The 107,938-nt window shown below is 69.4% G+C and carries 115 protein-coding genes and 1 pseudogene (1 of these 116 only partly in view); 66 read left to right on the forward strand and 50 right to left on the reverse strand.

Going from position 1 to position 107,938, the window contains the following annotated elements:
• On the forward strand, positions 1-559 hold the 3' portion of the coding sequence (locus AC07OA_RS21855; RefSeq protein ID WP_494665935.1) for an alpha/beta fold hydrolase. Its footprint begins 362 nt before the window's first position; the window shows 559 of its 921 coding nt (coding positions 363-921); its start codon lies beyond the left edge, outside the window; the stop codon is at positions 557-559.
• A 316-nt stretch (positions 560-875) separates the two neighbouring features.
• Here AC07OA_RS21855 and AC07OA_RS21860 read toward each other — a convergent pair whose 3' ends face one another.
• Positions 876-1,484 (reverse strand): TetR/AcrR family transcriptional regulator, encoded by a 609-nt coding sequence (locus AC07OA_RS21860; protein ID WP_494665936.1) that lies wholly within the window; start codon positions 1,482-1,484, stop codon positions 876-878.
• A 99-nt stretch (positions 1,485-1,583) separates the two neighbouring features.
• Between AC07OA_RS21860 and AC07OA_RS21865 the strand changes: the two genes are divergently transcribed.
• From AC07OA_RS21865 to AC07OA_RS21905, 9 genes are all read left to right on the forward strand, one after another.
• Entirely contained in the window at positions 1,584-2,063 is a 480-nt protein-coding gene (locus tag AC07OA_RS21865) for a hypothetical protein (RefSeq protein WP_494665937.1), read from the forward strand.
• Positions 2,064-2,213: 150 nt separating this feature from the next.
• Positions 2,214-2,855, forward strand: a complete 642-nt coding sequence (locus AC07OA_RS21870; RefSeq protein WP_494665938.1) for a M15 family metallopeptidase — start codon at positions 2,214-2,216, stop codon at positions 2,853-2,855.
• 220 nt (positions 2,856-3,075) lie between these two features.
• Positions 3,076-4,092 carry a glycosyltransferase family 9 protein gene (locus tag AC07OA_RS21875; RefSeq protein WP_494665939.1) on the forward strand — a complete coding sequence of 339 codons (1,017 nt, stop codon included), beginning with the start codon at positions 3,076-3,078 and terminating at the stop codon, positions 4,090-4,092.
• A gap of 60 nt (positions 4,093-4,152) precedes the next feature.
• Complete coding sequence (locus AC07OA_RS21880) at positions 4,153-4,383, forward strand: aa3-type cytochrome c oxidase subunit IV (protein ID WP_494665940.1); 231 nt, start codon at positions 4,153-4,155, stop codon at positions 4,381-4,383.
• A 120-nt stretch (positions 4,384-4,503) separates the two neighbouring features.
• On the forward strand, positions 4,504-5,646 hold the full coding sequence (locus tag AC07OA_RS21885; protein ID WP_494665941.1) for a Re/Si-specific NAD(P)(+) transhydrogenase subunit alpha: 1,143 nt from the start codon (positions 4,504-4,506) through the stop codon (positions 5,644-5,646).
• 41 nt (positions 5,647-5,687) lie between these two features.
• Positions 5,688-6,023: an NAD(P) transhydrogenase subunit alpha part 2 gene (locus AC07OA_RS21890; protein ID WP_494665942.1), complete on the forward strand. Its 336-nt coding sequence runs from the start codon at positions 5,688-5,690 to the stop codon at positions 6,021-6,023.
• A 25-nt stretch (positions 6,024-6,048) separates the two neighbouring features.
• Positions 6,049-6,498: a hypothetical protein gene (locus AC07OA_RS21895; RefSeq protein ID WP_494665943.1), complete on the forward strand. Its 450-nt coding sequence runs from the start codon at positions 6,049-6,051 to the stop codon at positions 6,496-6,498.
• 2 nt (positions 6,499-6,500) lie between these two features.
• Positions 6,501-7,391, forward strand: coding sequence for a hypothetical protein (locus AC07OA_RS21900; protein WP_494665944.1), 891 nt, complete (start codon positions 6,501-6,503; stop codon positions 7,389-7,391).
• Position 7,392: 1 nt separating this feature from the next.
• Complete coding sequence (locus AC07OA_RS21905) at positions 7,393-8,814, forward strand: NAD(P)(+) transhydrogenase (Re/Si-specific) subunit beta (RefSeq protein WP_494665945.1); 1,422 nt, start codon at positions 7,393-7,395, stop codon at positions 8,812-8,814.
• Positions 8,815-8,884: 70 nt separating this feature from the next.
• Here AC07OA_RS21905 and AC07OA_RS21910 read toward each other — a convergent pair whose 3' ends face one another.
• The 3 genes from AC07OA_RS21910 to AC07OA_RS21920 form a co-directional block, all read right to left on the reverse strand.
• Positions 8,885-9,166: a DUF2442 domain-containing protein gene (locus AC07OA_RS21910; RefSeq protein WP_494665946.1), complete on the reverse strand. Its 282-nt coding sequence runs from the start codon at positions 9,164-9,166 to the stop codon at positions 8,885-8,887.
• Positions 9,159-9,425, reverse strand: a complete 267-nt coding sequence (locus AC07OA_RS21915; RefSeq protein WP_494665947.1) for a DUF4160 domain-containing protein — start codon at positions 9,423-9,425, stop codon at positions 9,159-9,161. Before AC07OA_RS21915 ends, AC07OA_RS21910 begins: the two co-directional genes overlap by 8 nt.
• Positions 9,426-9,555: 130 nt before the next feature.
• Entirely contained in the window at positions 9,556-9,906 is a 351-nt protein-coding gene (locus AC07OA_RS21920) for a UrcA family protein (protein WP_494665948.1), read from the reverse strand.
• A 335-nt stretch (positions 9,907-10,241) separates the two neighbouring features.
• Between AC07OA_RS21920 and AC07OA_RS21925 the strand changes: the two genes are divergently transcribed.
• Positions 10,242-11,048, forward strand: coding sequence for a M23 family metallopeptidase (locus tag AC07OA_RS21925; RefSeq protein ID WP_494665949.1), 807 nt, complete (start codon positions 10,242-10,244; stop codon positions 11,046-11,048).
• 188 nt (positions 11,049-11,236) lie between these two features.
• Positions 11,237-12,199 carry an alpha/beta hydrolase gene (locus AC07OA_RS21930; RefSeq protein ID WP_494665950.1) on the forward strand — a complete coding sequence of 321 codons (963 nt, stop codon included), beginning with the start codon at positions 11,237-11,239 and terminating at the stop codon, positions 12,197-12,199.
• Between the two features lie 208 nt (positions 12,200-12,407).
• Here AC07OA_RS21930 and rpsU read toward each other — a convergent pair whose 3' ends face one another.
• Positions 12,408-12,647 carry a 30S ribosomal protein S21 gene (rpsU, locus tag AC07OA_RS21935; RefSeq protein ID WP_089924448.1) on the reverse strand — a complete coding sequence of 80 codons (240 nt, stop codon included), beginning with the start codon at positions 12,645-12,647 and terminating at the stop codon, positions 12,408-12,410.
• A gap of 181 nt (positions 12,648-12,828) precedes the next feature.
• On the opposite strand from rpsU, the gene AC07OA_RS21940 reads away from it, so the two are divergent.
• On the forward strand, positions 12,829-13,473 hold the full coding sequence (locus AC07OA_RS21940) for a COQ9 family protein (protein ID WP_494665951.1): 645 nt from the start codon (positions 12,829-12,831) through the stop codon (positions 13,471-13,473).
• Between the two features lie 165 nt (positions 13,474-13,638).
• Here AC07OA_RS21940 and AC07OA_RS21945 read toward each other — a convergent pair whose 3' ends face one another.
• The gene (locus AC07OA_RS21945; protein WP_494665952.1) at positions 13,639-14,370 is read right to left on the reverse strand and encodes an aspartate/glutamate racemase family protein; all 732 of its coding nucleotides are present in this window, start codon (positions 14,368-14,370) and stop codon (positions 13,639-13,641) included.
• 119 nt (positions 14,371-14,489) lie between these two features.
• Here AC07OA_RS21945 and AC07OA_RS21950 point away from each other — a divergent pair, with 119 nt between their 5' ends.
• Positions 14,490-15,614, forward strand: a complete 1,125-nt coding sequence (locus tag AC07OA_RS21950; RefSeq protein WP_494665953.1) for an HPP family protein — start codon at positions 14,490-14,492, stop codon at positions 15,612-15,614.
• Positions 15,615-15,915: 301 nt separating this feature from the next.
• Here AC07OA_RS21950 and AC07OA_RS21955 read toward each other — a convergent pair whose 3' ends face one another.
• Both AC07OA_RS21955 and purE read right to left on the reverse strand, forming a co-directional pair.
• Positions 15,916-17,004, reverse strand: coding sequence for a 5-(carboxyamino)imidazole ribonucleotide synthase (locus tag AC07OA_RS21955; protein WP_494665954.1), 1,089 nt, complete (start codon positions 17,002-17,004; stop codon positions 15,916-15,918).
• Positions 17,004-17,495 (reverse strand): 5-(carboxyamino)imidazole ribonucleotide mutase, encoded by a 492-nt coding sequence (gene purE / locus AC07OA_RS21960; RefSeq protein WP_494665955.1) that lies wholly within the window; start codon positions 17,493-17,495, stop codon positions 17,004-17,006. The genes AC07OA_RS21955 and purE overlap by 1 nt, the downstream gene beginning before the upstream one ends.
• Before the next feature lie 240 nt (positions 17,496-17,735).
• On the opposite strand from purE, the gene AC07OA_RS21965 reads away from it, so the two are divergent.
• From AC07OA_RS21965 to AC07OA_RS21975, 3 genes are all read left to right on the forward strand, one after another.
• A complete protein-coding gene (locus tag AC07OA_RS21965; RefSeq protein ID WP_494665956.1) occupies positions 17,736-18,458 on the forward strand; it encodes a GGDEF domain-containing protein in 723 nt (240 codons plus the stop codon).
• 178 nt (positions 18,459-18,636) lie between these two features.
• Positions 18,637-19,104, forward strand: a complete 468-nt coding sequence (locus tag AC07OA_RS21970) for an OsmC family protein (protein ID WP_494665957.1) — start codon at positions 18,637-18,639, stop codon at positions 19,102-19,104.
• Positions 19,101-19,568 carry a hypothetical protein gene (locus tag AC07OA_RS21975; RefSeq protein WP_494665958.1) on the forward strand — a complete coding sequence of 156 codons (468 nt, stop codon included), beginning with the start codon at positions 19,101-19,103 and terminating at the stop codon, positions 19,566-19,568. Before AC07OA_RS21970 ends, AC07OA_RS21975 begins: the two co-directional genes overlap by 4 nt.
• Before the next feature lie 142 nt (positions 19,569-19,710).
• Here the strand turns inward: AC07OA_RS21975 and AC07OA_RS21980 are convergent, their stop codons facing one another.
• The 5 genes from AC07OA_RS21980 to AC07OA_RS22000 form a co-directional block, all read right to left on the reverse strand.
• Positions 19,711-20,100 (reverse strand): type II toxin-antitoxin system VapC family toxin, encoded by a 390-nt coding sequence (locus tag AC07OA_RS21980; RefSeq protein ID WP_494665959.1) that lies wholly within the window; start codon positions 20,098-20,100, stop codon positions 19,711-19,713.
• Positions 20,087-20,362: an AbrB/MazE/SpoVT family DNA-binding domain-containing protein gene (locus AC07OA_RS21985; RefSeq protein ID WP_494665960.1), complete on the reverse strand. Its 276-nt coding sequence runs from the start codon at positions 20,360-20,362 to the stop codon at positions 20,087-20,089. Before AC07OA_RS21985 ends, AC07OA_RS21980 begins: the two co-directional genes overlap by 14 nt.
• Before the next feature lie 70 nt (positions 20,363-20,432).
• Positions 20,433-20,654 carry a YdcH family protein gene (locus AC07OA_RS21990; RefSeq protein WP_494665961.1) on the reverse strand — a complete coding sequence of 74 codons (222 nt, stop codon included), beginning with the start codon at positions 20,652-20,654 and terminating at the stop codon, positions 20,433-20,435.
• Between the two features lie 69 nt (positions 20,655-20,723).
• Positions 20,724-21,173 (reverse strand): TIGR02444 family protein, encoded by a 450-nt coding sequence (locus tag AC07OA_RS21995; protein ID WP_494665962.1) that lies wholly within the window; start codon positions 21,171-21,173, stop codon positions 20,724-20,726.
• A gap of 23 nt (positions 21,174-21,196) precedes the next feature.
• Positions 21,197-21,808, reverse strand: a complete 612-nt coding sequence (locus tag AC07OA_RS22000) for a UbiX family flavin prenyltransferase (protein WP_494665963.1) — start codon at positions 21,806-21,808, stop codon at positions 21,197-21,199.
• A 130-nt stretch (positions 21,809-21,938) separates the two neighbouring features.
• On the opposite strand from AC07OA_RS22000, the gene AC07OA_RS22005 reads away from it, so the two are divergent.
• The gene (locus AC07OA_RS22005; protein WP_494665964.1) at positions 21,939-22,112 is read left to right on the forward strand and encodes a YdcH family protein; all 174 of its coding nucleotides are present in this window, start codon (positions 21,939-21,941) and stop codon (positions 22,110-22,112) included.
• Between the two features lie 110 nt (positions 22,113-22,222).
• Here AC07OA_RS22005 and AC07OA_RS22010 read toward each other — a convergent pair whose 3' ends face one another.
• Entirely contained in the window at positions 22,223-22,942 is a 720-nt protein-coding gene (locus AC07OA_RS22010) for a DUF1013 domain-containing protein (RefSeq protein WP_494665965.1), read from the reverse strand.
• A gap of 277 nt (positions 22,943-23,219) precedes the next feature.
• On the opposite strand from AC07OA_RS22010, the gene AC07OA_RS22015 reads away from it, so the two are divergent.
• The gene (locus tag AC07OA_RS22015) at positions 23,220-24,923 is read left to right on the forward strand and encodes a calcium-binding protein (protein WP_494665966.1); all 1,704 of its coding nucleotides are present in this window, start codon (positions 23,220-23,222) and stop codon (positions 24,921-24,923) included.
• A gap of 160 nt (positions 24,924-25,083) precedes the next feature.
• Positions 25,084-26,808: a calcium-binding protein gene (locus AC07OA_RS22020; protein ID WP_494665967.1), complete on the forward strand. Its 1,725-nt coding sequence runs from the start codon at positions 25,084-25,086 to the stop codon at positions 26,806-26,808.
• 137 nt (positions 26,809-26,945) lie between these two features.
• On the opposite strand, the gene AC07OA_RS22025 is transcribed toward AC07OA_RS22020, so the two are convergent.
• The 3 genes and pseudogenes from AC07OA_RS22025 to AC07OA_RS22035 form a co-directional block, all read right to left on the reverse strand.
• A complete protein-coding gene (locus AC07OA_RS22025) occupies positions 26,946-28,100 on the reverse strand; it encodes a 2OG-Fe(II) oxygenase (RefSeq protein ID WP_494665968.1) in 1,155 nt (384 codons plus the stop codon).
• Between the two features lie 43 nt (positions 28,101-28,143).
• Positions 28,144-28,248: pseudogene (locus AC07OA_RS22030) on the reverse strand (hypothetical protein); the annotation flags it as partial.
• Between the two features lie 30 nt (positions 28,249-28,278).
• A complete protein-coding gene (locus AC07OA_RS22035) occupies positions 28,279-29,253 on the reverse strand; it encodes an NAD(P)H-quinone oxidoreductase (protein ID WP_494665969.1) in 975 nt (324 codons plus the stop codon).
• Positions 29,254-29,343: 90 nt separating this feature from the next.
• Here AC07OA_RS22035 and AC07OA_RS22040 point away from each other — a divergent pair, with 90 nt between their 5' ends.
• Positions 29,344-29,550, forward strand: a complete 207-nt coding sequence (locus tag AC07OA_RS22040) for a DUF1192 domain-containing protein (protein WP_494665970.1) — start codon at positions 29,344-29,346, stop codon at positions 29,548-29,550.
• A gap of 158 nt (positions 29,551-29,708) precedes the next feature.
• Positions 29,709-30,212: a protease adaptor protein RcdA gene (gene rcdA / locus AC07OA_RS22045; protein ID WP_494665971.1), complete on the forward strand. Its 504-nt coding sequence runs from the start codon at positions 29,709-29,711 to the stop codon at positions 30,210-30,212.
• Positions 30,213-30,444: 232 nt separating this feature from the next.
• Here the strand turns inward: rcdA and rpmE are convergent, their stop codons facing one another.
• A complete protein-coding gene (gene rpmE / locus AC07OA_RS22050) occupies positions 30,445-30,672 on the reverse strand; it encodes a 50S ribosomal protein L31 (protein WP_494665972.1) in 228 nt (75 codons plus the stop codon).
• A 118-nt stretch (positions 30,673-30,790) separates the two neighbouring features.
• On the opposite strand from rpmE, the gene AC07OA_RS22055 reads away from it, so the two are divergent.
• Complete coding sequence (locus AC07OA_RS22055; RefSeq protein ID WP_494665973.1) at positions 30,791-32,644, forward strand: ABC transporter transmembrane domain-containing protein; 1,854 nt, start codon at positions 30,791-30,793, stop codon at positions 32,642-32,644.
• A 219-nt stretch (positions 32,645-32,863) separates the two neighbouring features.
• On the forward strand, positions 32,864-33,412 hold the full coding sequence (locus tag AC07OA_RS22060) for a hypothetical protein (protein WP_494665974.1): 549 nt from the start codon (positions 32,864-32,866) through the stop codon (positions 33,410-33,412).
• Here the strand turns inward: AC07OA_RS22060 and AC07OA_RS22065 are convergent.
• The gene (locus tag AC07OA_RS22065) at positions 33,404-33,712 is read right to left on the reverse strand and encodes a hypothetical protein (RefSeq protein ID WP_494665975.1); all 309 of its coding nucleotides are present in this window, start codon (positions 33,710-33,712) and stop codon (positions 33,404-33,406) included. The two genes, AC07OA_RS22060 and AC07OA_RS22065, sit on opposite strands and share 9 nt — an antisense overlap.
• Positions 33,713-33,984: 272 nt before the next feature.
• On the reverse strand, positions 33,985-34,692 hold the full coding sequence (locus tag AC07OA_RS22070; protein WP_494665976.1) for an ArsR/SmtB family transcription factor: 708 nt from the start codon (positions 34,690-34,692) through the stop codon (positions 33,985-33,987).
• A gap of 127 nt (positions 34,693-34,819) precedes the next feature.
• Here AC07OA_RS22070 and AC07OA_RS22075 point away from each other — a divergent pair, with 127 nt between their 5' ends.
• Both AC07OA_RS22075 and AC07OA_RS22080 read left to right on the forward strand, forming a co-directional pair.
• A complete protein-coding gene (locus AC07OA_RS22075; protein ID WP_494665977.1) occupies positions 34,820-36,190 on the forward strand; it encodes an MFS transporter in 1,371 nt (456 codons plus the stop codon).
• Positions 36,191-36,251: 61 nt separating this feature from the next.
• Positions 36,252-37,049, forward strand: a complete 798-nt coding sequence (locus AC07OA_RS22080) for an FkbM family methyltransferase (protein WP_494665978.1) — start codon at positions 36,252-36,254, stop codon at positions 37,047-37,049.
• Between the two features lie 345 nt (positions 37,050-37,394).
• Here the strand turns inward: AC07OA_RS22080 and secA are convergent, their stop codons facing one another.
• Positions 37,395-40,160, reverse strand: a complete 2,766-nt coding sequence (gene secA / locus AC07OA_RS22085) for a preprotein translocase subunit SecA (protein ID WP_494665979.1) — start codon at positions 40,158-40,160, stop codon at positions 37,395-37,397.
• Positions 40,161-40,620: 460 nt separating this feature from the next.
• Between secA and AC07OA_RS22090 the strand changes: the two genes are divergently transcribed.
• Genes AC07OA_RS22090 through AC07OA_RS22105 form a run of 4 tightly spaced genes read left to right on the forward strand, consistent with a single transcriptional unit; the run spans position 40,621 to position 44,009 of the window.
• Entirely contained in the window at positions 40,621-41,613 is a 993-nt protein-coding gene (locus tag AC07OA_RS22090) for a peptidylprolyl isomerase (RefSeq protein ID WP_494665980.1), read from the forward strand.
• Entirely contained in the window at positions 41,610-43,142 is a 1,533-nt protein-coding gene (gene argJ / locus AC07OA_RS22095) for a bifunctional glutamate N-acetyltransferase/amino-acid acetyltransferase ArgJ (RefSeq protein ID WP_494665981.1), read from the forward strand. Before AC07OA_RS22090 ends, argJ begins: the two co-directional genes overlap by 4 nt.
• A gap of 14 nt (positions 43,143-43,156) precedes the next feature.
• A complete protein-coding gene (locus tag AC07OA_RS22100) occupies positions 43,157-43,540 on the forward strand; it encodes a DUF805 domain-containing protein (protein ID WP_494665982.1) in 384 nt (127 codons plus the stop codon).
• Between the two features lie 4 nt (positions 43,541-43,544).
• A complete protein-coding gene (locus AC07OA_RS22105) occupies positions 43,545-44,009 on the forward strand; it encodes a hypothetical protein (RefSeq protein WP_494665983.1) in 465 nt (154 codons plus the stop codon).
• 123 nt (positions 44,010-44,132) lie between these two features.
• Here AC07OA_RS22105 and AC07OA_RS22110 read toward each other — a convergent pair whose 3' ends face one another.
• Entirely contained in the window at positions 44,133-44,606 is a 474-nt protein-coding gene (locus AC07OA_RS22110; protein ID WP_494665984.1) for an OmpA family protein, read from the reverse strand.
• A gap of 238 nt (positions 44,607-44,844) precedes the next feature.
• Between AC07OA_RS22110 and AC07OA_RS22115 the strand changes: the two genes are divergently transcribed.
• The gene (locus tag AC07OA_RS22115; protein ID WP_494665985.1) at positions 44,845-45,141 is read left to right on the forward strand and encodes a phage tail protein; all 297 of its coding nucleotides are present in this window, start codon (positions 44,845-44,847) and stop codon (positions 45,139-45,141) included.
• Here the strand turns inward: AC07OA_RS22115 and AC07OA_RS22120 are convergent, their stop codons facing one another.
• Positions 45,142-45,531, reverse strand: a complete 390-nt coding sequence (locus AC07OA_RS22120) for a hypothetical protein (protein WP_494665986.1) — start codon at positions 45,529-45,531, stop codon at positions 45,142-45,144.
• A 375-nt stretch (positions 45,532-45,906) separates the two neighbouring features.
• Between AC07OA_RS22120 and AC07OA_RS22125 the strand changes: the two genes are divergently transcribed.
• From AC07OA_RS22125 to AC07OA_RS22135, 3 genes are all read left to right on the forward strand, one after another.
• Positions 45,907-46,623: an ABC transporter ATP-binding protein gene (locus tag AC07OA_RS22125; RefSeq protein WP_494666053.1), complete on the forward strand. Its 717-nt coding sequence runs from the start codon at positions 45,907-45,909 to the stop codon at positions 46,621-46,623.
• The gene (locus tag AC07OA_RS22130; RefSeq protein ID WP_494665987.1) at positions 46,620-48,167 is read left to right on the forward strand and encodes a hypothetical protein; all 1,548 of its coding nucleotides are present in this window, start codon (positions 46,620-46,622) and stop codon (positions 48,165-48,167) included. Before AC07OA_RS22125 ends, AC07OA_RS22130 begins: the two co-directional genes overlap by 4 nt.
• A 126-nt stretch (positions 48,168-48,293) precedes the next feature.
• Complete coding sequence (locus AC07OA_RS22135) at positions 48,294-48,503, forward strand: hypothetical protein (protein WP_494665988.1); 210 nt, start codon at positions 48,294-48,296, stop codon at positions 48,501-48,503.
• Between the two features lie 176 nt (positions 48,504-48,679).
• Here the strand turns inward: AC07OA_RS22135 and AC07OA_RS22140 are convergent, their stop codons facing one another.
• The 3 genes from AC07OA_RS22140 to AC07OA_RS22150 form a co-directional block, all read right to left on the reverse strand.
• Entirely contained in the window at positions 48,680-50,956 is a 2,277-nt protein-coding gene (locus tag AC07OA_RS22140; RefSeq protein WP_494665989.1) for a PAS domain-containing sensor histidine kinase, read from the reverse strand.
• Positions 50,957-51,140: 184 nt separating this feature from the next.
• Complete coding sequence (locus tag AC07OA_RS22145; protein ID WP_494665990.1) at positions 51,141-52,607, reverse strand: DEAD/DEAH box helicase; 1,467 nt, start codon at positions 52,605-52,607, stop codon at positions 51,141-51,143.
• Positions 52,608-53,057: 450 nt separating this feature from the next.
• Positions 53,058-54,323, reverse strand: coding sequence for an amidohydrolase family protein (locus AC07OA_RS22150; RefSeq protein ID WP_494665991.1), 1,266 nt, complete (start codon positions 54,321-54,323; stop codon positions 53,058-53,060).
• Between the two features lie 301 nt (positions 54,324-54,624).
• Between AC07OA_RS22150 and AC07OA_RS22155 the strand changes: the two genes are divergently transcribed.
• Positions 54,625-55,398: an AraC family transcriptional regulator gene (locus AC07OA_RS22155; protein WP_494665992.1), complete on the forward strand. Its 774-nt coding sequence runs from the start codon at positions 54,625-54,627 to the stop codon at positions 55,396-55,398.
• 181 nt (positions 55,399-55,579) lie between these two features.
• Here the strand turns inward: AC07OA_RS22155 and AC07OA_RS22160 are convergent, their stop codons facing one another.
• Complete coding sequence (locus AC07OA_RS22160) at positions 55,580-55,924, reverse strand: PRC-barrel domain-containing protein (protein ID WP_494665993.1); 345 nt, start codon at positions 55,922-55,924, stop codon at positions 55,580-55,582.
• Between the two features lie 104 nt (positions 55,925-56,028).
• Here AC07OA_RS22160 and mutT point away from each other — a divergent pair, with 104 nt between their 5' ends.
• Together mutT and AC07OA_RS22170 are read left to right on the forward strand one after the other, a co-directional pair.
• Complete coding sequence (gene mutT, locus AC07OA_RS22165; RefSeq protein WP_494665994.1) at positions 56,029-56,445, forward strand: 8-oxo-dGTP diphosphatase MutT; 417 nt, start codon at positions 56,029-56,031, stop codon at positions 56,443-56,445.
• On the forward strand, positions 56,361-56,612 hold the full coding sequence (locus AC07OA_RS22170; RefSeq protein WP_494665995.1) for a Flp family type IVb pilin: 252 nt from the start codon (positions 56,361-56,363) through the stop codon (positions 56,610-56,612). The genes mutT and AC07OA_RS22170 overlap by 85 nt, the downstream gene beginning before the upstream one ends.
• A 181-nt stretch (positions 56,613-56,793) precedes the next feature.
• Here AC07OA_RS22170 and AC07OA_RS22175 read toward each other — a convergent pair whose 3' ends face one another.
• Both AC07OA_RS22175 and AC07OA_RS22180 read right to left on the reverse strand, forming a co-directional pair.
• Positions 56,794-59,508: an exo-rhamnogalacturonan lyase family protein gene (locus AC07OA_RS22175; RefSeq protein ID WP_494665996.1), complete on the reverse strand. Its 2,715-nt coding sequence runs from the start codon at positions 59,506-59,508 to the stop codon at positions 56,794-56,796.
• A 247-nt stretch (positions 59,509-59,755) separates the two neighbouring features.
• A complete protein-coding gene (locus AC07OA_RS22180; RefSeq protein WP_494665997.1) occupies positions 59,756-60,670 on the reverse strand; it encodes a methyltransferase domain-containing protein in 915 nt (304 codons plus the stop codon).
• Between AC07OA_RS22180 and AC07OA_RS22185 the strand changes: the two genes are divergently transcribed.
• From AC07OA_RS22185 to AC07OA_RS22200, 4 genes are read left to right on the forward strand one after another with little or no spacing between them, the layout of a single operon-like run.
• Positions 60,669-61,460 (forward strand): ComF family protein, encoded by a 792-nt coding sequence (locus tag AC07OA_RS22185; RefSeq protein WP_494665998.1) that lies wholly within the window; start codon positions 60,669-60,671, stop codon positions 61,458-61,460. The two genes, AC07OA_RS22180 and AC07OA_RS22185, sit on opposite strands and share 2 nt — an antisense overlap.
• Before the next feature lie 31 nt (positions 61,461-61,491).
• On the forward strand, positions 61,492-61,746 hold the full coding sequence (grxC, locus tag AC07OA_RS22190; RefSeq protein ID WP_494665999.1) for a glutaredoxin 3: 255 nt from the start codon (positions 61,492-61,494) through the stop codon (positions 61,744-61,746).
• Entirely contained in the window at positions 61,743-62,576 is an 834-nt protein-coding gene (locus AC07OA_RS22195; protein ID WP_494666000.1) for a carbon-nitrogen hydrolase family protein, read from the forward strand. The genes grxC and AC07OA_RS22195 overlap by 4 nt, the downstream gene beginning before the upstream one ends.
• 16 nt (positions 62,577-62,592) lie before the next feature.
• Complete coding sequence (locus AC07OA_RS22200) at positions 62,593-63,027, forward strand: DUF1178 family protein (protein WP_494666001.1); 435 nt, start codon at positions 62,593-62,595, stop codon at positions 63,025-63,027.
• A gap of 100 nt (positions 63,028-63,127) precedes the next feature.
• Here the strand turns inward: AC07OA_RS22200 and AC07OA_RS22205 are convergent, their stop codons facing one another.
• From AC07OA_RS22205 to ubiG, 6 genes are all read right to left on the reverse strand, one after another.
• Positions 63,128-64,123, reverse strand: a complete 996-nt coding sequence (locus tag AC07OA_RS22205; protein WP_494666002.1) for a DUF4238 domain-containing protein — start codon at positions 64,121-64,123, stop codon at positions 63,128-63,130.
• Between the two features lie 214 nt (positions 64,124-64,337).
• Positions 64,338-64,652: a glycine zipper 2TM domain-containing protein gene (locus AC07OA_RS22210; protein ID WP_494666003.1), complete on the reverse strand. Its 315-nt coding sequence runs from the start codon at positions 64,650-64,652 to the stop codon at positions 64,338-64,340.
• A 137-nt stretch (positions 64,653-64,789) separates the two neighbouring features.
• Positions 64,790-65,833 (reverse strand): glycine zipper 2TM domain-containing protein, encoded by a 1,044-nt coding sequence (locus AC07OA_RS22215; protein WP_494666004.1) that lies wholly within the window; start codon positions 65,831-65,833, stop codon positions 64,790-64,792.
• 113 nt (positions 65,834-65,946) lie between these two features.
• Positions 65,947-66,345 (reverse strand): type II toxin-antitoxin system VapC family toxin, encoded by a 399-nt coding sequence (locus AC07OA_RS22220; RefSeq protein WP_494666005.1) that lies wholly within the window; start codon positions 66,343-66,345, stop codon positions 65,947-65,949.
• Positions 66,342-66,611, reverse strand: coding sequence for a type II toxin-antitoxin system VapB family antitoxin (locus AC07OA_RS22225; protein ID WP_494666006.1), 270 nt, complete (start codon positions 66,609-66,611; stop codon positions 66,342-66,344). The genes AC07OA_RS22220 and AC07OA_RS22225 overlap by 4 nt, the downstream gene beginning before the upstream one ends.
• A gap of 41 nt (positions 66,612-66,652) precedes the next feature.
• Entirely contained in the window at positions 66,653-67,417 is a 765-nt protein-coding gene (gene ubiG / locus AC07OA_RS22230) for a bifunctional 2-polyprenyl-6-hydroxyphenol methylase/3-demethylubiquinol 3-O-methyltransferase UbiG (RefSeq protein WP_494666007.1), read from the reverse strand.
• A 183-nt stretch (positions 67,418-67,600) separates the two neighbouring features.
• Between ubiG and AC07OA_RS22235 the strand changes: the two genes are divergently transcribed.
• The 7 genes from AC07OA_RS22235 (at position 67,601) to AC07OA_RS22265 (ending at position 75,730) form a co-directional block, all read left to right on the forward strand.
• A complete protein-coding gene (locus AC07OA_RS22235) occupies positions 67,601-68,848 on the forward strand; it encodes an aspartate kinase (RefSeq protein WP_494666008.1) in 1,248 nt (415 codons plus the stop codon).
• 171 nt (positions 68,849-69,019) lie between these two features.
• The gene (locus AC07OA_RS22240) at positions 69,020-69,481 is read left to right on the forward strand and encodes a hypothetical protein (protein ID WP_494666009.1); all 462 of its coding nucleotides are present in this window, start codon (positions 69,020-69,022) and stop codon (positions 69,479-69,481) included.
• Between the two features lie 19 nt (positions 69,482-69,500).
• A complete protein-coding gene (locus tag AC07OA_RS22245; protein ID WP_494666010.1) occupies positions 69,501-70,232 on the forward strand; it encodes a helix-turn-helix domain-containing protein in 732 nt (243 codons plus the stop codon).
• Between the two features lie 201 nt (positions 70,233-70,433).
• The gene (locus AC07OA_RS22250; RefSeq protein ID WP_494666011.1) at positions 70,434-71,378 is read left to right on the forward strand and encodes a DMT family transporter; all 945 of its coding nucleotides are present in this window, start codon (positions 70,434-70,436) and stop codon (positions 71,376-71,378) included.
• A gap of 111 nt (positions 71,379-71,489) precedes the next feature.
• Positions 71,490-71,963 (forward strand): glycine zipper 2TM domain-containing protein, encoded by a 474-nt coding sequence (locus tag AC07OA_RS22255; RefSeq protein ID WP_494666012.1) that lies wholly within the window; start codon positions 71,490-71,492, stop codon positions 71,961-71,963.
• A 203-nt stretch (positions 71,964-72,166) separates the two neighbouring features.
• Positions 72,167-74,431 (forward strand): phosphoenolpyruvate--protein phosphotransferase, encoded by a 2,265-nt coding sequence (gene ptsP, locus AC07OA_RS22260; RefSeq protein WP_494666013.1) that lies wholly within the window; start codon positions 72,167-72,169, stop codon positions 74,429-74,431.
• A gap of 180 nt (positions 74,432-74,611) precedes the next feature.
• Positions 74,612-75,730 carry a helix-turn-helix domain-containing protein gene (locus AC07OA_RS22265; RefSeq protein ID WP_494666014.1) on the forward strand — a complete coding sequence of 373 codons (1,119 nt, stop codon included), beginning with the start codon at positions 74,612-74,614 and terminating at the stop codon, positions 75,728-75,730.
• A 93-nt stretch (positions 75,731-75,823) separates the two neighbouring features.
• Here AC07OA_RS22265 and AC07OA_RS22270 read toward each other — a convergent pair whose 3' ends face one another.
• Complete coding sequence (locus AC07OA_RS22270) at positions 75,824-76,624, reverse strand: hypothetical protein (RefSeq protein ID WP_494666015.1); 801 nt, start codon at positions 76,622-76,624, stop codon at positions 75,824-75,826.
• Between the two features lie 121 nt (positions 76,625-76,745).
• Between AC07OA_RS22270 and ispG the strand changes: the two genes are divergently transcribed.
• Positions 76,746-77,885: a flavodoxin-dependent (E)-4-hydroxy-3-methylbut-2-enyl-diphosphate synthase gene (gene ispG / locus AC07OA_RS22275; RefSeq protein ID WP_494666016.1), complete on the forward strand. Its 1,140-nt coding sequence runs from the start codon at positions 76,746-76,748 to the stop codon at positions 77,883-77,885.
• A 4-nt stretch (positions 77,886-77,889) separates the two neighbouring features.
• Here ispG and AC07OA_RS22280 read toward each other — a convergent pair whose 3' ends face one another.
• The 3 genes from AC07OA_RS22280 to AC07OA_RS22290 all read right to left on the reverse strand — a co-directional run bounded on the left by AC07OA_RS22280 (position 77,890) and on the right by AC07OA_RS22290 (position 80,750).
• Positions 77,890-78,807, reverse strand: coding sequence for an HAD family hydrolase (locus AC07OA_RS22280; protein WP_494666017.1), 918 nt, complete (start codon positions 78,805-78,807; stop codon positions 77,890-77,892).
• 99 nt (positions 78,808-78,906) lie between these two features.
• Entirely contained in the window at positions 78,907-79,293 is a 387-nt protein-coding gene (locus AC07OA_RS22285; RefSeq protein WP_494666018.1) for an OsmC family protein, read from the reverse strand.
• Between the two features lie 74 nt (positions 79,294-79,367).
• A complete protein-coding gene (locus AC07OA_RS22290; RefSeq protein WP_494666019.1) occupies positions 79,368-80,750 on the reverse strand; it encodes an aminotransferase-like domain-containing protein in 1,383 nt (460 codons plus the stop codon).
• A 98-nt stretch (positions 80,751-80,848) separates the two neighbouring features.
• On the opposite strand from AC07OA_RS22290, the gene AC07OA_RS22295 reads away from it, so the two are divergent.
• The 3 genes from AC07OA_RS22295 to AC07OA_RS22305 all read left to right on the forward strand — a co-directional run bounded on the left by AC07OA_RS22295 (position 80,849) and on the right by AC07OA_RS22305 (position 82,909).
• On the forward strand, positions 80,849-81,526 hold the full coding sequence (locus tag AC07OA_RS22295) for a LysE family translocator (protein ID WP_494666020.1): 678 nt from the start codon (positions 80,849-80,851) through the stop codon (positions 81,524-81,526).
• 76 nt (positions 81,527-81,602) lie between these two features.
• On the forward strand, positions 81,603-82,370 hold the full coding sequence (locus AC07OA_RS22300) for a DUF3108 domain-containing protein (RefSeq protein ID WP_494666021.1): 768 nt from the start codon (positions 81,603-81,605) through the stop codon (positions 82,368-82,370).
• A gap of 65 nt (positions 82,371-82,435) precedes the next feature.
• Positions 82,436-82,909: a molybdopterin-dependent oxidoreductase gene (locus AC07OA_RS22305; RefSeq protein WP_494666022.1), complete on the forward strand. Its 474-nt coding sequence runs from the start codon at positions 82,436-82,438 to the stop codon at positions 82,907-82,909.
• Positions 82,910-83,079: 170 nt separating this feature from the next.
• Here the strand turns inward: AC07OA_RS22305 and AC07OA_RS22310 are convergent, their stop codons facing one another.
• Positions 83,080-83,592: a DUF1993 domain-containing protein gene (locus AC07OA_RS22310; protein ID WP_494666023.1), complete on the reverse strand. Its 513-nt coding sequence runs from the start codon at positions 83,590-83,592 to the stop codon at positions 83,080-83,082.
• Positions 83,593-83,774: 182 nt separating this feature from the next.
• Here AC07OA_RS22310 and AC07OA_RS22315 point away from each other — a divergent pair, with 182 nt between their 5' ends.
• Both AC07OA_RS22315 and prfA read left to right on the forward strand, forming a co-directional pair.
• Positions 83,775-84,647, forward strand: a complete 873-nt coding sequence (locus tag AC07OA_RS22315; RefSeq protein WP_494666024.1) for an alpha/beta hydrolase family protein — start codon at positions 83,775-83,777, stop codon at positions 84,645-84,647.
• An 81-nt stretch (positions 84,648-84,728) separates the two neighbouring features.
• On the forward strand, positions 84,729-85,799 hold the full coding sequence (gene prfA, locus AC07OA_RS22320; protein ID WP_494666025.1) for a peptide chain release factor 1: 1,071 nt from the start codon (positions 84,729-84,731) through the stop codon (positions 85,797-85,799).
• Here the strand turns inward: prfA and AC07OA_RS22325 are convergent.
• Together AC07OA_RS22325 and AC07OA_RS22330 are read right to left on the reverse strand one after the other, a co-directional pair.
• The gene (locus AC07OA_RS22325; RefSeq protein ID WP_494666026.1) at positions 85,796-86,740 is read right to left on the reverse strand and encodes an MBL fold metallo-hydrolase; all 945 of its coding nucleotides are present in this window, start codon (positions 86,738-86,740) and stop codon (positions 85,796-85,798) included. The two genes, prfA and AC07OA_RS22325, sit on opposite strands and share 4 nt — an antisense overlap.
• 215 nt (positions 86,741-86,955) lie before the next feature.
• A complete protein-coding gene (locus AC07OA_RS22330) occupies positions 86,956-88,065 on the reverse strand; it encodes an alpha/beta fold hydrolase (RefSeq protein ID WP_494666027.1) in 1,110 nt (369 codons plus the stop codon).
• A 105-nt stretch (positions 88,066-88,170) separates the two neighbouring features.
• Here AC07OA_RS22330 and AC07OA_RS22335 point away from each other — a divergent pair, with 105 nt between their 5' ends.
• Positions 88,171-89,073 (forward strand): dienelactone hydrolase family protein, encoded by a 903-nt coding sequence (locus tag AC07OA_RS22335; RefSeq protein WP_494666028.1) that lies wholly within the window; start codon positions 88,171-88,173, stop codon positions 89,071-89,073.
• Here the strand turns inward: AC07OA_RS22335 and AC07OA_RS22340 are convergent.
• Positions 89,070-89,594, reverse strand: coding sequence for a GNAT family N-acetyltransferase (locus AC07OA_RS22340; RefSeq protein ID WP_494666029.1), 525 nt, complete (start codon positions 89,592-89,594; stop codon positions 89,070-89,072). The two genes, AC07OA_RS22335 and AC07OA_RS22340, sit on opposite strands and share 4 nt — an antisense overlap.
• A gap of 39 nt (positions 89,595-89,633) precedes the next feature.
• Entirely contained in the window at positions 89,634-90,893 is a 1,260-nt protein-coding gene (locus AC07OA_RS22345) for a YihY/virulence factor BrkB family protein (protein WP_494666030.1), read from the reverse strand.
• A 117-nt stretch (positions 90,894-91,010) separates the two neighbouring features.
• Here AC07OA_RS22345 and AC07OA_RS22350 point away from each other — a divergent pair, with 117 nt between their 5' ends.
• On the forward strand, positions 91,011-91,772 hold the full coding sequence (locus AC07OA_RS22350; protein ID WP_494666031.1) for an MOSC domain-containing protein: 762 nt from the start codon (positions 91,011-91,013) through the stop codon (positions 91,770-91,772).
• On the opposite strand, the gene AC07OA_RS22355 is transcribed toward AC07OA_RS22350, so the two are convergent.
• Together AC07OA_RS22355 and AC07OA_RS22360 are read right to left on the reverse strand one after the other, a co-directional pair.
• Positions 91,769-92,068 carry a type II toxin-antitoxin system RelE/ParE family toxin gene (locus AC07OA_RS22355; protein WP_494666032.1) on the reverse strand — a complete coding sequence of 100 codons (300 nt, stop codon included), beginning with the start codon at positions 92,066-92,068 and terminating at the stop codon, positions 91,769-91,771. The two genes, AC07OA_RS22350 and AC07OA_RS22355, sit on opposite strands and share 4 nt — an antisense overlap.
• Positions 92,065-92,316: a type II toxin-antitoxin system ParD family antitoxin gene (locus AC07OA_RS22360; protein ID WP_494666033.1), complete on the reverse strand. Its 252-nt coding sequence runs from the start codon at positions 92,314-92,316 to the stop codon at positions 92,065-92,067. The genes AC07OA_RS22355 and AC07OA_RS22360 overlap by 4 nt, the downstream gene beginning before the upstream one ends.
• Positions 92,317-92,400: 84 nt before the next feature.
• Here AC07OA_RS22360 and prmC point away from each other — a divergent pair, with 84 nt between their 5' ends.
• The 8 genes from prmC (at position 92,401) to AC07OA_RS22400 (ending at position 101,576) form a co-directional block, all read left to right on the forward strand.
• A complete protein-coding gene (gene prmC / locus AC07OA_RS22365) occupies positions 92,401-93,249 on the forward strand; it encodes a peptide chain release factor N(5)-glutamine methyltransferase (protein ID WP_494666034.1) in 849 nt (282 codons plus the stop codon).
• A gap of 298 nt (positions 93,250-93,547) precedes the next feature.
• Positions 93,548-94,651 (forward strand): DUF4167 domain-containing protein, encoded by a 1,104-nt coding sequence (locus tag AC07OA_RS22370; RefSeq protein WP_494666035.1) that lies wholly within the window; start codon positions 93,548-93,550, stop codon positions 94,649-94,651.
• A gap of 153 nt (positions 94,652-94,804) precedes the next feature.
• On the forward strand, positions 94,805-96,244 hold the full coding sequence (locus tag AC07OA_RS22375) for a M20/M25/M40 family metallo-hydrolase (RefSeq protein ID WP_494666036.1): 1,440 nt from the start codon (positions 94,805-94,807) through the stop codon (positions 96,242-96,244).
• 169 nt (positions 96,245-96,413) lie between these two features.
• Complete coding sequence (locus AC07OA_RS22380) at positions 96,414-97,151, forward strand: M48 family metallopeptidase (protein WP_494666037.1); 738 nt, start codon at positions 96,414-96,416, stop codon at positions 97,149-97,151.
• Between the two features lie 277 nt (positions 97,152-97,428).
• Entirely contained in the window at positions 97,429-100,023 is a 2,595-nt protein-coding gene (gene clpB / locus AC07OA_RS22385; RefSeq protein WP_494666038.1) for an ATP-dependent chaperone ClpB, read from the forward strand.
• A gap of 330 nt (positions 100,024-100,353) precedes the next feature.
• The gene (locus AC07OA_RS22390) at positions 100,354-100,923 is read left to right on the forward strand and encodes an OmpA family protein (protein ID WP_494666039.1); all 570 of its coding nucleotides are present in this window, start codon (positions 100,354-100,356) and stop codon (positions 100,921-100,923) included.
• 85 nt (positions 100,924-101,008) lie between these two features.
• Positions 101,009-101,287, forward strand: a complete 279-nt coding sequence (locus AC07OA_RS22395) for a BrnT family toxin (RefSeq protein WP_494666054.1) — start codon at positions 101,009-101,011, stop codon at positions 101,285-101,287.
• Positions 101,271-101,576: a YegP family protein gene (locus tag AC07OA_RS22400; RefSeq protein WP_494666040.1), complete on the forward strand. Its 306-nt coding sequence runs from the start codon at positions 101,271-101,273 to the stop codon at positions 101,574-101,576. The genes AC07OA_RS22395 and AC07OA_RS22400 overlap by 17 nt, the downstream gene beginning before the upstream one ends.
• Here AC07OA_RS22400 and AC07OA_RS22405 read toward each other — a convergent pair.
• The 3 genes from AC07OA_RS22405 to bla form a co-directional block, all read right to left on the reverse strand.
• A complete protein-coding gene (locus AC07OA_RS22405) occupies positions 101,573-102,217 on the reverse strand; it encodes a glutathione S-transferase family protein (protein ID WP_494666041.1) in 645 nt (214 codons plus the stop codon). The genes AC07OA_RS22400 and AC07OA_RS22405 overlap by 4 nt on opposite strands.
• A gap of 85 nt (positions 102,218-102,302) precedes the next feature.
• On the reverse strand, positions 102,303-104,795 hold the full coding sequence (locus AC07OA_RS22410; protein ID WP_494666042.1) for an MASE1 domain-containing protein: 2,493 nt from the start codon (positions 104,793-104,795) through the stop codon (positions 102,303-102,305).
• A 134-nt stretch (positions 104,796-104,929) separates the two neighbouring features.
• Positions 104,930-105,829 carry a class A beta-lactamase gene (gene bla / locus AC07OA_RS22415; RefSeq protein WP_494666043.1) on the reverse strand — a complete coding sequence of 300 codons (900 nt, stop codon included), beginning with the start codon at positions 105,827-105,829 and terminating at the stop codon, positions 104,930-104,932.
• A gap of 94 nt (positions 105,830-105,923) precedes the next feature.
• On the opposite strand from bla, the gene AC07OA_RS22420 reads away from it, so the two are divergent.
• Positions 105,924-106,787: a LysR substrate-binding domain-containing protein gene (locus AC07OA_RS22420; RefSeq protein WP_494666044.1), complete on the forward strand. Its 864-nt coding sequence runs from the start codon at positions 105,924-105,926 to the stop codon at positions 106,785-106,787.
• A 90-nt stretch (positions 106,788-106,877) separates the two neighbouring features.
• On the opposite strand, the gene AC07OA_RS22425 is transcribed toward AC07OA_RS22420, so the two are convergent.
• On the reverse strand, positions 106,878-107,147 hold the full coding sequence (locus AC07OA_RS22425) for a GNAT family N-acetyltransferase (RefSeq protein WP_494666045.1): 270 nt from the start codon (positions 107,145-107,147) through the stop codon (positions 106,878-106,880).
• Positions 107,148-107,224: 77 nt separating this feature from the next.
• Between AC07OA_RS22425 and AC07OA_RS22430 the strand changes: the two genes are divergently transcribed.
• Entirely contained in the window at positions 107,225-107,815 is a 591-nt protein-coding gene (locus AC07OA_RS22430; RefSeq protein WP_494666046.1) for a DUF3617 domain-containing protein, read from the forward strand.
• The last annotated feature ends 123 nt before the right edge of the window (positions 107,816-107,938 follow it).

The raw sequence follows: 107,938 nt of genomic DNA on the forward strand, positions 1-107,938 counted from the left end.
GGCCGGCGGGGTCAAGCCGATCGTCGTGGGCCACTCGTTCGGCGGCTTTCCCACCCTCTATTGCGCGGCCGAGCATCCCGAGCGGCTGCGCGGCGCGATCCTGGTGGACTGCAGCATCCAGCCGCCCGAAAAGCGCTGGACCGGCCCGCCGCCGCGTCCCAACGGCAACCGCGTCTACGCTTTGCTCGAAGAAGCCTTGGCCCACTTCCGCCTGGCGCCGCCGCAGGGCTGCGAGAACCTCTACATCGCCGACCACATCGCGCGCGGGTCGCTGAAAGAGGTCGAGGGCGGCTGGACCTGGAAGTTCGACCCGGCCATCTGGCAACGCTTCGTCATGCCCGACCTCGGGGCGCTGTTGCCGCGCATCGCCTGCCCGGCGGCCCTGATGTGGGGCGAACGCTCGGCCCTGATGCACGCCGAGACGGTGGACTACATGCTGGCGACCATGCCGGATGAAGTCTTGCGCACCGTGATCCCCGACGCCGATCACCACGTGATGGTCGACCAGCCGTTGGCCTTCGTCGCCGGGCTGCGCGGGCTGCTGGCGGGGTGGGGCTAAAAACCCCTCTCTCTTTGAGAGAGGGAGGGGCCCATGGCGAAGCCATGGGAGGGTGAGAGGTAACAAACTCTCAGGATAGAGCGCGGCCTCCCACAGCCGGGGACATGCCCTTGGGCGTGTCCCCAACCGGTTCCGCATGGCTGGACGTTTCGAGGCCAGGTTCAGCCGCCATGGGCGAGGATGGGGACACGCCCAAGGGCATGTCCCCGGCCGAGCGCCGTCATCGAAGGATCGGAGGTTTGCCTGTTGGCGGTGAAACCGCTCACCCTCCCACCGCTGCGCGGCGGGTCCCTCCCTCTCTCTATGAGAGAGGGGTCTAATCCTCGTCCAGCCGCCGGCCGCCGCGTTCCTTCAGGTCCTTCAGCAGGGTCCGCATCGCCCAGCCCATGGCTTTCGCCATGTCCTGGCCATCGAGCCCCCAGTGATCGCGCAGTTCCAGCCACGGGGTGGTGTGCAGCACCTGCAGCACCGCCGTGGCCAGTTTCTGGTCCGCCGGCGGCAGGGCCTTGACCGCTTCGGCGGCGGCGGCGGTGTAGCTGGCCACGCGGCGGACGTTCTGCGAGCGGCGCACGGCGCGGCCCTGGGGCGTGGAGCGCACCAGGGTGGCCAGGGGGGCGATGCGGTCGAAGCCCGTATAGATCGGCTCCAGCGAGCTCAGCATCTCGGCCTCCGAGCGGGGGAAGGCCACCTCCGGCCCGGCCAGGGCCGTCACCCGGTCCCAGGCCGACTGCATCAGCGCCTCGCGGTCGGGGAAGTAGCGATAGACCGTGCGCCGCCCCACGCCCGCCCGCTGGGCGATGGCGTCGTGGTTCAGGTCGGCCACCCCCTCGGCCAGCAGTTCGATCAGGGCGTCGGTGATGCGCGTGCGCACCTCGTCCTTCTTGGCGTCGCGGGTTCCGGCGGAAGCGAGGGAAGCATCGGTCATGGTCTCTCGCTAAAATCTGGCACAGAAAATGTCAAATTATGATTGACACAAATTGTGCCACTTTCTAGAACGCTGCCGCAAGTCGAAGGGAAGAGGCCCATGCTGTTTCACATGTCGATCGCAGCGAAGGACCCGCGTCACGTCGCCGGCGTCATCGCCGAGTTCTGGGGCGGGGAAGCCCTGCCGTTTCCGCCGGTCACCGACGACGGCTGGATCGTGATGGCCGGCGACGAGCGCGGCAGCGCGTTGGAGGTCTATCCGGCCGACACCGTGCTGCGCGAAGCCGACGGCGACGCCGACGCCTATGGCGAGGCCACCGGCAAGGACCACTTCACCCCCACCCACGGCGCCCTGGCCACCGCCCTGGACCGCGAGGCCGTGCTGGCCATCGCCGCCCGCGAGGGCTGGCCGGCCAAGTACCGCAAGCGCGGCGGCATGTTCGGGGTGATCGAGCTGTGGGTCGAAGGCCGCCAGATGATGGAGCTGCTGACCCCGGAGATGCAGGACGAGTACCGCTCGACCATGACCATCGCCAACTGGCGCGCCATGCTGGCCGCCGGTCCGCCGCCCTCGGCGTGAGCTTCTGGGGCCTGAGCTTCTGGGGCGTGAGCCTTTTCGCCGTTATCCGGGCTTTCGGATAACGGCGATATTGACTCACCGTCGGCCCGTGACGCTACTCTGATCGCCGGAAAGTTGCGTATCGACGCGCTGCGGCTATCAGGGGAATTCATGGGCAAGCCACTCGGCCGGGACGAGATCCTTTATCTCCAGCGCGTCTGCGCCTGCTCGGGGCTGTACGCCGGTCCCATCGACGGCAAGTGGTCCCTGGCGATGGACCAGGCCGAGCTGGCCCTGGCGGCCAAGAACCAGGCGCTGCGCACCGAGATCGGCCAGTTCGACCCCCGCACCGAGCAGAACATCGCCACCCTGATGCCGCCGGCCCAGAAGGCGGCCCGCCGGTTCATGAAGGCCGCCGCCGCGTTCCCGCTGACCGTGAGGATCATCTCGGGCAGCCGGACCTATGCCGAGCAGGACGCCCTGTTCGCCATCGGGCGCACCGTCCAGACCAACAAGAAGCCGGTGACCAACGCCAAGGGCGGCCAGAGCAACCACAATTTCGGGGTCGCCTGGGACGTCGGCATCTTCGACGCGGCGGGCAAGTACTACACCGGCGCCACCAAGGCCGAGGAGAAGGCCTATGTGGACCTGGGCGCGCTGATCAAGGGCCAGGTGCCGAAGCTGGAATGGGGCGGCGACTGGGTCACCTTCACCGACCGCCCGCACTACCAGCTCAACGCCGGCGGCAAGCCGATCGCCGAGGTGCGCAAGCTGTTCGAGACCGGCAAGCCGTTCTTCACCGAAGTGGCCTGAGGTCGCGGCCCATCCGCGACCTTCATCTTAAATCACCGTCATCCCGGGCCTTGTGCCCGGGACCCCTCTGTCCGCCGCAGGTGCGGAGGGGTGGCGCGCCGGCGCGCCAACGCACTTCACGTGGAAGCTGAACCAGGGGTCCCGGGCACAAGGCCCGGGATGACGCGCTGAGAGGGAAGGCGCGGATGACAAGGTCGCGGGCGCCCGCTAAGCCCGTTCCATGGTCACAGCCCCGCATCCCGGACCCGTCCTCGTCTACGCCCCCGACCGGGGCATCGGCGACCTGATGTGGCACCTGCCGACGTTCCGGGCGATCGCGGCGACCACCCCCGAGGGGACGGTGGTGCTGGCCGCCCGGCCGTCCAGCCGCGCCGCCGAGGTGCTGGCGGTCGAGCCGACGGTCAGCAGGATCGTCTATGCCCGCCACTTCACCGGGTCGCTGAAGGGCGTGCACGAGGTCCTCGACTTCTGGCGCATCTGCCGCGAGGTGAAGCCCCGCGCGGTGTGGATCCTGGAGAAGATCGGCCGTCCCGCCCAGGCCGCCTGGCTGGCCGGGGTGCCCGAGCGGCGAGGTTTCGGCCTGGGCCATTCCAGCCAGGAGCAGTGGCTGCAGGGGCCGTTCCTGCCCAAGGCCATGCGGCCCGACCATCGGCTGACCAAGCTGGCCGCCTTCGAGGCCCTGCACGGCCTGAAGGTCGACAGCCGCGAGCCGGACCTGCTGCTGGATCCCAAGGCCGTGGCGGCGGTGAAGGCGCGGTTCGGAGACCGTCCGGGCCCGTGGCTGGTGCTGGGCGTGGGCGCCAGCGAGCCGGCCCGCACCTGGCCGGCCGAGCGCTTCGCCGCCGTCTCCTCGGCCCTGGCCGACCTCTTCCCCACGGTGTTCTGGCTGGGCGGCCCCAACGACGCCCTTCGCCTGAAGCCGGTGGTCGAGTCGCTGAACTCGGGCCGCGACGTCCTGGCCTGCGACCTGCCGCTGGACCAGGCCGCCGCCCTGATCGCCCTGTCGGCCGGCTTCCTGGGCAACGACTCGGGGCCGCTGAACGTCGCCGCCTCGGTGGGCCGTCCGGCCATCGGCCTGATGGGCACCAGCCCCGTGCCGGCCTATTCGCGCTGGCTGTCGCGCCTGGACGGCGGGTCGGGCCGAATCGCCGATATTTCCATCGACGAAGCGATCGAAGCTGTTCGAACCCGCTTCACCGCCGAGTCCTGGGCCAACCGCGACATCCCGGCGGCTTGAGCCCGCGCCCCGCACGTTGTAAGCGGCTTGGCGATTTTTAATTCCACCTAGGAAACTGACATGGCCGGCGACTACCAACGCGGTGAGATGGACATCCAAGAGCAGAGCGCGACCTTCGAAGCGTTCGGCAAGATGACCAAGTGGGGTTCGCTGGCCATCGCGGTCCTGCTGACCTTCATCACCCTGCTGTTCTGCACCGCCGCCGGCTTCATCGGCTCGGCCGCCGCCGCCATCGTGCTGACGGTTTTGGGCGTCGTGTTCCTGCGCGAAAAGCCCGCCTCGGCCCACTGACACCGGTAGACATCGGTATTTTTTTGCCCCTAACGCGAGCGTAAGGCTCGACATCGGGCAAGAACATCCCCTAGAGAGGCGCGCAAGCTCGTCTGATCGAGCAGCGTTCCTGGGAGGGGTATGCCGATGGCCGTCATCGCCGTCACGAAAGAGACCCGCGGTGGGGAAACCCGCGTCGCGGCCACGCCCGAGACCGTCAAGAAGCTGGCCGCCGCCGGCTGGTCGGTCACGGTCGAGGCCGGGGCCGGAACCGCGGCGTCCTATCCCGACGCCGATTACGAAGCGGCCGGCGCCAAGCTGGCCAAGACCGCCAAAGAGGCCCTGAAGGACGCCGACGTCCTGTTCAAGGTCCGCGCGCCCGAAGCCGCCGAGATCGCCGCCCTGAAGAAGGGCGCGATCGTCGCGGCGGCGCTCAATCCCCACCAGGACAAGGAAACCCTGGACGCCCTGGCCAAGGCCGGCGCCAGCGCCCTGGCCATGGAATTCATCCCGCGCATCACCCGGGCCCAGGTGATGGACATGCTCTCGTCCCAGGCCAACCTCGGCGGCTATCGCGCCGTGATCGAGTCGGCCGAGGCCTATGGCAAGGCCCTGCCGATGATGATGACCGCCGCCGGCACCGTCGCCGCGGCCAAGGTCTTCGTCATGGGCGTGGGCGTGGCCGGCCTGCAGGCCATCGCCACCGCCCGGCGCCTCGGCGCGGTGGTCACCGCCACCGACGTCCGGCCCGCCACCAAGGAGCAGGTCGAGTCGCTGGGCGCGAAATTCCTGGCCGTCGAGGACGAGGAGTTCAAGAACGCCCAGACCGCCGGCGGCTACGCCAAGGAGATGTCCAAGGAGTACCAGGCCAAGCAGGCCGAGCTGGTCTCCACCCACATCGCCAAGCAGGACATCGTCATCACCACGGCCCTGATCCCCGGCCGTCCGGCGCCCAAGCTGGTCAGCGCCGCCCAGGTGGCCTCGATGAAGCCCGGCTCGGTGATCCTGGACATGGCCATCGAGTCCGGCGGCAATGTCGAGGGCGGCAAGCTGGGCGAGGTGGCTGTCACGGCCAACGGCGTCAAGATCCTGGGCATTCCCAACCTGCCCGGCCGCATCGCCGCCGACGCCTCGGCGCTCTACGCCCGCAACCTCTTCGCCCTGTCGGGCCTGTTCCTGAACAAGGAAGGGGCCTTCGCCCCCGACTTCGAGGACGAGATCCTCAAGGCGGCCCTGGTCACCCAGGGCGGCGAAGTCGTGCATCCTTCCCTGAAGACCGCCTAAGCAGACCGCCTAACTCCACACATCGCTAAAGGGAGGCTCCCATGGAAGCCGTCGACCCCACCGTGTTCCGCCTGGCGATCTTCGTGCTCGCCATCTTCGTGGGCTACTACGTGGTCTGGAGCGTCACCCCGGCGCTGCACACCCCGCTGATGGCCGTGACCAACGCCATCTCGTCGGTGATCATCGTCGGCGCGCTCCTGGCCGCCGCGGCGCACGGCGCCAATGCCGACCTGTCGGGCGGCACGGTCGCCGCCTCGACCTGGATCTCCAAGGGCGCCGGCGCCATCGCCGCGGCCTTCGCGGCAGTCAACATCTTCGGCGGCTTCCTGGTCACCCAGCGCATGCTGGCCATGTACAAGAAGAAAGAGAAGAAATAGGCGGCGGACACCGGGGGCTCATCCGATGGACCTGATCTGGGTTCTCCTGCCGTTCGCGATCTGCCTGGCCGCGCTCCTGCTGAGCGCCGTCCAGTCGGGCGCCTTCGCGGGCGGGCGGCTGGCGCGATCCTGGGCGGTCCAGATGGCGCCGCGCGCGCTTTGCTTCGGCTTGGTGGCGCTCCTCTGGGCGCCGAAGCCTCCGCCGGTCGCGGCAGCCGTTGTCGGCTATGTCGGCCTTGCCTTGATCGGGATCGGCTGGTCGCTGAAGGCCCGGGTCGGCGCGGTCGTCCAGGGCACGGGTTTTATCGCGCTCGCAGGCTCGCAATTCTGGGTCCAGTGGTTCCGGGAAGGGGCCGAGGCCACCTTGCATACGGGCGTGATCGTGGTCTCCATGGTGATCGTGCTCGCCGCCATCTTCGGTTTCGCCGCCTGGTACGAGCGGCGCGAGCAAGCGCGAACGGGCGAGGGCGCCTGAGCATGTTCAGCGCCATCAAACGCATCGCCAACCGTTCGGACGCCCTCAAGCGCATCGCACTGGAGCGGTGGTGGGACGAGCTGCGCGGATCGCCCCGGGCCCGTGAGCCCGGCCGGCTGATCGCCCATGGCCGCAAGACCTACAGCCAGAACGACGAGGACGGCATCGTTCTGGAGATCTTCAACCGCATCGGCGAGGGCGACCGGCGCTTCATCGAGTTCGGCGTCCAGGCCGGGGTGGAGTGCAACACCGCCCTGCTGCTGATGGCCGGCTGGAGCGGCCTGTGGCTGGACGGGTCCGACAAGTACGTCGAGGCCGCCAAGCAGCACCAGGCCGTGGCCGTGGGGCAGGGGCGCCTGACCGTCGAGAAGGCCTTCGTCACCGCCGACAACATCGACGACTATCTAGGCCCCTGGGCCGGCGGGACCGCCGACAAGCCGGCGTCGGTGGACCTGCTGTCGATCGACATCGACGGCAACGATTACTGGATCTGGAAGGCCATCGAGGCGGTGGGCCCGCGCGTCGTGATCATCGAATACAACGCCGCCTATCCGCCGCCCGTCGCCTTCGTCGCCGAGTACAAGGCCGACCGCGTCTGGGACGGGGGCAACTATCACAGCGCCAGCCTGACCAGCCTGGAGGCCCTGGGCCGCGAGAAGGGCTACGCCCTGGTCGGCTGCAATCTCTCCGGCGCCAACGCCTTCTTCGTGCGCGAGGACGAGTTGGCCGGCCCCGACGGCCAGGCCCGCTTCGCCGCGCCCTATACGGCGGCCAACCACTACGAGCCGCCGCGCTACGACCTCTCCGGCCTGCCTTCGGGCCATCCGCCACGGTTCGGCGTCAACGCCGCGCCGCCGCTTTCCTCTTCGCCGCTCTTGGGGGCCAAGACCTGACATGAACGCCAATCTCGCCGCCATCCTCTACATCGTGTCGGGGGTGCTCTTCATCCTGGCGCTGCGCGGGCTGTCCAGCCCGGTGACCAGCCAGACGGGCAACCGCAACGGCATGATCGGCATGGCCATCGCCGTGCTGACCACCCTGGCCACGCTCTGGAAGCAGGGCGCGCTGGATCCGGTGACCCTCGGGCTGATCTTCGGCGGGGTCGCCATCGGCGGCGTCGTGGGGGCGGTGATCGCCCGCAAGGTGGCCATGACCTCGATGCCCCAGCTGGTGGCGGCGTTCCACAGCCTGGTCGGCATGGCCGCGTGCCTTGTGGCCGTGGCGGCGATCTACACCCCGGCGGCCTACGGCATCCTGGGCGAGGACGGCCGGGTGCATCTCAACAGCCTGGTGGAGCTGTCGCTGGGCCTGGCCATCGGCGCGATCACCTTCACCGGCTCGGTCATCGCCTTCGCCAAGCTGAACGGCAACATGGGCGGTGCGCCGATCCTGCTGCCGGCCCGCCACCTGATCAACATCGTCATCGCCCTGGCCATCGTGGCCCTGGTGGTGGTGCTGGTGCTGTCGGGCGGTTCGGCCATCTGGGCGTTCTGGGCGATCTTCGCCCTGAGCCTGCTGATCGGCGTGACCCTGATCATCCCCATCGGCGGGGCCGACATGCCCGTCGTGGTCTCGATGCTGAACAGCTATTCGGGCTGGGCCGCCGCGGCCCTGGGCTTCACCCTGGAGAACACCACCCTGATCATCACCGGCGCCCTGGTGGGTTCGTCGGGCGCGATCCTGTCCTACATCATGTGCAAGGGCATGAACCGCAGCTTCATCTCGGTGATCCTGGGCGGCTTCGGCGCCGACGCCTCGGCGGCCTGCGGCGCGGGCGGCAAGGTCGAGACCCGTCCGGTCAAGCAAGGGTCCGCCGACGACGCGGCCTTCATCATGAAGAACGCCAGCAAGGTGATCATCGTCCCGGGCTACGGCATGGCCGTCTCCCAGGCCCAGCACGCGCTTCGCGAAATGGCCGACAAGCTGAAGGAAGAGGGCGTGGAGGTGAAGTACGCCATCCACCCCGTGGCCGGCCGCATGCCGGGCCACATGAACGTGCTGCTGGCCGAAGCCAACGTGCCCTATGACGAGGTGTTCGAGCTGGAGGACATCAACAGCGAGTTCTCCACCGCCGACGTCGCCTTCGTGATCGGCGCCAACGACGTCACCAACCCGGCCGCCAAGACCGACCCGCAGAGCCCGATCTTCGGCATGCCGATCCTGGACGTCGAGAAGGCCCGCACGGTGCTGTTCATCAAGCGCGGCATGTCCTCGGGCTACGCCGGCGTCGAGAACGAGCTCTTCTTCCGCGACAACACCATGATGCTGTTCGGCGACGCCAAGAAGATGGTCGAAGGGATCGTGAAGGGGCTGTAGGGGCCTGTGATCGACGGCGCGAATGGAAAGAGCCCCGGACGACGACGTTCGGGGCCTTTCTCGTGGTGGACTAAGCCGCCGCCGTGACCGGTTTCAATTCCCCAGCGGATTTCAACTTCATCCACGCGTTGATGGGATCGATGTCGCAGCCGTTGGGCCAGGTCGGCACGCCCATTTCGATGAATACGCGCGCGAAGAAGGCCGGATCCTGGAGCGGAGCGGTGACGGGACCGAGCTTCACGAACTCGGACAGGTCCGTAACGCCGACGGTATCGTCATCGAAGACGATCTCCAGGCGGTAACCCTCCAACGCCTTGATGCGTCGTGCATGCACGATCTTGAGTTCAGTCATCCGCAAGTCCTTCGATCCTGAAGGTCGGCTGTCCCGTGACGGCCAGCCCCCAATTTCGCATCAACTCGTCTCGGTTCTTCAAAATCCACTCTACCACGTAACGCGTCTCCTTGCGTGGCAGGGTTCCGACGATCACGCGGCCCGTGGCGATGTCGAACAGGGCCTCGCGCCCGCCGTATGCCGCGTGCAGGTGTGGCGGTGCGTGATCGAAGAAATTGATCCGGATCACGATGCCGAAGAAGATCGAGATGATCGGCATGCCTGCCTGAACCCTTTCGTCCGTTCGGCATGCTATATTTAGTTCATGTTTTGTTCTTAATTTCAACCAAAAGAAGAGGCCCCGGACGTTCCCGTCCGGGGCCTTTGCTTTGTCTGGGTCATGCGGTCGCTCAGCGGGCGGCGACCGTGACCGGGGTGGCGCGGGCGGCCACTTGCAGGCCCTGGCGCTGGACCTTCGACAGCTGGGCGGCGGCCTGCTTGTGGGCGGCGACCTTGCAGCCGGCAATGGTGAAGTCGCCGGTCGGGTTGGAGCGGGCGATGTCGCGGCAGACGGTGTCGGCGGCGGCGTCGACGCGGGCCTTGAACTCGGCGGCGTGGGCGGGGTTGGAGAGGTTCAGGCCGGCCAGCGAAACGGTGGCGGCAGGCTCGGCGGCGTGGGCGGCTTGCAGCAGGCCCAGCGCCGGAACGGCGGCCAGGGTGACGGTGGCGACGGCGGCTAGGCTGGTCATGAACTTACGCATTTGAGTTGTCCCTTCGGTTTGTGTCCGGCGCGTCCCTGCGCCCCATGTCCAAAGGTATACTCGCCAGTTTTCGCGAATACTCGTTACGTCTCCTTCATGACGTGTAATTAAAGTTCTGTACTCAAAGTAATGTTCTAAACTTCCTGTAATGTAGGCGCATATCTTCCGCCCGCTGATCATGGTCATGCTTGATCAATGGTTAAGCTGCGCCGCCTTTTCGCCTCACCGGTGCGACATAGGGTCCGCCTTCACCATCCCGAAAGGTGACCTGTGGGATGGAGACCCGCTTCTGGCGCGGTCTCGAAGGTCGACCGATCGTCTGTGAGGATCGCTCTTTGTCGTCACGAGTCCTGGCCGCGACTTCTTCGCCCTATTCGCTCGCCGCGTTCGCCGCGCTGGGCGGCGCCATCGTGGTGTGGGGCATGATCAACGCCGCCACCGCCCTGGGCGGGATGAACGCGGGCGTCGACGCCGCGCCGCCGGTTCCCTCCGTCGAGGAGGTGGAGCTGCCGGCCGTGCCCCGGCCCCCGCCGCCGGCCTATGTGTTCGACGCCCCTCTGCCCGGCCATGTGGTCAATTCGCCGTTCGGCCTGCGCCAGATGCCGTGGGAAGAGAACGGCCGCCTGCACGAGGGCGTCGACATCGCCGCCCCGGCCGGCGCCCCGGTCCACGTGGCCACCGACGGCATCGTGGTGCGCAGCGGCGTGTCGTCCACCTACGGCCGTTTCGTCGAGGTGCGGCACAAGGACGGCCTGCGCACCTTCTACGCCCATCTGGGCCGCGACGCGGGGCTGAAGGCCGGGACCTTCGTGCGGCGCGGCACGACCGTGGCTTTCGTGGGCAACAGCGGCCGCTCGACCGGCTCGCACCTGCATTTCGAACTGCGCAACAAGGCCGGCCGCCCGCTGAACCCGGCGCTCTTCATGGGCAAGAGCTTCGCCCAGAAGGACGACCTGCCGCTGAAGGCCGCCGCCCGCGTGGGCCGTAAGGTGCGCCTGGCCCAGGTCTCCAAGATCCCCGACAGCATGAAGGCCCGCATGGCCGCCAAGATGGCCGCCGAGGGCGCCTCGGAAGCCGGCGGCGAGGTCATCCGCGTCAAGGGCGGCCGCGTGCGCACGCGGATCAACGTGGTCGACGGCTAGCAAAACTTCCGCTCATCCCGGCGAATGCCGGGATCCAGATCCCTTGGCGATGTGGATGATTGGAAGAGCGCGGCGCTTTTGGCGTCAGCCCCAGCGCCATTCCATCTGGGTCCCGGCATTCGCCGGGATGAGCGGATTTAAAAGCCTCGTCACTCGACGGACACGAACGTCGAGCTAGACTGTCCGTCATGCTCAGACACGTCGGTCGCGCCCTTGCCGGATTCGCCCTTGCCCTTCTCTCCTTCGTCGCCGTGGGCGGCATGATGTCGGCGGCCAGTCATCCGCTGCCGCGCGGAACCCTGGTGGACATCGGCGAGGGGCGGGCGTTGCGGCTGGTCTGCGAAGGGCCGGCCAGGGGCGGGCCGCGTCCGACGGTGTGGCTGGAGGCCGGCGCCTTCGGCTTCGCCGCCGACTGGGGCGCCACTCAGGACGCCCTGGCCGCCGCCGGCTGGCGCTCGTGCGCCTACGACCGGGCCGGCATGGGCTTCTCGCCGCCGGGACCCGCGCCGCGCGACGGCGACGCCATCGTCACCGACTTCGAAAAGCTGGTCGCCGCCTCGGGCGAGACGGGGCCGTTCATCCTGGTGGGCCACTCGATGGCCGGCCTGCGCCTGCGCGAATATGCCGGACGAAATCCGGACAAGGTGGCGGGCCTGGTGCTGGTGGACGCCGCCACGGCCGACGCCTCGATGTCGGACGCCGCGCGGCCGTTCCTGAAGGCCTTCACGGCCGCCTCGCAGTGGGCGGCGCGCGGGGCTTCTATCGGCCTCTTCAAGCCGCTGGTCTATACGGGCCTGGGCGACAAGATCGGCCTGCCGCCGGCCGCCAAGGCCGAGAAGCGCTGGGCCTTCGCCAACGGCCGCCACAACCGCACTTCGGCCGCCGAGGTGGCCCTGTGGCCCCAGGCCGCCGCCCAGGCCGCCGCCGTGCCCGCCTATGACCCGCGCTGGCCCGTGGCAGTGGTCACGGCGGGGCCGGTCAAGGGGCGCGAGGAATGGAAGGCCATGCAGGTGGCCCCGGCCAAGGCGTCGGAGCACGGCTATGTGGATCATGTGGAGGCGGCGACGCACACGCGGCTGCTGGGCCAGACCTTCGCCGGACACATCGTCAAGGCGGTGGCGTTCGTGGGCGGGGAGGGGCAGGGGGGCTAGCACTTGCCCCCTACGGACCGCTTCGCGGTCGTCTTCCCCCATAGGGGGAAGAGTTGCTAGGCGCGTGTCCTCCGCCCCATGGGGGCGGACAGACCGCGCAGCGGTCAGGTGGGGGCAAGTGGGTACGCACCCACCCAACAGCCAAAACAAAACCCGCGTGGATCGCTCCACGCGGGTTTGTTGTATCCAGAAACCTGGAGAGCGCTGCTTACCGCGCGCCGGCCGGCTTCTTCGGCATCGGCAGCAGGCCTTCGCGCTGAGCGCGCTTGCGGGCCAGCTTGCGGGCGCGACGGACGGCTTCGGCCTTTTGACGGGCGCGCTTTTCCGACGGCTTTTCATAGTGCACGTGCCGCTTCATTTCGCGGAACGAGCCTTCGCGTTGCATCTTCTTCTTCAGGGCCTTCAGGGCCTGATCGACGTTGTTGTCGCGGACGAAAATCTGGACCAGGGGTCTCTCTCCATTCGACGGCCCGACCAATGTCCCGAGTCCCTCTCAGGGGCCGGGCGGGCGAACAAAACCTGATAAACCCGGAAGGGGAGCTTCCGGGCAACGAGGGGCGGCTGATAGCAGAGGCGGCGGCCTCTGTCCATGCGCGACGCGGCCGAAACTCCCGTATAGACTCGGATTCATGACCGATACCGCAGATTGGGCCGACAAGACCGAGCAGCGCGTGCTGGACGAGGCCCTGCGCCTGGCCCCGCGCCTGGGGTGGAACGCGGGGCTGGCCCGCGCCGCCGCCGTGAACGCGGGCCTCAACCCCGGCGAGGCGCAACTCCTTTTGCCGCAAGGCCCCAAGGACCTGGCCGCCCTCTTGTCGCGCCGCCACGACAGGGCCGCCCTGGCCGCCTTGGCGGCCCTGGACCCGCCGCCGGCCAAGATCCGCGACAAGATTCGCGCCGGGGTGATCGCCCGTCTGGACGCCGCGGCGGCCGACGCCGAGCCCTTGCGGAAACTGGCGGCTTTCCTGGCTTTTCCCACCAACATGCCGCTGGCCCTGACCCTGACCTGGGAAAGCGCCGACGTCCTGTGGCGCTGGGCGGGCGATACGGCCACCGACGAGAATCACTATTCCAAGCGGGCGATCCTGTCGGGGATCCTGGTCTCGACCCTGGCCGTCGACCTGGCCAGCGGCCGCGAGTCGGCGCTCAAGCACCTGGAAGGCCGCATCGACAACGTCATGGCCTTCGAGAAGTGGAAGGCGGGGCTGAAACCCATGAACCTGGCGGCGGAGTTCGCGGCGGCGCTGGCGCGGATGCGGTACGGGCGTTCCTAGGATTCCTTCTCCCCTTGCGGGAGAAGGTGTCAGCGAAGCTGACGGATGAGGGGTCGATAGACATCAAAGCCGCGACTAGCCGAAAGGCCGGTCGCGGCTTTTGCATTCTTCAACCCCTCACCCGACCTCCTTCGGAGGCCACCCTCTCCCGCAAGGGGAGAGGGATCAGATGTCCCCCAACGCCCGCTCCACCGCCGCCTGCGCGTGCAGCGTCGTGGTGTCGAACACCGGCACGGGGCTGTCCGCCGCCCCGACCAGCAGCATGATCTCGGTGCACCCCAGGATCACCCCCTGCGCGCCGCGCTCGACCAGCCGCTCGATCACCCCGCGATAGACCTCGCGCGAGGCGTCCAGCACCTTGCCGGTCACCAGTTCGCGGTAGATGATGTCGTGCACCGCCGCCCGGTCGTCGGCCTCGGGGACCAGCACCTCCAGCCCGTGCTCGCGCTCGAGGCGCCCGCGATAGAAGTCCTGCTCCATGGTGAAGGCGGTGCCCAAGAGGCCAATCTTGGTGATTCCCGCCGCCCGGACCGCCGCCGCCGTCGGGTCGGCGATGTGCAGCAGGGGGATCTTCACCGCCGCGTCTATGGCCCAGGCGCAGCGGTGCATGGTGTTGGTGCACAGCACGATGAACTCGGCCCCGCCCTTCTGCAGCGCCCGGGCGGCGTCGGCCATCTCGCCGGCCAGGGCGTCCCAGTCGCCGGCGTGCTGCAGGGCCTCGATGCGGGAAAAGTCGAACGACCACAGCAGGATCGGCGCCGAGGCGGTCGCGCCCTGTCGGTCGCGGAAGTCCTCGTTGATCAGCCGGTAGTACTGGGCCGAGCTCTCCCAGCTCATGCCGCCGATCAGCCCGATCAGGGCCGGGCGCTCGGGCGAGAATTTGCGGCGGTGAGGCATGGGGCGAGCTTGGCCGGAGGCGGCGCGCCAGGCAATGGCGCCCCGTTCCGGAAGGCGAGCGCGGCCGGCGTTTCGCCCAAAAGGTTGTCACCCGCGCGGCGCCCCGATACCGAAGCGTCATGTCGCCTACGTTCCTCCAGGCCCTGCGCGGCCGCACGCCGATCCGCCCCGCCGACATCGCCAAGTCGGGCCTGGGGGCTTTCCTGGGCGTCGCCGTCACGGGCCTGTTGGCCCACCTGATCGCCAGCGGACACCTGTCGGCCCTGCCGCTGCTGATCCCGCCCATCGGGGCCTCGGCGGTGCTGGTCTTCGCCGTGCCGGCCAGCCCCCTGGCCCAGCCGCGCGCCGTGATCGGCGGCAACACGGTCTCGGCCCTGATCGGGGTGACCTGCGCCCTGGTCCTGCATCCCTATCCCGCCGTGGCCGCCGCCCTGGCGGTGGGCCTGGCCATCGTGGTCATGAGCCTGCTGGGCTGCCTGCACCCGCCGGGCGGGGCGGTGGCGCTGAGCGCGGCCCTGGCGGCCGGACCGGTAGGGGCGGCGTCCTACGCCTATGTCTTCGTGCCGGTGGGCCTGTGCTCGGTGTTGCTGGTGCTGTGCGCCATGGCCTACGCCAGGGCCGCGGGCCGCTCCTACCCCCACCGCGTGGCCCCGCCGCCCAATGTCCACGCCACCCGGGACGCCCCGCCGCTCCAGCGGGTGGGCTTCACCCCCGCCGACATCGACAACGCCCTGGCCCACTACGGCGAGCTGCTGGACGTCTCGCGCGAGGACCTGGACGCCCTGTTCCGGCAGGTCGAGCTCCAGGCCCACCGCCGCATCCACGCCCGCATCCTGTGTTCCGACATCATGTCCCGCGACGTGCTGAGCGTGGACCTGCATCAGACCGCCGAAAGCGCCCTGGCCTACATGCGCCTGCACGACCTGCGTTCCGCTCCCGTGGTCGACGCCGAGCGGCGGGTGGTGGGCATGGTGCGCCGGGCCGAGCTCCAGACCGGCCGGGAAGGTCCGGTCGAGGCGGTGCTCGACCCCTTCGTGCACCGGGTGCGCCCCGGCACGGCCATCGAGGCCCTGCTGCCCATCCTCTCCACCGGCGCGGCCCACGAGGCCATGGTGGTGGACGAGCACCGCGTGCTGCTGGGGGTGATCACCCAGACGGACCTGCTGGGGGTGCTCTACCGCGCCCACATCGTCGAGGCGGTGGCGCTGAAGCGGGCCGAGGGCGAGAACGGGGCGGGAATTTGAATCCCTCTCTCATAGAGAGAGGGAGGGGCCCATGGCGAAGCCATGGGAGGGTGAGAGGTTACAAACTCTCAGGATAGAGCGCGGCCATTCGATTGCTGAAACTCAGTTGTCATCCCGGCCGAAGAGCCGGGACCGACGCGTGAACTCAGAGCTTCGGGTCGGTCCCGGATCGGCGCGCTGCGCGCTTGTCCGGGATGACAACGGAGGGGTTGGAGGTTTGCCGGCCAGCGGTGAAACCTCTCACCCTCCCACCGCTTCGCGGCGGGCCCCTCCCTCTCTCTATGAGAGAGGGGTTCAGGGGCTAGTCCTTCAACCCCCGCAGCCGGTTCACGTGCCCCATCTTCCGCCCCGGGCGGGCTTCGCCCTTGCCGTAGAGGTGGACCCGGGTCTCCGGCTCGGCGGCCAGTTTGGCCCAGGCCTCGACCTCGGGGCCCAGGAGGTTGGTCATCTCGACATGGGCGCGGGGCGCGGTGGGGCCCAGGGGCCAGCCGGCGACGGCGCGGATGTGTTGCTCGAACTGGTCCACCTCGCAGCCGTCCTGGGTCCAGTGGCCGGTGTTGTGGACGCGCGGGGCGAATTCGTTGACCAGCAGCTTGCCGCCGGCCAGCTCGAACAGCTCCACCCCGATCACGCCCACATAGTCCAGCGCCGTGAGAATCTTGGCGACGATGGCCTCGGCCTGGTCGCGGGTGGCGCTCGACACCTTGGCGGGCGCGCTGGTGCGGCGCAGGACGCCGCCCTCGTGGTGGTTGTCCGACAGGGGGTAGCAGGCGATCTCGCCGTCGCGGCCGCGCGCGGCGATCACCGACAGCTCGCGCACGAAGTCGGCGGGGGCCTCCAGGATGGCGGGCTTCCTGCCGATCTTCTCGAAGCTGGCGGCCGCCTCAGCGGCGCGCTGCACCCAGGCCTGGCCCTTGCCGTCATAACCCTCGCGGCGGGTCTTCAGCAGGGACGGGGCGCCGATGCGGGCGACGGCGGCGGCCAGGTCGTCCTCGGTCTCGACGGCGGCGAAGGCGACGGTGGGCACGCCGATCTCGGCCAGGAAGCTTTTTTCCACCACCCGGTCCTGGGCGGCGGCCAGGGCTTTCGCGCCAGGGGCGACGACGGCGCCCAGGGCGGTCAGCTCGGCCACCGTGGCGGCCGGGACGTTCTCGAACTCGTAGGTGACCACGTCGCAGGCCTCGGCCAGGCGCTTCAACGCCCAGCGGTCGTCATAGGGGCCGACGATCTGGCGGGCGGCCACGCGGCCGGCCGGGCTGTTCTCTTCCGGATCCAGGATCACCACGTCGAAGCCCAGGCGCGCGGCGGCCAGGGCCAGCATGCGGCCCAGCTGTCCCCCGCCGAGGATGCCGATGGTCGAACCGGGGGGCAGGGGAGCAGGAGAAGTCATCAGTCTTCGACGCTTTCGACGACGCTTTCGGTCTGCTCGGCGCGGAATGCGGCCAGGCGCTGGGCCAGGGCCTCGTCCGAGATGGCCAGGATCTGGGCGGCCAGCAGGCCGGCGTTGCGCGCGCCCGCCTCGCCGATGGCCAGGGTGGCCACGGGGATCCCGCCGGGCATCTGGACGATGGAGAGCAGGGAATCCAGGCCGTTCAGGGCCTTGGACTGCACCGGCACGCCCAGCACCGGCAGGATGGTCATGGAGGCCACCATGCCCGGCAGGTGCGCCGCGCCGCCGGCCCCCGCGACGATCACCTTGTAGCCGGCGCCTTGCGCGCCCGTGGAGAACTCCACCAGCCGCTGGGGGGTGCGGTGGGCCGAGACCACCTTGGCCTCCCAGGCCACGCCCAGGGCGTCCAGCGCGTCGGCCGCCTTCTTCATCGTGGGCCAGTCCGAGCGGCTGCCCATGACGATGGCGACGGGTGGCGTGGACGTGGGCATCGGCGACGATTTCCCTGAAGAGCCGCGCGCGGGGCGGCCATGAATCGCGGGCCTTATAGCCGCTGCCGGGCGGGGGCCAAAGTCCGTTCTCGTCGCAAAAGCCCAGGCGATCCGCAGGCTTGAGGTGCGGCGCCGCGCCGCTGCGACACGTTGGGCGCCGCCATTGTCATGGTTAACGAAAGAACGCAGAAATGCCTGAGCTTCACCACGAGTGATTCCCCCAGTGGTTCCCGACGTCGCATGAAGATCACCAGCGCCCGCACCGAATCCTTCTCGGCCATCCGCCGCCGCGCGCTGACCGAGGCCGCCGGCGGTTCGACGGCCGCCCGCGCCGTGGTCGCCGCCGACACCGCGGGGTTCCTGGGCCTGTCGGAAGCCGACCTCACCCCGCAGGTGCAGACCGCGCTCAAGACCCTGATGACCGAGATCGACGACCTGCGAAACGAGGTCGCCCGCCTGAAGTTCAAGCTGGGCGAGGCCCAGGGCCTGGCCGACATGGACGTGCTGGCCCCGGTGCTGAACCGCCGGGCCTTCCTGCGCGAGATCAAGCGCGTGGCCGCCTTCGCCCAGCGCTACGGCTCGCCCGCCAGCCTGGTGTTCTTCGACCTGGACGGCTTCAAGGCCGTCAACGACCGCTTCGGCCACGCGGCCGGCGACGAGGCCCTGAAGGCCGTGGCCGGACGCCTGCAGGCCAATGTCCGCGAGAGCGACGTGGTGGGCCGCATCGGCGGCGACGAGTTCGCCGTCCTCCTGGTCCAGGCCGACCAGCAGACCGCCACCTCCAAGGCCGAGACCCTGGCCGCCGCCGTGCGCGGCATGCCGGTGCAGGTGGGCGAATGGTCGGTGCCGCTGCACATCTCCTGGGGCGTGCGCGAGATCGAAGCCGGCGCCGATCCCGAGGAAGCCCTGGCCGAGGCCGACGCGGCCATGTTCCTGAAGAAGCGCACGCGCAAGGAAGCTTGAGCTTCACTGTCATCCCGGCCCCTCGGGTCGCGCTCTGCGCGCGCCCAAGGGTAAACTCCGCGTAGCGGAGAGCCGGGACCGACGCGTGAACTCAGAGCTCCATGTCGGTCCCGGATCGGCGGCCTTCGGCCTTGTCCGGGATGACAGGTGGGGTATCTCCCGAGCAAAGGAGTTCTCCATGTCCAAGTCCCACCGCTACGCCACGACCCTGACCTGGACGGGCAATACCGGCGAGGGCACGGCCAGCTATCGCGCTTACGAACGCGCCTACGAGATCGCCGCCGACGGCAAGCCCGTGCTGCTGGGCTCGTCCGACCCCAGCTTCCGCGGCGATCCCGCGCGCTGGAATCCCGAGGAGTTGCTGCTGGCCTCGATCAGCTCGTGCCACCAGCTGTGGTACCTGCACCTGTGCGCCGTGAACGGGGTGGTGGTCACCGCCTATCGCGACGAAGCCACCGCCGTGATGGTTGAGGACGAGACCGGCGGCGGCCGCTTCGAGAGCGCCACCCTGCGGCCGGTGGTGACGATCTCGGCCGGCGACCCGCAAACGGCCCTGGCCCTGCACCACGAGGCCAACGCCAAGTGCTTCGTCGCCAACTCGCTGAACTTCCCGGTGGGCCACGAGGCGCGGGTGGAGGTGGCGTGACCCCGAAGGAGGAACGCTTCTGGGACGGCATGTCGAAGCTGGTCGCCAACACGATGCTGGCGGGGTTCATCGGCGTGCTGGCCTTCGTCACCCTGGCCCGGGTCGTCGAAGAGCCCCTGTACGTCACCGGGCCACACACCATTCGGGGCGTGTTTCTCAAGCCCACCGCACCGGTCAACACGACCGGCGGCTACCCCTTTCTCGGCGAGGACGGGCGCAAGTACTATTTCACCTGCGACCGAGCCGGCATGGGGCGTAGTCCGAGGCCCAATTTCTGTCTGAGCTCGACCCCGGTCCAACCGATGCCCGAACTGGCCGGCCGACCGTTGGAGGTCCGCTACCTCCTCACCCGGTCCAGATACGACACACCGAAGGATATTCCGGGGCGGATCGTGTTGTCCGTACGGGACGGGGACGCGGTCCTGGCGACCAACAGCGTCAAGCTCAAGGTCGCCAATCCTTAGGGCGGTGCGCGCCCACTTGCCCCCACCTGACCGCTGCGCGGTCTGTCCGCCCCCGTAGGGGGCGGAGGACGGAAAGCGCGGGTCCTCTTCCCCCTACGGGGGAAGGAGGGCTGAAGGCCCGAAGGGGGCAAGTGGTGGGAAGCTAGGGCTTCCTCACGGCCGGGCCGTCCGTCTTCGTGGCGCTCTTGATGAGGCGCTCGTCGAAGGTGACGAAGGCCTCGCAATGCGGGGCGGCCGCAAGATGCAGCGCATCGGCGAAATCCAGGCCGGCGATCGTCCAGGCCAGCGCCTTGGCGGCGCGCGGCGGGTCTTCCAGCGTGACGTTGGGCAGGCCCGCGAAGCGGGTGAGCCCGTCGGCGGAGGCCTGACTGGAGAAGCCGTAGACGCTTCTCAGCACCCATTCGGTTTCGAGCAGCACGGTCGTGGCGACGAAGACCGGCTCCCGGTCGATCAGGTCCCGCGCCGTCGCGGCTTGCTCGGGATGGTCGCCGGTCAGGTATCGGACGACCAGATTGGTATCAATCGCCAGCATGACGCCTGCGCGCTTCGGCGGCGACGCCCGCGTCCATGTCCTCCAGCGACCTGGCGGGGCCGTCGTAGGCCAGCGAACCGAACACGTCCTCAGGCTTGGTCGGCGCGAAGACGGCCGCCGGCCGCAGCAGGACGCCGTCGGGCGTGTCTTCGACCACGAGCCGCGTGCCGGCGTTCCAGTTGCGATCCCGCCGGATGCCTTGGGGCAGGATGAGCTGACCCTTGGTCGACAGGGTGGTGGTCAGGGGTTCGGTCTTGGCCATGGAAGGTTTCTCCCTTTCGGTAAGACGAAAGTAAGATGAACCTTCGGCGGCCGGATCGCAAGCGGTGTCGCTAAGCGATGATATCCGGCGTCAGCTGGTCTTCCAGTCGCACGATCTCGTCCTTCAGGGCCAGTTTGCGGCGCTTGAGGCGGGCGATCTGGAGCATGTCGGGCTGGGGGCGTTCCTCCAGGGCCGTGACGGCGTCGGAGAGGTCCTGGTGCTCTTCGCGCAGGATCGCCAGGCGTCGCTCGATGGCGATGCCGGTTTCTTCGGAAGGATCGTCGTCGTTCATGGACGCTCCTCCATGCCGTGCTGATTGGGCGGTGATAGATAGCAAAGCCTGACGAGCGGTAAAGGCCGCTCAGGTCAGGGCGTCGACCAGGGCGCGCAGGGTGTCGTCGCGCGGCGGGTCGCCCGAGGCGCGGGCGGCGTCCAGCAGGCTGTCCAGCAGGTCGGTCGCCGGGCCGGGCTCGCCGCTCAGGGCTTCCAGGCTCTCCATCAGCACCTTTTCGCCGCGCAGCTCCACGTCCTTGATCGCGTTGCGGAAATCCTCGCGGACGTCGTCGTCGACCGCGTCCCAGGACGGCTTGAGCGCCCGCCGCACGGTGCGCAGGGGCGCGCCGACCTCGGTCTCCCAGCGACGGACCAGGCCGGCGGCCTCCTCGACGTCGGCCGGGCGGCCCTCATGGGCCCGCCAGGCGGCCCACAGCAGGTAGGGCACGTTCTGGCCATGCGCGTCCTGCAGCGACAGGCACGCCGCCGCGACAGAAGGTCGCGCATAGACCTCCAGGGCCCACTGCCAAAGCCGCATATTGGTTAACCCCCGAGCCTGGTTCAGGCCTCTCCGACCACCGTTTCGATGTCCTCGCCCCAGCGCTTGACCGGGCGCCAGGACAGGCCGAACAGGTCCAACGCGCGGCCCACCGATTGGTCCACCATCTCCGCGATCGATGTCGGTTTTGCGTAGAAGGCGGGCACCGGCGGGGCGATCACCGCCCCCATTTCGGCCAGCTTGGTCAGGGTGCGCAGGTGACCCAGGTGCAGCGGCGTCTCGCGCACCATCAGCACCAGGGGGCGACGCTCCTTGAGGGTGACGTCGGCGGCCCGGGTCAGAAGCGAAGCCGTTACGCCCGTGGCGATCTCGCTCATGGTGCGCACCGAGCAGGGGGCCACGATCATGCCGAGCGTGCGGTACGACCCTGACGCGATCGCCGCGCCGACGTCGCCTACCCGGTGCACCGCGTCCGCCTTCTCATTGACCTGGCCTGCCGAAAAATCGGTCTCCTGCGACAGGGTCAGGACCGCCGACTTGGACATCACCAGGTGGCTTTCGACGCCCAGATCGCGGCAGGCGTCCAGGGCCCGCAGGCCGTACGCAACCCCTGACGCGCCGGTGATTCCGACGACCAGACGAGGCTTTTCGGGCGAGACTAGCGGGTCCGACATGGTGAATTTTCGTCCGTCATGGGAGCAAGCGGGACAACGTCAAGCGCGGCCCATTGCAATCATATGTGATCTGACAGCTTCGAACAGCGGGTGTTGACTTGCTCGTCCAACCAGCAAGGAGCCGACAGCCATGGCCATCGAATCCCGTATCCGCGAGCTTGGGTCCCGTCACGAGAGCCTCGACCGCACGATCCAGGAGGAGACCCGTCGACCGGTAAGCGACACCGCTCTGCTCAGGGAGCTCAAGCGGCAGAAGCTCAGGCTCAAGGAGGAGATCGAAGGTCTCAGGGCGCGACTTCACTAGCCCCCTCTAGGTCATCGCGCGTCGGATTGCGATGACCGATCGAGGAGGCCGAAAACAGAAAGGCCCGCTCCGTTCGCACGGGGCGGGCCTTTTGCTGGGAAACGGGGACCTCAGTCCTCGTCGTCCTCGTCGTCTTCCGGGACGTAGGTCGACTTGCCGAACACGTCCTCGGCCTTGGGCTCGATGCGCGCGGCGCGGATGGCGGCCTCTTCGTCCTCGTGGTCTTCCGGCAGGGCGCTGGTTTCCGAGGCCGGACGCAGGGTCGGGTCTTCCGGCAGGATGCCCTTCTTCAGGTCGTCCTTGGCCTTCTTCTCGGCGGCCTTCTTGACCAGGGCGTCCAGCTCCAGCTGGCCGACCAGGCCCAGGGTCACGGGATCGACCGGCTTGATGTTGGCCGCGTTCCAGTGGGTGCGGGCGCGGACCTGCTCGATGGTCGACTTGGTGGTGCCCAGCAGCTTGGAGATCTGGGCGTCGGTGACTTCCGGATGGTGGCGCAGGAACCAGGCGATGGCGTCCGGACGGTCCTGGCGGCGCGACACGGGGGTGTAGCGCGGGGCCTTCTTGGCCGGCTTCAGCAGCTCGGCGTGACGGCTGACCTGGGCCTTCATGCGGTAGGCGTCGTTGGCCTGGGCCTTGTCCAGCTCTTCGCGGGTCAGCTGGCCGTTGCCCATCGGGTCGGCGCCGCGGATGTCGCGGGCGACTTCGCCGTCGGCGATGCCGCTGACTTCCAGGGGGTGCAGGCCGCAGAAGTCGGCGATCTGTTCGAAGGTCAGCGACGTGTTTTCCACGAGCCAGACGGCGGTCGCCTTGGGCATCAGGATGTCGGCCATGGGGGGCTCCAGAAATGACGGCGCCCGACCTTGCGGCCGGGCGGGATGTTCTAGACTGGACCTATAATGCGGTTTTTTATGAAAGGGAACGGGGATCGTCGCCCGTCCGGGCGGCGCCTTGAGCCGTAACGCCGAGGCGATCGCGCCAGCGGGGCGTGCATGCAGCCGGCGATTGTGCTCGCAACCTTTGCGCCGTCCCGGCGCTGGACACACGCGCGGGCGGGCGTACCCATAACGTCGCGTCGCAGAACGCATTCCCGAGGAGGAGGAGACACCCATGGCCATCCTGACCGGCACCCCCAACAGCGACACCCTGGTGGGCGGCGTGGACGCCGACACCATCGACGGCCTGGGCGCCGACGACATCCTGGTGGGCGGCCTGGGCGACGACCAGATCAACGGCGGCGACGGCGACGACTTCCTCTGGGGCGGCCTCAACACCGCCGGCGGCGCCCAGCCCAACGACGGCGCCGACCAGCTGGACGGCGGGGCGGGAGCGGACACGGCCGTCTACACCTACGCCTATTCGGCCGTGACCCTGGACCTGCGCCTGAACGGCCAGAGCCAGGACACCGGCGGCGGCGGGGCCGACCGGCTGACCAGCATCGAGAACCTGATCGGCTCGGCCTATGGCGACTATCTGATCGGCGACAACGGCGTGAACGTTCTGGAGGGCGGGGCGGGCAATGACACCCTCTATGGCGGGGGCGGCGCCGATGTCCTGAAGGGCGGCACGGGCGACGACGCCCTGTGGGTGGACAACATCAACGACGTGGTGGTCGAACTGGCCGGCGAGGGCTTCGACACCGTGGCCGCCAGCGTCAACTACACCCTGTCGGCCAATATCGAGCAGTTGGTCCTGCTGGGCGACACCCAGACCGGCACGGGCAACGACGAAGCCAACATGATCATCGGCAACAACCAGTACAACACCCTGCGCGGCATGGGCGGCGACGACGTGCTGGACGGCAAGGGCGCGGGCGACGCCATGTACGGCGGGACCGGCAACGACGCCTACTGGGTGGACCGGGTCGACGACGTGGTCACCGAACTGGCCGGCGAGGGCTTCGACACCGTCGCCAGCTCGATCTCCTACACCCTGCCGACCAATGTGGAGCAGCTGATCCTGGTCGGCACGGCCAACTACGCCATCGGCAACGCGGCCGACAACGTGCTGCAGGGCAACGCCTCCAACAACACGCTGGAAGGCAAGGCCGGGGCCGACGTGATGATCGGCGGCCTGGGCGACGACGCCTATTGGGTGGACGACGCCGGCGACCAGCCGATCGAGCAGGCGGGCCAGGGCTTCGACACCATCGCCTCCTATATCGACTACACCCTGCCGGCCAATTTCGAGCAGTTGATCCTGGTGGGCGCGGCCACCAGCGCCACCGGCAGCGCCGACGCCAACATGCTGATCGGCAACACCCTGGCCAACACCCTGACGGGCCTGGGCGGCGACGACGTGCTGGACGGCAAGGCCGGCGCCGACACCGCCGTCGGCGGCCAGGGCGCCGACGCCTACTGGATCGACAATGTCGGCGACACGATCGTCGAACTGACCGGCGAGGGTTTCGACAGCGTCGCCTCCAGCGTCAGCTTCACCCTGTCGGCCAATGTCGAGCAACTGCTGCTGATCGGCACGGCCACGGTCGCCACCGGCAACGCGCTGGGCAACATCCTAGGCGGCAACGCCATGGACAACGTCCTGGTGGGCGGTCTGGGCGACGACCTGCTGACCGGCGGGGCGGGCGCCGACCGCTTCTTCATGACCCCCGGCGACGGCCATGACCGCATCACCGACTTCGGGACGGGCGCCGACGCCATCGACGTGTCGGGCTACATCGCCGCCAGCATCGGCTGGACCAGCACCCAGCAGGGCGCCGACACCCTGGTGGCCTTCGACAACGGCGACAGCGTGCTGCTCTACAACTACCTGCAGACCAACCTGCACCAGAGCGGGGATTACCTGCTGGCGTGATAACCCGTCGTCGCGCGCCGCCCCGGCGATCTGGCGGCGTGCGACGCAACCAAGGGGTGTTCTCTCAACTTTTGCGCGCCTTCGCTGCTGGACACGCGCTTAACCACGCTGGTTGATAGCGGCGCCGCTAGAGCCGCATGCACGCGAGGAGGAGAGACCCATGGCCATCCTGACCGGGACGTCCGGACCCGACACCCTGGTGGGCGGGGTCGATCCCGACATCATCGACGGCCTGGGCGCCGACGACCTGCTGGTGGGCGGCCTGGGCGACGACCAGATCAGCGGCGGCGACGGGAACGACACGCTCTGGGGCGGTCTGAACACGGCGACCGGCGTCCAGCCCAATGACGGCCACGACGTGCTGGACGGCGGAGCGGGCAGCGACACCGCCGTCTACACCTATGTCTACTCCCTGGTGACCCTCGACCTGCGCCTGAACGGCCAGGACCAGGACACCGGCGGCGGCGGGATCGACAAGCTGATCAGCATCGAGAACATCGTCGGGTCCGGCTATGCCGACTATCTGGTGGGCGACAACAACGCCAATGTGATCGACGGCGGGGCCGGCGACGACAACCTGTTCGGCTGGGGCGGCATCGACACGCTGCGGGGCGGGACCGGCAACGACGCCTACTGGGTGACCGATACGGGCGACATCATCGTCGAGCTGGCCGGCGAGGGCTTCGACACCGTCGCCTCGACCGCCTACCAGTACGCCCTGCCAGACAATATCGAGCAGCTGATCCTGGTGAACAGCAACAGCAGCTCGGCCTATATCGGCATCGGCAACGACCAGGCCAACCTGATCATCGGCAGCGCCTCGTACAACACCCTGCGGGGCATGGGCGGCGACGACGTCATCGACGGCGGGACCGGCGGCGACACCATGTACGGCGGAACCGGCAACGACACCTACTACGTGGAGGACGGCAGCGACCAGGTGATCGAGCTGGCCGGCGAAGGCTACGACACCGTGTACGCGCTGATCCCCTACACCCTGCCCACGACCGTGGAGGTCCTGACCCTGCTCGACGGCGGCGGCCAGCTCTACGGCTCCGGCAACGCCCTGGACAACGTGCTGCGCGGCAGCATCTACAACAACGTGCTGGACGGCAAGGTCGGCGCCGACACGATGATCGGCGGGCTGGGCGACGACGCCTACTGGGTCGACAACGCCGGCGACATCGTCACCGAGCTGAGCGGCGAGGGCTTCGACACCATCGCCTCGTCCATCAGCTTCGTCCTGCCGGCCAATGTCGAGCAGCTGATCCTGACGGGCATGGCCGCGAACGCCACGGGCAGCGCCGACGCCAACATGCTCAAGGGCAATGGCGTGGCCAACACCCTGACGGGGCTGGGCGGCGACGACGTCCTGGACGGCGCGGGCGGGGCCGACACCCTGGTGGGCGGCCAGGGCAACGACGCCTATTGGGTGGACAACGTCAACGACGTGATCACCGAGCTCTCCGGCGAGGGTTTCGACACCGTCGCCTCCAGCGTCAGCTACACCCTGTCGGCCAATGTCGAGCAGCTGTTCCTGCTGGGGGCGGCCACCGTGGCCACCGGCAACGCCATCGGCAACATGCTGACCGGCACCTCGGCCGACAACGTCCTGATCGGCGGGTTGGGCGACGACCGGCTGACAGGCGGGGCGGGGGCGGACCGCTTCTTCATGACCCCCGGCGACGGCCACGACCGCATCACCGACTTCGGCAACGGGGCCGACGCCATCGACGTGTCGGGCTACATCGACGCCAGCATCGGCTGGAGCAGCGTCCAGCAGGGCGCCGACACCCTGCTGACCTTCGCCAACGGCGACAGCGTGCTGCTCTACAACTACCTGCAGACCAACCTGCACCAGAGCGGGGACTACCTGCTGGCGTAGTGATGCGCGGTTTCCCTCCCCCTCGTGGGGAGGGTGGCCCTGGCGGAGCCAGGGTCGGGTGGGGTTACTGAGTCAGCAGGCCCCACCCGTCCGCTTCGCGTCCACCCTCCCCACAAGGGGGAGGGAATGTCCTGTCTTCACCCCAGCCCCGACGCATACGGCGTCAGCCCTTCGCCCAGCTCGGCGTTGCGGGTCTCGCGCTCGCGGGCGGCCGCCTCGTCGTAGAGGAACGGCAGGAAGGCGAAGCGGCGGCCGGCGGTGATCGGGTCGACCATGTGCAGCAGCGAGCACGAGAACACCACGGCCCCGCCGGTGGGGGCGCGGTAGCGGCGCGGGCCGAACTCGGGGAACGACAGGTCGCCGCCCTCGTAATCCTCGGCGTTGAGGTTGATGGTCACGGCGAAGCGGCGGTGGGCGGTGCCGGCGGTGGTGTTGTCGCGGTGGGCGCGGAAGTGCCCGCCGTCGGCGGCGTCGTAGCAGCCCACCAGATAGCGCTCCATGCGGCTGGCCTGGAACTGGAAGGCCTTGGCGACCTCGGGGGCCAGGCGGTCGCGGATCCGCACGGCGGCGGCGCTGCGCAGGGCCGGATCGGTCAGGTCGTGGTCGCTGCGGCGCTTGTGGGCGGCGTCGAGGATCAGCTGGGTCTTGCCGTCGACGTCGCGCATGAAGCCCGACTCCTGGCCGCCGTCGGCCTCGTAGGCGGCGATCAGTCGGCGGCACAGCTCGGGCTCGAACACCCGGGGCAGGATCAGGACCGGCGCGTGCAGGGCCACGCCCGCGTGGTCGGCCGGGGCGGGGGCGGCGGCCACGAAGTCCAGCATGGCGCGGGTCTCGGTGATCGGCGCGGTGAAGGCGCAGCGCAGCTGGGGGTCCAGCACCAGCCAGAACGGGCGGTAGTTGATCGGTCCCTTCGGCGCGGCCGGATCGGCCGTGGTGGCGCCGTAGAGCCGGCTGATGGCCAGGTCGTGGTCCCAGAACCAGCGCAGGCCCGGCAGGCTGTCGGCGACCCGGCCTTGCGCCTCGTCGGTGGGATCGATGCTGACTCCGAAGAACGAGGCCTTGATGTCGTCGAACAGCGCGCGCCGTTCGGTCAGCTCGGCCAGGGCGGCGGCGGACACCGGCTGCTGGGCCGAGCCGACGAAGCCCAGCACCACATAGCGCCCGGCGGCGGTGTGGAAGGTGAAGCGCGGATTGACGCTCGACCGCGCGGTGAACCACGGCGCGGGCTCGCCGACACGGGGACCGGGCAGGGCGGCGGGGGCGACGGAGGTGGGCGCGGCTGTGTCAGTCATCTTGCGGTGAACTTTGACCGGTTACGGGCGATTGAAAAGGCCTTCTCCCATAGGGAGAGGGAGGGGCCCGTCGCGAAGCGATGGGAGGGTGAGGGGTTACGAGGCCTGACGGCGTGCCGGCGCTCCGTCGGACACCGTAACCCCTCACCCCGACCCTCTCCCCATAGGAGAGGGGGCTCTAAGCCACCAGCACCACCTTGCCCACGTGCTCGCCCGCCTCGAGGTGGGCGTGGGCGGCGGCGGCGTCTTGCAGGGGGAAGGTGGCGTCGAGGATCGGCTTCAGCTGGCCCGCCGCGATCCACGGCCAGACCACGCGCTCGACCTCGGCGGCCAGGCGGGCCTTTTCGTCGGCGGGGCGGGGACGCAGGGTGGAGCCGGTGATCGTGGCGCGCTTCTGCATGATCTTCATCACCGGAACCTCCAGCACCGGCCCGGCCAGGGCGGCGATGTAGACGATGCGGCCGCCGATGTTCAGCGCGTCCAGGTTCTTTTCGAAATACGACGCCCCGACCATGTCCAGCACCACGTCGACCCCGCCGGCGGCCTTGGCCACGGCGGCGAAGTCCTCGGTCTTGGCGTCGACGGCGATGTCGGCGCCCAGGGCCTTGGCCTGAGCCTTCTTGTCCGCGCCGCGGCCGGTGGCGATCACCCGCGCGCCTTGCGCCTTGGCCATGGCGATCGCCGTTGTCCCGATACCGGACGTCCCACCATGAATCAGAACGGTCTCGCCAGGCTTGAGCATGCCGTGTTCGAACACATTGGCGTAGACGGTGAACACCGTCTCGGGCAGGGCCGCCGCATGGGCGAAATCGAACCCTTCGGGGATCGGCAAGGCGTGGCGGGCGTCGACCACGGCGTATTGGGCGTAGCCGCCGCCGCCCAGCAGGGCGCAGACCTTGTCGCCTTCCTTCCAGCGTCCGGCGCCGGTTACCACCTCGCCGGCGACCTCCAGCCCCAGGGTGGCCGGGGCGCCGGGCGGCGGGGGGTAGAAACCCAGGCGCTGCAACAGGTCGGGGCGGTTCACGCCCGCCGCGCGCACGCGGATCAGGATCTGGCCGGGACCCGCCTGCGGGCGCTCGACGGTCGTCGGATGCAGGGCGTCGGCGGGTCCCTTGCCCCCCTCCACGGCGATGGCGGTCATGGTCTCGGACATGGTCGAACATCCCGTGAGGCTTGCGTCCGGCCCTTGGTAGGCGTCTGATGGCGGATCGAAAAGGGGTCGAGCACAAGGGAGACCGATCCGATGCTGGAAGAACCGGTCGAGCCGCGCGCCTTCCGCGGCGACGCGCTGAACGCCACCACGCACGAAGATCTGGAAACGTACGGCGTGGCCGAGCTTGAGGAGCGGATCGAGGCGCTGGAGGCGGAGATCGCCCGCACCCGCGCCCAGCTCAGCAAGAAAAAGGCGGGTCGCGACGCGGCCAATGCGCTGTTTGGTCGCCTAGACTAACGATCGGTTTACGCTACAGGCGGACTCTCGGGTTCGCCTGACTCGGTTCGAACTTGGGGGGCGGTCGCGAAACGGGACGATCATGTCTGGCACGGGGGTTGCAGTCCCCCTGTCTGGCGAGACCCTCTCGCGGCCTTTCGAAGGGGCAGTAAGTAGCTATGACCGAGTTGAACGTGGCCCAGGCCCCCTGGCGCGCAGGCGTGATCCAGGATTTCGCCCGCTCCGAGCTGTTCGACCGTACGTTCGAGGAAGGCATGCAGCTGGTCGAGGAGACCGCCGCCTATCTGGACGGGGCCGGCCGCCACGACAGCAAGATCCTCTCGCGCAACGCCGCCCTGGCCTACGCCAGCGAAAGCATGCGCCTGACCACGCGCCTGATGCAGGTGGCCTCGTGGCTGCTGGTGCAGCGCGCCGTGAAGGAAGGCGAGATGGCGGCCCAGGACGCCTGCGCCGAGAACTACCGCCTGGGCCTGGAAGCCGGCGAACCCGCCGCCGTCGAGGACCTGCCCTTCGGTCTGGTCAACCTGCTGCAGCGCTCCGAGCGGCTGTACGAGCGGGTGCGTCACCTGGACAAGCGCATGTACGTCGAGGCCGGCGAGGTCGAGACCCCGCGCCCGGTGCAGGCCCACTTCGACCGCCTGAGCGCGGCGTTCGGGATCTAGGGTTTCCAGCCTCTTCCCCCTGCGGGGGAAGACGACCGCGAAGCGGTCCGTAGGGGGCAAGTGCTGGCCGCGCTAGCGCTGGCCTTTGTGCGCCTTGCCACCCCCTACTTGCCCCCACCTGGCGGCTGCGCCGCCTGTCCGCCCCCGTAGGGGGCGGATTAAACAGAAAAGGCCGGCCCGCGAACGCGGAACCGGCCTTTTGTCGCCCTTACGGCGAGAGCGTTCGGAACGCTTACTTCTTGGCGGTGAAGCCGGCGAACTTGGCGTTGAAGCGCGAGACGCGGCCGCCACGGTCCATCAGTTGGGCGTTGCCGCCGGTCCACGCCGGGTGCACGCGCGGATCGATGTCCAGCGCCAGGGTCGCGCCTTCTTTCCCGTAGGTCGAACGGGTCTGATAGGTCGAGCCGTCGGTCAGGGCGACGGTGATGAAGTGGTAGTCGGGGTGAATGTCTTGTTTCATCGGGCGATCCAACCGACTTGAAGCGGCGTGTGTGAAATTGGGGCGGGGGCCAAACCTTGCGGGTGGCTCTCGGAGACGCGCGGCTATAAAGAAAGCGCGCGAATTTGGCAAGGGTCTGTTGATGAGTGACGTGAACGCGGGCGAGATTTCGGCCGAGGGCAGGCCGAGCGCGGGCGCGGAGCTGGTCCAGACCCTGGCCGAGGCCGCCAACCGCCGGCCGCGCCGCAAGGACATCCGCCCGCTGGCCCACCTGCTGCCGTTCGTGCGCCGCCATATCGGCGACGCCGCCGCCGCCGGCTTCTTCCTGCTGTTCTCGACGGGCGCGAGCCTGGGCCTCACCGCCGCCTTCAAGGGCGTGATCGACAAGGGCTTCGCCAAGGGCTCGGGCGACGCGCTCAACAACGCCTTCCTGGGCCTGGCCGCCGTGGCCCTGGTGCTGGCCGTGGCCACGGCCCTGCGATTCTTCTTCGTCACGCGCCTGGGCGAGCGGGTGGTGGCGGACCTGCGCCGCGCCCTCTACGGCCACACCCTGACCCTGGACCCGGCCTTCTTCCTGAAGACCCGCACCGGCGAGGTGCTGTCGCGGATGACCACCGACATCACCATCATCGAGCAGCTGGTGGGCGCCAGCGTCTCGATCGCCCTGCGCAACAGTCTCAGCCTGATCGGCGGCCTGGGCTACATGGCCTTTGTCAGCCCCAAGCTCGCCGGCTTCATCGTGCTGCTGGTGCCCGTGATCCTGGCTCCGATCTTCCTTCTGGGCCGCAATGTGCGGAAGCTGTCGGTCACGGCTCAGGACAAGTTCGCCGACGCGGTGGGCTATGCCGGCGAGAGCCTGGACGCCCTGGACACCGTCCAGGCCTTCGGGCGCGAGGCCACGGCCGACAGCCGGTTCGGCGGGGCGGTGGAGACCGCCTACAAGGCCTCGGTGCGGCGCATCCAGGCGCGGGCCAGCATGACGGCGGTGGTTATGCTGCTGGCCTTCGGCGGCATCGCCCTGCTGCTGTGGGTGGGCGCGCACCTGGTGCTGTCGGGCGAGATGACCGGCGGCACCCTGGCCCAGTTCGCCCTCTTGGCCATCATGGCCGCCGGCTCGGTCGGCTCGCTGGGCGAGGTCTGGGGCGACGTCCAGAAGGCGGCCGGCGCCATGGAGCGCATCGCCGAACTGCTCAATTCCGAGCCCGGCATCGCCGCGCCGGACAAGCCCCAGACCCTGCCGGTCCCGGCGCGCGGGGCCATCGCCTTCGAGAACGTCACCTTCGCCTATCCCGGCCGTCCCGACCTGCCGGCCCTGAAGGGCTTCGACCTGACCGTGAAGCCCGGCGAGACCGTGGCCCTGGTCGGCCCCTCGGGGGCGGGCAAGAGCACCGTCCTGCGCCTGCTCCTGCGCTTCTACGATCCGCAAGAGGGGCTGGTGCGGCTGGACGGGGTGGACCTGCGCGACGCCGATCCCGGCCAGGTGCGCGAGCGCATGGCCCTGGTGGCCCAGGACAGCCCGCTGTTCTCCGGCTCGGCCCTGGACAACATCCGCTTCGGCCGCGAGGACGCCAGCGAGGCGCAGGCCCGCGCCGCCGCCGACGCGGCCCAGGCCACCGGCTTCATCACCGCCCTGCCGCAGGGCTTCGACACCCCGGTGGGCGAACGCGCCAAGACCCTGTCGGGCGGCCAGCGCCAACGCCTGGCCATCGCGCGCGCCCTGGTCCGCCAGGCCCCGATCCTGCTGCTGGACGAGGCCACCAGCGCCCTGGACGCCGAGAACGAGCGCCTGGTCCAGAAGGCCCTGCACGACGCCATGAGCGAGCGCACCACCCTGGTCATCGCCCACCGCCTGGCCACCGTGCTCAAGGCCGACCGCATCGTGGTCATGGAGGACGGCCGCGTGGTCGAGCAGGGCACCCACGCGGAATTGTCGGCCCAGGGCGGCCTCTACGCCAAGCTGGCGCGGCTGCAGTTCGGGGTGGAGGCGGCTTAGGGGGCGTCCTAAATCACTGTCATCCCGGACAAGCGCGAAGCGCGCCGATCCGGGACCGACCCGAAGTGCTGAGCTCAGGCGTCGGTCCCGGCTCTCCGCTTCGCTGCGGCCGGGATGACAGCTGAGATTCAGCGGTCCGGCGCCGGCTTGGATCCCGCCATTGACCCCTCCGCCGCAACCCGTGATGGTGCGGTCAAGCTTGCGTTCCAGGGTGTTTCGATGACCGACTTTCTTCTCCGCGCGATCAATCCCGTCCGGCCGCTGGAGACGGAAGGCGACGCCCTGGCCGCCGCCCGCGCCGGGGCGCTGGGGGCGTTCCTGACGGCGGTCGGAGGGGTGATCGGCGGCCTGATCATCCTGGCCACGGCCGACGCCTATCTGGCCCAGCTGCGCCAGACGGCCACGGCCATGTACGGCGCGGAGTCCGAGACGGCCCGGGCCAGCCTGGCGATGATGACGCCGGCCATGGTCTATTTCACCGTCGGCATGAGCCTGGTCGTCGCCGCCGTTTACGCCGTGCTCGGCGTGGTGCAGTGGCGCAAGCCCAACACCGTCATCCCGCTGCTGCTGGGCCTGTTCGCCGCCTATGGGCTGGTGATGTTCGTGGTCGGGCAGTTGAGCGGCTCGATGGCGGCCGCCAAGGTGCAGATCCCGATCTGGCGCCAGATCCTCAGCGTCGCCATCAGCGCGACGGCCGCGGTGCTGTTCTACAACGGCTTCCGAGGCGCCAACCGCCTGAGCAAGCTGCGCAACGCCGCCTCAGCCTGAGGCCTCCTCGCGCCGGATCACGTCCACGTGCTCCAGCTGCAGCTTGAGCGCGGCCAACGCCGGGTGGTCGGGCATGCCCTGGGTCTGGGCCCAGGCGATCACCACCTCCAGCGCCTCGCCGATGCGACCCAGCTGGCGGCCGTAGCTGCCGACCTCGTCGAGCACCCGCGCCTCGACGCCGGGCGCGCCCGACTTGCCCAGATTGATCGTGAACAGGCTGAAGTCGCCGAAGGTCCAGGACCACGGATTGATCGTCTGGGTCAGCTTGCGGGGCGCGAGGGCGAGCTGGAAGTCGGGCATGGCGGGGCTCCGGGGAGGATGGTCCAGTATCAACGCTGGGCTGTGTCTCGGCTTGGGACATCTTCCGGGATGGGGTGACAATCGTGTGTGCGCTTAACCGGTAGGCGCCGAACCTTCTTTCACACCGTCATCCCGGGCCTTGTGCCCGGGACCCCTGGTTCAGCTGGCATGTGAGATGCGTTGGCGCGCCGGCGCGCCACCCTCCGCACCTGCGGCGGACAGAGGGGTCCCGGGCACAAGGCCCGGGATGACGGCCGAGAAAAAAGGGACGATCAGGCCGCCGCCCGCCCTTCCAGCCGGTCCAGGTCGACGCCCAGCCGCGCGCGCAGTTCCTCCCGCCCGACCGCCGTCAGGCGCGCCGCCCGGCTGCCGGCCACGGTCTCGATCCAGCCCAGCGCCACCATCCGCGCCAGGAAGGCCACGCCCAGCGGGCCGGCCAGGTGGTGGCGGCGTTCGGTCCAGTCCAGGCACTGGCGGGCCTGACCGCGCTTGGAGCGCAGGGCGGAGAGATCCAGGCCAAGGTCCTCGAACCAGGCCCGGCCCTCGGGGGGGACCACATAGAGCTTGTCGTCGGCCTCGCACAGCAAGCCCCGGCCCACCAGGGCGTCGGTCACGGCGATGCCCAGTCGGCCGGCCAGGTGGCCGTAGCAGCAGCGGCCCTCGCGCAGGGCGCGGGCCTGGGGCGAGCGGGGCTGCTCCAGGCTGCGGACCGGGGCGGCCAGCACGGCCAGGGCCTCGAGCGCGTGGGCGACCTCGGCGTTGGCCAGGCGGTAGTAGCGGTGGCGACCCTCGCGCTCGACCCGGATCAGCCCGCCGTCGACCAGCTTGGCTAGGTGGTTGCTGGCCGCCTGGGCGGAAAGGCCCGCCGCCCAGGCCAGGGCTCCGGCCGGCTGGGCGCGCCCGTCCATCAGCGCCTGCAGCATGGCCGCCCGGCCGGGATCGCCGATCAGGGCGGCGGGGGAGGCGATGTTGGGCTCCATGGGCAACCTCACTCAAATCCCAACATCCCGGCCTTCGCCGGGATGTTGCGAGTATAGGGAGCTGGCGCCGCGAATGCTTCAGCCATCGCTGTAACATCCGGCGCCGAACCGGGCGAAGATCGGCGCCATGACCCGAGTCGCCCTCCCGCCCCGCCTGCCGCTGATCCTGACCGCCGCCAGCTTCGGGTTCACCATCGTCCAGCTGGACGTGACCATCGTCAACGTGGCCCTGGACGCCATCGGGCGCGAGTTCGGGGCGCCGACGGCCAGCCTGCAATGGGTGGTCGACGCCTATACCCTGCTGCTGGCGGCCCTGCTGCTGAGCGCCGGGGCCTTGGGCGACCGGTTCGGGCCGCGCCGGGCGTTCTTGGCCGGGATCGTGCTGTTCGCGGTGTCGTCGGCGGCCTGTGGCCTGGCCCAGTCGAGCCTGCAGCTGATCCTGTCGCGCGCGGTGCAGGGGGCGGCCGCCGCCCTGCTGGTGCCGCCGTCCCTGGCCCTGATCGCCCATGCCGCCGCCGGCGACGACAAGGCCCGGTCCTGGGCCGTGGGCTGGTGGACGGCCTCGGGCGGTGTCTCCATCGCCGCCGGGCCGGTGATCGGGGGCCTGCTGATCGGGGCCTTCGGCTGGCGCTGGGTGTTCCTGGTCAATCTGCCCCTGTGCCTGGCCGCCCTGGCCCTGACGCTGCTGTACGTGCCCGAGGTGCCGCCGCGCGAGAAGCGGCCGCTGGACCTGCCGGGCCAGGCCCTGGCCTTCGCGGCCCTGACCTGCCTGGTCGGGGCGGTCATCGAGGGCGGCCACAGGGGCTGGAGCGATCCGCTGGTCCTGGGGGCGCTCCTCGCCGGCCTGGGGGCCGTGGCGGCCTTCCTGGCGGTCGAGACGCGCAGCGCCCATCCGGCCGTGCCCCTGGACGTCTTTCGCGCCCGAATGGTGTGGTCGGCGGTGGTGGTCGGGGTGGCGGTGAACTTCACCTATTACGGGGTGATCTTCGTGCTGGGCCTCTTCCTTCAGCGGTCGGCCGGCTACGACGTGCTGCACGCGGGCCTGGCCTTCCTGCCGCTGACGGCCACCTTCATCGTCGCCAACCTGCTGAGCGGCCGGGTGGTCCAGCGCTTCGGCCCGGCGCGGACCATGGCCGGCGGGGTGATCGTGGCCGCCATCGGCTACGCCCTGACCAGCCGCCTGACCCCGTCGACGCCGTTCTGGCTGATGGTCCTCGGCTTCCTGCTGATCCCCGGCGGCATGGGCACGGCCGTGCCGACCATGACGTCCGCCCTGCTGGCCAACGTCGACCGCCACTTCTCGGGCACGGCCTCGGGCGTGCTCAACGCCTGCCGCCAGGCGGCGGGGGCGGCGGGGGTGGCGGTGATGGGCGCCCTGGCGGCGGGCGGGCCCGAGCGGATCGCGGCGGGGCTGAAGGCCTCGGGCGTGATCGCCGCCGTCGTGCTGCTGGGGACGGCCTTCGTGGCCTGGCGCAGCGAGGGAAGACGCACGGCTTGACCTGAGGGCGACCCGGCGGCCTGCTGGGCGCGGAGATTCGCCGCTTCCCCCGAGGTCCCCCATGCGCAAGTCCAACAAACGGCCCACGGCTTTCGTGCTGGTCTCGACCAACCACGGCAGCATGCTGGTCAACCGCCACGACTACCGGATTGTGGACGAGGGCGGCTACGGCGTGGGCCATCAGCTGCTGGAGACCTCGTCGTTCGACCAGGAAGAGGTCGACGTGGTGCTGCAACTGCTGGAAATGCGCCGCGCCCATTTCGGGACCGGGGTGATGGCCCTGGACTGCGGGGCGAACCTGGGCGTCCACACCATCGAATGGGCCCAGTTCATGTACGGCTGGGGCGAGGTCCTGGCCTTCGAGGCCCAGGAGCGGGTGTTCTACGCCCTGGCCGGCAACATCGCCCTGAACAACTGCTTCAACGCCCGGGCCATCTGGGCGGCCGTGGGCCAGGAGCGCGGCGTCATCCCTGTGCCGGCCCCCGACTATTTCAGCCCCTCCAGCTTCGGCAGCCTGGAGATCCGCCAGACCGATCGCACCGAGTTCATCGGCCTGGAGATCGACTATTCCCCGGCCGGCACCATCGCCACCCGGCTGATGCCCATCGACGACCTGGGCCTGACGCGGCTGGACTTCATGAAGATCGACGTCGAGGGCATGGAGATCGACGCCCTGATGGGCGCCCGCGCCACCATCGAGGCCTGCCGTCCGATCATGCTGATCGAGCACATCAAGAGCGACAAGGCCGCCCTGTGGGCCTGGCTGGACGCGGCGGGCTACACGGTGTTCGAGGTGGGGATCAACCTGCTGGCCGTGCACGAGAGCGACCCGGCCAAGGGGCTGATCAGCGCGGGGTGAGGGCGGGGAGGGACGCGACGCCCCCTCCGTCGGGCTTCGCCCGCCACCTCCCCCGTTGCACGGGGGAGGAGAAGGTTCGCACGATTTCCTCCTCACCCGTGAAACGGGGGAGGTGGCGCGATGCGAATACGCATCGTGACGGAGGGGGCGTCCCGGCCGCCGCCCTAGTCCTTCTCCCCTTGCGGGAGAAGGTGTCGGCCGAAGGTCGACGGATGAGGGGTCTCGCAAACGAAAACCGCCGCGACCGGCCTTTCGGCTGATCGCGGCGGCTCTGTCTTTCAGCCCCTCATCCGACCGCTTCGCGGCCACCTTCTCCCGCAAGGGGAGAAGGGAAGAGTAGGCGCCTTAAACCAGCGCCCCGTGGCAGTGCTTGAACTTCTTGCCCGAGCCGCACGGGCAGGCGCCGTTGCGGGCCGTGTATTCCCAGCCTTCCGGCAGGACCGAGACCGGCAGGGCCTCGCGCTGCTGGGGCGACAGGCCCTCGGGAAGCGCGCCGGCGACGGCGACGTTCTCGCCGCTCAGCGGGTCCAGGTGGATCGGCGTCAGGCCCTCGGGCGTGTGCAGCGGCTCGGGCTCGGCATAGGCGATCTCGACCGTCATCAGCCAGCGGGTGGTGTTGGTGCGCAGGTCGCCCAAGAGCTTCTCGAACAGCGAGAAGGCCTCGGTCTTGTACTCGTTCAGCGGATCGCGCTGGCCGTAGCCGCGCAGGCCGATGACGTTGCGCAGGTGGTCCAGGTGCATCAGGTGCTCGCGCCACTGCAGATCGATCATCTGCAGCAGGAAGTTCTTCTCCACCGAGCGCATCTGCTCGGGGGTGATGATCTCTTCGCGCTGGGCGGCGTATTCGTCGGCGGCCTTGTTGAGGCGCTCGCGCATCTCCTCGTCGCCGAAGCCTTCCTCGGCGGCCCATTCCTTCAGCGGCAGGGTCAGGCCCAGGACCGACTGGACGCGCTCGTCCAGGCCCTCGATGTCCCACTGCTCGGCATAGGCCTTGGGCGGCATGAAGCGGGCGACGAAGTCGTCGACCACGTCGTGGCGCATCTCGTGGATGATCTCGGAGAGGTCGGTCGACTCCATGAACTCCTGGCGCTGCTCGAACACGGCCTTGCGCTGGTCGTTGACGACGTCGTCGTACTTCAGGAGGTTCTTGCGGATCTCGTAGTTGCGCTGCTCGACGCGCTTCTGGGCGGTGGCGATGGCGTTGTTCAGCCACTTGTGGGTGATCGCCTCGCCTTCCTGGACGCCGAAGGTGCGCATGATCGCGTCCAGGCGCTCGCCGGCGAAGATGCGCAGAAGGTCGTCTTCGCACGACAGGAAGAACTTGCTGCGGCCCGGGTCGCCCTGACGGCCGGTGCGGCCGCGCAGCTGGTTGTCGATGCGGCGGCTTTCGTGGCGCTCGGTGCCCAGCACGAACAGGCCGCCGGCGGCCAGGGCCTGGGCCTTGGCGCCGCTGATCTCGGCTTCCAGCTCGGCCTTCTGGGCCAGTTCGTCCTCGTGGGTCGGGGTGATGCCCAGGCCCTTCTGCTGCTGGCGCCAGTTGGCCAGGCGCATCTCGACATTGCCGCCCAGCTGGATGTCGGTGCCGCGGCCGGCCATGTTGGTGGCGATGGTCACCGCGCCGGGCACGCCCGCGTCGGCCACGATGCCGGCTTCCTGCTCGTGGAAGCGGGCGTTCAGCACCTGGTGCGGAATGCCCTTGTGCTTCTTGCCTTCCCATTCCCAGGCGTAGGTCGACAGGAGCTTGGACAGCTCTTCGGACTTCTCGATCGACACGGTGCCCACCAGGATCGGCTGGCCGCGCGCGTGACAGTCGGTGATCTGCTTGAGGATCGAGTCGTTCTTCTCGCGCTCGGTGCGATAGACCTCGTCGTCGTCGTCGATGCGCTGGACCGGACGGTTGGTCGGGATTTCGCTGACGCCCATCTTGTAGATGTCGTCGAATTCCTGGGCCTCGGTGGCGGCCGTGCCGGTCATGCCGGCCAGCTTGCCGTAGAGGCGGAAGTAGTTCTGGATCGTCACCGAGGCCAGGGTCTGGTTCTCGGGCTGGACGTCGGCGCCTTCCTTGGCCTCGATGGCCTGGTGCAGGCCTTCCGAGAGGCGGCGGCCGCTCATCATCCGGCCGGTGAACTCGTCGATCAGGATCACCTCGCCGTCCTTGACGATGTAGTCCTTGTCGAGCGTGTAGAGCACGTTGGCGCGCAGGGCCTGGTTGATGTGGTGCACCACCGAGATGTTGGCGGCGTCGTAGAGGCCCGCCGAGTCCTCGGCCAGGTGGCCGCCGGCGATCAGCATCTCCTCGACGATCTCCTGGCCTTCCTCGGTGAGGATGACCTGCTTCTGCTTCTCGTCGTGGTCGAAGGTGGTCTTGTCCTTGATGAGTTCCTTCACCAGGACGTCGATGGTCTTGTAGAACTCGCTGCGGTCCTCGGTCGGGCCCGAGATGATCAGCGGGGTGCGGGCCTCGTCGATCAGGATCGAGTCCACTTCGTCGACGATCACGTAGTGGTGGCCGCGCTGGACCATTTCCTCGACGCTGTAGACGAGGTTGTCGCGCAGATAGTCGAAGCCGAACTCGTTGTTGGTGCCGTAGGTGATGTCGCTGCGATAGGCGCGCTGGCGCTCGCCCTGGCTGAGGCCATTGACGATCACGCCGTACGACAGGCCCAGGAAGTTGTGGATCTGGCCCATCCACTCGGCGTCGCGCTTGGCCAGGTAGTCGTTCACGGTGATGACGTGGACGCCCTTGCCCTCGAGCGCGTTCAGGTAAGTGGGCAGGGTGGCGACCAGGGTCTTGCCCTCGCCGGTGCGCATTTCCGAGATGCCGCCGCCGTGCAGCACCATGCCGCCCACCATCTGGACGTCGAAGTGGCGCATGCCCAGCACGCGCTTGCCGGCCTCGCGGACCACGGCGAAGGCTTCGACCAGGAGGTCGTCCAGCGTCTCGCCCTTGGCCAGGCGGGCCTTGAACTCGTCGGTCTTGGCCTTGAGCTGGTCGTCGGACAGCGCGGCGTATTCCGGCTCCAGGGCGTTGATCTTCGCCACCTTGGCGGACATCGCCTTGACCTTGCGTTCGTTGGAAGAGCCGAAGAGCTTTTTGGCGAAGCCGAGCATGAAGAGGGGGTTCCGGAGCGGTGTCTGTGAGGCCGGCGCTAGGGCTTGAAGGCCTTCACTACGGTAAATTAAGAGGGCCAGGACGCTGGCGAAACCAGCGCCCAGGGCGCGCGCGGAGACTTAAGCACCGCCCCTGCGGGTGTCAACGCGAGGCGGGCCGTCGCGGGGGCCGTAACGGCGGGTTTGGCGTGGAAGTTGGCGCTTTAAGGCGCTGCGGTGAAGGTTGGTTCCCGTGAAGCGCGCCGTTCTTCTCCCTTCCCCCTTGATGGGGGAAGGGCCGGGGATGGGGGTGACCCACCGGGCCGGCGACGGCGCGCGGCTTTTGACGCCGCACCACCCCCACCCCTGCCCCTCCCCCATCAAGGGGGAGGGGATTGTCTGGGTTTGCGCGAACCTGTTTCCCCTTGCCCGTAAACCGCGCTAGAGCCCTGAACGGGATTTTGCCGGAGATCGGCCACAGATGAATATGGGTAAGCCTCGCGCGTACGGCCTCGCCGCCGCCCTGGTCCTGAGTTTGCTGGTCGCCGCCTGCGGGCGCGACAAGACCGACGAGCGTCCGCCCGAGCCGGGCGACACCGCCGTGGCCCGGGTCGACGGCCACACCGTCTGGGCCAGCGACGTCAAGCGCGAGGCGGTGGCGCAAGGCCTGATCAGCGAGGGCGAGCCGCTGGACATCGGCTCGGACCTTTTCCGCCAGCGCCTGGACGAGGTGATCGACCAGAAGCTGCTGGCCGCCGAGGCGCTGAAGCAAAAGCTGGACAAGGACCCCGTCGCCCAGCGCCGCCTGGCCGCCGCCCGTGAGCGCATCCTGGGCGACATGCTGGTCGAGAACGTCGTGGAGAAGGCGGTCAACGAGAACGCCATCCGCGGCCTCTATGCCGAGCAGCAGAAGCTGTCCAAGCGCAGCGAGGAGATCCGCGCCCGCCAGATCCTGGTGGCCAGCCAGGCTGACGGCGAGGCGGTCAAGAAGCTGCTGGCCGCCGGCGCCTCGTTCGACGCCCTGGCCATGGAGCGCTCGACCGATCCGGCCACCCGCTTCAACGGCGGCGATCTCGGCTACTTCACCGTCGACGTCATGCCCGCCGCCTATGCCGGCGCCCTCAAGGACGCCCAGAAGGGTGCCCTGGTCGGCCCGTTCCAGACCGACGGCGGCTGGGCCGTGCTGCGCGTCGAGGACAAGCGCTTGGAGGAACCGATCACCCTGGAGGCCGCCCGGCCGCAGATCGTCCGCTTTCTCACCTACGATCAGGTCCGCGACCTGCTGGAAAAGCTGCGCGGCGCCTCCAAGGTCGAGATGCTGACCGGCAAGCCGCAGGACGTGCCCGGCGCGCCCCAGGAGCCGGCCTCGGCGCCTCCGGGCTCGGGCTCGACCGCCTCCGACCTCCCTTCCGACCTCGACGGCGCGCCGCCCGCCTCGGCGCCCGCCGCTCCAGCTGCGGCCAAGAAGCCATGACCAAGACCCCCCCAAACCCTGGCAAGAAGCCGGCCGCCAAGGCCGCCGCCCCCAAGAAGACGACTGCTCCCAAGGCGTCCGCCGCCCCGTCGCCGACCCCCGCCGAGATCGTCGGCCAGGGCGTGGCCAGCGTCGGCCAGACCCTGGAACGCGCCCTGGTCGACCCGCTGACCGCCGCCCTCAAGCGCGCCGGTTTGCGCCGCGCCCAGAAGGACGCCAGCCAGGGCTCGCCGGAAGCCGTCCAGGCCGCCAAGCCCGCCGCCGCGCCGAAGGCCGGCGCTCCGGGCAAGCCGGGCCTGGCCGTCTCGCCCCTGGCCGTGCCGTTCCCGACCATCCCGCCGATCCCGGGCGTGGAGATCGCCACCGGCCGCGCCGGCTTCTACAAGCACGACCGCGAGGACATGCTGCTGATGCGCTTCGCCGAGGGCACCAGCGCGGCCGGCGTCTTCACGCGCCACGCCGTCGGCTCGGCCCCGGTCGACTGGTGCAAGCGCCAGCTGGCCGCTTCGGGCGGGGCGGACGTTCGCGCCCTGGTGGTCAACGCCGGCTGCGCCAACAGCTTCACCGGCAAGCCCGGCGCCGACGCCGTGCGCCGCGTGGCCACGGCCGTGGGCAAGCGCTTCGACTGCCGCCAGCGCGACGTGATGATGGCCTCCACCGGCGTGATCGGCGTGATCCTGGACGACAGCAAGATCACCTCGAACCTGCGCCTGGTGGAACAGGGCCTGACCGAGGACGCCTGGGCCGGCGCCGCGGCGGCGATCATGACCACCGACACCTTCCCGAAGGGGGCCTACGCCACGGCCCTGATCGACGGGCACGAGGTGCGCATCGCCGGCATCGCCAAGGGCTCGGGCATGATCGCGCCCGACATGGCCACCATGCTGGCCTTCGTGGCCACCGACGCGGCCATCGCCCCGGCAGCCCTGCAGACCCTGGTCAGCCTCTACACCCGCACCACCTTCAACTGCGTGACGGTGGACGGCGACCGCTCGACCAACGACACGCTCCTCCTGTTCGCCACCGGCCAGTCGGGCGCGCCCAAGATTCACCGGGCCGGCGACAAGCGCCTGGCCGACTTCCGCGAGAAGCTGGAGGCGGTGCTGCTGGACCTGGCCCTGCAACTGGTCCGCGACGGCGAGGGGGCGACCAAGTTCGTCAAGATCACCGTCAACGGCGCCGAGAGCCCGCTGTCGGCCCGCAAGATCGCCCGCACCATCGCCGAGAGCCCCCTGGTCAAGACCGCCTTCGCCGGCGAGGACGCCAATTGGGGCCGCATCGTCATGGCCGTGGGCCGCGCCGACGAGCCGGTCAACCGCGAGAAGCTCAGCGTCAAGTTCGGCGACCTCTTCGCCGCCCGCGACGGCCTGGTCTCGGCCGAATACGACGAGGCCAAGATGAGCGCCTATGTGAAGCGCCAGGAGTTCGAGGTCTCGGTGGACGTCGGCGTCGGCAAGGGCTCGTCCACGGTGTGGACCTGCGACCTGACCAAGCAGTACGTGGCGATCAACGGGGATTATCGGTCCTGATCGGGGAGGGGGGCATGGCGCCGATGTTCAAGCCGTTCACGCGCTATCTGCAGTTTCAGGGACGAGCGGGGCGAGCCGAGTTCTGGCAGTTCGTGTTGCTCTACTTCATCGTCGCGTTCGCAGGCATGGCGATCGGCAGTTCGCTGGTTTTCGCCACGGATGTCGGCTCCGTCGGTTTCGTGTTCGTGTCGCTGATCTGGCTTGTCTTCATTCCGCCGATGGTGGCGGTCACGGTCCGTCGCCTGCATGACTGCGACCGTAGCGGCTGGTGGATCCTTCTCAGTTTCGTGCCCTTGGGAGCGCTGGTGCTCTTGGTGCTGTTCTATATTCGACAGGGCACGCAAGGGCCCAATCGCTTCGGACCCGATGAGCGGGCGTTAGCTGAGGCGGTGGCCTAGTCCTATGTCCGACACCCCCCTGAACCTCGCCGAAATCGCCCATGCCTGCCGCGAGGCGGGCTATGTGGTGGCCGAGATCGACCGTGGCCTGGAGGTCTCCGGGGCCGAGGACGGCGGGGCCTTCTACCTGTTCCCCGAGGGCGACTGGCTGCAGGTGCGCTGCCAGGTGTTCGACCAGGACGACCTGGACCAGGCCCGCGACCTGACCGCCCTGTTCGAGACCCTGGCCCGCGCCCAGTTCCGCCTGATCGGCTGCCGGTTCGGCTTCGACGTGCTGACCGGCCTGTGGCTGATCGCCGACCTCTATCCGGGCTTCGAGCCCGAGCGCCTGCCCGCCGTGCTGGAACAGCTGGCCTTCGTCTGGGGCTCGCTGGGCGATGTGCTGGACGCGGCCCTGAAAGGCGAGGTGGTCGACGAGGTGACCCTGGACGCGGCCTTCGAGCTGGAGCCGGACGGCAAGCCGAACTGAGGGGGCAAATGCTCCCCCTCAGGGGGAGCTGTCGCGGAGCGACTGAGGGGGTCTTGCGGCATCGGCGGTGAAACCCCCTCCGGCCCTCTGGGCCACCTCCCCCAGAGGGGGAGGATTTAGGGTCTACCCTCCGATCGGCGCCATGCCTTCGTGGAGCTCGATCCGCACGATGCGATTGAACTGTTCCGCCACGCCCGCCTGGCCCGGTGCGAAGGGGGCGGGGCCTTTGCGGACTGACAGGAAGCGTTCGCCCGGGGGCAGGCCGAGGTCGGCGAGGGCCCGTCCGACCGTGGCCGCCCGTTCGAGCGCCAGGCCCTGCCGGCCCCTGGACAGCTCCAACCCGTCAACGCCGCCGATGACGTGGCACCACATGTCGCGCGACGTCGGGCCGGTCCGCGATCCCTCGAAATAGGTCTTGGCCTCCCGGATTTTCGCCAGGGCCTCGGGCGACAGGTCGGCGGAGCCCGGCGCGAAGAAGACCCGGAATTCCGGATAGCCCCAGGTCGTGGCGTTCGCGGCCGTCGGCGCGGCGGCCAAGGCGCCCAGCAGCAGGCCGATCCCCGTGCGGCGGCTGATCCCTATCGTCCGATCCGTCATCGTCCCCCGCTTGGCGCAAGCCCGCATCCGCCCCGGATGGGGCCACGCCCTGAAGCCTTGGTGGATCGGAGCTCTGTCGTCTGGCCGTGTCAATGATGACAGAGCAGGCTCGCCTCCAAGGTTTCAAGGCGCGGCCTCGCCGCTGCGGGCGGAGGTCGGGAGGGGACCGGTCTCGCTGGACGGCGCCCCGCGAACCTGCGCTAATTCTCGCGATACGTGCATTCAGGGGCTCAGATCAATGCTTCCAGGCGCCAGGCCGCCCTTCAACGCCACGCCCGTGACGACGCCGGTCGGCGCGCTGGTCGCCTATGCCGGCCCGGTCGCCACGCCGGACGGTCCGCCGGGACCGGTGATCGAGAGCATGGGATGGATGCCGTGCGACGGCCGCGCGTTGGTGGTCGCCGAGTACCCCCAACTGTTCGCGGTGATCGGCTATCAGTACGGCGGGTCGGACGGGACCTTCCAGATCCCGGATCTGAGCGGGGCCTTCGCGGCCGATCCGGCCCGCATCAGCTATCTGATCCGCTTCGTCTAGCTAGAGCCGTCCGCGCCGGCCGCCCTTCAGCTTCTCCAGCGCCCGGCGGGCGTGTTCAGCCTGAGCCGCCTGCGGCCGAAGAGGGGGACACACACGCGCTTCGAGGCTTTCGGCAGGTTCGGCGAGGTCTTGCCGCGCGTGTGTGTCCCCTTCGTCGTCCCCGGCCTTGGCCGGGCGGGGCTGCGGCACGACTTGCGCCACCTTGCGGGCCATGGCGGCTAGTTCGCCGATGGCTTTGGCCCGGTCGCGGACCTGCTTGATCTCGGCGGGATCGAGGCTGTGCTCCAGGATCGCCCAGAGCGCGTCGATGGCGGCCATGAGCTTGGTTTGCAGGGCCTGGCTCCAGCGGGAGGCAGGGGTGAGGGCGGTGAGGGCGAGGGCTTGGGTCATGCCGATAGTGTGCGGCCGTTCCGGAGGCCGCTGATAAGAAACGTACGTTTTCGTGTAAGGTATTGAATTGACTGAAGTCTGTCTCGGCGGGAGCGGGGATAGACGGCCGGGGGCATGCACTCGTGCGTGTCCCCAATCCCATTCCCGACGGTTCGACGGGAGCATCTGCGCCAAGCGTCTGGGGACACGCACGAGTGCATGTCCCCGGCCGAGTCCCCTGTGGATAACTTCCCCGCCGCCGCACACCGTCGCACCCGGCTTGAAACCGCCGTCTCAATCGCGTTCTCATGCCCCCGCACCCCGGGGGAGACGCCGCGTTTGACCGAAGCCTTGATCGTTCGCGGCCTGGACAAGACCTTCGCCAAGCCGGCGGTCATGGATCTGGACCTGACCGTCCATGCCGGCGAGCTCTATGCCCTGCTGGGTCCCAACGGGGCGGGCAAGACCACCACCCTGCGGATGGTCGCGGGGCTGACCAAGCCCGACAAGGGCGAGATCCGCATCTTCGGCATCGACGCGCGGGCGCAGCCGGCCGCCGCCAAGGCGATCACCGCCTGGGCCCCAGACGAGGCCATGGTCTACGACAAGCTGACCCCGCTGGAATATCTGGAGTTCGTCGCGGGCCTGTGGAACGTCGAGCCCAAGGCCGCCAAGGCCCGGGCCGAGGACCTGCTGTCGCGCCTGGGCCTGGCCCACGAGGCGCGCACCCGCTGCGAGGGCTTTTCGCGCGGCATGAAGCAGAAGGTGGCCCTGGCCGGCGCCCTGATCCACGACCCCAAGCTCTTGATCCTGGACGAGCCGCTGACGGGCCTGGACGCCGCCGCCGCCCGCCTGGTCAAGGACATGCTGCAGGAGCGGGTCGACGCCGGCGGCACGGTGATCCTGACCACCCACATCCTGGAGGTCGCCGAGCGCATGGCCGACCGCATCGGCATCATCGCCGGCGGGCGGCTGCTGGCCGAGGGCACCTTGGACGCCCTCCGGGCCAAGGCGGGGGAAGGCCGGGGCGGCTCGACCCTGGAGGACGTCTTCCTGGAGCTGACCGCCGCCGATGGGGCGTCGGGGGGCGCGTCGCGGGGGGCGCCGGCGTGAGGCTGGTCGCGCCCGGCTCGATCCCCTGGCTGCTGGCCCACGAGATGCGGATCTACTGGCGCAACTTCCGGGGCGGCCGGGCCGGCAAGGGCGCGCGCGGCCTGATCGGCCTCTGCGTCGTGGCCGTGATGCTGGTCAGCTTCGGCGTGCTGGCGGCCCTGGGGCTGCACGACCACCAGATCCCCATCGACCCGCTGTCGGTCAGCCTGGCGGCCCTGGGCAGCGCGGTGGTCTTCACCCTGATGCTGTCCCAGACCCTCAGCGCCTCCAGCGAGGCCCTGTACGAGCGCAACGACCTGGACCTGTTGTTCTCCTCGCCCATCGGCCCGGCCAAGGTGCTGTTCGTGCGCTCGTTGGGCGTGGCCGGCGGGGTGATCACCCTCTTCGCGGTGGTGGTGACGCCCCTGCTGCTGCCGTCGGTGATCTGGGGGCATCCGGGGTGGATCGGCCTCCTGGGCGTGCTGGGGGCCCTGGCCCTGGCGGCGACGGCGGCCGGGTTGCTGCTGGCCATGGGCCTCTTCGCCCTGATCGGTCCGCGCCGCACCCGCACCGTGGCCCAGGTGATGGCGGCCCTGGTGGGCGCGGCCTTCTTCCTGGTCAGCCAGGCCCGCACCATCCTGGGCGAGCAGCGCAGCACCAGCCTGTTCGCCGAGATCACCCGCGAGGCCCACGAGGGCCGGCTGCGGCCGCCGCCCGTCGCCGCCCTGCCGCTGCGGGCCATGCTGGGCGAGCCCCTGCCGCTGCTGGCCCTGCTGGCGGTCTCGGCCGCCCTGTTCGCCCTGGCGACCCTGGCCCTGGGCCGGCGGTTCTCGGACGCCGCGGCCGCCACCCAGGGCAAGACCGCCGCGCGTCCCGTCCGGACCGGAGGCGGCTCGCGGGTGTTCGCCGCCGGGCCGTTCCTGGCCACCCTGCGCAAGGAGCTTCTGCTGATCGGCCGCGACGCGGCGCTGCTGTCGCAGGTGCTGCTGCGGGTGCTGTACCTGATCCCCACCGCCCTGGTGTTGAGCCGCAACGCCGCCCACGGGACCGACGCGGCCCTGGCCGGCGGGGCCGGGGTGGTGGCCTTCCTGGCCGGGCAGCTGGCCGGGAGTCTCGCCTGGATCACCCTGTCGGCCGAGGAGACGCCCGACCTCCTGGCCGTGTCGCCCGCCGGCGTGGCCACCCTGCGGCGGGCCAAGCTGACGGCGGCCTGGATCCCGGTGGCCCTGTTCCTGGCCCTGCCCATAGCGGTCCTGACCTGGTTCGCCCCGGCCGCCGGCGCCTGGACCGCCCTGGGCGCGGCCCTGGCGGCCTGGAGCAGCGGGCAGATCAACATCTGGCACCAGCGGCCGGGCAAGCGCTCGGACTTCCGGCGGCGCAGCGGGGCCAGCTGGATGGCCACCATCGCCGAAATGCTGGTCTCGGCCCTGCTGGCGGGGGCCACCGGCATCGCCGTGGCCGGCTTCTGGCTGTGGGCCCTGATCCCGCTGGTCCTGGCCGCCCTGACCCTGCTCAGCCTGCGGCGCAGCGACGCCCAGATCGCGCGCAACCTGAGAACGCGCTGACCGGCGAACACGCCCGACTTGCGAACATGGTAAAGCTTGGATTAGGGTTTTACCCGATTGCGCGACAAACCGTCGCGGCTAGGCTCATCCGTGGGTCGGGGTTGTTCGTTGGTTTCGAGAGTACCCATGTCCGCTTCGCACGCCCTTACCGTTCGGGAGCGCCGGGAGTCCAAGGCCCTGGTCGTGACCCTCAGCGCCCTGCAGCTGGGCCTGGTCGTGCTGGCCTGGCTGCTGGCCCTGCTGCCGATCGCGGTCATGGCCCTGTGCGCGGGGCTGTTCTCGGCGGTGAAGCCGGCCGCCCGCAAGGCCGTGGCGGGCATCGTTCCCGCGAAATAGGCCTATCCACCTACACTCTTTCGGCCGTCATTCCCGCCCTTGTGGCGGGAACCCCTCTGTCCGCCGCAGGTGCGGATGGGTGGCGCGCCAGCGCGCCATTGTACTTCACGTGCCAGCTGAACCAGGGGTTCCCGCCACAAGGGCGGGAATGACGGAGTTTGGGGGAGGGCTGTGCGCTACCCCTCCAGCCCCGCCTCGATCCGGCTGACCACGCCGCCGGGTTCGAAGTCGATATGAGCCTCGCCCGACAGTTCCGCCGCCAGGCCCCGTTCGATCAGGCGCGAGCCGAAGCCGCGCCGGGTGGGGGCGCTGACCGGCGGGCCGCCGCTTTCGGTCCAGGTCAGGGACAGGCGCGGATGGCCGCCTTCCTTGACGGCGGGGGTCACGCTCCAGGCGATCTTCACCCGCCCGCCCAGCTTGGACAGGGCCCCGTACTTGACCGCGTTGGTGGCCAGCTCGTGCAGGGCCATCGACAGCGACAGGGCCATGCGCGGCGACAGCCGCACCGGCGGGCCGACGAACTGGAAGCGGCCCGAACCGCCGTGCAGGGCCTCCAGCCGGGCCAGCAGGTCCGACAGGTCGGCCCCCTCCCAGTTCTCGCGGGTCAGCAGGTCGTGGGCCTCGGCCAGGGCGACGATGCGGGCCGAGAACGCCTCCTGGGCCTGGGGCAGGGAGCGGGCGGCGTGGAAGGTCTGAGCGGCGATGGCCTGGATGGTGGCCAGCGAATTCTTCACCCGGTGGTTCAGCTCGTTGACCAGCAGCCGCAGGTGCAGCTCGGCCCGCTTGCGCTCGGTGATGTCGACCGTGGCGCCCACCACCCGGGCCGGGCGGCCGGCGTCGTCGAAGAAGCCGCGCCCCTTGGCCGAGATCCAGCGCTCGCGGCCGTCGTCGCGGCCGATCGTGCGGTACTCCACGTCGATGTCGGCGCGCAGCTTGGGGTTCATCGCCGCCAGCAGGGCCCGCCGGGTGGCCTCGCGGTCCTCCGGGTGCATGGCGTCGTAGAAGTCTTCCAGGGCGGCGTCGGTGTCGCTGATCATGCCGAACATGCCGTAGCCGCGCTCGGACCGGCGCAGGATGCCCGTCGTGACGTCATAGTCCCAGGTGCCCACATTGCCGGCGTCCAGGGCCAGGGCCATCGTCGCCTCGCGCAGCAGCTGGTCGGCGGCGGCCTGCTTGCGCTCGGTGACGTCCGACACCACCCCCACGAACCGCACGCAGACCCCGTCCTGGAAGAAGGCCTGGCCGAAGGTCTCCAGCCAGCGCACGGCGCCGTCATTGGCCCGGCGGATGCGGTATTCGCGGTTGAGGGTGTGGTCGCTGGCCGGGTCCATGGCCGTGCGGACCGCGTCCATCAGACCGGGCAGGTCGTCGCGATGGATCAGCCGCTCGAAGGCGTTGAGCGGGGTCTCGCTCGGCTCTTCGGGCAGGCCGTAGATCTGGCGGCAGCGAGGGTCCCAATAGCGCCCGCCGCCGACCGGATCGTGGTCCCAGCGGCCCAGGCCGGCGGCGTCGACGGCGATGCGCAGGTCAGCCTCGGTGGCCTCCAGGGCCGCCTCGATCCGCTTGCGCTCGGTGATGTCGACCATCACGCCGCGATGGCGCACGGCCCAGCCCTTGGCGTCGCGCTCGACCCGGCCCCGCGCCTGGACCCAGCGCACCGAGCCGTCGGTCTGGATCAGGCGGTACTCCTCCAGGAAGTCGCCGGTGGACTTCAGGGCGGTGCGGCCCGAGGCCAGCATGCGGGCGTGGTCGTCGGGATGGACGGCGGCCGAGATTTCCTTGAACGGCACGCCGTCGGCGGCCTGCTGGGGATCCAGGGCGTGGAAATGGGCGTAGCGCGGGTCTGCATAGACCTTGTCGGCCAGGATGTCCCAGTCCCAGGTGCCCACCCCGCTGGCCGCCTCCAGGGCCAGCTGATAGCGCTCCTCGCTGGCCCGCAGCGCCTTTTCGGCCCGCACCCGGCGGGTGGTCTCCGACAGCACGATCAGCACCCCGCCCACGCCCGACGGGGCGGTGGGATCGGGCAGGGGGGCCAGGCGGATGGTGAAGTAGCCCTCGGTGACCGAGCCGTCGGCATGGACGGTGGGCAGGTGCAGGTCCTCGATCAGGGCGCCGCCGCTGCGGCCGGCCAGGATTTCGCGCTCGGGCTGCTCGGCGTCGGCGGCCGAGGTGGGCGGGGCCTCGGAAAAGCTCTTGCCCAGGGCGCCGGGGTGGCGCGCGCCCAGCATGGGGCCATAGGCGTCGTTGTAGATCAGCACCAGGTCGCGACCCCAGCGCAGGGCCATGGGGAAGTCGCTGGCCACGATCATCTCGACCGCGAAGTTCAGGCCGTGCGACCAGGTCGAGCGCGGGCCCAGCGCCGTGGCGGCCCAGTCGAACGCCTCTATCCGCTCGCGCATGTCCTCGCGCGGCAGCTGGTTTATGGCGTGTCCCTGATCACGGGTGTCCACCATGCCCGTGTCCCTTCCCGACCGTACCGAACGGTCAAGGTGCAGCAGACCTCATAGAAAGCGGGGTTTCAAGCCGCGCCGGAGTCGCATGGGAGTCCCACCCATGAAAAACGGCCGCTCCCGCCCCGAGGGCGAAAACGGCCGTCTTTTCATTCAGTTGCTGTCGGCTACCCGACGCAAGGCGGTGTTAGTCGATCGGGTTCCAGCGCTGGTCGGCGGCGCCGTTGGCCCGCTTGGGACCACGGAAATCGCCACCCGACTTGGCCGCGCCCTGGGCTTGGCCCTGGCCGCCGCCGCCGTTGCGACCACGGTTGTCGTTGCGGCCCTGGCCGCCCGGCTTGCCCTGGCCCTGACCACCACCGTGGCCTTGACCCTGGGCCTTCTGGCCGCCGCCCTTGTTGGGACGGTTGCGCTGGCGGCGCAGTTCCGAGGGGACGTTGTTGCGCGGGTCGGCGCGGCGCGGATCGACGTACTTCTCCGGCGGCGCCAGCTTGTCGGCGACAGCGGCGGCCGCGGCCAGGCCCTTGTCGTTGCGACGGTCGAAGGACGGGATCTTCTGGCGGGTGGCCTTCTCGATGTCCTTCAGCAGCGGACGCTCGTCATCGGCGCAGAAGCTGATGGCCACGCCGTCCTTGCCCTTGCGGGCGGTGCGGCCGATCCGGTGGACATAGGCCTCCGGCACGTTGGGCAGCTCGTAGTTGAACACGTGGCTGATGTCGTTGACGTCGATGCCGCGCGCGGCGATGTCGGTGGCGATCAGGGCCTTGACCTCGCCGGCCTTGAAGGCCGCCAGGGCCCGCTCGCGCTGGCCTTGGGTCTTGTCGCCGTGGATCGAGGCGCTCTCGATGCCGCTGGCGGTCAGGTACTTGGCCACGCGGTCGGCGCCGCGCTTGGTGCGGGTGAAGACGATGGCGCGCTCGACGCTGCGGTCGGCCAGCAGTTCGGCCAGCAGGGGACGCTTGCGCTGGGCCTCGATGAAGATCAGCGACTGGTCGATGCGCTCGACCGTGGTGGCCTGCGGGGTGATCGACACCTGGGCCGGGTTCTTCAGCAGCTCGCCGGCCAGCTTGCCGATTTCGCTGGGCATGGTGGCCGAGAAGAACAGGTTCTGGCGTTCCTTGGGCAGTTGCGACGCGATCTTGCGGATCGGCACCACGAAGCCCAGGTCCAGCATCTGGTCGGCCTCGTCGAGCACGAAGATCTCGACGCCGTTCAGGTGAGCAGACTTTTCGCCCAGGTGGTCCATCAGGCGGCCCGGGGTGGCCACGACCACGTCGACGCCGGCCGCCAGGGCCTTCATCTGCGGGCCGTACTTCACGCCGCCGAAGATGGTGGCGACGGTCAGGCCGAGGTGCGCGCCATAGGCCTTGAAGTTGTCGGCGATCTGGGTCGCCAGCTCGCGGGTCGGCGACAGCACCAGGCAGCGGAAGCCGCGACGCGGGGCCGGACGGCGGTCCTCGGCCAGGCGGTGCAGGATCGGCAGGGCGAAGGCGGCGGTCTTGCCGGTGCCGGTCTGGGCGATACCCAGCAGGTCGCGGCCCGACATCACGGTCGGGATGGCTTGCGCCTGGATCGGGGTGGGCTGGGTGTAGCCCTTGTCGGCCAGCGCCTTGAGAAGCGGTTTGGCGAGGCCGAGGTCGGAGAATTGAGTCACAGAGTGTCTTTCATCAGCCACGAGACGGCGCATGCGGTCCTCGCACGGCTCGCCTGGCGGCGGGTCGGTGGGGAGCGCCCCGCGTGACACGGGCGGTCTGATGAGAAGCTTTCGGTGCGCTCGACAGGCTGGACCCAGATGGGTCCCTCACGCGGCTGGAGCGCCGATAACGCCAGATGGCGTGAGGCCTAGATCGTTTATTGCAGGTGCGAAGTCAAGAGCGGGCAAGGATTTGGCGGTTTTGACGCGGGAAGGGGCATGGTCGCGTCGGCCCGGCCGGGGCGCATCCTTCTCCCCTTGCGGGAGAAGGTGTCGGCGAAACCGACGGATGAGGGGGCGATGAAAGAGGCCGCTGCGTACGGCGGTTGAGAGGTCGGCGCGACCCCTCATCCGACCTCCTTCGGAGGCCACCTTCTCCCGCAAGGGGAGAAGGAAGCGCTCGGTCAGGTCCTAGAACGGCAGGTTGTACAGCTTGGTCGCGTTGGTCTGGAGGACCTTCTTGCGCACCTCGTGGTCGTAGCCGCCCAGGGTTTCCATGACGTGGTCCTGGACGCCGGGATACAGCGACGTCGGGTGCGGGAAGTCGGTCTCGAACATCACCTTGTCGACGCCGATGGTCTCGAGCAGCAGCTTGGGACCGATCTTCTCGAACCAGTAGGTGCACCAGAAGTGGTCCTTGAAATATTCCCACGGGCGGCGCGTCAGGATCTTGGACTTGGCCGGCAGCATCTCGTTGAACTGGTGCTCCATCGCCTCGATGGCGAAGGGCACCCAGCCCATGCCGCTTTCGATCAGGCCGATCTTCAGCTTGGGGTGACGATCCAGGCGCCCCGAGACCATCCAGTTGCCCAGGGTCGCGGCGTTGCCGATCGAGAACATGGTGGCCACCACCGACAGGGTCTGTTCGAAGGCGAAGCCTTCCCAGGTCAGGGTGTTGGGGTCGATGGCCGCGTTGAGGTGGAAGTTGATCGGCGCGCCGGCGTCCTCGAACATCTCCAGCACCGGGGTCCAGTAGTCGTGCAGGAACGACGGCAGGCCCAGGCGCTCAGGCGTGTCGGGCAGGACAAAGCCCTTCAGGTCCATGTCGATGCAGCGACGGGCCTCGGCCTCCATGGCCGCCTTGTCCCACAGGGGCAGGTGGGCCATCGTGAACAGGCGCTGGCCGGACTCCCGCTGCCGTTCGGCGGCGGCGTCGTTGTACATCTGGATGATGGAGACGGCCAATTCGTTGTCGCCCAGCGACATCAGCGAGCCGGCCTGGGTGACGCCCGAGTTCTGGAAGCAGATCTGGGCATAGACGCCCATATCGTCCATGGCCTGCAGGCGTTCCTTGGTCTCGATGGCGCCCGGGTGACCCTCTTCCAGGGTCGGGAAGGCCAGGCGGCCCAGCAGCTTGTTGTTGTCCTTGCGGATCACGTTGCCGCCGAACGAGCCGAAGTCGCGGTCGCCCACGAACCACTTGTCCACGCCGTTGACGTTGCGGCGATAGGGGACCTTGTCCTTGAACCTGGCCGGGGCGCGCGAGGTGAACAGGTCGGGCGCTTCGGTGATGTGGGTGTCGGTGTCGACGATCTTGATGCCGGCCAGGTCGGGGTGCAGGCCGCCCGACTGGGTGGCGTAGTCGACGTCGCGGATCACGCCGCCGGGGGTGTAGCCCTCGGCGCTCCAGTACTTCCGCGCGGACTGGGCGAGTTCGCTGCTGTTGTCGTCGGCCATCGTCGTTTCCTTCCCTCGGCGCCGGTCGCTTCGCCCCTGAAGGGCCAGGCCAGTCGCGCCGTTTTCGTGTTTCGAGAGGCGTGCTCTCGACGCTCGACATCGGACTCCGCGCCCGCCGCGAGGGCAAAGCAAGCGATGATCGGCCGGTCGGCCAACTGATCGCCTCGGCGCTGCGTCCGGCGCCGAGCGTCGATTAAGACGCCCGTTCAGACCCGTATTCTGCGCGGCGCGGCGTTGACCGTCTCTCCGCTACCGGTCATATTTTGTGCAGCAGCGGCCAATCTGTGGCCCGGGAAATCCGATGCGCGACGTCCTGCATTCCCCGATCGTCGATCCGGCCTCGCGGCCGCGCGCCGGGGCGATCCCGCAGGACGACTACGACCTCTCCACCCCCTGGCACAGCCACGACATGCACCAGCTGCAGTACGTGTTCAGCGGCAAGATCGAGGTCGAGGACGAGCACGCCAGCTACCTCCTGACCCGCACCCTGGCCGCCTGGATCCCGGCCGGGGTGGCCCACACCACCAGCCTGCACAAGGTGCGCTCGGGCTCGGTGCTGTTCGCCCCCGACATGATCCCCGACGCCGGCGACCGGGTGCGGATCATCCAGGTCTCGCCCCTGATGCGCGAGATGGTGGTGGGCGCCATGCGCTGGCCGCTGAAGAACGCGCAGGACACGACCGGCCAGGCCTATTTCGCGGCCCTGGCCCAGCTGTGCGGCGAGTGGATCAAGGAAGAGACGCCGCTGCGCCTGCCCACCACCCGCGACGCCAAGCTGGCGGCGGCGGCGGCCCATACCTGCCGGCATCTGAGGGACGGCGACATCGCCGGCGCCTGCGCGGCCGGCGGCCTGTCGGAACGCACCCTGCGTCGGCGGTTCCGCGCGGTGTTCGGCATGAACTGGGACGAGTACCGCCGCCGCGCCCGCCTGATCGCCGGCGCGGCCTTGCTCAATGAAGGCCGCCTGCCCATCGGCGGCGTGGCGGCCGAGGTCGGCTTCGAAAGCCAGAGCGCCTTCGCGCGGGCGTTCAAGCAACTGACGGGGAAGAGTCCGCGCGAGTTCCGGGCGGGTTAGGGGTGCTGTTCGCCATCCTCTCAACCGTCATTCCCGCCCTTGTGGCGGGAACCCCTGGTTCAGCTTGCACGTGAAGCGCTTTGGCGCGCTGGCGCGCCACCCTCCTGCACTTGCGGCGGATAGAGAGGTTCCCGCCACGAGGGCGGGAATGACGATCAGATTGGGTATTGAGGAGGAAAGCTTACTCCACCCCCTCGAAGAACCGCTCCACCTGGGCGGCCCAGCCGTAGCTGGCGCTGTTGAGCTGGTCGCGGTCGTAGGCGGGGATTTCCTTGAAGCGGTCCTTGGTCACGTCGGCCACATAGGCCTCGGCGTCGTCGCTCCAGGTCAGCACGCGCCAGGGCAGGGGGCGGTACTTGCCGCCGGCCGCGAACAGGCCCGCGGGCTCGACCACCACATAGCGGCCGATGCCGGCGTCCCGGTCGATGAAGATCTCGCGGATCTCGCCCAGCTTGTGGCCGCCGGCGTCGTGGACCTTGGTGCCGATGATGGCGGCGCTTTTCACCAGGCGGTCGTCGAGGCTCATCGGGGGCTCCTTGGGGCTGCGTTGCGAAACAAACGCCGCCGCGCGCCGGATCGATCCACCCAGGGCTGTTGCCAAGCGGGCCGACGCACCGGACTAAATGCCGCATGACCACGCCAGCGCCCAAACCCACAGTCCTCGTCGCCGCCGCCGCCCTGATCGATGTCGACGGCCGCGTGCTGATCTGCCAGCGCCCCGAGGGCAAGTCCTTGGCCGGCCTATGGGAATTCCCGGGCGGCAAGGTCGAGCCCGGCGAGACGCCCGAGCAGTGCCTGATCCGCGAACTGGACGAGGAGCTGGGCATCAAGGTCGCGCAAGCCTGCCTCGCGCCGTTCGTTTTTGCATCCCACGGTTACGAGTCCTTTCACCTCCTGATGCCACTCTACCTGCTGCGGCGCTGGGAGGGCCTGGTGACCGCCAAGGAGCACAAGGCGCTGAAATGGGTGAAGCCGGACCAGCTCGCGGACTATCCGATGCCGCCCGCCGACCTGCCGCTGATCGCCTGGCTGCGCGATCTGCTCTGAGCCGGTTCTGGCGTGACGAGAGCGGCGCCACGGCCATCGAATACGGCCTGATCATCGCCCTGATCGCCCTGGTCCTGGTGGGCATCATGACCACCCTGCAGGGCAGCATGAAGACCAGCTTCCAGAAGATCGTCACCACGCTGAACACCAGCAACGCCCAGAACTGATCAAAACCCTCCAAATTTTATAAGGCCGTCATCCCGGGCCTTGTGCCCGGGACCCCTCTGTCCGCCGCAGGGGCAGTAGGGGCGGATCGCCGGCGATCCGCTGGCGTCTCACGTGGAAGCTGAACCAGGGGTCCCGGGCACAAGGCCCGGGAGGACGGAGGTTTGGGTTTTCTGGCCCGACCTAACCCAGCGCTTCCGGGATCAGCGCCAGGTTCTGGTAGGCCGCCAGGCCCCATTGCGCCGCGCCGTTGGTCGAGACCGTCGGCGCCTCGTTCACCGCTTCCAGCACCGCCGGCGGCTCGATGCGCTTGAGGCCCGTGCGCAGGTCCAGGCTCTCGATGGTCCCGGCGCCGGCGAACTCGCGCCAGGCGCGGCGGGCCAGGGCGGGGTCCTTCAGGCGGTTGGCGGCATAGGCGGTCAGGCGCGAGTGGGCCTGGCGCAGGCTGGCGTCCTTGCCCACGGCGGTGACCGGCAGGCCCAGATGGGCGGCCAGCTCGGCGCGGGGGGCGTTGTAGTACTGGCAGTACTCGATCCAGGCGGCCTCGTAGCGCTTGGCGTTGACCAGCGGCAGCAGCTCCGAATGGATCTCCACCGCCCCGAACACGGCGTTCAGGTGCGAGATCGAGACCTTGGTCCCGCCGCCCACGAACTTGCCGGTCTTCAGGTCGTACGAGGCCCCGCCGGCGAACCAGCGCATCGGCAGGGCGGCGATGCCGTTCATGCCGTTCAGGATGCGGTCGCGCCAGCGGACGTCGCCGGTGCGCTCCCACTCGGTCAGCCAAGCGGCCAGGAACGAGCTCCAGGTAGTGCCGAAGCCCACCTCCAGCGTTCCGGGCGGCGGAGCCGGGCCGTCGCCCTCGCCCAACTTGCGGCTGATGTCCACGCGGGTCAGGGTCTCGTCCGAGCCGACCAGGTCGCGCATCAGGTCGCCCACCCGCTCGTCGGCGGTCAGGTAGTAGTAGATGCGGCGATAGGCGGCGTTCGACACCCGGGGCTGCTTGGAGCTGTCGGACCAGTGCTGCACCCCGTGCCGGGTGCCGAAGCCGCGATACTGGCCCAGGTGGTAGACGTCCACTTCCCCGGTATGCCGGGTCATGGCCTCGGCCATGCGGAAGACGTCGGCCCGGCCCGTGCGCAGGAAGCCGTACCAGAGCCACAGGTCCGTCGAGAGCTCGGAATTGTCCCAGGCGAACCCGCCGACGTCGTACTTCCAGACGTGCCGGTCGAAGTCGTAGCTGTGCATGACGTCGCCGAAGTTCCAGAAGCCGTACCAGCCGCGCTGGTCCACCTCGGCCAGGTAGAAGTCGATCAGGGCCTTGGCGCGGTCCTCAATGGCGGCGCGGGCGGGGGTGGAGCGGTCGGGCAGGCTCCAGTCGCCGAACACCCCGGCCGCGTGCAGCCGCTCGGGGGCGCACATCAGGCGAGGGGTGTTGCGCACCTGCTCGGTCATGGCCGCGAAGCGCTCGCGGGCGGGAGTGGCGTCCAGGGCCCACAGGGTCAGCTCGCTGGTGCGGGCCACGCCGTAGGGGCGGCCCCAGCCCTTTTCGTAGTCCTCGTAGGTGATCTCCAGGCCGCGCGTCTCGTCGGCGTGGGTCTCCATGCCCATGCCGTCGTGGAAGGCGCGCAGGTCCATGGGCGGGGCGTCGGGCGACCACAGCCAGGTGGTCAGCTGGGCCGCCTCGCCGGCCGCGCCCCGGATGTCGATCTGGTTGGGTCCGGCCTGCCAGAAGTGGGAAAGGCCCAGGGCGACCCCGCCGCTGGGCCCGCCCACATAGGCCAGGCCCCCGGCGCGATGGCCCGAGGCGGCGTGGATCCAGGCATGACCCGGCGCGGTGCGCTTGCGGATCTCGAACCCGTCCGGCGTGGGTTGGACCAGGGTGACGTCGTTCCAGGCCGGGACCAGGTCCAGCCGGTCGCGTACGGCGGGGGCCATCTGGTCCAGCGGCGGCACGGCTCGCCCGGCGATCTGGGCCTCGCGGAAGGCCGCGCCGGGGTCGCGGCGCAGGCCCGTCAGGGTGCGCACCGCCTCGCCCCAGACGCCCGCGCCCTCGCCGGCCAGGCGGATGTGGCGGTCGTACAGCGGCCCCGACATCGGGACGACGGCCCGCACGCCCAGGCCCGCGATGAAGTCTTTCGTCTCGTCGCCGTCCTGGATGAAGGTGTGCATCATCCGCAGCGACGGACTGCCGGCGCTGAAATAGAGCCGCACGGTGAAGGGCAGCCAGGACCGCCCGTTGCCGCTGTGGCGGCCTTCCAGCTTGATGACCGCGCGCACGGGTCCGGACTGTTCGACGGTCACGGCCGACAATTCGCTGACGAAGCTCTCCCGCTTGGCCGAGCCGGCCTCGCCCAGGTCCGGCTGGTCCTGGCGCAGGGCCACCAGGGTGACGTCCTTCAGCACCTCGCGGCCGTTGCTGGCAGCCGAGGCGATCAGGGCGGCGCCCTTGCGGGGAATCCGCCAGGTCACCGGGCCGTTGACCACCTCGATGGCCTCGGCCGTCTCGCGGACCAAGACCGGGGCGGCGGGCGCCGTGGGACGTCCGGGGGCGATGGCCAGGCGCTCGGGGCCGCCGTCCTGGGCGGGCACGGCGTGGGCGGTCCATTTCAGCGAACCGTCCGGCCAATAGGCCAGGGGCCAGGTCTGCAGGGGCACGGCCGCGCCGTCGGGGGCGGTGGCGGCGAAGGTCTGGGTGCGGTGGTGCAGACCCTGGGGCCACGGCGCGCCCCAGGTGACGCCCTCGTGCCGGGCCGGCGCCTTGCCGTCGATCCAGGCGGCCTCGGTGCGGAGGGCGGCGGGCTTGGCCGAGGCCAGGCCCGGCGCGGCGGCGCCGGCGGCGCTCGCGGCGGCCAGCAGGGCGCGACGCGTCAGGCGAGGGTGGAGGCCTTCGGTGGTCATGTTTCCATCCCTCGTGTGCGCTCAGGGGCGCGGCTCTGCGGCTGTTGAGAGTGATCCTATAATGTGGGTTTCAATCCCACAATTCGAAAATACCTAAGCGCCCGTCATTCCCGCCCTTGTGGCGGGAACCCCTGGCTCAGCTGGCACGTGAAGAGCTTTGGCGCGCTAGCGCGCCACCCCTCCGCACTTGCGGCGGATAGAGGGGTTCCCGCCACGAGGGCGGGAATGACGACTGAAAGGAAAAGCCCTACCCGCCGGCCTTGTCGCCCGCCGGCTGCTCGACCGTGCCCAGCGCATCGGCCAGCCGCATCTTGGCCGAACCCGGGCGCAGGGGCTTCTGCTGGGTCTCGTGCGGGGCCCAGCCGGTGACGGTGATGATCTCGAACGTGGCCGGCACCCGGCCGTCGGGCTCGGCGAAGCGTTCCTGATAGATCTCCAGCGCCCGCAGCAGCACCTTGCGGCTCAGGGGCTTGCGCGAACGGTCGATCAGCACGCTGGTCTCGCCCATGGCCCGCAGGTCCTTGAGCAGGGCGATGGGGTGGGCGTAGCGCACCTTGACCCGGTCCTTGTCGGCCACGGGCAGGGCGAAGCCGGCGCGTTGCAGCAGGCCCGCCGCATCGACCGTATCGGCGAACGGCGAGACGCGCGGGAAGGCCCCGCCGGTGATCTCGTCCTCGGCGGCCAGCAGGGCCTGGCGCAGCTCGGTCAGGGTGGCCCCGCCGAACAGGGCGCCGACGAAGAGGCCGTCGGGACGCAGGGCGCGGCGGACCTGGATCAGGGCCCCGACCAGGTCGTTGGTCCAGTGCAGGGCCAGGGTCGAGACGGCCAGGTCGATGGTCTCGTCGCCGAACGGCAGCCGTTCCTCGTCGGCCGCGACCCGTGCGCCGCAGCGACCGGCGAGCATCCGCGCCGACAGGTCGGTCTCGATCAGCAGGCCGATCTTGGCGCGCGCGTCGCTGTTCTCCAGCGCCCGCGAGAAAGCGCCGTTTCGGCTTCCGAGATCGACCGCGACCGGAAACTCCCGCAGGATCGCCTCCAGGCGCATCACCGCGTCCTCGGCCGCGCGGGCTTTCAGAAAGCCGGCGGTGTCGAAACCGGGCGCGGCGCGGTCGAGGCGGGCGCGCAGCAGGGCGCGGTCGAAGAGCAGGGGGGCGGTCGTCATGTGGGCGCAAGATGGGCTTTCTCGCGCCCCATGGAAAGCTTTGGGGAAACCTCCCGCTCGCGTGACGGCGTTCGCCCGAGGGGCGCTGGACCTGATCCTGCCGCCGCGGGCCTTCGACGGCGGGGCGGCCCTGACCTCGGGTCTGTCGGCGGAAGCCTGGAGCCGCATCACCTTCCTGGACGGTCCGGTCTGCGACGGCTGCGGCGCGCCGTTCGCCTTCGACGCCGGCGAGCCGCGCTGCGCCTTGTGCCAAGCGAGGCCCCGCGCCTTTGCACGAGCGCGCGCGGCCTGCCTCTACGACGAGCATTCGCGCGACCTGATCCTGAAGCTCAAGCACGCCGACCGCACGGATCTCTCGGGCCTGTTCGCCAAGTGGCTGTCGCGCTCGGCGGCCGATCTGCTGGAGGAAGCCGAGGCGGTGGTCCCCGTGCCGATGCACCCGTCGCGCCTGTTCAAGCGGCGCTACAACCAGGCCGCCGAGATCGCCCGCCCGCTGTGCGCCCTCAGCGGTCGCGCCTATCTGCCCGACGCCCTGGTGCGCCGGCGCGACACCGACAGCCAGGGCGGCAAGTCGGCCACGGGCCGCCGTCGCAACGTCGCCGCCGCCTTCGCCGTGCCCGAACGGCGTCGCCACCGGGTGATCGGCCGAAAGCTGCTGCTGGTCGACGACGTCCTGACCACCGGCGCCACCGCCGAGGGCTGCGCCCGGGCGTTGTTGGCCGCCGGCGCGGCGCAAGTGACCCTCGCGGTCGTCGCGCGCGTTACAGAAATGCAAGCCCGTCCTATATGAGGACGGATACGGATTCTGTTACGGATCAATCATGGCCAAGGTCACCATCTACACCCGTCCCTTCTGCGGCTACTGCGCCCGCGCGCTGAAGCTGCTCAACGACAAGGGCGCCGACTTCACCGAGATCGAGGCGGGCATGGATCCCAAGCTGCGCCAGGAGATGATGGACCGCTCCGGCCGCGCCACCTTCCCGCAGATCTTCGTGGGCGAGCAGCACATCGGCGGCTGCGACGACATGATGGCCCTGGAGCGCGAGGGCAAGCTCGACCCGCTTCTGGCCGCATGACGATCCGTGTCGGCCTGATCCAGACCCGCACGCCCGCCACGCACGAGGCGGCGCTGGCGCATGTGGCGCCGCTGGTGCGCGAGGCGGCGGGGCAGGGGGCGCGGTTCATCCTGACGCCGGAATGCACCAATGTCCTGCAGAAGGACCGCGAGAAGCTGCTGCCCAACCTGGTCTCGCTGGACGACGACCTGGTGGTGCGCGGCCTGCGCGACCTGGCCCGCGAGCTGGACGTCTGGATCGATGTCGGCTCGGCCCTGGTGCGGCGCGAGGACGGCCCAAATGGCGGTGGAGCCGCCAACCGCCAGGCGGTGATCGACCCCACCGGCGCGATCGTCGCCACCTACGACAAGCTGCACATGTTCGACGTGCAGCTGCCGACCGGCGAGACGGCGCGGGAATCGGCCACCTATACGCCCGGCGACAAGGCCACGGTGGTGGAGACGCCCCTGGCCAGCTTCGGCCTGACCATCTGCTACGACATGCGCTTTCCGGCCCTGCACCGGGCCCTGGCCCTGGGCGGCGCCCAGGTGCTGACCGCGCCCGCCGCCTTCACCCGCCCGACGGGCGAGGCGCACTGGGACATCCTGCTGCGCGCCCGGGCCATCGAGACCGGCTCGTTCGTGATCGCCGCCGCCCAGGGCGGCTTCCACGAGGACGGCCGGGGCACCTGGGGCCGCTCCATCGCCATCGGCCCCTGGGGCGAGGTGATCGGCAAGCTTGACCACGACGAGCCGGGCGTGTTGATCGCCGACCTCGACCTCGCGGCCGTCGACAAGGCCCGCGCGGCGATCCCGGTCCTCCAGAACGCCCGTGGCTTCACGGGTCCGTAGTCCCCATATCTCTCAAATGATCAAGTACGCGCTCACCTGCGACCACGACCACGCCTTCGAGGGCTGGTTCGGCTCGTCGTCCGACTATGACGACCAGGCGGCGCGTGGGCTGCTGGACTGCCCGGTCTGCGGCTCCAAGGGCGTGCGCAAGCAGATCATGTCTCCCGCCGTGGCCGGGACCAAGGCGCAGAAGTCCGCGCCGGCCATGGACCCGAAGATGCGCGAGATGATGATGACCGCCATGGGCGAGGTGCGCCGCAAGGTCGAAGAGAACTTCGACTATGTGGGCGACAGCTTCGCCAAGGAGGCGCGCGACATCCACGACGGCAAGTCCGAAGACCGCGGCATCTACGGCGAGGCCACGCCGACGGAGGTCAAGGCCCTGGTCGAGGACGGCATCAAGGTCGCGCCCCTGCCGCCGGCGCCGCCGAAGAAGACGGACGTGAACTGAGGGTGGCAATCGCTCCGGTCGCTACCGGAGCTTACCAAGCTAACATCGGCTATGGGTGGGTGCGGACCTCGTGCAGGTGGAATACGTGCCCAGCGCGGCCTCAGGCCTGGGGCGCCGTGCCGTCCTGTTCGTCGCCGGCCACCGCCTGCCGGTAGTCCTCGGCCAGCGACCGGATCATCGACGGACGCTTCTCGGTCCCGAACGTCTCGCGGATGACGGCCTCCTGCGAGCGGTCGCTCGCCCCCACGAAGCTAGAGGCATAGCGGACCACCGCCGAATTATGCTTGGCGATCAGATCGCCGTGCGGGATCGCGCGGATCCGGTCCCCGACCGCTTCGGCCTTCACCGCGACGAACAGCTTTCTGGGCGCGATCGGGAGGGTCATGTAGCCCCGCTCGGAGAAGATGCCGACATCGGAGGTCATCAGGGCCGCATCGGAGATCAGGAACTCAGGCCCCTCGACCGTCTCGATCACGAACCAGGTCAGGTTGTTCATGGTGAGCCCATGCTTGGGGTCGTCGCTTAGCCGCCGCAGGATGGTCATCGCGGCATTCTCGACGAAGTCGGGACCGAGTTGCTCGATCGCCGCCTGGAGGCTCTCGGGATAGCCTTCCTTGCGGCGCTCTTGATACTGCGCCTCGAGCGGCTCGTCGCGCGCCTTCAAGATATGGCCCATCGCCTCCTTGTAGTACGCTAGCCCGTCGGGCGTGCGGAACCACAGTGACATGATGAACCGGCTCCAGGCGCTCCGGTCCTTCTGCGGCATGCCCTCGATCTTTCCGGCAAGCAACAGCTGGTGCGCCTCGGCCGCGAGCGAGTCGAGCGGCGACATGAAATGCTGCTCTACCTGCTGGGCCTTCTCCGGCGGCAACCCCGGGGTCTCGTACAGGAATTCCTCATATCCGATCTCGGCGGGCGAGGCCGCCTTGACCGCGATCTTGCCGGGAATCGGCTGCATGAAGCGCCACAGCTTGCCCGCATTCACCGCCCATTCGCGGAGTAGGAACTGCGGGATGTAGTGGTGCTTGCGCGGCGGGTTGGGGACCGTGCCCTTGGCCGGCCCGGCGGCGGCCGGTGCTGCATCGTCCATGCTCATCCCCCAGGCCCCCTGCTATTTGAACGCATACTCGCGAATGCCGCCGAAGTCGCCCTGGTCGGCGAAGTGCTACGCCAGCTCCCTGAAAGTATCGGATCGCTGATCCTCTAAGCAGGCCCATCGGGCTTCCGCTGAGGGTCGTGAGCCGACCTTTGCGCCCACGAAAAAGGGGACGGTTTCCCGTCCCCTCATCCGACCTGCCTAGAGCAGCCGCCTAGTAGCGGCGATACTCGTAGTGGCAGTTCTTCTTCTTCGAGTTCTTCTTGGCGATCTGGTTGCCGGCGACCGCGCCGACGACGCCGCCCAGCACCGCGCCTTCGGTCTTGGCGCCGTTGCCGGCGACCACGGCGCCGAGCGTGCCGCCCGTCAGGCCGCCGATCACGGTGCCCTTGTTGCGGGCGCTCTTGGTGCTCTTGCAGACCCAGACCTTGTGGGTGCGGGTCTGGGCTTCGGCGGCGGTGACCGCCACGGTGGAGGCCGTGAAGCCGAGAGCGACGACGACGGCGAGAGTCTTGAGTTGGGCGCGCATGGCGAGCTCCGTTTCTGTTGAATGTCCCTGAGCGCATTGAACGCTCAAGCTGGAATTGGGTTCGATCAGTGTCGGCTTTCCGACCTGAACCGGGGATGAAACGGCGGCCGACCCCGCCGTTCATCCCCGTTCAGTCGTTAGCCCTGCACGCGATAGCGGCCCTCGCTGTCGGGGCAGACGCGCACGTAGCGGGTCTCGGTGCGGCCGTTGTAGTCGGTGTCGGCCGGGGCCAGGCGGCAGCGCTTGGAGTAGTTGTCGTAGACGGCGCTGGAGCTGGCGCGATAGCGGCTGCTTTCGCGATAGGGCACGGTGTCGTCATAGGCCCAGTACTGGCCGCTGGCGTCGCACTTGCTCTTGGCCGAGGCGTTGCCGATGCTGGCGCCGACGCCGGCCCCGACCAGGGCGCCCAGCACCGTGCCTTCCGGCTTGGCGTTGCGGGCGGCGATGTTCGAGCCGGCCACGGCGCCGACCAGGGCCCCGATCACGCCGCCGGCGGTGGCGTTCTTCCTGGCGTCGATGCGGCACGGCTCGCTGTAGGAGACGTCGTCGCCATAGCTGCCGGCATAGGGCGCGCCGTAGCGGGTGGCGCGGTCCGGATAGCGGCGGTCGTACGAGCCGTAGCCGTAGCGGCGGTCATAGTCGGCGCGGGCCCGCTCATAGTCGGCCCGGTCGCGCTCGTACTGCGCCTGCTGGCTCAGATAGTCGCTGTTGGACGAGGTGTAGACCTCGCCGGTGGTGCTGAAGCGCCGGGCCTGGTCGGGATAGCGGCGGTCGTACGAGCCGTAGCCGTTGCGGCGGTCGTAGTCGGCGCGGGTGTCCAGATAGACCTGGCGGTCGTGCGCGTAGAGGTTCTGCTCGCCGTAGTACGAGGCGCTGGTGGGATAGGTCGCGCTCTCGAAGCGGGTGGCGTATTCCGGATAGCGGCGGTCATAGGCGCCGAAGCCGTAGCGGCGGTCGTAGTCGGCCTTGGCCCGCAGGTACTTGGACCGGTCGGCCTCGTAGGCCTTCTGCTGGGCGCGATAGTCGGCCGAGCGTTCGTCATAGGCGGCGCGCTGGTCGCTGTAGGTCTGCAGGCGCTTCTGATAGGCGGCGTCCGAAGACGACGATTGGGCGAAAGCGGGCGCGACGGCGCCCAGGGCCACGGCCGAAGCCATCAGCCACGCGGTGGTCTTGGAAGTCATGATAGCGTTCTCCGTTCCGACGAACGGATCGACGTTTCGGCCCCCGAAACGAGTCGCCAATCCTTGCTGGGATGTCCCTGGCCAATAAAGGCGCGGCGGCGGCGCAGGTTCCGTCAGGCGGCGGTGGCGGGCAGCGCGCTGACGATGTCGGTGCGGGAGAAATCATCGCCCTTGTAGAGCAGGACGCCGTCGCCATGGGTTTTGGCCAGGGCGTAGGCGAAGCAGTCGCCCATGTTCAGAATGTTGCGTCCGAACCGAAGGCGGGCCTCGATGGCGATCCGGGTTTGCTCGGCGTCGATGGGGGTGATCTCTAGGTTCAGATCGTCCAGAAGGCTTTCGGCTTCGGCGCGGCCCGCTTCGTCCTTGAGTTCGACGGTCCGAATGTGGGTCTCCCATACGTTTATCGGGGAGATCAGGCCTCCATTCGCCTCAATAAGCGCTTGGAGAAATCGTTCCCATCCAGGCTCGCGCAGCAGAATGGTCACCAGGGCCGACGCATCGACCACCATCATTTCGGGAAGCCGTCCTCATCGTAGAGGTCGGCGTCCGTCAGGATTTCGCCGGTCCGAGGCAGCGCCCAGAACCGCTCAAGGGTTTCCATGACCCTGGCGCGTCGCTCTTCCAGAGAAGCGGCACGGTGCGCACGTTCTCGCTCAAGCGTTTCCTGCACAGCCGCCTCGACCGTTTCGGTCAGCCCCGCACCGCGCAGACGGGCCAGTTCGCGGATATTTTCCACGGCCTGGGCTTTGCGGATCTGGATGGGGCTGGGCTTCGTCATGACGATATAAAATCTATCATGATCGGCGGGCCGCGTCTTCCTCAGTCCTTCGTCGCCGTCATCATGTAGTTGATGTCGACGTCGGCCGAGCGGCTCCAGCGGCCGCTCAGGGGGTTGTAGGCCACGCCGAACGGGCCGTGGACGTCCACCGGTTCGCCGGCCAGGAAGGCGCGCAGTTCGTCGGGTTTCAGGAACTGCTTCCAGTCGTGGGTGCCGGGCGGCACCCAGCGCAGCACGTATTCGGCGCCGATCTTGGCAAGGGCCAGGGCTTTGAGCGTGCGGTTCAGGGTGGCCACGATCATCAGGCCGCCCGGGGCCAGCAGCCGCGAGCAGGTGCGCAGGAACTCGCCCGGATCGGCCACGTGCTCGATGACCTCCATGGTCAGCACCACGTCGAACGGCCCCGCGCCCTCGGCCAGCAGCTGCTCGGCGGTGGCGGGCCGGTAGCCGATCTCCAGCCCCTGTTCCGACGCATGGGCCGCGGCGGTCTTGATGTTGTTCTCCGAGGCGTCCACGGCCGTGACCGTGAAACCCAGCCGCGCCATCGGCTCGCTCAGCAGGCCGCCGCCGCAGCCGATGTCGAGCAGCGACAGCCCCTCGAACGGCGTGCGCGCATTGCCGTCGCGGTCGAACCGCGCCAGGGCCTGCTCCCGAATGAAGCCCAGCCGGCAGGGATTGAACACGTGCAGCGGGGCGAACTTGCCGTGCGGGTCCCACCATTCGGCGGCGATGGCCGAGAACCGCGCCACGTCGGCGGGATCGATGCTCCAGGAAGGCGGGGCGGGCGCGTCGGCGGGCTGGCTCATGGTCCTCATGTAGCAATGACATGGCATGCGGCACAGGGCGCGACGTCGCACGCGACGAAAAAGACACCGCCACGACATTGCCGTTGCGCCCGAGCGCCGCTAGAAGACCGCGGCTTGCGCGCCCGGCGGGGTTCCGCCGCTCGCGGCGCAAGAATTGACCTTAGGTTTTTCAGGGGTAAGGCGTTGTCACGTCTGGTGATGAAGTTCGGCGGCACCTCGGTGGCCGATCTGGAGCGCATCCGCCGGGTCGCGCGCCTGGTCGCCGCCGAAGTGGCGACGGGCAAGCAGGTGGCGGTGGTCGTCTCGGCCATGTCGGGCAAGACCAACGAGTTGGTGGCCTGGACCGACGGCTGCGGCCGCGCGGCCGAGGGCCTGGCGGAATCGGACGCCGAATATGACGCCGTCGTCGCCTCGGGCGAACAGGTCACGGCCGGCCTGCTGGCCATGACCCTGCGCAACATGGGCCACGACGCCCGCTCGTTCCTGGGCTGGCAGGTGCCGATCCTGACCGACGACGCCCACGGCCGCGCCCGCATCGAGGACATCCCGCCGGCCAATCTGGAGGCCTGTTTCGCGGCCGGCCAGATCGCCGTGATCGCCGGTTTCCAGGGCGTGACCTCCGACCAGCGCATCACCACCCTGGGCCGGGGCGGCTCGGACACCAGCGCCGTGGCCATCGCCGCGGCGGTCAAGGGCGACTGCGACATCTATACCGACGTCGACGGCGTCTACACGACCGATCCCCGCATCGAGAAGAAGGCCTGCAAGCTGGCTAAGATCTCGTACGAGGAAATGCTGGAAATGGCCTCGCTGGGGGCCAAGGTGCTGCAGACCCGCTCGGTCGAGATGGCCATGGCCCATCGCGTCCCGCTGCGGGTGCTGTCGAGTTTCGTCGAACCCGGGGAAGCGCCCGGACAAGGTACGATCGTCTGCGACGAGGAAGAAATCATGGAAAAGCGCATCGTCTCGGGCGTCGCCTATAGCCGCGACGAGGCCAAGATCACCCTGCTGGGCCTGCCCGACCATCCGGGCGTGTCCTCGCAGATCTTCGGTCGCCTGGCCGACGCCAACGTCAATGTCGACATGATCGTCCAGTCGCGGGCCCGCACGGCCGAGACCGCCAACATGGAGTTCACGGTCGGCAAGCGCGACGCCGTCCGCGCCGTCGAGATCGTCCGCGCCGCCCAGAAGGAGATCGGCTTCGAGGACGTGGCGATCAACGAGGACGTGGCCAAGGTGTCGGTGATCGGCGTGGGCATGCGCAGCCACGCGGGCGTCGCCCAATCGATGTTCCAGGCCCTGGCCGAGAAGAACATCAACATCCAGGTCATCTCGACCTCGGAGATCAAGATCTCGGTCCTGATCGACGCGGCCTACACCGAACTGGCCGTCCGCGCCCTGCACGCGGCGTATGGGCTGGACCAGCTGTAGAACCCCCTCAGTCGCTCCGCGACAGCTCCCCCTGAGGGGGAGTATCTGGGCGCCCGATAAGTCCTCCCCCTTTGGGGGAGGTGGCCCGGAGGGCCGGAGGGGGTGTTCGCGCGTTAGGAAAACGTCGCGTTCTGACGTTATGGAGGGACACGAATCCTCCCAGGAGCCCCCATGTCGGTCTTCCATTTCGATCCCGAGAAGAAGTCCGTCACCTTCGAGGGCGAGGCGGGGCTGGAGCTGCTCTACGACCTCTTGCTGCGCGCCAAGTTCGGCGACGGCTATGAAAAGCCCCTGCTGATCAGCCCCTGGCTGGCCTCGCTGCTGCGCAAGCTGGACCGGGCCTTGCCCGACGACGGCCAGTGGTTCCCCGAGCAGCCTGGCCGGCCGGTCTTCGACGAGGACGACCTTTTGGCCATGGGCGACGCGGTCATCGAGGAAGGCCACACCGTCGGCTGGTGGACCATGACCGAACCGGAAAAGCGCGCCTATCTGCGCGAGGTGATCGCCGCCCCCCATCCCCTGACCGACGCCGAGGTCGACTTCATCGAGCGCGACATCGAGGGCGCGGTCGAGCAGGCCAAGCAACTGGTCGAGGCCATCAACGCGCCCCTGGCCCTGCCCGGACACGGCTGATCGGGTTAGGATCGCGGCCATGGCCCACGCCCTGACCGCCCCCGCCGAGCTTTCCTTCCGCCGCTACGGGACCGACGCGCCGCCGCACGTCCATGAGCACGACCAGATCGTGCTGCCGCGCCGGGGCGTGCTGGAGATGGAGATCGACGGCAAGGGCGGCCGGGTCGATCCGGGCCGGGCGGCGGTGGTCCCGCCGGGGGTGCGCCACGCCTTCGCCGCTTCGGGCGACAATCTCTTCGTGGTGGCCGACATCGGCGGGGCGCTGATGGCGCCGTTCGAGGCCCTGCGCGAGCGGCCGTTCGCGCCGGTGACCGGGGCGGTGCGCGGCCTGCTGGACTTCCTGGCCGGCGAAGGGCCCGGAGCCATCGATCCGGGCGTGGCGGCGCTGTGGACGCCCCTGCTGCTGCGGGGACTGTCGGCGGCGCCGGCTGGGGTGGATCCGCGCCTGGCCCGGGCCGTGGCCCTGATCGAGGCGCGCCACGCCGAGCCCCTGAGCGTGTCCGACCTGGCGGGGGAGGCGGGCATGAGCCAGAGCCGCTTCTTCGCCCGTTTCGCCGCCGCACTGGGCCGGAGCCCGCACGCCTATCTGGCCGAAACCCGGCTGCGCGCCGCCCAGCGCCTGCTGACCGACACGCGCCTGTCCATCGCCGAGATTGCCGTCCGCACCGGCCACGCCGACCAGAGCGCTCTGACCCGGGCGATGAAGGCGCGGCTGGGCGTGACCCCGGCGGCGTGGCGGAAGAGGCAGTAGCGAGGCGGAGGGACGCCCCCTCCGTCGGGCTTCGCCCGCCACCTCCCCCGTTTTACGGGGGAGGAGAGGGTTCGCATGGTCTCCTCCTCACCCGCATCGCGGGGGAGGTGGCGCGCGACGCAGTCGCGTGACGGAGGGGGCGTCAAACCCCCGAGAGCTTTCGCCAAAGCCGCGCGGCCCAAGCTCTGCTAACCCCACCGGATGACCCACCAGCAGCGTCTCGCGATCGGACTTCTGTGCGGCCTGATCGCCGGCGCCTTCTGGGGCGGGGTGTTCCTGGCCCCCAAGCTGCTGCACGCCTTCACCCCGCTGCAGATGACCGCCGGCCGCTACATCGCCTACGGCCTGGCCTCGGCCGTGCTGCTGGCGCCCAGCTGGCGGTCGGTGATGGGGCGGATGACGGGCAAGGACTGGCGCGACCTGGCCCTGCTGAGCTTGCTGGGCAACCTCGTCTACTATGTGGGCCTGGCCGTGGCGGTGCAGACGGCGGGCGTGGCCCTGGCCTCGCTGGTCATCGGCCTGTTGCCCGTGACCATCACCCTGGCCGGCGCCCGGCGAGGAGAGGGGACGCCCCTGCGCCGCCTGGCCGCGCCGCTGGCCCTGATCGTGGCCGGCGGGGTCTGCATCAATGTGGCGGTGTTCACGGCCCCGTCGGCGACGAGCCCGGCGCGGCTGGTGCTGGGCGTGCTGGGCGCGGTGCTGGCCCTGGCGGTCTGGACCGTCTACGCCGTCTGGAACGCCCGCCGCCTAGCCGCCACGCCGCGCTTCAACAGCCACGAATGGTCGCTGCTGACCGGGGTGGTCACGGGCCTGCTGTCGCTGCTGCTGGTGGTTCCGGCCTTCGGGGCGGGCGGTGCGGCGCACGCGTCCTCGGCCTGGGTCGGGTTCTGGGCGGTCAGCCTGGCCGTCGCCCTGGGCGCCTCGGTGATCGGCAACGGCCTGTGGAACGCCGCTAGCCGCCTCCTGCCGCTCAGCCTGTCGGGCCAACTGATCGTCTTCGAGACCCTATTCGCCCTGCTCTACGGCTTCCTGCACGAGGGGCGCTGGCCGCTGCCGCTGGAGGGCGCGGCCATCGTGCTGATGCTGGCCGGGGTGCTGTGGTCGGTCCACCTGCACCGGCCGCCCCAGGCCGCGCCGCAAACATGACTGTAACCTGAACACCGCCGTTCAGATCGGGTTCAAGGCGAGAATGAGACAAAGGCTTCAACAGCGCCGCACCGGACTTCTTCCGGCCTGACGCTCTCAAGGAGCACCGCCATGAAGACCTTTGGTAAGTTCACGAAGATCGCCGTCGCCGCGGCCGTCACCGGCGCCATCGCCCTGCCCGCCACCGGCGCCTTCGCCGGCGACAAGAGCAACAAGACCGAGCGCGCCATCCTGGGCGCCGTGCTGGGCGGTATCGCCGGCGCGGCCCTGTCGGACGGCAAGACGGGCGGCATCGCCATCGGCGCCGTCGCCGGCGCCGCCCTGGGCGCCTCGACCGGCCACGACGACCGCTACGACCGCGACCATCGCTATTCGGGCGGCTATCGCGACCAGAACTATCGCGGCTCGAACTACAACGACGGCCGCTACAACGACGGTCGCTACGACCAAGGCTATCGCGGCGACCGCTACAACACCGCCTACCGCTACGACGGTGGTTCGAACGGCGGCGGTCGCTACGGCGGCCAAGGCGGCAACGGCCGCTATGACAACCGCTACGACGGCTACTACGGCCAGCGCCGCTAACCGCTCTTGGTCCTGACGATCCGGCGCCGTCCCCGCGAGGGGCGGCGCCTTTTTCGTGCGCGAACGGCGATTTGACCGCGAGCGAACGCTGTGCGTCGCGCGAAATCTGCTATAGCCCGGCTGAGGGCGATGCGGCTTCGTAACAGCCTGGCGAGTTCTGTCGGGCTTCGCCGCATCGGACCAAGGGGAGTGCGCACGCAGACATGGCGGCGTCCGGGATCGCTGTTCGGGGACCACGCAGCCTGCTTCGGCAGATTCGCGAGGCCATGGCCGGGGTCGGCCCCGCCCAGGGCAAGCTCGACATGGTGGTGCGCACCATCGCCATCTCGATGGTGGCCGAGGTCTGCTCGATCTATCTGCGCCGCGCCTCGGGCGACCTGGAACTGTTCGCCACCGAAGGCCTGTCGCGCGACGCCGTCCACGTCACCCGCATGAAGCCGGGCGAGGGCCTGGTCGGCGAGACCATGCGCCTGGGCCGGCCGCTGAACCTGTCGGACGCCGCCAGCCACCCGGCCTTCTCGTACCGCCCGGAAACCGGCGAAGATCCCTACCACGCCTTCCTGGCCGTGCCGCTGCTGCGCGGCGGCCGCTCGATCGGCGTGCTGGTCGTCCAGAACCGCACCGAGCGGGTTTATGGCGAGGACGAGGTCGAGGACCTGCAGATCATCGCCATGGTCCTGGCCGAGATGGTCAGCGCCGGCGAACTGCTGGGCCTGACCGAGCTCAAGGACGTCGAGATCGCGCCCCACAAGCCCGAGCGGCTGAAGGGCGCGCGCTTCGCGGAAGGTCTCGCTTACGGCGTGGCCGTGCTGCACGAGCAGCCGGTGGCCCCCGAGCAGCTGCTGTCCGACGACGCCCTGGCCGAGGAGGCCCGGCTGAAATGGGCTGTCGAGGCCCTGCAGACCCAGATCGACGAGATGCTGGAAGGCCAGCACGGCCTGGTCGGCGCGTCGTACGAGGTGCTGGAGACGTACCGCCTGTTCGCCCACGACCGGGGCTGGAACCGGTCGCTGAACGAAGCCGTGCGCTCGGGCCTGACGGCCGAGGCGGCGGTCGAACGCGTGCGTTCGGAGCACCGCGCGCGCCTGGGTCAAGCCCGCGATCCCTATTTGCGCGAGCGCTTGCACGACCTGGAAGACCTCAACGACCGGCTGCTGCGCCACCTGTCGGGCGACGTCCACGCCGTGCGCCAGCTGCCCGACGACGCCATCCTGATCGCGCGGAACCTCGGTCCCGCCGACCTGCTGGAATACGACCGCACCAAGCTGAAGGGCATACTGCTCGAGGAAGGCTCGGCCGCCAGCCACGCCGGCATTGTGGCCCGGGCGCTGGACATCCCGTGCGTGGGGCGCTTGGCGGGCCTGCGCGACCGGGTCAACGAGGGCGACCCGGTGGTGGTCGACGCCGAGACCGCCGAGGCCTGGCTGCGGCCGCGTCCGGACGTGGTCAAGGCGCTGAAGGTCCGGATGGAGGTCCGCGCCCAGCGCAAGGCCGAGTTCGCCCGCCTGCGCGATACGCCGGCCGTCACCAAGGACGGCGACAAGGTCACCCTGCTGATGAACGCCGGCCTGGCCGTGGATCTGGACATCCTGGGCGAGACGGGGGCCGAGGGCATCGGCCTGTTCCGCACCGAGTTCCAGTTCATGGTCGCCGAGGAGATGCCGCGCCTGGAGGCCCAGACGGCGCTCTACGAAAAGGTGCTGGACGCGGCCCAGGGCATGCCGGTGACCTTCCGCACGCTCGACCTGGGCGGCGACAAGCTGTTGCCGTACATGGAGCTGGAGCGCGAGGACAATCCGGCCCTGGGCTGGCGCGCCGTGCGCATGGGCCTGGACCGTCCGGCCCTGCTGCGCATGCAGATCCGCGCCCTGATCAAGGCCGCCAAGGGCCGGCCGCTGCAGATCATGTTCCCGCTGGTGGCCAATGTGGACGAGTTTCGCGCCGCCCGCGCCTTCGTCGACCAGGAGGTGGCCTGGGCGCTCAAGCGTGGCCGGCCCGCGCCGGGGCGCCTGGACGTCGGGGCGATGATCGAGGCCCCTTCGCTGCTGTGGCATCTCGACGCGCTTCTGCCGATGACCGATTTCGTTTCGGTCGGCACCAACGACCTGATGCAGTATTTGTTCGCCGCCGACCGGGGCAATCCCCGGGTGTCGGACCGCTACGATCCGCTGTCGCCGTCGGCCCTGCGCGCGCTCAAGACCATCCAGCAGGCCTGCCACGACACCGGCACCCCGGTGTCGGTCTGCGGCGAGATGGCGGGGCGTCCGCTGGAGGCTTTCGCCTTGCTGGCCTTGGGTTTCGAGCGTCTGTCGATGCCGCCGGCCGGCATTGGTCCGGTCAAGCAGATGGTGCTGTCCTGCGACCGCGAGGCGGCCCGCCGCAATGTCGAGGCCCTGCTGAAGACCTCGGCCGGTTCGCTCCGTGGCGAGATCGAAACCCTGGCGCGCAAACTTTACGTCGCGGTCTAGACGCGAGATTAGACAAGGCCGGCGTTAACCAAGCGCTGCCTTATAGTGTATTGAATCCCGCGACTTACTTTGATATCGACCATAAAGTATTAACAAATCCCGGCTAGGACGGGTGGGGCGAAGTCGTCTGGGGCGAACACAGTTCTCCGACGACGCGAATTTTGGGGTCTCATGGCAGCCATGCCGCTCGATACGGGCAGGGTTCCGCACTTGCATCTCGTCGCGGACGGCGATCCCGAACACGCGCCTGCAGCCGCGTATCAGCCTTCCGTGGACGACGGGGTCGACATCGGCTCGGCCCTGCGCGCCGCTCGCGAGTTCCGTGGCCTGAACCTGCAGGACGTGGCCGACGCCACCCGCATCCGCCAGAGCTATATCGAGGCGCTGGAAGACCTGCGCCTGGACGAGCTGCCCTCGCGGCCGTTCACCATCGGCTATGTGAAATCCTACGCCAAGCTGCTGGGCCTGGACGGCGACGCCGCCGTGGCCCGCTTCAAGCTGGACGTGCCCGACGACAGCGAGCCGCTGCGCGCCCCGGTCGGCGTGCGCCACGAGCGCGACCCGCGTCTGGGCCTGATCCTGGCTCTCGGCGTGCTGGTCGTGGCCGCCATCGTGCTTTGGAACGTGGCCCAGCGCGCCATCGCCAAGGACACCCCGCCGGCCCAGGTGGCGCCGACCCAGGTGACCTCGGCGGTCAATTCGTCGGCCCCCGTGCCCGTCGATCCCAACGCCATTCCCGGCTCGGTTCCGCTGGGCGCCCCGCTGCCGGCCCCGGTCGAGTCGACCACGCCCGAGCCCTACAAGACCCCCGGCCTCGACGACGCCGCCGCCAACGGCGGTTCGGCCGACGCGGTCAGCGCCGCCTCCAAGGCCCGCGCGGCCGAGGCGGCCAAGACCGGCGGCGACCCCGCCCAGGCGGTCAATGTCGGCGCGCCGTTCCGCTCGCGCGGCGCGGTCTATGGCGCCGCCCCGGCCGAGGCCTCGGGCCTGATCCTGCAGGCCCGCAAGCCGGCCTCGCTGGTGGTGCACGACGCCTCGGGCCAGATCTACTTCACCCGCTGGATGGCGGCCGGCGAGGCGTTCCGCGCCCCGCGCAACGGCGGCCTGATCGCCGAGGTCTCCGACCCGACGGCCTTCGAGGTCTATAACGGCGGCGTCCTGACCAGCCACATGAACGCGCTGACCACGGCGCTCGGCAAGCTGGTGACGGCCCCGGCCGCGCCCGCCCCGACCGCCGCCGCGCCCAAGCCGGCCGCGCCGAAGCCCGCAGCCGCCCAACCGCCCAAGCCGCAGGGCTGACAACAGCCGGGGACATGCCCTTGCGGCGTGTCCCCAAGTTCAAGCTCCGTGCGTCTGATGGGGACACGCCGCAAGGGCATGTCCCCGGCCGCGCTACCCCCGTCCCCCGCCCGACTTGGCGAACAGCAGGTCCGACCAGTTCCATGTTCGCGACCCCAGGGCCAGTCTCGGCGCGCCGGGGGCGTCGCTGAGCGAGATGAGCACCAGGCCGCGCATCGGGTCCGACCGGCAGGCCTTGGGGGCGAAGGCCACCTCCAGCATGATAAGCTCGCGCACGCCCGCCAGGCCCTTGCCCTCCTGGCCCGGGCTCTGCACCCAGTCGCCGTTCCAGACCAGCACCGCCTTGCCCGTGGCCACCGCGCCGGGGTGAGCCTGGGTCAGGGCGGCGCGCACGCGGGGGTTCTTGCGCAGGGCGTCCTGCAGCAGCCGGACCATGTCGCAGCCGCCGCCGCCCGGACCGTTCCCGTCGCCGCCCGCGCCCGACCCGGTCCCGGCCGTCGCCGCCCCCGCCAGCTCGGCCTCGCCCAGTTCGGCCACGACCGTCGGTCGGGGGGCGGGCTTGGCGGGCAGGGGTTCGACCTCGGGCGGTGGGACGAGACGCGGCGGGCGGGCCGGGATCTTGGGCGTGGCGATCTTGGCCGGGGCGGGGGCGCCGGCGGGCTCGGGCGCCAGCTTGGGCGGCTCCGGCGGCGGGGGCGGCGGCTCGTAGAGGGCCACGGCGATGGGCTCGGGCTCGGGCGGCGTCGGCGGCTGGATCCGCACGGCCATGATCGCCAGCACCAGGCCGGCATGGGCCGCCAAGCTGAGCAGTACGGCCACCGGGCCGCCCGCCGTCATCCGCCGTCCGCGCGGCGTGGGAACGAGAGGGTCGTAAGGCTGCGCTCGCTCGCGCATCTAGGCTCCAGGACCGCCCATGGGGCCGTCCAGAGACCACCGGCTCGCGTCAGGATCGTGGCGCCCGCGACATTTCCGTGATGGTCTTGGGTTCCGCCGCCAAACCCCTTAGATTGGCCCCATGTCCGCTGACCACACGCACGTCCGTCCCTGGCGCCAGATCGAGCGCCGCCAGTCGCGCAAGATCCGCGTCGGCAATGTCGAGGTCGGCGGCGACGCCCCGATCAGCGTCCAGTCGATGACCAACACCCTGACCAGCGACGCCGCCGCGACGCTGGAGCAGATCCGCCAACTGGAGGAGGCCGGCGCCGACATCGTCCGCGTCAGCTGCCCCGACACCGACTCCACGGCCGCCTTCAAGACCATCGCCCGCGAGGCCAAGGTCCCGCTCGTGGCCGACATCCACTTCCACTACAAGCGTGGCATCGAGGCGGCCCAGGCGGGCGCGGCCTGCCTGCGGATCAATCCGGGCAATATCGGTTCGCCCGACCGTGTGCGCGAAGTGATCCAGGCCGCTCGCGACCACGGCTGCTCGATGCGGATCGGCGTCAACGCCGGCTCGCTGGAGCGCGAACTGCTGGAAAAGTACGGCGAGCCGTGCCCCGACGCCATGGTCGAGAGCGCCCTGAACCACGCCCGCATCCTGCAGGACCACGACTTCCACGAGTTCAAGATCAGCGTGAAGGCCTCCGACCCGTTCATGACGGTGGCGGCCTATTACCAGTTGGCCGAGCGCATCGACTGCCCGCTGCACCTGGGCGTCACCGAGGCCGGCGCCCTGCGCACCGGCACGGTGAAGTCGTCCATCGGCATCGGCTCGATGCTGTGGGCCGGCATCGGCGACACCATCCGCGTGTCCCTGGCCGCCGACCCTGTCGAAGAGATCAAGGTCGGCTTCGATATCCTCAAGTCGCTGGGCCTGCGCCACCGGGGCGTCAACATCATCGCCTGCCCGTCCTGCGCCCGTCAGGGCTTCAACGTCATCAAGACGGTGGAAGCGCTTGAGCAGCGCCTGGCCCACATCAGCCAGCCCATGTCGCTGTCGATCATCGGCTGCGTGGTCAACGGCCCGGGCGAGGCCCTGATGACCGACCTGGGCTTCACCGGCGGCGGCGCGGGCTCGGGCATGATCTACATGGCCGGCAAGCCCGACCACAAACAGTCCAACGACGGCATGATCGACCACATCGTCGAGCTGGTCGAACAGCGCGCGGCGCAGCTGAAGGCGGAAGCCGAAGCCAAGGCCATCGCGGCCGAATAGGCGCTCAATCGCCCGGGAACACGCGGTTCCAGGCGTCCTTCATGCTCACGACCCGGATGCCGAACGCGTCGGCCCGGTCCAGCGCCTCGGCCAGGGGGCTGAGCCGGAAGTCGCGGTCGTAGGCCACCTCGCGCTCGGCGTCGTCGTGGTGCAGCAGCAGCGACAGCCGCCTGCCCGGCCCGCCCAGCGTGTAGCGCAGCATGGCCAGGTCGCCGTCGGAATTGCCGAAGCAGAAGATCGGCCGTCGGCCGATGTGCAGCGCGATGTTGGCGACCTTGGTCTCGCGGTCGTCGAAGGTGAACAGCTCCGGCAGCTTGGTCACCTCGCAGTCCGGCTCGGCGTCGAAGCGCAGCTTCAGCGCGGTGCCTATCACCTGTTCGGGCGGCACGCCGTAGACCGCCTCGGCGAAGGCCCGCATGAAGTTCACCTCGCCGCCCGAGACGATGTAGGTCTTGAAGCCGTTGGCGCGCAGATAGGCCAGAAGCTCCAGCTGGGGCTGGAAGGCGACCTGCGTATAGGGCCGCTTCAGCAGCGGATGGCGGGCGTGCTCCAGCCATTCCCGCACCACCGCGTCGAAGGTCGTCACCGTCATGTTCGCGTGGGTCAGGGCGGCGAACTCGAAGGCGCCCCGCTTGCCCAGGGCGTGGATCGCGGCCAGGTCGTTCTCGAAGAACGCCTTGTAGGGCGGGCGCTCGCGCAGCGACGGGTCGTGGCGGGCCAGCTCGGCCGCGCGCTGGAAGGCGAACAGCACCTGGCCCTGCAGGGGCTGCTCGGTCCACAGGGTGCCGTCGTTGTCGAAACAGGCGACCCGTTCGGCCACGGGGCGGAAGTCGGGGCCGCCCTCGCGCGTGACGGCGGTGACGAAGTCGAGGATCGAGGTCTTGGCGGGGCCCTCGGTCCAGGCGGGCAGGGGATCGGACATCGCGGTCTCCGTCCGCGCGTTTCCGATGCGCGGAGGCCGACTATTCCGGGACACGGCCGTCCGGCCCATCGGGTGAAGCCCGGGGAGGGCCGCCGGGCGTCACCCCAGCGAGGTCTGGATCGGCACCCCGTTCTTGATCGCCAGGGTCACGGGCGTGCGTTCGGCCACGTCGGCCAGGCGGGCGCGTTGGGCGTCGTCCAGCGGGCCGGTCGGGACCAGCACGCGCTCGATCCGGGGCGGGCTCTCGCCGCCGTGATAGTGCACCCGCACCTCCAGCCCCTCCAGCGGCCAGCCCTTGTGCTCGGCGTACATCTTCAGGGTCATGGCCGTGCAGGCGCCCAGGGCCGAGACCAGCAGGTCGAACGGCGCGGGACCCGTGTCGGCGCCGCCGTTGCGCTCGGGCTCGTCGGCGGTCAGGGCGTGGCGGCCGGTGACGATGGCGGTGGCGTAGCGGGCGGCGCCGATGACGGCGGTGGCGGTGGCCATGGCGGCTCCTTAGGCGTGACGGTCTAGATCGCTTTCGGCCGCCCCGGCGGCGGCGTCTTGCACAAATCCCGGTATCAGATCACCCCGCGCGAGCTTGCGTCCGCGCCGGTCAGGGCGGCGGCGACCACGCGCAGGCCGTGCTCAAGTTCGGTGCGGTCCGCTGCTGGACCCAGGCACACGCGCACGCCGGTCTCCAGGCCCGGCGTCACCACCGGCGCGCCGGGCGGAGTGACCTCGACGCCGCCGCGCAGGGCGCGCCCGGCCACGCGCTCGGCCTCCAGCTCGTCCATCGGCAGCCACAGGTGCGGGGCGGCGGGCGAGGCGGGGGGCTCGGCGTAGGGGCCGAGAAGCGCCATCGCCATGGCCAGGCGGGCGGTCGTCTCGGCCACGCCGGCGGCGGCGATGACGTCGGCCGTGCCGTCCTCGATCCACTGGGTGGCGATCAGCCCGCCGAAGGCCGGCGGGGCGTAGGCCAGGGCGCGGACGACGCGCAGCACCCGGTCCAGGTGCTCGCCCGGCGGTACGACCAGGTAGCCGGCCCGCAGGCCCGGGGCCAGCGACTTGGACACGCCCGAGACGTGGAAGGTCCGTTCCGGGGCCAGCACGGCCAGAGGGGGCGGGTGATCGGGGCCGGCATAGATGGCGTAGATGTCGTCCTCGACCAGCCACAGGTCGTGCTTGCGGGCGATGGCGACGATCTCCTCGCGCCGCTTCAGGCTCATGATCCGGCCGGTGGGGTTCTGCAGGGTGGGCAGGAGGGCCGCCACGCGGGCGCCGTCGCGGGCGGCCTCTTCCAGGGCGTCGGGCCGCACGCCGTCGGCGTCCATGGCCAGGCCCCGCAGGCGCAGGCCCGCATGCTCGGCGATGGCCTTGACGCCCTGGTAGGTGGAGGCCTCGCACAGCAGGGTGTCGCCAGCCCGGGTCAGGCTGCTGACGGCCAGGGCCAGGCCCTGCTGGGCGCCGGCGCAGCAGATCAGCCGCGTCCAGTCCGCGCCCACGAAGCCGCCGCTGCGCGCCAGCCAGGCCGCCCCGGCCCGCCGCTGGCCGTCCGGCCCCGCCACGGGCGCGTAGCCCAGGTGTTCGATCAAGTCGGGACGGCGGCGCAGCTTGGCCAGGGCCTCGACCAGATGGTCGGCGGCGGCCTGCTGCGGGGCGATGTTCTGGGCCAGGTTGATCGGGCCGGTCGGGATGCTCGGGCGGGCCGCCGACGCGCCGGACTTGCGCACGAAGCTGCCGCGCCCGACGTGGGCGTCGACCAGCCCGGCCTTCTCGGCCTCGACATAGGCGCGGGTCACCGTGCCCAGGCCCAGGCCCAGGCGGTGGGCCAGGTCGCGCTGCGGCGGCAGGCGCTCGCCGTCGGCCAGGGCGCCCGAGGCGATGTCGGCCCGCAAGGCGTCCAGCAGGCGCTCGTACAGCGGCGCCTCGCCGGGCGGCAGGGTCGGGGTCCAGCCGGCCATCGAGCATGTCTCCATAATTGTCACTGGAACAATATAGGTTTTGACTCGTGATGCAATCGGCATGATGACCGTGACATTCCGCCTGAGGAGTGTCCCAGATGACCGCCCAACTGCTGCTCGCCTTCGTCCTGTTCGCCTTCGCCACCGCCGGCACGCCCGGCCCGAACAACATGATGCTGCTGGCCTCGGGCGCGAACTTCGGCTTCCGCCGCACGGTGCTGCACATCCTGGGGATCAGCGCCGGCCTGGGCTTCATGGTGCTGGCCATGGGTCTGGGCCTGGGCGGGGTGTTCAAGGCCTTCCCCGTGCTGCACGAGGCGCTCAAGTGGGTGGGCGGGGCCTACATGCTGTGGCTGGCCTGGAAGATCGCCACGACCAAGGGCATCAACGACAAGGATGCGGGCTCCAAGCCCATGACCTTCCTGCAGGCCGCCGCCTTCCAGTGGGTCAATCCCAAGGCCTGGGCCATGGCCCTGACGGCCGTGACCGCCTACACCCCCGAGGGCTCGACCGTCGGCGTGTTCTTCGTGGCCGGGACCTTCATGCTGGTGGGCGCGCCGTGCAGCGCCGCCTGGGCCGGGTTCGGCCAGGCCATGCGGCGGTTCCTGGACCGTCCGGCCGTGCTGCGGGTGTTCAATGTCGCCATGGCCCTGCTGCTGGTGGCCTCGCTCTACCCGCTGGTGGTCGAGACCAAGCCCGCCGGCGCCGTGCGCGAAGCCCCGCACGAACTGGCCGCGGGCCTGCCGATGACGCCGCGCTGGGCGTCGCGGGGGTAGGCTGCATTACCGAACCTTAAGTGGCGAGGGGCGGGCGGCTGAGGTCTGGTGCGGGCGCCGAAATCCGGAGCCGTCCATGTCCCTCGCTGTCCGTTCCGCCCTGTGCGCCGTCCTGTTGCTGGCGGGGAGCGCCGCCGAGGCCGCCGTCACCCCGGTGCCGGTCGGCCAGCCGCTGGCCCGGTTCGCCAACCTCAAGCCCGGCGCGCACCGCTACCTGCGCTTCAAGCAGGCCGGCGACACCGTCCGCGTCGCCGACGTCTGGACCCGGGAGATCCGTTTCGAGGACCAGGACGGCCAGCGCCGGATGCACATCGTCCAGCACTGGGACGGGGTGGGCGCCGCCCCGGCCGACAAGCAGTTGGACAGCTGGTTCGAGCTCGGCACCTTCCGGCCCCTGACCCACGTGCGCCGCACCACCAAGGACGGGGCGACCAAGGTCGAGGGTTTCGCGTTCCAGGCCGACAAGGTCGTCGGGCTGAAGGACCTGGAAGGCAACGCCGCCAAGGATTTTGAGGTCGCCGCGCCGCAAGGCAGCTTCAACTTCGAGACCGACATGGAATTCCTCCAGGCCCTGCCGCTGGCGGCGGGCTACGAGGCCAGCATCGTCTTCACCCACCCGGGCGGCGGTCCGCCGGCGGCCTATCTGTTCAAGGTGACGGGCTCGGAGACCCTGGACCTGCCCGGCGGCGGCAAGGTCGACTGCTGGGTGGTGACCACCGACTACAACCGCCCGGACATGGGCGTCACCCGCTTCTGGTTCGCCAAGGGCAGCCAGGTGATGATCAAGCAGCTGACGCCCCTGCCGGACGGTTCCGGGGTGCTGGGCAAGACGCTGCTTTACTGACAGGCGGGGGCTTGCGCGGAGCGGCGCGTCGGCTCCAGATCGGGCCCTCATCATGAGGTCCCCGCATGCGCCCGCTTCTCCTCGCCGCTTTTCTCGCCCTGGCCGCGACGCCCGTCCTGGCCCAGGACCTCAAGGTCACCGTCGCCGGCCGCGACACCGTGGTGCTGACGCCGGCCGACCTGAAGGCCCTGCCGCGCGCCAAGGCGACCTTCACCGCCCACGGCAAACAGATCACCTACGAGGGCGCGGTGCTGAACGCGGCGCTCAAGCAGGCGGGGGTGGTGTCGGGCGACCGGCTGATGGGGCGCTATCTGAACCAGGTCGTGGTGGCCAAGGGCGCGGACGGCTTCACCGCCACCTATTCGCTGGGCGAGACCGACCCGATCTACCGCGCCAACCCGGTGATCGTCGCCGACAGCAAGGACGGCCAGCCGCTGGACGCCAAGGAGGGCCCCTACCGCCTGGTGGTCGACGGCGACCTGCGGCCTGGCCGCTCGGTGCGCCAGGTGGTGTCGGTGGAGGTGAAGGCGGTTCCTTGACCCCCACCGCCCGTCATCCTCGGACTTGTTCCGAGGATCCCTCTGTCCGCCGGTTTGCCGTTTGCGGTCCGGGTCTGGTCAACGCCGCGCGCGCCTTGAGACGGCGTCGCGGCTGAAGCCTGGGTCCTCGGAACAAGTCCGAGGATGACGGGCGTGAAGGGGGAGAGGCCTCAGCCCCCAACCGGCCCCAGATAATCCAGCTTGCCCACCTGCACGCCCTTGTGGCGCAGCACGTCGTAGGCCGTGACCACGTGGAAGAAGAAGTTGGGGATGGCGAAGCCCAGCAGGTAGTCCTCGCCGGTGAAGGTCAGGGTTCCGGCCGGCAGCTTCAGCTCGACGGTGCGGTCCTCGCTGCCCTCGAAGGCCGAGGCGTCGACGCTCTGGATATAGGCCAGGGTGTCGGCCACGCGCTTGTGGAGCTGGGCGAAGGTCGTCTCCTCGTCGGCCATGGCGGGCGCTTCGACGCCGGTCAGGCGGGAGACCGCGCCCTTGGAGGCGTCCGAAGCGCGCTGCACCTGGCCCGCCAGCGGCAGCATGTCGTCGGCCAGGCGCGCGGCGACCAGGTCGTCGGGGTTCCAGCCTTGGGCCTTGGCGTGGGCCTCGCCCTTTTCGAGCAGGGTCGCCAGCACTTTCAAGGCGCGAACGAAGACGGGGACCGAGGCGCGGTGCATCGACAGGGGCATGGAAGGCTCCGAGGGCAGGGCGCGTCGAGGGGGATGGTGCGCGCCGTGGCGGGGAGATAGGCGCCCAAGGCGGCGCTTAACAGGCGCCCATACGAACGGCGTTCGTTTGTGTCGGCCGGCGGCTCGACGCCGCTGCTGAATCAAGGCCCCGTATCCGCCGCGTATTTCGAGGAGTGCAACCGATGAACGATCCGCGTCTCCACCGCCGGGCGCTGCTGACCGGCGCCATGGGCTTGGGCCTGGGCGCTTTCCTGGCTGGTCCGGCCCTGGCCGAGCCGAGCGAGGTCGTAACCCTGAAGGCGGGCGACCGCGACGTCGAGGTCTCGGTCTGGCGTCCCGCCAAGGTCGAGGGCGTGATCGTGTTCTCGCACGGCGCGGGCTCCTGGCCGGCGCGCTACGACTACCTGTTCAAGGCCTGGAACGCCGCCGGCTTCCTGGTGGTGGCCCCGACCCACGTCGATTCCATGCGCCACCCCAAGCACGCCGACTACGACCTGAAGGCGGCCTTTCCGCTGCGGCTGGCCGACCTGGCGGCGGCCACCGTCTGGACCGAAAAGGCCGCGCCCGGCGTTCCCCGCGCCTCGGCCGGCCATTCCTACGGCTCGCTGATGTCGATGATCCGCGGCGGCGCCCTGGAGCCGATGATCCCGGCCCGCGACCCCGGCGCCAAGGCGGTGCTGTGCTTCTCCTCGCCCGGCGTGCTTCCGGGGCTGATGGGGCCGACGGCGTTTTCGACCCTGACGACGCCCCTGCTGGTCGTTACCGGCGACAAGGACCTGGTGCCCGGTTTCGTGACCGACTGGCGCGATCACCTGCGCGGCTTCGAGACCAGCCCGGCCGGCGACAAGCACGCCTGGATCGGCGCGGGGGTGGACCACACCTTCGCCGGCGCCATCGGCGGGATCGGCACGGACCCGGCCCAGATCGCCGCCTTCGCGCGGGCCCAGGCCGTCAGCACCGCCTTCCTGCGGGCTGCCGTGCTGGGCGACGCCAAGGCCCGGGCCGAGCTGGACGCGACCAAGAGCGACGCCGTCGCCGAGTTCCGTTCGCGCTGATCTTCTAGGGGGCAAGGGGTGACGTGGCGCGTGCGGAGCGGTAGAGAGACCGCCCATCTTCCCACAGCGTGACGTTCCCCCTTGCGACTGCCCCAGGCCCGACTCGACCAGGTTCTCGACCGTTTCCGCGAAGTGGAGGCCCGCATGGGCGCGGCCACCGACGGGACCGAGATCGTCAAGCTCTCCAAGGAGCACGCCGAGCTGCGCCCGGTGGCCGAGGCCGTCGAGGCCCTGGCCAAGCTCTCGGCCGAGCGCGCCGAGCTGGACGAGATGGCCGGCGATCCGGAGATGGCCGCCATGGTCGCCGACGAGATCGCCGCCCTGGACGAGAAGCTGCCGGTCATGGAGCGCGAGCTGGCCCTGATGCTGGCCCCGCGCGACAAGGACGAGAACGCTTCCGCTATTCTTGAAGTGCGGGCCGGCACAGGGGGCGACGAAGCGGCCCTGTTCGCCGGCGACCTCTTCCGCATGTACCAGCGCTACGCCCAGCTGCAGGGCTGGCGGGTCGAGATCGACAGCGTCTCGGAAGGCGAGATGGGCGGCTACAAGGAAATCATCGCCTCGGTCACCGGCGACGGCGTGTTCGGCCGCTGGAAGTTCGAAAGCGGCGTGCATCGCGTCCAGCGCGTGCCGGCCACCGAAGCCCAAGGCCGCATCCACACCTCGGCCGCCACCGTCGCGGTGCTGCCCGAGGCCGAGGACGTCGAGATCGAGATCAACGAGAGCGACCTGCGCATCGACACCTACCGCTCGTCGGGCGCCGGCGGCCAGCACGTCAACAAGACCGACTCGGCCGTGCGCATCACCCACTTGCCCACCGGGGTGGTGGTGACCAGCTCGGAAAAGAGCCAGCACCAGAACCGCGCCCGGGCCATGAAGAACCTGAAGGCGCGCCTCTACGACATGCAGCGCGAGGCCCTGGACACCGCCCGCTCGGACGCCCGCAAGAGCCAGGTCGGCAGCGGCGACCGCTCCGAACGCATCCGCACCTACAACTTCCCCCAGGGCCGGGTCACCGATCACCGCATCAACCTGACGCTCTACAACCTCTCCCGCGTGATCGAGGGCGACGCCCTGGACGACATCATCAAGCCCCTGATCGCCGAGGATCAGGCGGCGCGGCTGGCGAGTTTGGAAGAGGGCGGGTTCTAGGGGGGCGCTGACGTCTCGTTCTTGCGGCGGTCGTCGCAAAACGGACGGACGCCCGGACTGGGATACAGCTCACCGGACGCCGCCAAGGTCACGCTGGTCAGCGCGTCCATGCGCAGCACCGAAACAGGACGCCTCCCGGTTGCGTTGTCGGATTTCGCGTATTCACAGACTCTATCGACGCCCTCTTCAGCCTTCTCCATAAAAGGCAGCATCGGCTCCAACGGCTTGCCCAAGGGGGTCGTGAAGCGGTCCCAGTGTATGGGGATTACCGTGACGGCCGCACTGCTGACGGTGGCGTCCCAGTAACGCCGGGGCTCGTTCGCGTTGCCCAGACGGCCGATGCCGAGAAACACGGTCTGGGCCCTTGGACGTTGCTGGGCCTCGGACGCTTGTGGGTTCACGCCGGCGCTAGGGCTGACGAAGATTTTACGGTCGCCGTATTCCACGAGATAGGAAAGGTTCTCGTTGTCTTTGTAGGCGCCGAACCAGGCCGAGCCGGTCAGCCGCCGCTCCATGGGCCGGTCGATGATCCGCCTGAGCGCATTAGGACTGTCGCCATGGGGAACGGGGTAGGCGGTCACAAAATAGGGACCAAACTTCATTCGGCCCTGTCCTGTCGGAACACAGATGCGCGACACGGGCACGCCGCGATCCCGGACGAGCCTGGCCACGGATGTGGTGCCGACGACGACCGTCTTGTCGGACGTCAGCGCGACGGCCGCGGTGTCGAGGGCGTGGTCGTGATGGGCGTGGGCCGTCAGGACGGCGACCACCGGAGGCTGCTCGCCCCCGAGCCCGAGCCGGATGCTGTGCGGGTCGGGGCCAATCGGGAGCAGGGCTGTGCGCAACATCGACGGACGGCTGAAGAAGCCGTCGACGAGGAGCCGGCTTTCCCCGTCGCTGAACATCAGGGTGCTCACGCCGTAATAGGTGATCGTCAATGGCCGATCCTGGGCCGGCTGGAGGGACGCGGGTTGAAGCGGTCCGCATCCATGACCGTTTCCCGTCCAGGCCGGCGACAGGCTCGAGCACCCGGTGATCGTCGCGGCCGATCCGATCGCCAGGAGAGCGACCGCCATCCAGGATAGGAATCTCTTCAGACGCATGGTTGGCCTTGTGCGAAGAGCGGGTTCCAAGCTCGGATCGCCGGACCGAACTAGCCGAGGTTGATCGACGGCGAAGTCTTGGCCTGGGCCAGCGCCTTGAGATAGGCGGCGTCCGAGAGCGGGTTGCCCGGTCTCTTGAGCTCATACCGTCCGTCGAGCTTTCGAGCATCCAGCTCACGCGTCGGGAAGGCGGCGCGATTGATGCCGCCGCCAAGCGTCAGGACGACGTCGCGCCAGAATTCCGGTTGCGAGAAATAGAAGCCGTGGGTTTGGCCCGGGTCCCATTCCGCGCTCTCCGGATAGCGGTCGTCGAACAGGGCGGTCATGTCGACTTCGCACATCATCAGGGAGGCGTCGTCCGGCAGTCCCGTGCGGCCCAGCCGCGGCGCCAGCTCCAGCCGCTTGGCGCTGGACACCGTCAAGGCCTTGTCGAACCGGTTCCAGTAGCTGGTGAGCCGGGCCGCATGGCTCTCGAACGACTTGGCTGTCACATGGGTCTGGGAAAAGACGGTGCGGTCCACATCCGCCGCCACGAAGAGGATCTGGGCGACACGCCAGTCTGGCGGCACGTCCTGATAGGCCCAGGTGAAGGCCTGCTGGACGACGAACGCGCCCATGGAGTGGGCCAGGACGTGGACGTTGATCGAACAGTCCGGTCGTTGGGCGGCCTGCAGCACGGCGATACCGGAGGCCACTAGGGCGCTCGCGGCGGCGCGCGCGCTGAACCTGTCGTTCACATAGGCGAAAACCAGATCACGGGAGGGCCAGACGAAGCTGACAACCTTCCCCGTCCACCTGGCTCGGGCCAAGCCGTCGACGCACTGCAAATGCCACCTCTTGGCGTCCTCCTCGCTGGTATTGAAGCCGTGGACCAGGACGAGAATGTCGCCCTGGCGCGTGGTCGCGCCCGAGCTGTTGGTCACCGGCTCGAAGCTGTCCACCAGATGCTTCACCCAGGTGGTTTGGCCGACGATCTGTTCTCCGCCGCGGGGGCCGAAGGTCACGTATTCGACAGGCGCCACCCCGTTCACCGGATCGGCGCGTGGCACGCGGATCATGAATTCAGTCATGCCTTTGCGCGGTCCGGTCCAGACCGCCCCCTTTCTGAAGGCGACGCCTCGCGCGACGGAAGCGCATTCACGTCGCCGCGAACGCGCCAAGGTTGCGTAAATGGCGACAAGGCACTTTTTGCTTGCGAAGCTAGACCGTCAAGATGAATTCTCTTCCGACTGACCGAGCGATCTCCTGTGCCGATGGGGTGGGCCATGATCATCGACAAACCCGCCGACCTTGCCGCGCGCTATGATCGCCGCGCCTTCGATAAGGGCGGCTTGAGTTGCGATCTCTTCGTGTCGCGCGAAGGCGTAGAGCCGATCCTGCTGCTGCACGAACTCCCGGCGATCACGCCCGAGGTCGCACATCTGGGCGACGTGTTGCTGGACGCGGGCTACAAGGTCTACATGCCCTCGCTGCTGGGAAGGCCGGGGGCCGTCCCCACCGAGGCCGACCAACGGAAAAGTCTGCTCCAGGCGTGCATCCGCTCGGAGATAAACGCCCTTGTTCCTGGTGAATTCACACGAGGCGCGGTGTCGGGCCTGCGCCTCATGGCGGAGGAGGCTCGACAGGAGACGGGAGGACGCCCTGTCGGCGTGTTGGGTCTGTGCCTCACGGGAGGCTTCGCCATCGCCACCGCCACCAGCGACTCGGTCGCCGGCGCGGTGGCGTCGGAGCCTTCGGTTCCCGTAGCGCCCGGCTTTCGCGGACTGATCGATCTGGGCCGTTCGGATCGGGAGACGATCAGGCGCCGAACGGGGAGCGGCGAGTTGCGGACGATGCTGCTCCGCTTTCAGCAAGACGCCATCTCACCCTGCAAGCGACTGCGGCGTTACGGCGAGGTCATCCCCGAGGGCCTGGCGTCCCGATGCCTGCCGCCCGAAGCCGCCGATCCGAACTACCGCGGTGATATCCGGCAACACACCGTGCTGACCAACGAGTTGGTCGAGGGGCCAAACTCCTTGACCATGGCCGTGCGTGACGAGGTCGTGGGGTTCTTCGCATGGCGCCTGCGGGGCGCCGCGCCGCCCCCCGCGCCGAACGGCATACCCGACTGTCTTCTCACCGGATGCGCCCGCAAACTCGCGGACGGCCCGTCGCCTCCCTCCCCCTAGATTCCCTTCTCCAGCACCACGAACGACAGCTCCCGCTGGGGTTTCCCGAAGCGATCCCCCACCGGGAACGGCTTGGTCTCCCCCGTCAGCACATAGCCGCGCCGTTGGTACCAGGCGATCAGGGTGTCGCGCAGGTGGACCACGGTCATGCGGATGCGCTTGGCGCCGAGGCTCGCGGCATGGGTCTCGCCATGGGCCAGCAGGGTGCGGCCCAGTTGGCGGTCCTGGAGGTCGGGGCGGACGGTCAGCATGCCCAGGTACCAGGCGTCGGGATGTTCGCCGTCCGGCTCCAGCCAGACGCAGCCCAGCAGCGGGCCGTCTGCCTCGTCGCGCAGGGTGAGGATCACCGCGTCGGGGCTGTCGGCGAGGTCCTGCTTCAGGCTTTCCAGGTCGATGCGCTGGCCGTCGATATAGCCGGCCTCGGTGGTCCAGCCGGCCTGGGCGCCCTGGCCGCGATAGGCCGAGTTGACGAGGTCGACGATGGCGGGGAATTCGGCGGGGAGGGCTTGGGCGAAGATCATGGCCGCAGACTTAGTGGCGGCCGCGGCCTTCGCCAAGGCTCAGCTGCTGGGCGGCGGAGGTTCGTTTGGCCGCCGTCCGCGCGCCCGGTCCCAGTATCGGCCCGAGACCCGCTTCACCGTGCCGGCCTCGCGCTGGATGAACTCCCAGGGATGGAAGGCCAGCCCAACCGTGTCGGCCATGGCCGCGCCGCGCTGGCCCATGGGCTTTTCGGGGCCGGTGGTGGAGTCGATGGCGGTCTGGTGCTCGATCTCGGCGTTCAGCTCGGCCCCGACCAGTACGGTCATGATCGAGAACCACATCCAGACCATGAAGGCGATCACCGCCCCCAGCGGGCCGTAGGTGGCGTCGTAGTGGGCGAAGGTGTTGACGTAGAGCGAAAAGCCCAGCGAGCCGATCAGCCAGGCCGCCGCCCCGAACACCGAGCCCCAGATCACCCAGCGCCAGCGGGGCCGGGCGCGGCAGGGGGCGAAGCGGTAGAGCATGGCGAAGGCCAGGGCCGTCACGGCCAGCACCGTCAGCCAGCGCAGTGGAATCCAGATCACCGCCGCCGCCGAAAGGCCGATCCGCTCGAACATTACCGGCGCGGCGATCAGCACGCTGGCCAGCACCACGGCGTAGAGCAGGGCGCAGAAGGTGAAGCCGTAGGTCCAGACCGTCTTGGTGACGAAATTGCGCTTCTCGTCCTCGTCATAGGCGATGTTCAGCCCGTCGAAGAGCGCCTTCATGCTGGCGTTGGCGCTCCAGATCGACAGCAAGAGGCTGACCACGAAGGCGACGCCCAGCTTGGCGCCGCCCTGGCTGGCCAGGCGCAGCATCTGCTCGCCGACGATGTTGACGACGCTGGCGGGGAAGACGGTCGACATGTCCTGCAGCTGCTTCTCCACCGCCCCGACGTCGGCGAACAGGCCGTACAGCGACACGAAGGCGCCGATGGCCGGGAAGATGGCCAGCAGGGTGTAGAAGGTCACGCCCCCGGCCACGGCGGGCAGGCGGTCGACGCTGATCTCGCGGAAGGTGCGCCACAGGATGTCGCGCCAGCCCAGCAGGGGGATGGCGTGCGGATGGCGGGCGGCCCGGCCGCGCATGGGCTCGGCCTGGTCGAAGTCGTGCGGCGGCATGGCCCGGTCTTCGGAAAGGCCGGGCGGATGGTCGATGGGCGTCTCGTTCGGCGGATGGCTCGGTCCGCGCCGGGGCAGGGCGAAGGGGACCAGGGCCAGCAAAGCGATCCAGGGCGTCAGGTGATAGGGCCGCGAGGCGATCCACGACCGGAACGGGCGTCGCGGAACGGTTTCGGTCATGGGTTCGGCCCTCCGCTGGTGGGAACACCCCCGGCGCGGCTCCGTTCCCGCTTGGACCCTTCGGCTGGCGCGGTCTTGGCGGTTGCCAGGGGGCGAGTCGTCGCCGACCTTGCGGGCATGAAAGCGCACGTCGTCAGTCTCTACCGCCATCCCGTGAAGGGGTTCACGCCCGAGCGCCTGGCCGGCGCGGCGCTGACGGCCGGCCAGTGCTTTCCGTGCGACCGGCTCTATGCGGTCGAGGATGGTCCCAGCGGATTCGATCCCGAGGCCCCCGCCCATATCTCGAAGATGAAGTTCACGGTCCTGGCCAAGATCCCGGCCGTGGCCAGGGCGCGCACCGCCTATGACGAGGCCACCGGCGTGTTCACGGCCAAGGCCGAGGGATTGGCCGACTTCGCCGGCGACCTGCGGGGCGAGGCGGGCCGGCGCGGCCTGGAGGCCTGGCTGACCACCCTGCTGGACGGCGAGATCAAGGGCCCGCTGCGCGTGGTCGAGGGGCCGGGCGACTACCGCTTCATGGACAGCCGCAGCGGCTATGTCTCGGTGGTGAACCTGGCCAGCGTGCGCGACCTGGAGGCCAAGCTGGGGCGTCCGGTCGATCCGCTGCGCTTCCGCGCCAACCTCTATGTCGAGGGCTGGCCGGCCTGGGCCGAGAACGACTGGACGGGCCGGACGATGCGGGTGGGCGAGGCGAAGGCCGAGGTGCTCAAGCCGATCGTCCGCTGCGCCGCCACCCATGTGGACCCCACGACCGCCGAGCGCGACATCGAGATGGTCAAGGCCCTGTTCGACCACTACGGCCACATGTTCTGCGGCGTCTACCTGAAGGTGGAAGAGGGCGGGGCGGTGGTCGAGGGGGACGTGGTGGAGGTGGTCTAGTCGCCGCCGAAGCGCTGGGTCGCGTCTTCACTTTGATGCATGACGCGGTCGATCTCGATGTGCCCCGCCTCCAGCCGATAGAAGATCACGTGCGATCCAACCGGGCGTTTGCGATAGCCCTCGTCGACACCGTTGAGGACGGGGCTGATAGCCGGGCGTTCAGCGATGAGCGCGAACGCCGCGCGGATGTCGCGCAGATAGGCGGCGGCGCGCCTGCCGCCCCATCGATCACGGGAATAGCGCCAGATGTCGTCGAGGTCGCGCCGGGCTTCCCCCGAAAGCCGTATGCGCTTCACTCGGCGACGCCCTCGTCTCGAAGCTTGTCTTCGATGAAGGCGTCGAAGTCGAAGTCATCTATGAAGCCGCTTGCCCGTCCCTTGGCGAGTTCGGCGCGCAGTCTTTCCAGTTTGGCTTCCTGCTCTTCCAGCAGGCGTAGCCCCGCCCGCACGACCTCGCTGGCCGAGCCGTAGCGACCGTCGCTGATCTGGCCTTCGATGAAGGTCTGGAAGTGGTCGCCGAGGCTTACCGAGGTATTCTTGCCCATGGGATCCTCCGATCCAAAGGTACCAAAAATTGGTATCGATCTCAATATCGCCCTCGCGGCCATCACGCGCTATGGGAGCGCCCCATGACCCTCACCCTCGTCAAAGCCTGGAACACCGCCAAGGATCGTCTGAAGACCGCTGGGATCGACCAGCCGGCCATCGACGCCCGTTTGCTGCTGGAGGTGGCCGCCGACGTCACCCGCACCGACATTATCACCGACCCCTACCGGGTGCTGACCCAGGCCCAGCTGGACACGCTGGAAGACTTCCTGAACCGCCGCGTCGCCCGCGAGCCGGTCAGCCACATCATCGGCCGCAAGGGGTTCTGGAAGATCCTGCTGCAGGTCAACAAGGACGTCCTGACGCCCCGTCCCGAGACCGAGGTCATCGTCGACGAGGTGCTCAAGGCCTTCCCCGAGGCCATGCATTTCAACATGCTGGACCTGGGCGTGGGCTCGGGCACGATCCTGCTGGCGGTGCTGGCCGAGCGTCCGGCCGCCAAGGGCCTGGGTATCGACGTTTCCGAGGAGGCCCTGGCCGTGGCGCGCGAGAACGCCGCCAATCTGGACCTGGCCGGCCGGGTGGCCCTGCTGCGCGGCGACTGGACCACCGGCCTGGGCGACGAGAGCTTCGACCTGGTGGTCTCCAACCCGCCCTACATCGCCACCGAGGTGATCGAGACCCTCGAGCCGGAGGTCCGCGACCACGAGCCGCGCCTGGCCCTGGACGGCGGCGCCGACGGCCTGGACGCCTATCGCGTCCTGGCCGGCGAGATCCTGCGGGTGCTCAAGCCCGGGGCGATGTTCGCCGTCGAGATCGGCTACGACCAGTCGGCGGCCGTGGAGGCCCTGTTCAAGGACGCCGGCGCCCAGAACGTGAAGACCATCAAGGATCTCTCCACCCACGACCGCGTTGTCACGGGCACGAAGTAGCGGCCGCGACGGCGGGGTGAAAAATCCCTTGGAAACCCCGGCGTGAGGCGGTAGACGAATAACGTCTCCTTCCAAAACGCCGGGTGACGGGAAAAGCGAGCGTCCTGGACGATCGTAAGACTCCCCCGGCAGGCGCGACCGGCCAGGCGGCCGAACGCCGCGCCCGAACCGGGCGGAGACTCTACGGAAACCAGTGTCTCAAGAACTTCGAAGGCAGAACCGCAAGGTTCCACTCCGCTCAAGAGACCAAAACGCCGGATAGCGACAGCGAGCGCGGCCGGACAGGTTCAAAGAGAAGATGAGAGATTTCAAGGGCATGAAGCGCCAGCGCGGCCGCAACAATCGCGGCGGAGCGGGTAACGGCGGCAAGCCTCAGCAGCACAACGCCAACCGGGCCTTCGATTCGAACGGCCCCGAGGGCGTGAAGGTGCGCGGCGCGGCCCAAAGCGTCTACGAGAAGTACCAGCAGCTGGCCCGCGACGCGACGTCGTCCGGCGACCGGGTTCTGGCCGAAAACTACCTGCAGCACGCCGAGCACTATTTCCGCGTCCTGCGCGCCATCCAGCCGAATCGTCCGGTCAGCGACATCATCGGCAAGGACGCCTATTCGGCCTACGAGATCGACTTCGAGGCCGAGCCCGAAGAACAGCCCGAGGCCGTCGAAGCCACCCCGTCGGAGGCTCCGGCCGAGGGCGAGGGCGGTGAAGGCCAGGGAGAAGGCCGCCGCGACCGCTTCGAGAGCCGCGACCGCCAGCGCGACGACCGGCCCCGCGAGGACCGCCAGCGCGACCAGAACCGCGATGGGCAAAACCGTGACGGCCAGAACCGCGACCGCTTCGAAGGCGGCCAAGGCCAGAGCCGCCGCGACCGCTGGCGCGACCGTGACGACCGCCAGCGCGACGACCGTCCCCGTGATGACCGCCCGCGTGAAGATCGGCCTCGTGAAGATCGGCCTCGTGACGAGCGCCCCCGCGAGGATCGGCCTCGCGAAGAACGTCCGCGTGAGGAGCGTCCCCGCGAGGAACGTTTCCGCGAAGACCGCCCGGCCGTCGCCGCCGAGGGTAACGATTCCCATGGGCGCGAAGCTGGCGAAGGCCGCCGCGAGCGTCCGCGCCGCGACCGGGCCCCGCGCGACCGCGATCCGATGGCGGTGATCGAGCCCCAGGCCACGCCGCTGACCGCCGAGGCCCCGGCCTCGCCGCTGCTGCGCAGCCAGGACGGCGACGTCAGCCACGCCCCGGCCTTCCTGGGCCGCAAGGCGCCGCGCACCGAGGAGGCCGCCCCGGCCGCTCCCGTCGCGCCCCCAAGCGCCTCGTCGGCGGAAGAGGGCGAGGCGCCGGCCAAGCCCAAGCGCCGTCGCGCCCCCCGCAGCTTCGAGGCTCCGGAGTCGGAAGGCGCGTAAGCGTCTCCACCTTTCGAGATCTCCCGACGACATCGGCCCGGACGCGTCACCCGCGTCCGGGCCGATATTGTATTCACGATGCCACGGGCCTGGCCCATTGCCTTGGCCCGCCAACCCCGCCTAGCGTGCTCCCAACGATAAAAGGGAGACGATATGCGCGGCGTGGCCAGGACCATTCTCATGACGGCGGCGACCGCGTCCGCCCTGGCCCTGGCGAGCACGGCCCACGCTCTGCCCGTCTTCAAGACCGCCGATCCCAGCCAAGCCGCCTTCCGCGCGCTCTACAAGGAACTGGTCGAGATCAACACCACGGCCTCGGTCGGCAGCTGCACCGCCGCCGCGCAGGCCATGGGCGCGCGGCTTAAGGCGGCGGGCCTTCCCGAGAGCGATGTGCGGGTGCTGTATCCGCCCGAGCATCCCCGGTTCGGCGCCCTGGTCGCCACCCTGCGCGGGTCCGATCCCAAGGCCGGCGCCATCCTGCTGATGGCCCATATCGACGTGGTCGAGGCCAAGCGCGAGGACTGGGCGCGCGACCCGTTCAAGCTGGTCGAGGAGGACGGCTACTTCTACGCGCGCGGGGCCAGCGACGACAAAGCCATGGCCGCGATCTTCACCGACAGCCTGGTGCGCTACAAGGCCGAGGGCTTCAGGCCCAAGCGCGACATCAAGCTGGCCCTGACCTGCGGCGAGGAGGGCGGCGATCCCTTCAACAGCGTGCCGTGGCTGCTGAAGACCCATCCCGAAGCCCTGAAGGCCGACTTCGCCCTGAACGAGGGCGACGACAGCCGGCTGGACGCGCTGGGGCGGCCCAAGCTGCTGTCCATCCAGGTGGGCGAGAAGGTCTATATGGATTACGCCCTGGAGGTGACCAATCCGGGCGGCCACTCCTCGCGGCCGGTGAAGGACAACGCGATCTATCACCTGGCCAACGGCCTGGCGCGGCTGGGGGCCTATGACTTCCCCATCGCCTTGAACGACGCCACCAAGGCTTATTACGACCTGAGCGCCAAGGTCGAGCCGGACGCCGAGGTCGCCGCCGCCATGCGGGCCATCGTCAAGGACCCGACCGACGCGGCGGCCGCCGCCGTGCTGTCGCGCGATCCGGCCCGCAACAGCATGATGCGCACCACGTGCGTCGCCACCATGGTCCAGGCCGGCCATGCGCCCAACGCCCTGCCGCAGCGCGCCAAGGCCAACGTCAATTGCCGCATCCTGCCGGGAAACGATCCCAAGGCCATCCGCGACCAGCTGGAGAAGATCGTCGCCGATCCGGCCATCAAGGTCAGCCTGTCCGCCGAGCCCGGCCCGGTCAGCCCGCCGCCGCCCCTGACGCCCGCGATCATGGGGCCGGCCACCAAGGTCGCCGGCAAGATCTGGCCGGGCGTGCCGTTCATCCCCGCCATGCTGACCGGCGCCACCGACGGGGCCTTCACCAACGCCGCCGGCATCCCGACCTACGGCCTCTCGGGCTTGATGGCCGGCCCCGACGGCGACAACATCCATGGCCTGAACGAACGCATCCAGGTCCAGGCGCTGATGAACGGCCGCCGGTTCCTGTACGAGGTGGTCAAGCTGTACGCGGATGGGAAGTAGTTTCAGCCTGTCATCCCGGACGTAGCCCGGCGAGGCCGGGCGAAGATCCGGGACCGACGCCTGAACTCGGAGCTCCAGGTCGGTCCCGGATCGGCGCGCTACGCGCTTGTCCGGGATGACAAGTTTTAGTGAGCGCTCTAGACCTGCTCAACCTCGTCGGAACTTCACCATGCGCCCCATCCTGCCCCTCGCCGTCGCCGCCCTGGCGCTATCGGCCTGCGCCTACAATCCCGAGCTCGGCCGCCAGCAGATCGCCATCGTCGACGACGCCAGCCTGACCAAGGCCGGCGAGCAGGCCTGGAACCAGGCCCTCCAGCAGAGCAAGGTCAGCCCCGACAAGGCCGCCAACGCAAGGGTGCGGGCGGTGGGCCAGCGGGTGGTGAGCGCCGCCGGCCTGGGCGATCGCCCGTGGGACTATGCGGTGTTCGAGGACACCGCCCCCAACGCCTTCGTCCTGCCGGGCGGCCATGTGGGCGTGACCACGGGCCTCTTAAAGATCGTCGACAACGACGACCAGCTGGCCGCCGTGATCGGCCACGAGACCGGCCACGTGGTGGCCCGCCACGCCGCCGAGCGCCAGTCGCAGAACCTGACCTCCAGCCTGGTGCTGGGCGTGCTGGGAGCGGCGGCCGGGGGCGACACGGCGCGGGCGATCTCCAGCTATGGCAAGACGGGGGCCAAGTTCGGCTTCCTGCTGCCCTTCTCGCGCAAGCAGGAGCTGGAGGCCGACCGCCTGGGCGTCGACTATATGCAGCGGGCCGGCTACCGCCCACGCGAGGCGGTGATCCTGTGGCAGCACATGCAGGCCGAGGGCGGTTCGAGCTCGCCGGAGTTCGCCTCGACCCACCCCTCGGACGCCACCCGGATCGTGGCCCTGCAAAACTATGTCGCCCAACGGGGGTGGTGAGCCGGTTTCCTCCTCACCCGCATAGCGGGGGAGGTGGCGCGATGCGGATACGCATCGTGACGGAGGGGGCGTCGTGCGGTGGTTGGACGCCCCCTCCGTCTCGTCGCCCAAATTCTTTTGCTTGTAGGGCGCCGATCCACCTCCCCCGTTTCACGGGTGAGGAGAAGTTCCTGCCAGACCCTTGTGTGGCTGATCGGCCACACCTAAATCCCGGTCCTGGGTTGTTTGTGCTCATTGGAGGCAGACGGCTCAAATCCGCCCATGGAGGGGATACCGTATGAAGATCGATCTCTATTCCGACCGCGCCAAGTCCGCGGTCCAGTCGGCGCAGAGCCTGGCTCTCGCCAAGGGGCACCAGCAACTGGGACCCGAACATCTGCTGAAGGTGCTTCTCGAGGAGAAGGACGGGCTTAGCCGCGCCCTGATCCAGAGCGCCGGCGGCCGGCCCGAGGCGGCCGACGCGGCGACCGACGCCCTGCTGGCCAAGACCCCGCGCGTCGACGGCGCCGGCGGCCAGCTCTACATGAAGCCCGACACCGCCCGCGTGTTCGCCGCGGCCGAGGACGGCGCCAAGAAGGCCGGCGACGCCTTCGTCACCACCGAACGCCTGCTGATCGCCATCGCCAAGGAAGGCGGCGACGCGGCCAGGATCCTGAAGGACGCCGGGGCCACCGCCCAGGGGCTGGAGACCGCCGCCGCCGCCGTCCGCAAGGGCCGCACGGCCGACAGCGCCTCGTCCGAGGACGGCTACGACGCGCTCAAGCGCTACGCCCGCGACCTGACGGCCGCCGCCCGCGACGGCAAGATCGACCCGGTGATCGGCCGCGACGAGGAGATCCGTCGCACGATCCAGGTCCTGTCGCGCCGCACCAAGAACAACCCCGTCCTGATCGGCGAGCCCGGGGTCGGCAAGACCGCCATCGTCGAAGGCCTGGCCCAGCGCATCGTCAACGGCGACGTGCCGGAAAGCCTGAAGGACAAGAAGCTGCTGTCGCTGGACATGGGCAGCCTGATCGCCGGCGCGAAGTATCGCGGCGAGTTCGAGGAGCGGCTGAAGGCCGTCCTGGGCGAGGTCACGGCCGCCGAGGGCTCGATCATCCTGTTCATCGACGAGATGCACACCCTGGTCGGGGCCGGCAAGTCCGACGGCGCCATGGACGCCTCCAACCTGCTCAAGCCCGCCCTGGCGCGCGGCGAACTGCACTGCGTGGGCGCCACCACGCTGGACGAGTACCGCAAGCACGTCGAGAAGGACGCCGCCCTGGCTCGCCGCTTCCAGCCGGTGTTCGTGCAGGAGCCGACGGTGGAGGACACCGTCTCCATCCTGCGCGGCCTGAAGGAGAAGTACGAGGTGCACCACGGCGTGCGGATCAGCGACTCCGCCATCGTCGCCGCCGCCACGCTCAGCAACCGCTACATCGCCGACCGCTTCCTGCCCGACAAGGCCATCGACCTGGTCGACGAGGCCGCCAGCCGGGTGCGGATGGCCATCGACAGCAAGCCCGAAGAGCTGGACGAGATCGACCGCCGCCTGGTGCAGCTGAAGATCGAGCGCGAGGCCCTGTCCAAGGAAACCGACGCCGCCTCGCGGCAGCGCCTCGAGAACCTCGAAGTCGAGGTGGACGACCTGCAGTTCCGCTCCGACGAGATGACCGCCCGCTGGAAGGCCGAGAAGGACAAGGTCGGCGGCGCCGCCCAGGCCCGCGAGGCCCTGGACCGTCTGCGCGCCGACCTGGCCGCCGCCCAGCGCGCCGGCGACTTTGCCCGCGCCGGCCAGTTGCAGTACGGCGAGATCCCGGCCCTGGAGAAGCGCCTGGCCGACGCCGAGGCGGGCGAGACCGGCCACGGCGCCCAGAAGGCCCTGACGCCGGAAGTCGTCGACGCCGAGCAGATCGCCGCCGTGGTCAGCCGCTGGACCGGGGTGCCGGTCGAGAAGATGCTGGAAGGCGAGCGCGAGAAGCTGCTGAAGATGGAGGACGCCCTGCGCGGCCGCGTCGTCGGCCAGGACGAGGCGCTGACCGCCGTGTCGGACGCCGTGCGCCGCGCGCGGGCCGGCCTGCACGATCCGTCCAAGCCGATCGGCAGCTTCCTGTTCCTGGGCCCGACGGGCGTGGGCAAGACCGAGCTGACCAAGGCCCTGGCCGAGTTCATGTTCGCCGACGAGCATGCGATCACCCGCATGGACATGTCGGAATACATGGAAAAGCACTCGGTCAGCCGCCTGATCGGCGCGCCTCCCGGCTATGTCGGCTACGACGAGGGCGGGGCGCTGACGGAAGCGGTGCGCCGGCGTCCGTACCAGGTGGTGCTGTTCGACGAGATCGAGAAGGCCCACCCGGACGTCTTCAACGTGCTGCTCCAGGTGCTGGACGACGGTCGCCTGACCGACGGCCAAGGCCGGACGGTCGATTTCAGGAACACCCTGATCATCATGACCTCGAACCTGGGCGCCGAATATCTGGCCAACCAGGAGGACGGGGCCGATGTGGAAGAGGTGCGGCCCCTGGTGATGAACACGGTGCGCGGCCACTTCCGCCCCGAGTTCCTCAACCGGATCGACGAGATCATCCTGTTCAAGCGCCTGTCGCGCGCGAACATGGGCGACATCGTCCGCATCCAGTTGCAGCGGGTCGAGAAGCTGATGGCCGATCGCCGCATGACCCTGGCGCTGGACGCCGAGGCCCTGCGCTGGCTGGCCGACAAGGGCTACGACCCGGTCTATGGCGCGCGCCCGCTCAAGCGCGTGATCCAGAAGGAGCTGGTCGACCCCATCGCCCGCAAGCTGCTGGCGGGCGAGCTGGAGGACGGCGGCGTCATCTCGGTCGGCGCCGGTTCGGAAGGGCTGGAGATCGACAAGGCGACCTTGCAGTAACGGCCTCCAGACGGAGGACTCAGAGGCGGGCGCGTCCTTCGGGGCGCGCCCGTTTTTGTGTCTGGTCTCCACCCGAAAATGGGTTCAGAGTGGCCTTATCCACCTCACATATCGCAAATATTTATCGGGAACCTTTGAGCGGGTTCCGCGTACGCGCGCGTTACTTAAGAGCGGCGTAGAGATGTTCGAAAGCATGGCCAAGTCTGTCTAGAACAGGCCCACAATTCGCCTCTTTCGAATGTCGGTTTTCGACTGACGAAGCGCCGCTGGTGGACTGTGAAACGGTCCCGCTTGGTGCTCGACGTTGAAAACAAGAGGAAGGGTGTCCCGATGATCGGTGCTAAATACAAGATGGTGATGGTGAGCGCTCTGGTGGTCGGCGGTCTGTCGATGAGCGCCTGCGCGACCAAGGGTTACGTCAACGACCAGGTCGGCGCGGTCAATACGCGGGTCGATGGAACCGACAGCAAGCTGGCCGAGGTCGACGCCACCAGCCAGGAGGCGCTGAAGCGCGCGACCGCCGCCGGCAAGCTGGCCGAGGGCAAGTTCCTGTACTCGGTGGTGCTGAGCGACGACTCCGTGAAGTTCCCGCTGAACCGCCACGAACTGTCGCCCGAGGCCGAGCAGCGCCTGGCCGACTTCGCCTCCAAGCTGAAGGGCGACAACAAGAACGTCTATCTGGAGATCCAGGGCTTCACCGACGCCTCGGGTGATCCGAAGTACAACGAGAGCCTGGGCGGCGAACGGGCCGAGACGGTGCGCAAGTTCCTCAGCCTGCAGGGCGTGCCGCTGAACCGGATGGCGACCATCTCGTACGGCGAGGACAACCCGGTGGCCCCGAACGACACCCCCGACGGCCGCGCCCAGAACCGCCGCGTGGTGATCCAGGTCCTGGCTTAGGAATCTGACGTAGGGACTTGGCGAAATCCGAAACCCGGATTTCTGCCGATTGTAGTCCGCGACCGAACAGCGAAGGTTGGCGGCGATGCCGCCAACCTTCGACTTCGATCCGCTGAAGGACGCCGCGAACCAGGCCAAGCACGGCCTGTCGCTGGCGAGGATTCGCGACGCCATCTGGCCGCCCGAACTCGTGGCGGAGGACGCCCGCCGCGACTACGCCGAGAAAAGATGGTATGCTTACGTTCTATTGGATGGCCGCATCCACGTGGTGATCTTCACCCTTCGTGGCGCGATTGTCCGCGTGATCAGCCTGCGAAAGGCCAACCGACGAGAGGTTCGGCGCTACAATGACCGACTATCCTAACGTCGACGACTATCCCGATGTCGACATTGATGACCAGGATAGCCCCGAACTTACCGATCTCGACGTGGCGCGTATGACGCCGGGCGTCGAGCTGTTCCCCGATGCCGGCGCGCGATCGGGTTCATTTCAAGTCTATGCCGATCGAACAGGCGCCTGGCGGTGGCGTCTGAGCGCCGCGAATGGTCAGGTTCTCGCGACGTCCAACGAAGGCTACGCCTCGCGGCAGCAGGCGTTGAGCGTCGTCGAGACGGTGAAGCGGGTTGCGGGTGGCTCGGCCGTAAAGGCCTAAGCCGGCTGCGCCGCCGCCTGGGCCGCGGCGATCAGGGCGTCGTCGATCTCGGCGGCGCGCCTGGCCGCCGGGCGGGCGCTGATCCCGGTCCAGTAGGCCTCGAAGGCCGGGCGCTTCTCGATCGAGCCGAACATCATGCCCCAGCCGATCTGCGAGCCCACATAGACGTCTGCCGCCGAGAAGCGGTCGCCGACGATGTATTCCCGGCCGCTGACGGCGCTCTCCAGCGCGTTCAGCACGTCGTCCAGGCACCCGTAGCCGGCCATGGCCTTGCGGTCGGGCGGGACCTCGACGCCCAGCGACTTGTTGGTCACCGCCGCCTCGACCGGGCCGCAGGCGAAGGCCAGCCAGCGGTAATAGGGTCCGCGCTCAGGCGAGGTGACCGCCGGGGCCAGGCCCGCCTCGGGGAAGGCGTCGGCCAGATAGGCGCAGATCGCCGCGCCCTCGGTGACGGTCACGCCGCGATGGGTGATGGCCGGCACCTTGCCCATCGGATTGATCGCCAGATATTCGGGCGCCTTCATCGAGGCGGCGTAGTCCAGCGTCACGGTGCGATAGGGCGCGCCGACCTCTTCCAGCATCCAGCGGACGATCCGGCCGCGCGACATGGGGTTGGTGTAGAAGACCAGTTCGTCGCTCATGGCGCGCTCCTCCCTGAAGGCGGCGCGATCCTAGCGCCCCTGGCCGGGGGCGCAATCTCGGCAATCGATGTTACGCGACGTGCTGTCAGGCCGAGACGGCGAACGCCCGGGCCGGCGGCTGGGTCATGGCGGCGTTGATGGCGTCGATCAGGCCGGTGGCGGTCATCGGCTTGGACACCGCCCCGTCGAAGATGTCGCCCGGGCCGCCGGGGCGGGCGTCGGCCGAGAAGGCGATGATCGGGGTGGCGGCGTTGATCCCGCCCTCGCCGCGGATGCGCACGGCCGCCTGGGCGCCGTCCAGGCGCGGCATGCGCAGGTCCATCAGGATGGCGTCGAACGGGTCGGCGGCGGCGGCGTTGACGCCCTCCACGCCGTCGACGGCCTCGGTCACTTCGGCGCCGAAGGCGGTCAGTATGGCGCTGACCAGCTCGCGGTTGGCCGGATTGTCGTCGACCACCAGCACGCGGCAGGCGGCGGGCAGGGCGGCGGCATGGTCGTCGGCGGGCTCGGCCTCGGCGTGGGCGGTGGAGGGGGCGCTGACGTCGAAGCTGAAGCGCGCGCCCTGGCCCAGGGCGCTGGTCACGCCGATCTGGCCGCCCATGGCCTCGACCAGGCCCTTGCAGATCGCCAGGCCCAGGCCGGTGCCGCCGTGCTTGCGGGTGAGCCCCGCGTCCACCTGCGAGAAGCGGCGGAACAGCAGGTCGGCGTCGTCGGGCGCGATGCCGGGGCCGGTGTCGGCCACCGACACGCTCAGGCGCTCGGCGTCGGCGTCGTAGGCGGCGCTGACGGTGATGGCGCCGGCCTCGGTGAACTTCACGGCGTTGCCGATCAGGTTCAGCAGCACCTGGCGCAGGCGCGCGCCGTCGACCAGCAGGTCGGCGGGCAGGCCGGCCAGGCCCTCGGCGCGCAAGGCCACGCCCTTGGCCTCGGTCTCCAGCGAGAACAGGGCCAGGGCCTCGTCGATCAGCTGGGCGGGGTCCAGGGCCTCGGGCTTCAGCTCCAGCTGACCGGCCTCCAGCTTGGAGAAGTCCAGGATGTCGTTGATGGTGGCCAGCAGGGCCTTGCCGCCGCTCAGCACCCGGCCGATGTAGCGCCGGCCGTCGGGCGACAGGTTCGGCTCGTCGCCGACCAGCCGGGCGAAGCCCAGCACCGAGGTCAGGGGCGTGCGCAGCTCGTGGCTCATATTGGCCAGGAACTCGCCCTTCACGGCGGCGGCGGCCTCGGCCTCGTTGCGGGCCTCGCGCAGCTGGCGCTCCATGGCCTTCTGCTCGGTGACGTCGCGGACGATGTCGGTGATGCCGGTGACCTTGCCGGTCAGGGGATCGTGCTGCAGGCCGGGGCGCGACTCCAGCCAGATGATCCGGCCGTCCTTGCAGACCGCGCGGTATTCCACCCGGCTGGGACCGTTTTCCTTGTTGGCGACCAGGTGGGCCAGCTGCTCCACCACGATGGCGCGCACGGCCTCGCGGTCGTCCTCGTGGACGATGAACATGCCCTCGCGGCCGACCAGCTCCTCGGGGGTGAAGCCCACCATCTGGGCGCAACCGGGCGAGGCGTACTGGATGATCCCGCGCATGTTGCTGTGGATGATCATGTCCTGGGCGTTCTCGGCCAACTGGCGGAAGCGCGCCTCGCTGCGGGCCACCGCGGCGTTGGCCTCGGTCATGCTCTGCAGCATGTAGCGGCGGTGGCGCTGGATCGAGGCCACCGGCAGGCTGATGAAGATCGCCACGGCCAGGAACAGCTGCAGCACGATGGCCTGGTCTTCCGAGCCGGCGGCCACCAGGGTGATCGGGCCCTTGCCGGCCATGGTGAAGATCACCGCCACGATGGCCACCAGGGTGGCGCTGAGCGCCGCCCCCAGCACCTCCAGCCGCCAGGCGACCAGCAGCATCACCGGCGGGATGATGAACAGCAGCGGGCGGGGTTGCGAGAACACCCCGACAGTCACCGCCAGCAGCAGCAGCAGGCAGATCACGCCATCGACCGACAGCGGCCGCTCGCGCAGGTACTTGCGCATCTGGACCAGGGCCAGCAGGCAGGGGGTGATGGTCATCAGGCCCAGGATGTCGCCCAGCGACCAGACGCCGATATTGGCCAGCAGCCTGCCGCCGCGCATCCAGGTGTGGACCGAGGCGGCCAGCACGCCGGTGGCGATCGGAGCGGCCATGCCACAGATCAGGGCGAAGGCGATCATGTCGCGCGCCCGGCCCAGATCGATCTCCTCGCCGGCCACCCGGCGCATGCCCCAGGCGCAGACGAAGATCTGCAGGATGTTGAAGCCGACCAGCACGAAGTTGACGCCGACCATGTCGCCCACATGGGCGCCGGCGGCCAGGCCCCCCACCAGGCAGCCCAGCAGGATGGCGGGCCACTGGCGGTTGCGGCTGGACAGCAGGCAGGCCACGCCGAAGCCGTTGGACAGCCAGATCGGGGCCACCTGGCCGTAGGCGCGGGGGAATTCGACGCACAGATAGGCCAGCAGGGCGTAGCCGACGGCCGCCAGCAGGCCCAGGCCCGCCGTCTTGAGAATGTCGCCGCCCGACCAGGTCGAGGCGGAGGAACTGGTATCTGTCATCACCCTGCTTTCGCGGGTCGCCCGGCTTTGATCCAAGCTAGAGCGGCTCGTTAACCAGGACTAGAGCGAATCCCTTAAAGAACAGTGGCTTGCGACGCGGCCCATCGTCGCGGCCCTAAGGTTGTGGCACCGCCTTACGTTGCGTAACCCGAGGCGACGACCAGGCGGGCCACCTCGGCGATCACGGCGTTGCGGCCGGCGCTGTCCAGGGTGGAGTCGGTCAGGTAGGCGGTGATCAGCAGCGGCGGGCGACCCGGCGGCCAGATGACGGCGATGTCGTTGGTCGTGCCCTTTTTCTCGTTCCCTCCGCTGCCGGTCTTGTCGCCGACCTTCCATCCGGCGGGCAGGCCGGCCCGCAGGCGTCGGTCGCCCGTCTGGTTCGCGACCAGCCAGGCGACCAGTTGCTTGCGCGAGGCGGGCGACAAGGCCGTTCCCAGCGTCAGGGTCTTCAACGTGGCCAGCATGGCGTTGGGCGAGGTGGTGTTGGTGGCCCAGCCGGCCTTTCCGAAATTGATCCCGGGCTCGTAGTCGTCGACGCTGGTGACCGTGTCGCCCAGGCTCCGGACGAAGGCGGTCAAGGCCGCCGGGCCGCCGAAGGTGTCCAGCAGCAGGTTGGCGGCGGCGTTGTCGCTCAGGGTGATCGTCGCCTCGCACAACTGGCCCACCGTCATGCCGTCGGCGACATGCTTCTGGGTGGCCGGCGAATTGCCCATCAGCACGCCCTTGCCGTACCGGATGCGGCGATCCAGCCGCTCCTGGCCCTGGTCGACCCGGCGCAGGACGAAGCCGGCGATCAGGGTCTTGAAGGTGCTGCACATGATGAAGCGCTCGTCGGCGCGGTGGCCGAAGGTCTTGCCGGTGGCGGTGTCCAGCACGGACACGCCCAGCCGGCCGCCGCTGCGGACCTCCAAGGCGTTAATACCCCGGCTAATGCCGCTGGTCAGGCGTGCGGTGGCGGCGGCCTGGGCCGCGCCGCCGCTCGCGGCGGCGGGAAGGGCGGCGAGGGCGAGCAATGCTTGGCGTCTGTCGATCATCTGGGCCTCCATGACCGGCAAGATGCGGCAGGCATGACCGATGGGGCAAACGATGATAGTTCGCTCCAGACCCTAGGAAAATTTGGGTGTAAGCATGAGCCGCGCGCAACTGCCCCTCAACGCCCTGAGAGCCTTCGAGGCTTCGGCGCGCCATCTGTCCTTCACCCGCGCGGCCATCGAGCTGTGCGTGACCCAGGCCGCCGTCAGCCACCAGGTCAAGGGACTGGAGGCGCGGCTGGGCGCGGGGCTGTTCCGCCGCCTGCCGCGCGGCCTGGCCCTGACCGACGAGGGCCAGGCCCTGCTGCCGGTGGTCCGCGACAGCTTCGACCGCATGGGCGACGTCCTGGAGCGGTTCTCGGCCGGGCGGGTGATGGAGGTGCTCAGCGTCGGGGTGGTGGGCACCTTCGCCGTGGGCTGGCTCCTGCCGCGCCTGCCGGCGTTTCGGGAGGCGCATCCGTTCGTCGACCTGCGCCTGTTCACCAACAACAACCGCATCGACATCGCCGGCGAGGGGCTGGACTGCGCCGTGCGGTTCGGCGACGGGGCCTGGCACGGGACAGAGGCCGTGCCGCTGTTTCCCGCCCCAATGACGCCCCTGTGCGCGCCCGCCGTGGCCGAGCGCCTGAAGTCGCCCGAGGCCCTGGGCTCGGAGGTGCTGCTGCGCAGCTACCGCGCCGACGACTGGCCCGACTGGTTCGCCGCCGCCGGCCTCTCGCCGCCGCCGATCCGGGGGCCGGTGTTCGACAGTTCCTGGGTGATGGTCGAGGCGGCGATGCAGGGCGCGGGCGTGGCCCTGGCCCCGTTGATGATGTTCGCCCGCGACCTTGAGCAGGGGCGGCTGGTGCGGCCCTTCGCCCTGGAGGTGGGGGCGGGCCAGTACTGGCTGACCTGGCTGAAGTCGCGGCCGGTCACGCCGGCCCTGGCGGCGTTCCGGGATTGGCTGTCCGAGGAGATCTAGGATCGGGGACATGCGCATGCGGCGTGTCCCCAAGTCCAAGCTCGGCGCTTCCTGATGGGGACACGCCGCAAGGGCATGTCCCCGGCCGCGCTAGGCGATCATTTCCGGATCGTTCCGCTTCAGCCACGCGGCCGCGTAGCCGCACAGGGGCACGATCTTCATGCCCTCGCTGCGAGCGGTTTCGGTGACCTGGCTCATCAGGCGCCCGGCCGCGCCGGTGCCGCGCAGGGCGGGGTCGGCCTCAACGTGGGGGATGACCAGGCGGTGGCCGCTGCGCTGGTAGTCGGCGAAGGCGATCAGGCCGTCGACCTCCAGTTCGTAGCGGCTCTTGGCGGGGTTGTGGCTGAAGGCGTCTGTCATGTCTCGCATATGGGCTGGACGGCGCGCCGCGCCAGGGGTTCTCTGTTCCGGGGGCTAACGCGCGAGCGAGGTGGGCGATGCGGGCTCTAGTGGGATTTGTGGCGTTGGCGGCCCTGGCCGCCTGCGGCGCCAAGACGGACACCAAGACTGCGAGCAATATGGGCGACAAGCCGGCGGCGACCGAGGCGGCGGCCTCTACGCCCGCGGCCCCGACCCCGGCGACTTGGCCCAAGCGCAAGCCGGGCCTCTGGACCCAGACCATGAACCTGAAGGAGCAGGGCTTCTCCCGCAGCTTCCGGTTCTGCATCGACGAGGCCACCGACCAGAAGATCGGGGTCAATGCTCAGGGCGCCGACACCCATTGCCAGCAGAAGTCGATGACCCGGGGCGCCGACGGCGGCTGGACCATCGTCTCGTCGTGCGACATGGGCCCGGCCGGCCAGAGCGATAGCACCATCCGCGTCTCGGGCGACTTCAAAACCCGCTACGTGATGGACATCGTCAGCACCACCACGGGCGCGGCCCAGCCGGCCATGAACGGCGAGCACCGGATGTCGATGACCGCCGAGTGGTCGGGGGCGTGCCCGGCCGGCTGGACCGGCGGGGATGTGGAGATGCCTGGCGGCCGGCGGATCAACCTGGTGACCAAGGCGGTTTCGGGCGGGTAGGGGGCCTCGCGCGAGCCCTTCCTATTTAGTCCGTCATTCCCGCCCTTGTGGCGGGAACCCCTCTATCCGCCGCAGGTGCGGATGGGTGGCGCGCCAGCGCGCCAAGGCAACGCCCTTGCGGGC

It is taken from the genome of Caulobacter sp. GW821-FHT09B08 (assembly GCF_059418225.1).

Coding starts and splice junctions, on each gene's coding strand:
- AC07OA_RS22290 (WP_494666019.1), bottom strand. CDS start 80,750: ATGGCCGGCTGGACCCCGACCCTGCCGCCCGGCGAGGCGCCGCTGTAC.
- AC07OA_RS22410 (WP_494666042.1), bottom strand. CDS start 104,795: ATGACAGATACCAGTTCCTCCGCCTCGACCTGGTCGGGCGGCGACATT.
- AC07OA_RS22100 (WP_494665982.1), top strand. CDS start 43,157: ATGGCGCCGATGTTCAAGCCGTTCACGCGCTATCTGCAGTTTCAGGGA.
- AC07OA_RS22295 (WP_494666020.1), top strand. CDS start 80,849: ATGACCGCCCAACTGCTGCTCGCCTTCGTCCTGTTCGCCTTCGCCACC.
- AC07OA_RS22250 (WP_494666011.1), top strand. CDS start 70,434: ATGACCCACCAGCAGCGTCTCGCGATCGGACTTCTGTGCGGCCTGATC.
- AC07OA_RS22120 (WP_494665986.1), bottom strand. CDS start 45,531: ATGACCCAAGCCCTCGCCCTCACCGCCCTCACCCCTGCCTCCCGCTGG.
- AC07OA_RS22405 (WP_494666041.1), bottom strand. CDS start 102,217: ATGAGCGACGAACTGGTCTTCTACACCAACCCCATGTCGCGCGGCCGG.
- AC07OA_RS22280 (WP_494666017.1), bottom strand. CDS start 78,807: ATGTCCGATCCCCTGCCCGCCTGGACCGAGGGCCCCGCCAAGACCTCG.
- AC07OA_RS22105 (WP_494665983.1), top strand. CDS start 43,545: ATGTCCGACACCCCCCTGAACCTCGCCGAAATCGCCCATGCCTGCCGC.
- AC07OA_RS22215 (WP_494666004.1), bottom strand. CDS start 65,833: ATGACTTCCAAGACCACCGCGTGGCTGATGGCTTCGGCCGTGGCCCTG.
- AC07OA_RS22195 (WP_494666000.1), top strand. CDS start 61,743: ATGACGATCCGTGTCGGCCTGATCCAGACCCGCACGCCCGCCACGCAC.
- AC07OA_RS22225 (WP_494666006.1), bottom strand. CDS start 66,611: ATGACGAAGCCCAGCCCCATCCAGATCCGCAAAGCCCAGGCCGTGGAA.
- AC07OA_RS21945 (WP_494665952.1), bottom strand. CDS start 14,370: ATGCCTCACCGCCGCAAATTCTCGCCCGAGCGCCCGGCCCTGATCGGG.
- AC07OA_RS22005 (WP_494665964.1), top strand. CDS start 21,939: ATGGCCATCGAATCCCGTATCCGCGAGCTTGGGTCCCGTCACGAGAGC.
- AC07OA_RS21970 (WP_494665957.1), top strand. CDS start 18,637: ATGTCCAAGTCCCACCGCTACGCCACGACCCTGACCTGGACGGGCAAT.
- AC07OA_RS22185 (WP_494665998.1), top strand. CDS start 60,669: ATGTGGGCGCAAGATGGGCTTTCTCGCGCCCCATGGAAAGCTTTGGGG.
- AC07OA_RS22150 (WP_494665991.1), bottom strand. CDS start 54,323: ATGGCCGACGACAACAGCAGCGAACTCGCCCAGTCCGCGCGGAAGTAC.
- AC07OA_RS22080 (WP_494665978.1), top strand. CDS start 36,252: ATGCGCAAGTCCAACAAACGGCCCACGGCTTTCGTGCTGGTCTCGACC.
- AC07OA_RS22140 (WP_494665989.1), bottom strand. CDS start 50,956: ATGGTGGACACCCGTGATCAGGGACACGCCATAAACCAGCTGCCGCGC.
- AC07OA_RS22395 (WP_494666054.1), top strand. CDS start 101,009: ATGCCGCCAACCTTCGACTTCGATCCGCTGAAGGACGCCGCGAACCAG.
- AC07OA_RS21870 (WP_494665938.1), top strand. CDS start 2,214: ATGGGCAAGCCACTCGGCCGGGACGAGATCCTTTATCTCCAGCGCGTC.
- AC07OA_RS22315 (WP_494666024.1), top strand. CDS start 83,775: ATGAACGATCCGCGTCTCCACCGCCGGGCGCTGCTGACCGGCGCCATG.
- AC07OA_RS22015 (WP_494665966.1), top strand. CDS start 23,220: ATGGCCATCCTGACCGGCACCCCCAACAGCGACACCCTGGTGGGCGGC.
- AC07OA_RS21875 (WP_494665939.1), top strand. CDS start 3,076: ATGGTCACAGCCCCGCATCCCGGACCCGTCCTCGTCTACGCCCCCGAC.
- AC07OA_RS21990 (WP_494665961.1), bottom strand. CDS start 20,654: ATGAACGACGACGATCCTTCCGAAGAAACCGGCATCGCCATCGAGCGA.
- AC07OA_RS22025 (WP_494665968.1), bottom strand. CDS start 28,100: ATGACTGACACAGCCGCGCCCACCTCCGTCGCCCCCGCCGCCCTGCCC.
- AC07OA_RS21900 (WP_494665944.1), top strand. CDS start 6,501: ATGTTCAGCGCCATCAAACGCATCGCCAACCGTTCGGACGCCCTCAAG.
- AC07OA_RS22360 (WP_494666033.1), bottom strand. CDS start 92,316: ATGGGCAAGAATACCTCGGTAAGCCTCGGCGACCACTTCCAGACCTTC.
- AC07OA_RS21865 (WP_494665937.1), top strand. CDS start 1,584: ATGCTGTTTCACATGTCGATCGCAGCGAAGGACCCGCGTCACGTCGCC.
- AC07OA_RS22305 (WP_494666022.1), top strand. CDS start 82,436: ATGCGCCCGCTTCTCCTCGCCGCTTTTCTCGCCCTGGCCGCGACGCCC.
- AC07OA_RS22345 (WP_494666030.1), bottom strand. CDS start 90,893: ATGACCGAAACCGTTCCGCGACGCCCGTTCCGGTCGTGGATCGCCTCG.
- AC07OA_RS21915 (WP_494665947.1), bottom strand. CDS start 9,425: ATGCCGATCATCTCGATCTTCTTCGGCATCGTGATCCGGATCAATTTC.
- AC07OA_RS22115 (WP_494665985.1), top strand. CDS start 44,845: ATGCTTCCAGGCGCCAGGCCGCCCTTCAACGCCACGCCCGTGACGACG.
- AC07OA_RS22000 (WP_494665963.1), bottom strand. CDS start 21,808: ATGTCGGACCCGCTAGTCTCGCCCGAAAAGCCTCGTCTGGTCGTCGGA.
- AC07OA_RS21985 (WP_494665960.1), bottom strand. CDS start 20,362: ATGGCCAAGACCGAACCCCTGACCACCACCCTGTCGACCAAGGGTCAG.
- AC07OA_RS21920 (WP_494665948.1), bottom strand. CDS start 9,906: ATGCGTAAGTTCATGACCAGCCTAGCCGCCGTCGCCACCGTCACCCTG.
- AC07OA_RS22090 (WP_494665980.1), top strand. CDS start 40,621: ATGAATATGGGTAAGCCTCGCGCGTACGGCCTCGCCGCCGCCCTGGTC.
- AC07OA_RS21940 (WP_494665951.1), top strand. CDS start 12,829: ATGACCGATACCGCAGATTGGGCCGACAAGACCGAGCAGCGCGTGCTG.
- AC07OA_RS22110 (WP_494665984.1), bottom strand. CDS start 44,606: ATGACGGATCGGACGATAGGGATCAGCCGCCGCACGGGGATCGGCCTG.
- AC07OA_RS22300 (WP_494666021.1), top strand. CDS start 81,603: ATGTCCCTCGCTGTCCGTTCCGCCCTGTGCGCCGTCCTGTTGCTGGCG.
- AC07OA_RS22220 (WP_494666005.1), bottom strand. CDS start 66,345: ATGATGGTGGTCGATGCGTCGGCCCTGGTGACCATTCTGCTGCGCGAG.
- ispG (WP_494666016.1), top strand. CDS start 76,746: ATGTCCGCTGACCACACGCACGTCCGTCCCTGGCGCCAGATCGAGCGC.
- AC07OA_RS22155 (WP_494665992.1), top strand. CDS start 54,625: ATGCGCGACGTCCTGCATTCCCCGATCGTCGATCCGGCCTCGCGGCCG.
- AC07OA_RS22070 (WP_494665976.1), bottom strand. CDS start 34,692: ATGGAGCCCAACATCGCCTCCCCCGCCGCCCTGATCGGCGATCCCGGC.
- AC07OA_RS22390 (WP_494666039.1), top strand. CDS start 100,354: ATGATCGGTGCTAAATACAAGATGGTGATGGTGAGCGCTCTGGTGGTC.
- AC07OA_RS22430 (WP_494666046.1), top strand. CDS start 107,225: ATGCGGGCTCTAGTGGGATTTGTGGCGTTGGCGGCCCTGGCCGCCTGC.
- mutT (WP_494665994.1), top strand. CDS start 56,029: ATGACCACGCCAGCGCCCAAACCCACAGTCCTCGTCGCCGCCGCCGCC.
- AC07OA_RS22245 (WP_494666010.1), top strand. CDS start 69,501: ATGGCCCACGCCCTGACCGCCCCCGCCGAGCTTTCCTTCCGCCGCTAC.
- purE (WP_494665955.1), bottom strand. CDS start 17,495: ATGCCCACGTCCACGCCACCCGTCGCCATCGTCATGGGCAGCCGCTCG.
- ptsP (WP_494666013.1), top strand. CDS start 72,167: ATGGCGGCGTCCGGGATCGCTGTTCGGGGACCACGCAGCCTGCTTCGG.
- AC07OA_RS21955 (WP_494665954.1), bottom strand. CDS start 17,004: ATGACTTCTCCTGCTCCCCTGCCCCCCGGTTCGACCATCGGCATCCTC.
- AC07OA_RS21905 (WP_494665945.1), top strand. CDS start 7,393: ATGAACGCCAATCTCGCCGCCATCCTCTACATCGTGTCGGGGGTGCTC.
- ubiG (WP_494666007.1), bottom strand. CDS start 67,417: ATGAGCCAGCCCGCCGACGCGCCCGCCCCGCCTTCCTGGAGCATCGAT.
- AC07OA_RS22200 (WP_494666001.1), top strand. CDS start 62,593: ATGATCAAGTACGCGCTCACCTGCGACCACGACCACGCCTTCGAGGGC.
- AC07OA_RS22170 (WP_494665995.1), top strand. CDS start 56,361: ATGGGTGAAGCCGGACCAGCTCGCGGACTATCCGATGCCGCCCGCCGA.
- AC07OA_RS21965 (WP_494665956.1), top strand. CDS start 17,736: ATGAAGATCACCAGCGCCCGCACCGAATCCTTCTCGGCCATCCGCCGC.
- AC07OA_RS22420 (WP_494666044.1), top strand. CDS start 105,924: ATGAGCCGCGCGCAACTGCCCCTCAACGCCCTGAGAGCCTTCGAGGCT.
- AC07OA_RS22210 (WP_494666003.1), bottom strand. CDS start 64,652: ATGCGCGCCCAACTCAAGACTCTCGCCGTCGTCGTCGCTCTCGGCTTC.
- AC07OA_RS22285 (WP_494666018.1), bottom strand. CDS start 79,293: ATGGCCACCGCCACCGCCGTCATCGGCGCCGCCCGCTACGCCACCGCC.
- AC07OA_RS21980 (WP_494665959.1), bottom strand. CDS start 20,100: ATGCTGGCGATTGATACCAATCTGGTCGTCCGATACCTGACCGGCGAC.
- AC07OA_RS22350 (WP_494666031.1), top strand. CDS start 91,011: ATGAAAGCGCACGTCGTCAGTCTCTACCGCCATCCCGTGAAGGGGTTC.
- AC07OA_RS22175 (WP_494665996.1), bottom strand. CDS start 59,508: ATGACCACCGAAGGCCTCCACCCTCGCCTGACGCGTCGCGCCCTGCTG.
- prmC (WP_494666034.1), top strand. CDS start 92,401: ATGACCCTCACCCTCGTCAAAGCCTGGAACACCGCCAAGGATCGTCTG.
- AC07OA_RS22375 (WP_494666036.1), top strand. CDS start 94,805: ATGCGCGGCGTGGCCAGGACCATTCTCATGACGGCGGCGACCGCGTCC.
- AC07OA_RS22075 (WP_494665977.1), top strand. CDS start 34,820: ATGACCCGAGTCGCCCTCCCGCCCCGCCTGCCGCTGATCCTGACCGCC.
- AC07OA_RS22205 (WP_494666002.1), bottom strand. CDS start 64,123: ATGAGCATGGACGATGCAGCACCGGCCGCCGCCGGGCCGGCCAAGGGC.
- AC07OA_RS22265 (WP_494666014.1), top strand. CDS start 74,612: ATGCCGCTCGATACGGGCAGGGTTCCGCACTTGCATCTCGTCGCGGAC.
- AC07OA_RS22160 (WP_494665993.1), bottom strand. CDS start 55,924: ATGAGCCTCGACGACCGCCTGGTGAAAAGCGCCGCCATCATCGGCACC.
- AC07OA_RS21930 (WP_494665950.1), top strand. CDS start 11,237: ATGCTCAGACACGTCGGTCGCGCCCTTGCCGGATTCGCCCTTGCCCTT.
- AC07OA_RS22380 (WP_494666037.1), top strand. CDS start 96,414: ATGCGCCCCATCCTGCCCCTCGCCGTCGCCGCCCTGGCGCTATCGGCC.
- AC07OA_RS21880 (WP_494665940.1), top strand. CDS start 4,153: ATGGCCGGCGACTACCAACGCGGTGAGATGGACATCCAAGAGCAGAGC.
- AC07OA_RS22010 (WP_494665965.1), bottom strand. CDS start 22,942: ATGGCCGACATCCTGATGCCCAAGGCGACCGCCGTCTGGCTCGTGGAA.
- AC07OA_RS21860 (WP_494665936.1), bottom strand. CDS start 1,484: ATGACCGATGCTTCCCTCGCTTCCGCCGGAACCCGCGACGCCAAGAAG.
- AC07OA_RS21995 (WP_494665962.1), bottom strand. CDS start 21,173: ATGCGGCTTTGGCAGTGGGCCCTGGAGGTCTATGCGCGACCTTCTGTC.
- AC07OA_RS22310 (WP_494666023.1), bottom strand. CDS start 83,592: ATGCCCCTGTCGATGCACCGCGCCTCGGTCCCCGTCTTCGTTCGCGCC.
- AC07OA_RS22065 (WP_494665975.1), bottom strand. CDS start 33,712: ATGCCCGACTTCCAGCTCGCCCTCGCGCCCCGCAAGCTGACCCAGACG.
- AC07OA_RS22125 (WP_494666053.1), top strand. CDS start 45,907: ATGGATCTGGACCTGACCGTCCATGCCGGCGAGCTCTATGCCCTGCTG.
- argJ (WP_494665981.1), top strand. CDS start 41,610: ATGACCAAGACCCCCCCAAACCCTGGCAAGAAGCCGGCCGCCAAGGCC.
- AC07OA_RS22400 (WP_494666040.1), top strand. CDS start 101,271: ATGACCGACTATCCTAACGTCGACGACTATCCCGATGTCGACATTGAT.
- secA (WP_494665979.1), bottom strand. CDS start 40,160: ATGCTCGGCTTCGCCAAAAAGCTCTTCGGCTCTTCCAACGAACGCAAG.
- rpmE (WP_494665972.1), bottom strand. CDS start 30,672: ATGAAACAAGACATTCACCCCGACTACCACTTCATCACCGTCGCCCTG.
- clpB (WP_494666038.1), top strand. CDS start 97,429: ATGAAGATCGATCTCTATTCCGACCGCGCCAAGTCCGCGGTCCAGTCG.
- AC07OA_RS22335 (WP_494666028.1), top strand. CDS start 88,171: ATGATCATCGACAAACCCGCCGACCTTGCCGCGCGCTATGATCGCCGC.
- AC07OA_RS22240 (WP_494666009.1), top strand. CDS start 69,020: ATGTCGGTCTTCCATTTCGATCCCGAGAAGAAGTCCGTCACCTTCGAG.
- AC07OA_RS22135 (WP_494665988.1), top strand. CDS start 48,294: ATGTCCGCTTCGCACGCCCTTACCGTTCGGGAGCGCCGGGAGTCCAAG.
- AC07OA_RS22035 (WP_494665969.1), bottom strand. CDS start 29,253: ATGTCCGAGACCATGACCGCCATCGCCGTGGAGGGGGGCAAGGGACCC.
- AC07OA_RS22340 (WP_494666029.1), bottom strand. CDS start 89,594: ATGATCTTCGCCCAAGCCCTCCCCGCCGAATTCCCCGCCATCGTCGAC.
- AC07OA_RS22370 (WP_494666035.1), top strand. CDS start 93,548: ATGAGAGATTTCAAGGGCATGAAGCGCCAGCGCGGCCGCAACAATCGC.
- AC07OA_RS22270 (WP_494666015.1), bottom strand. CDS start 76,624: ATGCGCGAGCGAGCGCAGCCTTACGACCCTCTCGTTCCCACGCCGCGC.
- AC07OA_RS22255 (WP_494666012.1), top strand. CDS start 71,490: ATGAAGACCTTTGGTAAGTTCACGAAGATCGCCGTCGCCGCGGCCGTC.
- AC07OA_RS22020 (WP_494665967.1), top strand. CDS start 25,084: ATGGCCATCCTGACCGGGACGTCCGGACCCGACACCCTGGTGGGCGGG.
- AC07OA_RS21890 (WP_494665942.1), top strand. CDS start 5,688: ATGGAAGCCGTCGACCCCACCGTGTTCCGCCTGGCGATCTTCGTGCTC.
- rcdA (WP_494665971.1), top strand. CDS start 29,709: ATGACCGAGTTGAACGTGGCCCAGGCCCCCTGGCGCGCAGGCGTGATC.
- AC07OA_RS21950 (WP_494665953.1), top strand. CDS start 14,490: ATGTCGCCTACGTTCCTCCAGGCCCTGCGCGGCCGCACGCCGATCCGC.
- AC07OA_RS21895 (WP_494665943.1), top strand. CDS start 6,049: ATGGACCTGATCTGGGTTCTCCTGCCGTTCGCGATCTGCCTGGCCGCG.
- grxC (WP_494665999.1), top strand. CDS start 61,492: ATGGCCAAGGTCACCATCTACACCCGTCCCTTCTGCGGCTACTGCGCC.
- AC07OA_RS22060 (WP_494665974.1), top strand. CDS start 32,864: ATGACCGACTTTCTTCTCCGCGCGATCAATCCCGTCCGGCCGCTGGAG.
- AC07OA_RS22180 (WP_494665997.1), bottom strand. CDS start 60,670: ATGACGACCGCCCCCCTGCTCTTCGACCGCGCCCTGCTGCGCGCCCGC.
- AC07OA_RS22040 (WP_494665970.1), top strand. CDS start 29,344: ATGCTGGAAGAACCGGTCGAGCCGCGCGCCTTCCGCGGCGACGCGCTG.
- bla (WP_494666043.1), bottom strand. CDS start 105,829: ATGATCGACAGACGCCAAGCATTGCTCGCCCTCGCCGCCCTTCCCGCC.
- AC07OA_RS21910 (WP_494665946.1), bottom strand. CDS start 9,166: ATGACTGAACTCAAGATCGTGCATGCACGACGCATCAAGGCGTTGGAG.
- AC07OA_RS21885 (WP_494665941.1), top strand. CDS start 4,504: ATGCCGATGGCCGTCATCGCCGTCACGAAAGAGACCCGCGGTGGGGAA.
- AC07OA_RS22425 (WP_494666045.1), bottom strand. CDS start 107,147: ATGACAGACGCCTTCAGCCACAACCCCGCCAAGAGCCGCTACGAACTG.